This window comes from Halopseudomonas pachastrellae (assembly GCF_900114765.1).
Lineage (GTDB): Bacteria > Pseudomonadota > Gammaproteobacteria > Pseudomonadales > Pseudomonadaceae > Halopseudomonas > Halopseudomonas pachastrellae.
The window spans coordinates 57,227-170,279 of record NZ_FOUD01000004.1 but is presented as its reverse complement, the minus strand read 5'-3'; the positions used below and the strand labels follow the sequence as shown (position 1 = coordinate 170,279).

118 protein-coding genes, 1 pseudogene and 1 riboswitch (2 of these 120 cut by a window edge) are annotated in these 113,053 nt (G+C 61.1%); of the genes and pseudogenes, 55 read left to right on the top strand and 64 right to left on the bottom strand.

Going from position 1 to position 113,053, the window contains the following annotated elements; all coding sequences use genetic code 11:
• Window positions 1-181, bottom strand: the 5' end (the start) of a protein-coding gene (locus tag BM116_RS04630) for an SIMPL domain-containing protein (protein ID WP_083723458.1). 536 nt of this gene lie to the left of the window's left edge; the window shows 181 of its 717 coding nt (coding positions 1-181); it begins with the start codon at window positions 179-181; its stop codon lies off the left edge, out of view.
• Window positions 182-435: 254 nt separating this feature from the next.
• On the opposite strand from BM116_RS04630, the gene pomA reads away from it, so the two are divergent.
• On the top strand, window positions 436-1,212 hold the full coding sequence (gene pomA / locus BM116_RS04625; RefSeq protein WP_083723460.1) for a flagellar motor protein PomA: 777 nt from the start codon (window positions 436-438) through the stop codon (window positions 1,210-1,212).
• Complete coding sequence (locus BM116_RS04620; protein WP_083723462.1) at window positions 1,212-2,126, top strand: flagellar motor protein MotB; 915 nt, start codon at window positions 1,212-1,214, stop codon at window positions 2,124-2,126. Before pomA ends, BM116_RS04620 begins: the two co-directional genes overlap by 1 nt.
• Here BM116_RS04620 and flhB read toward each other — a convergent pair whose 3' ends face one another.
• From flhB to rfbF, 42 genes are all read right to left on the bottom strand, one after another.
• A complete protein-coding gene (gene flhB / locus BM116_RS04615) occupies window positions 2,127-3,257 on the bottom strand; it encodes a flagellar biosynthesis protein FlhB (protein WP_083723464.1) in 1,131 nt (376 codons plus the stop codon).
• A complete protein-coding gene (gene fliR, locus BM116_RS04610; RefSeq protein WP_083723466.1) occupies window positions 3,257-4,033 on the bottom strand; it encodes a flagellar biosynthetic protein FliR in 777 nt (258 codons plus the stop codon). Before fliR ends, flhB begins: the two co-directional genes overlap by 1 nt.
• Window positions 4,033-4,302 (bottom strand): flagellar biosynthesis protein FliQ, encoded by a 270-nt coding sequence (gene fliQ / locus BM116_RS04605; RefSeq protein WP_083723468.1) that lies wholly within the window; start codon window positions 4,300-4,302, stop codon window positions 4,033-4,035. Before fliQ ends, fliR begins: the two co-directional genes overlap by 1 nt.
• 9 nt (window positions 4,303-4,311) lie before the next feature.
• On the bottom strand, window positions 4,312-5,064 hold the full coding sequence (fliP, locus tag BM116_RS04600; protein WP_083723470.1) for a flagellar type III secretion system pore protein FliP: 753 nt from the start codon (window positions 5,062-5,064) through the stop codon (window positions 4,312-4,314).
• Complete coding sequence (fliO, locus tag BM116_RS04595; protein WP_090475013.1) at window positions 5,061-5,498, bottom strand: flagellar biosynthetic protein FliO; 438 nt, start codon at window positions 5,496-5,498, stop codon at window positions 5,061-5,063. Before fliO ends, fliP begins: the two co-directional genes overlap by 4 nt.
• On the bottom strand, window positions 5,498-5,965 hold the full coding sequence (fliN, locus tag BM116_RS04590; protein WP_083723474.1) for a flagellar motor switch protein FliN: 468 nt from the start codon (window positions 5,963-5,965) through the stop codon (window positions 5,498-5,500). The genes fliO and fliN overlap by 1 nt, the downstream gene beginning before the upstream one ends.
• 34 nt (window positions 5,966-5,999) lie before the next feature.
• Complete coding sequence (gene fliM / locus BM116_RS04585; protein WP_083723476.1) at window positions 6,000-6,971, bottom strand: flagellar motor switch protein FliM; 972 nt, start codon at window positions 6,969-6,971, stop codon at window positions 6,000-6,002.
• A 9-nt stretch (window positions 6,972-6,980) separates the two neighbouring features.
• Window positions 6,981-7,487: a flagellar basal body-associated FliL family protein gene (locus tag BM116_RS04580; RefSeq protein WP_083723478.1), complete on the bottom strand. Its 507-nt coding sequence runs from the start codon at window positions 7,485-7,487 to the stop codon at window positions 6,981-6,983.
• Window positions 7,488-7,712: 225 nt separating this feature from the next.
• Entirely contained in the window at window positions 7,713-9,134 is a 1,422-nt protein-coding gene (locus tag BM116_RS04575) for a flagellar hook-length control protein FliK (RefSeq protein WP_083723480.1), read from the bottom strand.
• Window positions 9,135-9,220: 86 nt separating this feature from the next.
• A complete protein-coding gene (locus tag BM116_RS04570; protein ID WP_235846694.1) occupies window positions 9,221-9,556 on the bottom strand; it encodes an Hpt domain-containing protein in 336 nt (111 codons plus the stop codon).
• Window positions 9,557-9,664: 108 nt separating this feature from the next.
• A complete protein-coding gene (locus BM116_RS04565; protein ID WP_083723482.1) occupies window positions 9,665-11,377 on the bottom strand; it encodes a fused response regulator/phosphatase in 1,713 nt (570 codons plus the stop codon).
• 3 nt (window positions 11,378-11,380) lie between these two features.
• Window positions 11,381-11,686: an STAS domain-containing protein gene (locus tag BM116_RS04560; protein WP_083723484.1), complete on the bottom strand. Its 306-nt coding sequence runs from the start codon at window positions 11,684-11,686 to the stop codon at window positions 11,381-11,383.
• A 65-nt stretch (window positions 11,687-11,751) separates the two neighbouring features.
• Entirely contained in the window at window positions 11,752-12,207 is a 456-nt protein-coding gene (gene fliJ, locus BM116_RS04555; protein ID WP_083723486.1) for a flagellar export protein FliJ, read from the bottom strand.
• Window positions 12,200-13,552, bottom strand: a complete 1,353-nt coding sequence (gene fliI / locus BM116_RS04550) for a flagellar protein export ATPase FliI (protein WP_083723488.1) — start codon at window positions 13,550-13,552, stop codon at window positions 12,200-12,202. Before fliI ends, fliJ begins: the two co-directional genes overlap by 8 nt.
• Window positions 13,549-14,337, bottom strand: coding sequence for a flagellar assembly protein FliH (gene fliH / locus BM116_RS04545; protein WP_083723490.1), 789 nt, complete (start codon window positions 14,335-14,337; stop codon window positions 13,549-13,551). The genes fliI and fliH overlap by 4 nt, the downstream gene beginning before the upstream one ends.
• Window positions 14,338-14,391: 54 nt before the next feature.
• Window positions 14,392-15,414 carry a flagellar motor switch protein FliG gene (gene fliG / locus BM116_RS04540; protein ID WP_083723779.1) on the bottom strand — a complete coding sequence of 341 codons (1,023 nt, stop codon included), beginning with the start codon at window positions 15,412-15,414 and terminating at the stop codon, window positions 14,392-14,394.
• Window positions 15,407-17,131 carry a flagellar basal-body MS-ring/collar protein FliF gene (fliF, locus tag BM116_RS04535; protein ID WP_083723492.1) on the bottom strand — a complete coding sequence of 575 codons (1,725 nt, stop codon included), beginning with the start codon at window positions 17,129-17,131 and terminating at the stop codon, window positions 15,407-15,409. Before fliF ends, fliG begins: the two co-directional genes overlap by 8 nt.
• 24 nt (window positions 17,132-17,155) lie before the next feature.
• Window positions 17,156-17,488, bottom strand: a complete 333-nt coding sequence (gene fliE / locus BM116_RS04530; RefSeq protein WP_083723494.1) for a flagellar hook-basal body complex protein FliE — start codon at window positions 17,486-17,488, stop codon at window positions 17,156-17,158.
• Window positions 17,489-17,662: 174 nt separating this feature from the next.
• The gene (locus BM116_RS04525) at window positions 17,663-19,069 is read right to left on the bottom strand and encodes a sigma-54-dependent transcriptional regulator (protein ID WP_083723496.1); all 1,407 of its coding nucleotides are present in this window, start codon (window positions 19,067-19,069) and stop codon (window positions 17,663-17,665) included.
• On the bottom strand, window positions 19,069-20,301 hold the full coding sequence (locus tag BM116_RS04520) for a sensor histidine kinase (protein WP_083723498.1): 1,233 nt from the start codon (window positions 20,299-20,301) through the stop codon (window positions 19,069-19,071). Before BM116_RS04520 ends, BM116_RS04525 begins: the two co-directional genes overlap by 1 nt.
• A 110-nt stretch (window positions 20,302-20,411) precedes the next feature.
• The gene (locus BM116_RS04515; protein WP_083723500.1) at window positions 20,412-21,881 is read right to left on the bottom strand and encodes a sigma-54 dependent transcriptional regulator; all 1,470 of its coding nucleotides are present in this window, start codon (window positions 21,879-21,881) and stop codon (window positions 20,412-20,414) included.
• Window positions 21,882-22,042: 161 nt separating this feature from the next.
• A complete protein-coding gene (locus BM116_RS04510; protein WP_169847211.1) occupies window positions 22,043-22,339 on the bottom strand; it encodes a flagellar protein FliT in 297 nt (98 codons plus the stop codon).
• A gap of 10 nt (window positions 22,340-22,349) precedes the next feature.
• Window positions 22,350-22,733, bottom strand: a complete 384-nt coding sequence (gene fliS, locus BM116_RS04505) for a flagellar export chaperone FliS (protein ID WP_083723504.1) — start codon at window positions 22,731-22,733, stop codon at window positions 22,350-22,352.
• A 116-nt stretch (window positions 22,734-22,849) separates the two neighbouring features.
• Window positions 22,850-23,218, bottom strand: coding sequence for a flagellar export chaperone FliS (fliS, locus tag BM116_RS04500; protein ID WP_083723506.1), 369 nt, complete (start codon window positions 23,216-23,218; stop codon window positions 22,850-22,852).
• Between the two features lie 4 nt (window positions 23,219-23,222).
• On the bottom strand, window positions 23,223-24,677 hold the full coding sequence (gene fliD, locus BM116_RS04495; RefSeq protein ID WP_083723508.1) for a flagellar filament capping protein FliD: 1,455 nt from the start codon (window positions 24,675-24,677) through the stop codon (window positions 23,223-23,225).
• A 99-nt stretch (window positions 24,678-24,776) separates the two neighbouring features.
• On the bottom strand, window positions 24,777-25,178 hold the full coding sequence (locus tag BM116_RS04490; protein WP_083723510.1) for a flagellar protein FlaG: 402 nt from the start codon (window positions 25,176-25,178) through the stop codon (window positions 24,777-24,779).
• A 72-nt stretch (window positions 25,179-25,250) separates the two neighbouring features.
• A complete protein-coding gene (locus BM116_RS04485) occupies window positions 25,251-26,447 on the bottom strand; it encodes a flagellin (RefSeq protein WP_083723512.1) in 1,197 nt (398 codons plus the stop codon).
• Window positions 26,448-26,701: 254 nt separating this feature from the next.
• Window positions 26,702-31,099, bottom strand: coding sequence for a glycosyltransferase (locus BM116_RS04480; protein WP_407920298.1), 4,398 nt, complete (start codon window positions 31,097-31,099; stop codon window positions 26,702-26,704).
• 846 nt (window positions 31,100-31,945) lie between these two features.
• A complete protein-coding gene (locus tag BM116_RS04475; protein ID WP_169847212.1) occupies window positions 31,946-32,917 on the bottom strand; it encodes an FkbM family methyltransferase in 972 nt (323 codons plus the stop codon).
• An 11-nt stretch (window positions 32,918-32,928) separates the two neighbouring features.
• Window positions 32,929-33,984, bottom strand: a complete 1,056-nt coding sequence (locus tag BM116_RS04470) for an NAD-dependent epimerase/dehydratase family protein (protein WP_083723518.1) — start codon at window positions 33,982-33,984, stop codon at window positions 32,929-32,931.
• Window positions 33,985-33,991: 7 nt separating this feature from the next.
• Window positions 33,992-34,792, bottom strand: a complete 801-nt coding sequence (locus BM116_RS04465; protein ID WP_235846691.1) for a class I SAM-dependent methyltransferase — start codon at window positions 34,790-34,792, stop codon at window positions 33,992-33,994.
• A gap of 71 nt (window positions 34,793-34,863) precedes the next feature.
• Complete coding sequence (locus BM116_RS04460; RefSeq protein WP_083723522.1) at window positions 34,864-35,694, bottom strand: SDR family oxidoreductase; 831 nt, start codon at window positions 35,692-35,694, stop codon at window positions 34,864-34,866.
• Complete coding sequence (locus BM116_RS04455; protein WP_217648996.1) at window positions 35,681-36,787, bottom strand: Gfo/Idh/MocA family protein; 1,107 nt, start codon at window positions 36,785-36,787, stop codon at window positions 35,681-35,683. The genes BM116_RS04460 and BM116_RS04455 overlap by 14 nt, the downstream gene beginning before the upstream one ends.
• Entirely contained in the window at window positions 36,739-37,626 is an 888-nt protein-coding gene (locus tag BM116_RS04450) for a sugar phosphate isomerase/epimerase family protein (RefSeq protein WP_083723526.1), read from the bottom strand. Before BM116_RS04450 ends, BM116_RS04455 begins: the two co-directional genes overlap by 49 nt.
• Before the next feature lies 1 nt (window position 37,627).
• The gene (locus BM116_RS04445) at window positions 37,628-39,415 is read right to left on the bottom strand and encodes a thiamine pyrophosphate-binding protein (protein WP_083723528.1); all 1,788 of its coding nucleotides are present in this window, start codon (window positions 39,413-39,415) and stop codon (window positions 37,628-37,630) included.
• A gap of 20 nt (window positions 39,416-39,435) precedes the next feature.
• Window positions 39,436-40,614 carry an FkbM family methyltransferase gene (locus BM116_RS19100; protein ID WP_169847213.1) on the bottom strand — a complete coding sequence of 393 codons (1,179 nt, stop codon included), beginning with the start codon at window positions 40,612-40,614 and terminating at the stop codon, window positions 39,436-39,438.
• An 11-nt stretch (window positions 40,615-40,625) separates the two neighbouring features.
• On the bottom strand, window positions 40,626-42,521 hold the full coding sequence (locus BM116_RS04435) for an N-acetylneuraminate synthase family protein (RefSeq protein ID WP_083723532.1): 1,896 nt from the start codon (window positions 42,519-42,521) through the stop codon (window positions 40,626-40,628).
• Window positions 42,518-43,864 (bottom strand): GHMP family kinase ATP-binding protein, encoded by a 1,347-nt coding sequence (locus BM116_RS04430; RefSeq protein ID WP_235846701.1) that lies wholly within the window; start codon window positions 43,862-43,864, stop codon window positions 42,518-42,520. Before BM116_RS04430 ends, BM116_RS04435 begins: the two co-directional genes overlap by 4 nt.
• A 14-nt stretch (window positions 43,865-43,878) precedes the next feature.
• Window positions 43,879-44,574: a sugar phosphate nucleotidyltransferase gene (locus BM116_RS04425; RefSeq protein WP_083723536.1), complete on the bottom strand. Its 696-nt coding sequence runs from the start codon at window positions 44,572-44,574 to the stop codon at window positions 43,879-43,881.
• A complete protein-coding gene (rfbH, locus tag BM116_RS04420; RefSeq protein ID WP_083723538.1) occupies window positions 44,574-45,896 on the bottom strand; it encodes a lipopolysaccharide biosynthesis protein RfbH in 1,323 nt (440 codons plus the stop codon). The genes BM116_RS04425 and rfbH overlap by 1 nt, the downstream gene beginning before the upstream one ends.
• Complete coding sequence (rfbG, locus tag BM116_RS04415; RefSeq protein ID WP_211276230.1) at window positions 45,893-46,969, bottom strand: CDP-glucose 4,6-dehydratase; 1,077 nt, start codon at window positions 46,967-46,969, stop codon at window positions 45,893-45,895. Before rfbG ends, rfbH begins: the two co-directional genes overlap by 4 nt.
• Window positions 46,951-47,721: a glucose-1-phosphate cytidylyltransferase gene (gene rfbF, locus BM116_RS04410; RefSeq protein ID WP_083723542.1), complete on the bottom strand. Its 771-nt coding sequence runs from the start codon at window positions 47,719-47,721 to the stop codon at window positions 46,951-46,953. Before rfbF ends, rfbG begins: the two co-directional genes overlap by 19 nt.
• Before the next feature lie 278 nt (window positions 47,722-47,999).
• Between rfbF and rfbB the strand changes: the two genes are divergently transcribed.
• From rfbB to BM116_RS04385, 5 genes are all read left to right on the top strand, one after another.
• Entirely contained in the window at window positions 48,000-49,091 is a 1,092-nt protein-coding gene (rfbB, locus tag BM116_RS04405) for a dTDP-glucose 4,6-dehydratase (RefSeq protein ID WP_235846690.1), read from the top strand.
• Window positions 49,092-49,112: 21 nt separating this feature from the next.
• A complete protein-coding gene (rfbA, locus tag BM116_RS04400; RefSeq protein WP_083723544.1) occupies window positions 49,113-49,991 on the top strand; it encodes a glucose-1-phosphate thymidylyltransferase RfbA in 879 nt (292 codons plus the stop codon).
• Window positions 49,988-50,533 carry a dTDP-4-dehydrorhamnose 3,5-epimerase gene (rfbC, locus tag BM116_RS04395; protein WP_083723546.1) on the top strand — a complete coding sequence of 182 codons (546 nt, stop codon included), beginning with the start codon at window positions 49,988-49,990 and terminating at the stop codon, window positions 50,531-50,533. Before rfbA ends, rfbC begins: the two co-directional genes overlap by 4 nt.
• Window positions 50,533-51,399 (top strand): dTDP-4-dehydrorhamnose reductase, encoded by an 867-nt coding sequence (rfbD, locus tag BM116_RS04390; RefSeq protein ID WP_083723548.1) that lies wholly within the window; start codon window positions 50,533-50,535, stop codon window positions 51,397-51,399. The genes rfbC and rfbD overlap by 1 nt, the downstream gene beginning before the upstream one ends.
• Window positions 51,400-51,515: 116 nt before the next feature.
• On the top strand, window positions 51,516-52,382 hold the full coding sequence (locus BM116_RS04385; protein ID WP_083723550.1) for an alpha/beta fold hydrolase: 867 nt from the start codon (window positions 51,516-51,518) through the stop codon (window positions 52,380-52,382).
• A 53-nt stretch (window positions 52,383-52,435) separates the two neighbouring features.
• Here BM116_RS04385 and BM116_RS04380 read toward each other — a convergent pair whose 3' ends face one another.
• A complete protein-coding gene (locus tag BM116_RS04380) occupies window positions 52,436-53,284 on the bottom strand; it encodes an SDR family NAD(P)-dependent oxidoreductase (protein WP_083723552.1) in 849 nt (282 codons plus the stop codon).
• 217 nt (window positions 53,285-53,501) lie between these two features.
• Between BM116_RS04380 and BM116_RS04375 the strand changes: the two genes are divergently transcribed.
• Together BM116_RS04375 and BM116_RS04370 are read left to right on the top strand one after the other, a co-directional pair.
• Window positions 53,502-54,737, top strand: a complete 1,236-nt coding sequence (locus BM116_RS04375) for a transporter substrate-binding domain-containing protein (protein WP_083723554.1) — start codon at window positions 53,502-53,504, stop codon at window positions 54,735-54,737.
• A gap of 2 nt (window positions 54,738-54,739) precedes the next feature.
• Window positions 54,740-55,168, top strand: coding sequence for a PA0061/PA0062 family lipoprotein (locus tag BM116_RS04370; RefSeq protein ID WP_139056935.1), 429 nt, complete (start codon window positions 54,740-54,742; stop codon window positions 55,166-55,168).
• A gap of 16 nt (window positions 55,169-55,184) precedes the next feature.
• Here BM116_RS04370 and BM116_RS04365 read toward each other — a convergent pair whose 3' ends face one another.
• Window positions 55,185-55,994, bottom strand: coding sequence for a hydroxypyruvate isomerase family protein (locus BM116_RS04365; protein ID WP_083723558.1), 810 nt, complete (start codon window positions 55,992-55,994; stop codon window positions 55,185-55,187).
• Window positions 55,995-56,146: 152 nt separating this feature from the next.
• On the opposite strand from BM116_RS04365, the gene BM116_RS04360 reads away from it, so the two are divergent.
• Genes BM116_RS04360 through phnE form a run of 4 tightly spaced genes read left to right on the top strand, consistent with a single transcriptional unit; the run spans window position 56,147 to window position 59,422 of the window.
• The gene (locus BM116_RS04360) at window positions 56,147-57,016 is read left to right on the top strand and encodes a putative selenate ABC transporter substrate-binding protein (RefSeq protein WP_083723560.1); all 870 of its coding nucleotides are present in this window, start codon (window positions 56,147-56,149) and stop codon (window positions 57,014-57,016) included.
• Window positions 57,013-57,816, top strand: a complete 804-nt coding sequence (locus tag BM116_RS04355) for a phosphonate ABC transporter ATP-binding protein (protein WP_083723562.1) — start codon at window positions 57,013-57,015, stop codon at window positions 57,814-57,816. The genes BM116_RS04360 and BM116_RS04355 overlap by 4 nt, the downstream gene beginning before the upstream one ends.
• Before the next feature lie 8 nt (window positions 57,817-57,824).
• Window positions 57,825-58,661, top strand: coding sequence for a PhnE/PtxC family ABC transporter permease (locus tag BM116_RS04350; RefSeq protein WP_083723564.1), 837 nt, complete (start codon window positions 57,825-57,827; stop codon window positions 58,659-58,661).
• The gene (gene phnE, locus BM116_RS04345; protein WP_083723566.1) at window positions 58,658-59,422 is read left to right on the top strand and encodes a phosphonate ABC transporter, permease protein PhnE; all 765 of its coding nucleotides are present in this window, start codon (window positions 58,658-58,660) and stop codon (window positions 59,420-59,422) included. The genes BM116_RS04350 and phnE overlap by 4 nt, the downstream gene beginning before the upstream one ends.
• 52 nt (window positions 59,423-59,474) lie before the next feature.
• Here the strand turns inward: phnE and BM116_RS04340 are convergent, their stop codons facing one another.
• Window positions 59,475-59,777, bottom strand: coding sequence for a DUF2288 domain-containing protein (locus tag BM116_RS04340; protein WP_083723568.1), 303 nt, complete (start codon window positions 59,775-59,777; stop codon window positions 59,475-59,477).
• A 317-nt stretch (window positions 59,778-60,094) separates the two neighbouring features.
• Here BM116_RS04340 and BM116_RS04335 point away from each other — a divergent pair, with 317 nt between their 5' ends.
• From BM116_RS04335 to BM116_RS04315, 5 genes are all read left to right on the top strand, one after another.
• Window positions 60,095-61,222, top strand: coding sequence for a branched-chain amino acid ABC transporter substrate-binding protein (locus BM116_RS04335; RefSeq protein ID WP_083723570.1), 1,128 nt, complete (start codon window positions 60,095-60,097; stop codon window positions 61,220-61,222).
• Window positions 61,223-61,321: 99 nt separating this feature from the next.
• Window positions 61,322-62,248 (top strand): high-affinity branched-chain amino acid ABC transporter permease LivH, encoded by a 927-nt coding sequence (gene livH / locus BM116_RS04330; RefSeq protein WP_083723783.1) that lies wholly within the window; start codon window positions 61,322-61,324, stop codon window positions 62,246-62,248.
• Window positions 62,248-63,504 carry a high-affinity branched-chain amino acid ABC transporter permease LivM gene (gene livM / locus BM116_RS04325; RefSeq protein WP_083723785.1) on the top strand — a complete coding sequence of 419 codons (1,257 nt, stop codon included), beginning with the start codon at window positions 62,248-62,250 and terminating at the stop codon, window positions 63,502-63,504. Before livH ends, livM begins: the two co-directional genes overlap by 1 nt.
• Window positions 63,501-64,268, top strand: coding sequence for a high-affinity branched-chain amino acid ABC transporter ATP-binding protein LivG (livG, locus tag BM116_RS04320; protein WP_083723572.1), 768 nt, complete (start codon window positions 63,501-63,503; stop codon window positions 64,266-64,268). Before livM ends, livG begins: the two co-directional genes overlap by 4 nt.
• Before the next feature lie 12 nt (window positions 64,269-64,280).
• Window positions 64,281-64,982, top strand: a complete 702-nt coding sequence (locus BM116_RS04315) for an ATP-binding cassette domain-containing protein (RefSeq protein ID WP_083723574.1) — start codon at window positions 64,281-64,283, stop codon at window positions 64,980-64,982.
• Here BM116_RS04315 and BM116_RS04310 read toward each other — a convergent pair.
• Window positions 64,967-65,611, bottom strand: coding sequence for a hypothetical protein (locus tag BM116_RS04310; protein WP_083723576.1), 645 nt, complete (start codon window positions 65,609-65,611; stop codon window positions 64,967-64,969). The genes BM116_RS04315 and BM116_RS04310 overlap by 16 nt on opposite strands.
• A gap of 148 nt (window positions 65,612-65,759) precedes the next feature.
• Between BM116_RS04310 and BM116_RS04305 the strand changes: the two genes are divergently transcribed.
• The gene (locus BM116_RS04305; protein ID WP_169847214.1) at window positions 65,760-66,317 is read left to right on the top strand and encodes an OmpA family protein; all 558 of its coding nucleotides are present in this window, start codon (window positions 65,760-65,762) and stop codon (window positions 66,315-66,317) included.
• A gap of 98 nt (window positions 66,318-66,415) precedes the next feature.
• Complete coding sequence (locus BM116_RS04300) at window positions 66,416-67,741, top strand: Na+/H+ antiporter NhaC family protein (protein ID WP_083723580.1); 1,326 nt, start codon at window positions 66,416-66,418, stop codon at window positions 67,739-67,741.
• 27 nt (window positions 67,742-67,768) lie between these two features.
• Here BM116_RS04300 and BM116_RS04295 read toward each other — a convergent pair whose 3' ends face one another.
• The 7 genes from BM116_RS04295 to BM116_RS04265 all read right to left on the bottom strand — a co-directional run bounded on the left by BM116_RS04295 (window position 67,769) and on the right by BM116_RS04265 (window position 74,191).
• Window positions 67,769-68,107, bottom strand: coding sequence for a Na+/H+ antiporter subunit G (locus BM116_RS04295; protein WP_083723582.1), 339 nt, complete (start codon window positions 68,105-68,107; stop codon window positions 67,769-67,771).
• An 11-nt stretch (window positions 68,108-68,118) separates the two neighbouring features.
• Entirely contained in the window at window positions 68,119-68,388 is a 270-nt protein-coding gene (locus BM116_RS04290; protein WP_083723584.1) for a K+/H+ antiporter subunit F, read from the bottom strand.
• Entirely contained in the window at window positions 68,373-68,879 is a 507-nt protein-coding gene (locus BM116_RS04285; RefSeq protein WP_083723586.1) for a Na+/H+ antiporter subunit E, read from the bottom strand. The genes BM116_RS04290 and BM116_RS04285 overlap by 16 nt, the downstream gene beginning before the upstream one ends.
• On the bottom strand, window positions 68,876-70,393 hold the full coding sequence (locus BM116_RS04280; RefSeq protein WP_083723589.1) for a monovalent cation/H+ antiporter subunit D: 1,518 nt from the start codon (window positions 70,391-70,393) through the stop codon (window positions 68,876-68,878). The genes BM116_RS04285 and BM116_RS04280 overlap by 4 nt, the downstream gene beginning before the upstream one ends.
• Window positions 70,393-70,719, bottom strand: a complete 327-nt coding sequence (locus BM116_RS04275) for a Na+/H+ antiporter subunit C (protein ID WP_083723591.1) — start codon at window positions 70,717-70,719, stop codon at window positions 70,393-70,395. Before BM116_RS04275 ends, BM116_RS04280 begins: the two co-directional genes overlap by 1 nt.
• Window positions 70,719-73,511 (bottom strand): monovalent cation/H+ antiporter subunit A, encoded by a 2,793-nt coding sequence (locus tag BM116_RS04270; protein WP_083723593.1) that lies wholly within the window; start codon window positions 73,509-73,511, stop codon window positions 70,719-70,721. The genes BM116_RS04275 and BM116_RS04270 overlap by 1 nt, the downstream gene beginning before the upstream one ends.
• 218 nt (window positions 73,512-73,729) lie before the next feature.
• Window positions 73,730-74,191, bottom strand: coding sequence for an outer membrane lipoprotein (locus BM116_RS04265; RefSeq protein ID WP_083723595.1), 462 nt, complete (start codon window positions 74,189-74,191; stop codon window positions 73,730-73,732).
• Between the two features lie 272 nt (window positions 74,192-74,463).
• Between BM116_RS04265 and BM116_RS04260 the strand changes: the two genes are divergently transcribed.
• On the top strand, window positions 74,464-74,739 hold the full coding sequence (locus BM116_RS04260) for a hypothetical protein (RefSeq protein ID WP_083723597.1): 276 nt from the start codon (window positions 74,464-74,466) through the stop codon (window positions 74,737-74,739).
• A 3-nt stretch (window positions 74,740-74,742) separates the two neighbouring features.
• On the opposite strand, the gene BM116_RS04255 is transcribed toward BM116_RS04260, so the two are convergent.
• On the bottom strand, window positions 74,743-75,894 hold the full coding sequence (locus tag BM116_RS04255; protein ID WP_083723599.1) for a 1-acyl-sn-glycerol-3-phosphate acyltransferase: 1,152 nt from the start codon (window positions 75,892-75,894) through the stop codon (window positions 74,743-74,745).
• A 113-nt stretch (window positions 75,895-76,007) separates the two neighbouring features.
• Between BM116_RS04255 and BM116_RS04250 the strand changes: the two genes are divergently transcribed.
• From BM116_RS04250 to BM116_RS04240, 3 genes are read left to right on the top strand one after another with little or no spacing between them, the layout of a single operon-like run.
• Window positions 76,008-76,202: a CPXCG motif-containing cysteine-rich protein gene (locus tag BM116_RS04250; protein WP_083723601.1), complete on the top strand. Its 195-nt coding sequence runs from the start codon at window positions 76,008-76,010 to the stop codon at window positions 76,200-76,202.
• Complete coding sequence (locus BM116_RS04245; protein WP_083723603.1) at window positions 76,202-76,462, top strand: putative signal transducing protein; 261 nt, start codon at window positions 76,202-76,204, stop codon at window positions 76,460-76,462. The genes BM116_RS04250 and BM116_RS04245 overlap by 1 nt, the downstream gene beginning before the upstream one ends.
• Window positions 76,459-77,109, top strand: coding sequence for an SOS response-associated peptidase (locus BM116_RS04240; RefSeq protein ID WP_169847215.1), 651 nt, complete (start codon window positions 76,459-76,461; stop codon window positions 77,107-77,109). Before BM116_RS04245 ends, BM116_RS04240 begins: the two co-directional genes overlap by 4 nt.
• On the opposite strand, the gene BM116_RS04235 is transcribed toward BM116_RS04240, so the two are convergent.
• Window positions 77,094-79,232, bottom strand: a complete 2,139-nt coding sequence (locus BM116_RS04235; protein WP_083723608.1) for a methyl-accepting chemotaxis protein — start codon at window positions 79,230-79,232, stop codon at window positions 77,094-77,096. The two genes, BM116_RS04240 and BM116_RS04235, sit on opposite strands and share 16 nt — an antisense overlap.
• 196 nt (window positions 79,233-79,428) lie before the next feature.
• Here BM116_RS04235 and BM116_RS04230 point away from each other — a divergent pair, with 196 nt between their 5' ends.
• From BM116_RS04230 to BM116_RS04220, 3 genes are all read left to right on the top strand, one after another.
• The gene (locus BM116_RS04230) at window positions 79,429-79,560 is read left to right on the top strand and encodes an entericidin A/B family lipoprotein (protein ID WP_083723610.1); all 132 of its coding nucleotides are present in this window, start codon (window positions 79,429-79,431) and stop codon (window positions 79,558-79,560) included.
• Window positions 79,561-79,832: 272 nt separating this feature from the next.
• Window positions 79,833-80,639: a M48 family metallopeptidase gene (locus tag BM116_RS04225; protein WP_083723612.1), complete on the top strand. Its 807-nt coding sequence runs from the start codon at window positions 79,833-79,835 to the stop codon at window positions 80,637-80,639.
• Between the two features lie 175 nt (window positions 80,640-80,814).
• Window positions 80,815-81,471: a 7-cyano-7-deazaguanine/7-aminomethyl-7-deazaguanine transporter gene (locus BM116_RS04220; RefSeq protein ID WP_083723614.1), complete on the top strand. Its 657-nt coding sequence runs from the start codon at window positions 80,815-80,817 to the stop codon at window positions 81,469-81,471.
• Window positions 81,472-81,506: 35 nt separating this feature from the next.
• Here the strand turns inward: BM116_RS04220 and chrA are convergent, their stop codons facing one another.
• Entirely contained in the window at window positions 81,507-82,859 is a 1,353-nt protein-coding gene (chrA, locus tag BM116_RS04215) for a chromate efflux transporter (protein ID WP_083723616.1), read from the bottom strand.
• A 185-nt stretch (window positions 82,860-83,044) separates the two neighbouring features.
• Between chrA and BM116_RS18795 the strand changes: the two genes are divergently transcribed.
• Window positions 83,045-83,194 carry a hypothetical protein gene (locus BM116_RS18795; protein WP_169847216.1) on the top strand — a complete coding sequence of 50 codons (150 nt, stop codon included), beginning with the start codon at window positions 83,045-83,047 and terminating at the stop codon, window positions 83,192-83,194.
• Window positions 83,195-83,255: 61 nt separating this feature from the next.
• Here BM116_RS18795 and BM116_RS04210 read toward each other — a convergent pair whose 3' ends face one another.
• Window positions 83,256-83,918, bottom strand: a complete 663-nt coding sequence (locus BM116_RS04210) for a DsbA family oxidoreductase (RefSeq protein ID WP_083723618.1) — start codon at window positions 83,916-83,918, stop codon at window positions 83,256-83,258.
• 114 nt (window positions 83,919-84,032) lie between these two features.
• Between BM116_RS04210 and BM116_RS19095 the strand changes: the two are divergent.
• From BM116_RS19095 to BM116_RS04190, 5 genes and pseudogenes are all read left to right on the top strand, one after another.
• Window positions 84,033-84,104: pseudogene (locus BM116_RS19095) on the top strand (DUF1272 domain-containing protein); the annotation flags it as partial.
• Entirely contained in the window at window positions 84,099-84,497 is a 399-nt protein-coding gene (locus BM116_RS04205; protein ID WP_235846700.1) for a LysE family translocator, read from the top strand. The pseudogene BM116_RS19095 and the gene BM116_RS04205, both read left to right, overlap by 6 nt.
• 51 nt (window positions 84,498-84,548) lie before the next feature.
• Window positions 84,549-86,234, top strand: coding sequence for a carbon starvation CstA family protein (locus BM116_RS04200; RefSeq protein ID WP_083723623.1), 1,686 nt, complete (start codon window positions 84,549-84,551; stop codon window positions 86,232-86,234).
• Complete coding sequence (locus BM116_RS04195; protein ID WP_083723625.1) at window positions 86,224-86,505, top strand: cory-CC-star protein; 282 nt, start codon at window positions 86,224-86,226, stop codon at window positions 86,503-86,505. Before BM116_RS04200 ends, BM116_RS04195 begins: the two co-directional genes overlap by 11 nt.
• A gap of 15 nt (window positions 86,506-86,520) precedes the next feature.
• Complete coding sequence (locus tag BM116_RS04190; protein ID WP_175494028.1) at window positions 86,521-87,540, top strand: ArsA family ATPase; 1,020 nt, start codon at window positions 86,521-86,523, stop codon at window positions 87,538-87,540.
• Window positions 87,541-87,564: 24 nt separating this feature from the next.
• On the opposite strand, the gene BM116_RS04185 is transcribed toward BM116_RS04190, so the two are convergent.
• Complete coding sequence (locus tag BM116_RS04185) at window positions 87,565-88,806, bottom strand: ABC transporter substrate-binding protein (RefSeq protein ID WP_211276234.1); 1,242 nt, start codon at window positions 88,804-88,806, stop codon at window positions 87,565-87,567.
• Between the two features lie 209 nt (window positions 88,807-89,015).
• Between BM116_RS04185 and BM116_RS04180 the strand changes: the two genes are divergently transcribed.
• Window positions 89,016-89,798, top strand: a complete 783-nt coding sequence (locus tag BM116_RS04180; protein WP_211276232.1) for a beta/alpha barrel domain-containing protein — start codon at window positions 89,016-89,018, stop codon at window positions 89,796-89,798.
• A gap of 83 nt (window positions 89,799-89,881) precedes the next feature.
• On the top strand, window positions 89,882-90,823 hold the full coding sequence (locus BM116_RS04175) for a GGDEF domain-containing protein (protein WP_083723631.1): 942 nt from the start codon (window positions 89,882-89,884) through the stop codon (window positions 90,821-90,823).
• A gap of 1 nt (window position 90,824) precedes the next feature.
• Here BM116_RS04175 and BM116_RS04170 read toward each other — a convergent pair whose 3' ends face one another.
• The 3 genes from BM116_RS04170 to hrpB form a co-directional block, all read right to left on the bottom strand.
• A complete protein-coding gene (locus BM116_RS04170) occupies window positions 90,825-91,412 on the bottom strand; it encodes a TMEM165/GDT1 family protein (RefSeq protein ID WP_083723633.1) in 588 nt (195 codons plus the stop codon).
• Between the two features lie 88 nt (window positions 91,413-91,500).
• Window positions 91,501-91,621: riboswitch (yybP-ykoY riboswitch) on the bottom strand.
• 26 nt (window positions 91,622-91,647) lie between these two features.
• Window positions 91,648-92,667: a methyltransferase gene (locus tag BM116_RS04165; RefSeq protein ID WP_083723635.1), complete on the bottom strand. Its 1,020-nt coding sequence runs from the start codon at window positions 92,665-92,667 to the stop codon at window positions 91,648-91,650.
• 63 nt (window positions 92,668-92,730) lie between these two features.
• Complete coding sequence (gene hrpB, locus BM116_RS04160; protein WP_083723637.1) at window positions 92,731-95,268, bottom strand: ATP-dependent helicase HrpB; 2,538 nt, start codon at window positions 95,266-95,268, stop codon at window positions 92,731-92,733.
• Window positions 95,269-95,416: 148 nt separating this feature from the next.
• Here hrpB and BM116_RS04155 point away from each other — a divergent pair, with 148 nt between their 5' ends.
• The 9 genes from BM116_RS04155 (at window position 95,417) to BM116_RS04115 (ending at window position 102,819) form a co-directional block, all read left to right on the top strand.
• Window positions 95,417-95,800 carry a polyribonucleotide nucleotidyltransferase gene (locus BM116_RS04155; RefSeq protein ID WP_090475006.1) on the top strand — a complete coding sequence of 128 codons (384 nt, stop codon included), beginning with the start codon at window positions 95,417-95,419 and terminating at the stop codon, window positions 95,798-95,800.
• Window positions 95,800-96,681: a cation diffusion facilitator family transporter gene (locus tag BM116_RS04150; RefSeq protein ID WP_083723641.1), complete on the top strand. Its 882-nt coding sequence runs from the start codon at window positions 95,800-95,802 to the stop codon at window positions 96,679-96,681. Before BM116_RS04155 ends, BM116_RS04150 begins: the two co-directional genes overlap by 1 nt.
• A gap of 305 nt (window positions 96,682-96,986) precedes the next feature.
• Complete coding sequence (locus BM116_RS04145; RefSeq protein ID WP_083723643.1) at window positions 96,987-97,475, top strand: Lrp/AsnC family transcriptional regulator; 489 nt, start codon at window positions 96,987-96,989, stop codon at window positions 97,473-97,475.
• 54 nt (window positions 97,476-97,529) lie between these two features.
• The gene (locus tag BM116_RS04140) at window positions 97,530-97,730 is read left to right on the top strand and encodes a DUF2788 domain-containing protein (protein WP_083723645.1); all 201 of its coding nucleotides are present in this window, start codon (window positions 97,530-97,532) and stop codon (window positions 97,728-97,730) included.
• 130 nt (window positions 97,731-97,860) lie between these two features.
• On the top strand, window positions 97,861-98,499 hold the full coding sequence (locus BM116_RS04135) for a TetR/AcrR family transcriptional regulator (protein ID WP_083723647.1): 639 nt from the start codon (window positions 97,861-97,863) through the stop codon (window positions 98,497-98,499).
• Complete coding sequence (locus tag BM116_RS04130) at window positions 98,496-100,154, top strand: acyl-CoA dehydrogenase family protein (RefSeq protein ID WP_083723649.1); 1,659 nt, start codon at window positions 98,496-98,498, stop codon at window positions 100,152-100,154. Before BM116_RS04135 ends, BM116_RS04130 begins: the two co-directional genes overlap by 4 nt.
• A 2-nt stretch (window positions 100,155-100,156) precedes the next feature.
• Window positions 100,157-100,600, top strand: coding sequence for a PaaI family thioesterase (locus tag BM116_RS04125; RefSeq protein ID WP_083723651.1), 444 nt, complete (start codon window positions 100,157-100,159; stop codon window positions 100,598-100,600).
• Between the two features lie 76 nt (window positions 100,601-100,676).
• Window positions 100,677-101,297 carry a pseudouridine synthase gene (locus tag BM116_RS04120; RefSeq protein ID WP_083723653.1) on the top strand — a complete coding sequence of 207 codons (621 nt, stop codon included), beginning with the start codon at window positions 100,677-100,679 and terminating at the stop codon, window positions 101,295-101,297.
• A gap of 52 nt (window positions 101,298-101,349) precedes the next feature.
• A complete protein-coding gene (locus BM116_RS04115) occupies window positions 101,350-102,819 on the top strand; it encodes a class I adenylate-forming enzyme family protein (RefSeq protein ID WP_083723655.1) in 1,470 nt (489 codons plus the stop codon).
• A 34-nt stretch (window positions 102,820-102,853) separates the two neighbouring features.
• Here BM116_RS04115 and BM116_RS04110 read toward each other — a convergent pair whose 3' ends face one another.
• Window positions 102,854-103,276 (bottom strand): Mpo1 family 2-hydroxy fatty acid dioxygenase, encoded by a 423-nt coding sequence (locus tag BM116_RS04110; protein WP_083723657.1) that lies wholly within the window; start codon window positions 103,274-103,276, stop codon window positions 102,854-102,856.
• Between the two features lie 247 nt (window positions 103,277-103,523).
• Here BM116_RS04110 and BM116_RS04105 point away from each other — a divergent pair, with 247 nt between their 5' ends.
• From BM116_RS04105 to BM116_RS04075, 7 genes are all read left to right on the top strand, one after another.
• Window positions 103,524-104,786: a DUF1835 domain-containing protein gene (locus tag BM116_RS04105; protein WP_083723659.1), complete on the top strand. Its 1,263-nt coding sequence runs from the start codon at window positions 103,524-103,526 to the stop codon at window positions 104,784-104,786.
• A 105-nt stretch (window positions 104,787-104,891) separates the two neighbouring features.
• Entirely contained in the window at window positions 104,892-105,692 is an 801-nt protein-coding gene (locus BM116_RS04100; protein WP_083723661.1) for a hydroxymethylpyrimidine/phosphomethylpyrimidine kinase, read from the top strand.
• Window positions 105,689-106,321 carry a thiamine phosphate synthase gene (gene thiE, locus BM116_RS04095; protein WP_083723663.1) on the top strand — a complete coding sequence of 211 codons (633 nt, stop codon included), beginning with the start codon at window positions 105,689-105,691 and terminating at the stop codon, window positions 106,319-106,321. Before BM116_RS04100 ends, thiE begins: the two co-directional genes overlap by 4 nt.
• A gap of 6 nt (window positions 106,322-106,327) precedes the next feature.
• Window positions 106,328-106,951, top strand: coding sequence for a PIN domain-containing protein (locus tag BM116_RS04090; RefSeq protein ID WP_083723665.1), 624 nt, complete (start codon window positions 106,328-106,330; stop codon window positions 106,949-106,951).
• Window positions 106,952-106,969: 18 nt separating this feature from the next.
• Window positions 106,970-108,250, top strand: a complete 1,281-nt coding sequence (hemL, locus tag BM116_RS04085; RefSeq protein WP_083723667.1) for a glutamate-1-semialdehyde 2,1-aminomutase — start codon at window positions 106,970-106,972, stop codon at window positions 108,248-108,250.
• The gene (locus BM116_RS04080) at window positions 108,247-108,903 is read left to right on the top strand and encodes a hypothetical protein (protein WP_083723669.1); all 657 of its coding nucleotides are present in this window, start codon (window positions 108,247-108,249) and stop codon (window positions 108,901-108,903) included. Before hemL ends, BM116_RS04080 begins: the two co-directional genes overlap by 4 nt.
• 19 nt (window positions 108,904-108,922) lie before the next feature.
• Window positions 108,923-109,537 (top strand): tetratricopeptide repeat protein, encoded by a 615-nt coding sequence (locus BM116_RS04075; protein WP_083723671.1) that lies wholly within the window; start codon window positions 108,923-108,925, stop codon window positions 109,535-109,537.
• A gap of 11 nt (window positions 109,538-109,548) precedes the next feature.
• Here the strand turns inward: BM116_RS04075 and BM116_RS04070 are convergent, their stop codons facing one another.
• Window positions 109,549-109,878: a DUF1820 family protein gene (locus BM116_RS04070; protein ID WP_083723673.1), complete on the bottom strand. Its 330-nt coding sequence runs from the start codon at window positions 109,876-109,878 to the stop codon at window positions 109,549-109,551.
• A gap of 149 nt (window positions 109,879-110,027) precedes the next feature.
• Between BM116_RS04070 and miaB the strand changes: the two genes are divergently transcribed.
• The 4 genes from miaB to BM116_RS04050 all read left to right on the top strand — a co-directional run.
• The gene (gene miaB, locus BM116_RS04065; RefSeq protein ID WP_083723675.1) at window positions 110,028-111,341 is read left to right on the top strand and encodes a tRNA (N6-isopentenyl adenosine(37)-C2)-methylthiotransferase MiaB; all 1,314 of its coding nucleotides are present in this window, start codon (window positions 110,028-110,030) and stop codon (window positions 111,339-111,341) included.
• Between the two features lie 125 nt (window positions 111,342-111,466).
• Entirely contained in the window at window positions 111,467-112,483 is a 1,017-nt protein-coding gene (locus tag BM116_RS04060; RefSeq protein ID WP_083723677.1) for a PhoH family protein, read from the top strand.
• Window positions 112,473-112,931 carry an rRNA maturation RNase YbeY gene (gene ybeY / locus BM116_RS04055; protein ID WP_083723679.1) on the top strand — a complete coding sequence of 153 codons (459 nt, stop codon included), beginning with the start codon at window positions 112,473-112,475 and terminating at the stop codon, window positions 112,929-112,931. Before BM116_RS04060 ends, ybeY begins: the two co-directional genes overlap by 11 nt.
• A gap of 6 nt (window positions 112,932-112,937) precedes the next feature.
• A protein-coding gene (locus tag BM116_RS04050; RefSeq protein ID WP_083723681.1) for a CorC family transporter crosses the window boundary here: on the top strand, window positions 112,938-113,053 show its start. It continues 724 nt past the right edge of the window; the window shows 116 of its 840 coding nt (coding positions 1-116); the start codon lies at window positions 112,938-112,940; the stop codon falls past the right edge of the window.

Here is a 113,053-nt window from a genome sequence, read left to right as displayed (position 1 = left end):
GCCAAAGGGCCAGATCAGCAGCCACTTCCCGCTCCGCCAACCCCTTGACACTCACAACCCGGTCGGCCCCGCGAAACTCCAGCAGACCGGTCTTCAAACTGACGCCGACAAAGCCCAGAGCCAGCGCAATCAGCGCCGCCGCCAGCAGCGACCACAAGGAACAACGTGCAACAGCAGACATGAATACTCTCCTTCCGAGCCCTCAGCGCAGCGAATATGCTACTAATCGGGCGTTTGCAATATCGCCAAGCCCACATAGAATAGACAGTGTGGGGCGCCGATCAATTCCGCGAGCCAACAGCTCAGGTAGACCCGCCAGTGCATTCACCCGGCAATGCGCTAGCATGTGGGCAGGCAGTACCGATCGGCAACCCGATATAGCCCGCGTGAAGCCTCTTTGGCTGTCAACCCGTCGTTCAGTTCCAGGAGTCCCTGTTGGATCTCGCAACCCTGATAGGTCTTATCGGCGCCATCGGCATCATTGCCGCATCCATCCTACTGGGTACTGGCGCTCAGGTATTCTTCAACGTGCCCTCGTTGCTGATCGTCATCGGCGGCAGCCTGTTCGTGGTGCTTGCCAAATTCAATGTCAGTCAATTTATTGGCGCCATTAAAGTTGCCGGTCGCGCTTTCCGCTTCAAGCTGCCCGACACCGAGGCCAGCATCAGCGAACTGGTCGAACTGGCCACCCTGGCCCGCAAGCAAGGCCTGCTGGCACTGGAAGAGAAAGAAATCTCCCAACCCTTTCTAGCCAGCGGCATCCAACTGCTGATTGATGGCCATCCGCAGGAAACCGTGAAAGCGATCCTGGAAAAAGAACGCGTGCTGACGCTGGACCGCAACCGCTGGGGTGCCAAGGTGTTCTCGGCGCTGGGCGACGTAGGCCCGGCCATGGGCATGATTGGAACACTGATCGGCCTGGTGCAAATGCTTTCGAACATGGAAGACCCAAAGTCCATCGGCCCGGCAATGGCGGTCGCCCTACTGACCACGCTCTACGGCGCCATGCTGGCGACCATGATTTGCCTGCCTATCGCCGACAAGCTGAACCTGCGCATGACTGAAGAAGCGCGCATGCAAGCGCTGTGGATCGACGCCATTCTGGCCATTCAGGAAGGCACCAACCCACGCGTCATCGAACAATTGCTGCGTAGCTACCTGCCCGAGAACAAGCGCGACAAGGCTGCCGGCGGCGAGGCGCAGGACGCCTGATGGAAGAACAGGAAGACGATAGCCCCGGCATCCCGGCGTGGGTCATGACCTTCGCCGACCTGATGTCGCTGCTGATGTGCTTTTTCGTACTGCTGCTGTCGTTCTCTGAAATCGACGCGCAGAAGTTCAAGCAGATCGCCGGCGAGCTGTCCAAGGCATTTGGCGTACAGCGTGACGTCCCGGTACTGGACATTCCGATGGGTACCAGCCCGATCTTTGACAACTTCTCCCCCGGCAAACCCGAACCCACGCCGGTCGACAGCGTGCGCCAGCAAACGACACAGGAAGCACCGCAGCTGGAAACGCTGCGCGCTGAGATGGAAACCGAGTTGCAGGAACAGGTGCAGAGCACCACCGAACAGCAGGTCGATACCAGCGTCGACGCCTTGCGCGATGTGCTGGAGAACGAGCTGCAGGAGGGGCGCATCCAGCTGGAGCACGACCGCAAACGGATTATCATTCGGGTTGAGGAAAAAGGCTCGTTCCCGTCCGGTTCCGCCGACATGACCGAAGACTTTCACGCCATGCTCGACCGCATCGCCGAGGTGCTTGCCGAGCTGCCGGGTGAGGTCACCATTGAAGGCCACACAGACAACATCCCGATCCACACCAACCGCTTCCAGTCCAACTGGGACCTGTCGGCTGCGCGCGCCTCGTCAGTGGCCAACGCCCTGCTACTGGATGACAGCATCCTGCCGGAGCGCATCCGCGTGCAGGGCTACGCCGAAACCCGCCCGCGCGCCGACAACGACTCACCGGAAAACAGAGCGCTCAACCGCCGGGTAGAGATTATTCTGGACCTTTCCGGCTCGATTGAAGAATACGAGGCGGAGCTGCGACGGCTGATGGAGGAGGATCTGGGCGACCTGATTCAAGACCTGGAGCTGCAGCACAACCCTGCTCCACGCCCCTGATCAGCGCTTGAGGTCGTCCGGGATGGGTGGCTCCGGCATCGGCCCCGGACGCTTGCCCTGACCAGCGCGGAACTGACGCAGCTGGAAGACGTAGGCCAACACCTGCGCTACCGCCAGGTACAAACCGGCCGGAATCTCGCGGTCCAGCTCGGTACTGTAGAACACGGCCCGCGCCAACGGGGCTGACTCCAGCACCACAATCTGATTCTCGCTGGCCACCTCGCGAATGCGCTGCGCTACCAGGTCCGCCCCCTTGGCCAGAAGTACCGGCGCGCCGGTGGCCAGCGGGTCGTACTTCAGTGCTACGGCAAAGTGCGTCGGGTTGGTGATCACCACGTCAGCCTGAGGCACCTTGTCCATCATTCGGCGCTCGGCCATTTCACGCTGCAACTGACGGATGCGCCCTTTCACCTCGGGCTTACCCTCGGAATCCTTGAACTCGTCCTTGACCTCCTGCTTGGTCATGCGCAGCTTCTGCTTGTGATCCCAAAGCTGAAACGGCACATCGACGGCAGCGATCAGGATCAGCGATGCGGACAGAATGATCAAGGACGAGGCGAGCACCCAGGCGCAGTGCACAATGGCCGACTGCAAAGACTCCTGCCCCATGCTGAGCAGATCTTCGGTGCGCAGGTGGAGTACCAGCAAGGCGGCGCCCAGTACCACCAGGAACTTGCCCAACGCCTTGAGCAGCTCAATCAGAGCTTTAAGCGAGAACATGCGCTTGAGGCCGGCCAGCGGATTCATACGCTCGAATTTGGGCGCCAGGGATTTGATGCTGAACAGCCAGCCGCCCAGCAGCACCGGCCCCACGATAGAGGCCACCAGCAGCAGGAAGAACAGCGGCCCCAGCACCTGCAACCCCTCACCCACCGAGGCAAACAGATGCAGGCCCATGCTGTCATTGCTGTAGAGCGCTTCGCGCTCGATGCTGAAGTTGAAGCTCATGATGTTCATCAGCTTCTGCACCATCGCCGGCCCCAAGATCAGCAGGCCCACCGCCGCGACCATCACCACCGCCAGCGTATTGAGCTCGCGCGAGCGCGCCACCTGCCCTTTGTCACGCGACTCCTGGAGTCGCTTGCCCGTGGGCTCCTCCGTGCGTTCCTGACCGCTATCGGACTCGGCCATCAGCTCGCCCTCACCAGTGCACGCAGGTAAATCAACGCCTCCGCTGCCAGCTCCTGGTACTGCGCCAACACATTACCCAATAGCACCCAGAGGATGAACAGACCAAACACCAGGGTCAGCGGAAAGCCGATGGAGAAGATGTTCAGCTGCGGCGCAGCCCGCATCATCACGCCAAAGGAGATATTGACGATCAGCAGCGCGGTAATCGCCGGCAGGCCGATCAGAATGGCAGCGGCCATTACCCAGGAGAACCGCAACGCCAGCGCCTGAAAATCAAGCCGCCCCAGGCTCTCGCCAATGGGTAAGGTGGTGAAGCTCTCAACCAGCACCTCCAACACCACCAGATGACCATTCATGGCCAGAAACAGCAGCGTAACCAGCATGGTGAAGACCTGCGCCACGACCGCGACCGAAATCCCCATGCTGGGGTCGTTCATGGACGCAAAGCCCAAGCCCATCTGCATAGCGACAATCTGCCCGGCCAGCACGTGAACCTGAAACAGCAACTGAAGCGAAAAGCCCATGGCCGCGCCAATCAGAATTTGCTCACCGATCAGCAGCCAACTTCGCAATGACAATGCATCGATAGTCGGCACCTCACCGATCTGAGGCGCAACCAGGGCGGTGATAGCCAGGGCGAGGTAGAGACGAATGCGCACCGGCAGCAGCTGCGTGCCAATCACCGGCATGGTCATCAACAGGGAGGCAATGCGAAACAGTACCCACAGGTAGCTACCTACCCAGCGACTGATCTCGGCGCTGGAAAGCTCGAACATCAGCCGATCAATCCGGGAATCTGCCGATACAGAGTATCGGTGAACTCAACCATCTGCGTCGCCAGCCAGGGGCCCAGCCAGATCAGAGTCAGAAAGGTAATCAGCAAACGCGGCAAGAAGCTGAGGGTCTGTTCGTTGATCTGCGTTGCCGCCTGAAACATCGCAACAATCAAACCAATGATCAGGCTGGGCAAGACCACAATGGCAACCACCACCGAGGTCAGCCACAGCGCTTGTCGAAACAGATCGATCGCCACTTCGGGAGTCATGGCCTGCTCCTATGTCACCGCAAAGCTGGCAGCCAGGGTGCCGATAATAAGCGCCCAGCCGTCGACCAGCACAAACAGCATGATCTTGAAGGGCAACGAGATGATCAACGGTGACAGCATCATCATACCCATGGCCATCAATACACTGGCGACCACCAGATCAATCACCAGAAAGGGAATAAAGATCATAAACCCAATCTGGAACGCGGTTTTCAGCTCGGAGGTAACAAACGCCGGCACCAGAATATGGAAGGGCACATCGTCCGGGCTGGCCAGATCCGTGCGCTTGGCCAGCCGCACGAAAAGCTCCAAGTCGGTCTCGCGGGTCTGTGCCAGCATAAAGTCGCGCATGGGGATGCTGGCCGCCTCAAGCGCCTGCTGCGGCGCCATCTCCTCGTTCAGATACGGCTGCAGCGCGGTCTCGTTAACGCGCTCAAACACCGGCGCCATGATGAACAGGGTGAGAAACAGCGCCAGGCCGATCAGGATCTGGCTCGACGGCGTCTGCTGCAGGCCAAGGGCCTGACGAAGAATGGCGAACACAATGATGATGCGGGTAAAGCTGGTCATCATCATCACAAAGGCAGGGATAAAGCTCAGCGCCGACATCAGCAGCAGAATCTGCAGGCTGACCGAATAGGTCTGCTGACCCTCGGCATCGGTGCTCAGCGTAATCGCCGGCATGCTCAGCGGATCGGCTGCCGTCTGCGCCAACACCGACGGCGCCAGCAGCGCCAGTAAAAGCCCAAGCCAGCGCATCATGGAGTCTGGTCCCGTTTCAGTATTGCCTGCAACTTGCGGGCGAAATCGCTGTTGCCGGCCGCAGCCTGGCTCAAATCGGCTACCGGCTGTTCAAAAACATGCAGGGTGTTGATACGGCCGGGCGAGGCGCCCAGCAGCATCTGTGTGCCGCCCACATCAACCAGCAGCAAACGGTCACGCGGCCCCAGCGGCAAACTGCTGAGCAAGCGGATGTGTTGCCCGCCCTGCCCGGCCATGGGTCCAACCCGGCGCAGCAGCCAACCCAGCGCGAAGATTAGGCCAACCACCACCAGCAGCCCCAGCGCCAGCTGGCTCAACTGAGCGGCAAGTGAGGTGCTTCCGATGTTGCTGGCAGCGGCCGCCGCCGGCTGACCGGTCTGCGCCAGCAGCGGCAGCGGCAACCCTGCGGCCAGGAGGAGTAGCAGCGCCCGCATCAGCGCAGCTTCTTGATTCGTTCGGAGGGGCTGATCACATCGGTCAGGCGAATGCCGAACTTCTCGTTGACGACCACCACTTCGCCGTGGGCAATTAGCGTACCGTTGACCTTCACATCCAGCGGCTCACCCGCCAGACGATCAAGCTCTACCACCGAGCCCTGATTGAGTTGCAGCAGGTTGCGGATGGTGATGTCGGTATTGCCGACTTCCATGGAGATGGTAACCGGGATATCCAGAATGACGTCCAGATTGGGGCTGTCGCCCGGATCAAAGTCATCTCCGTCGGCACGGGCCGGGGAGTTGAATTCCTCCATCGGCATGCGCGGCTCGGCATTGCTTTGCGCAAGCATGGCATCAATATCGTCCTGCCCGGCGTCACCCGCCTCATCCAGTGCCGCCGCCCACTCATCGGCCAGCGCCTGCTCCTCGGCACTGATCTCGTCGGGTTGTTTGTCCTCAGCCATCTCGCTGTCCCCTGTTGTTGTTTAGCGTGGTCGGTCAGCGCGGACGCGCGACCGGACCCAGAATCTGTAAGGCCAGGTTACCCTTGACCGCGCCCAGCTTGCTCTTGAAGGTCGGCACACCGTTGGCGCAAAGCACCATGTGATCCGGCATCTCGACCGGAATCACATCCCCGGCCTGCATGCTCAGCAGGTCCTTGAGCTTGAGCTGGGTTTTCACCACGGTGGCGCTCAGCGGCACCTTGACGCCGGTAATCTCCTCACGCAAGGCGCGTACCCAGCGCTCGTCGTGCTCGTCCACGTCGGACTGTACACCCGAGTCAAGCACCTCACGCAGCGGCTCGATCATCGAATAAGGGAAGGTCACATGCAGGTCACCGCCGCCGCCATCCAGCTCGATATGGAAGGTGGACACCACCACCACCTCACTGGGGCTGACGATATTGGCCAACGCCGGGTTGACCTCGGAATTGACGTACTCAAACTGCACGTCGTGCACCGCCTGCCAGGCTTCCTTGAGATCAACAAAGGCCTGGTCCAGCACCATGCGTACGACACGCAACTCGGTTGGGGTGAACTCCCGCCCTTCGATCTTGGCGTGACGGCCATCGCCACCAAAAAAGTTGTCGACCAACTTGAATACCAGCTTGGCGTCCAGAATGAACAACGCGGTACCGCGCAGCGGCTTCATCTTGACCAGGTTAAGGCTGGTCGGCACGTACAGCGAGTGCACATACTCGCCAAACTTCATTACCTGCACCCCGCCCACGGCCACATCGGCGGAGCGGCGCATCAGATTGAACATGCTGATACGGGTGTAGCGGGCAAAGCGTTCGTTGATCATTTCCAGCGTGGGCATGCGCCCGCGCACGATGCGATCCTGGCTGGTCAGGTCATAACTTTTGATCGACCCCGGTTCACTCTCGATATCAGTATCGATAGCACCGTCGTCTACCCCGTGAAGCAGGGCGTCGATCTCATCCTGTGACAGCAGATCCTGTACGGCCATGACTATGTCCTATTGCAGAACCAGGTTGGTAAACAGCACCGACTCGATGACCGGGTCACCGACTTCTTTCTCCAGCAACGACTTGACGGCCAGGCTGGCCTTTTCGCGCAGCGCCTCTTTGCCCTCGGGCGTTGCCAGTGCCTCAAACTCTTCACTGCCGAACAGCATCACCAACTGGTTGCGAATCAGCGGCAGATGCTGATTGAGCTTGGCCATGCCTTCGGCATCACGGCCCAAAAGCACAACGCTGACCTGCATGTAGCGCTGCCGCCCACCGGCTGCGTAATTGACGACAAAAGCCGGCTCCAGCGGTTGGTACAGCGCGACCTGCTTGACCGGTTCAGCCGGCTCAGTTTCTTCCGGCACTTCATCATCTTTCAGGAGAAAGAAGGCCACACCGCCAGCCGACAGCAACAGCGCCAACAGGCCGATGCCTATCAGAATGAAAAGCTTCTTGCGGCCCTTGGCCGGTTTTTCCTGAGCGTCGTCGTCGGACTTTGCAGATTGTTTCGCCATGCCAATATTCCGTCATTCGGGCTTTGCGGCCACTGATAACCATGCCCGATGCATTGAGCGTGCCAGCAACCGCAATACGGCAGACCGGACACCTGTAGGTGCGCTGCGCACGACCGCGACCCCTGGCGGGTAAGCGGCATGGAGCAACGCCTCCTTAATCAAGCATAGGATACTGGCTCGAACGAAAAATGTCTTTGCCGCGCCGGACGGCGCGGCAGGCAGGAGTCAGGCGTAGTAATCGACCAGGCGGGAGTGGGCCAACAGCGCCTGTGCAGAGACCTCGCTAGCAGGTGCGGCGGTATCTGACGCGTCCCCCAGCATGCCGGTAGCGGCGTTGCCGCGTTCACCGCCACGGCCATCACCCTGGGCAAACAGCCCGCCGTCCTGCTGATGTTGCCCAGAGGAGCCATCCGACACGTTGACGTCCAACTGACCCACCCCTTGCTGGGTGAACATCTCACGCAGGCGGAACATCTGACCTTCCAGCGCATCGCGAACGCCAGCATTCTGACTGACGAACTGCACCTGGTGCTCCTGGCCCCGGGTCTGAATCTTGATTTCCAGCGGGCCCAGCTCAGCCGGATCAAGCTGGATCTCGACCGACTGCAGATTCTGGCTCGACATCCACATGACCTTGTTGACCACCGCCTCGCTCCACCCGGGCTGGCCCATCGGCACGCCCAGGCTCTGCAGCGGCGCCGTTACCGGCCGAGCACTCAGGGCGCTCTGGCCCTGCTGCTGCAGCTGCGCCACCGCACCGGTTTTACTCAGATCGGTGGTGTCAGCATCACTGCGCCCGTTACCCGAGCCCAGCCGCGTTTCGAGCTGATCGACCAATCGCGCAAGACCTGCCTCATCAACCGGTTGTGGCGCGCTGGCCTGTACCCGCTGCTGAACCTGGGCAGCGTCCTGCAGCGCGGCCTGGCGTTGGGCAGCATCCAGGGGTGCCGCCGCCTCACCACCCTGGGGGCGGCTTGCCTGAGCGGAGCTCGGCATACTGCCCTGCGCGCTGTCAGCAGGCGCACCCTCAGCACCACGCAGCGCGGCGCGGAGCTGGGAGACCAGCTCGGACAACCCGACTGCACCACGGGAGCCGGCTGCATCGTCAGCATCAACAACCGTGCTGGCTGAGGCAACTGCTCGGGTTTCGGACTGCGCGCCTGTCGACGGGATTACGCCGGCCACCGCAGGCTGCGCTGTCTCGGCCGCCGGCGCATCAGCGGGCAACTGTGACAGCCAACGCTGCCATTGAGCGCTGAGATCAGCCAGCACCGACGTGTCGTCAGCCTGCTGATCAGTTGTCGACCCATCGGCTTCTGCCGAGGCCTGCGCCGCAGCATCGGTTGTCTGAGGCTGCAGCAGTTGCGCCAACTGATTGAGCCAAGAAGCCATATCGGCCGGCAATTCCTTGCCGCTGGCGGCAAGGTCGACCGCCTCGTCCGCCGCGGCCGTCTCGGCACCCACCGCCGCATTGAGCTGTGCCATCAAGGCATCCAGATCGGCTGGGGTTTGCTCGGCCAGAATCGCAGAGAACGCTGCAACGGCGTCAGGATCGGCGCTTACCGCCTTACCGGAGGCTAAAGCCGGCAAGGCATCACGAGAAAAATCGGCGTTAAATAGGGCCAACAGGTTTTGCCCGATAGGCATGACAAGATCTCCACCCTAAGGACTCGGTCAAGGGTACGGGAGATCTTTTGCAAGGCTTGGGCCAAGTTACCCAAAAGCCAAGAGACTTAGCGCAGCAGCGGCTGCGCGCGGGAAAAGGCCTGTTCAATTACCGTCAAGGCCTTGGCAGCTGCGGCCCTGTCCTCTGCCAGCCCGGCGGCTTCCGCTTCCAGACAGGCCTGCTCAAGCGCTGCGGCGCCCATATTGCCGCAGCTGCCCTTGAAGCTATGGGCTGCCTGGCGGAAAGCGTTCATATCGCCGGCACTCAGGGCCTCGCGCAGCTGGCGCATACGCAAGTCGGCGTCGCCCAGAAAGGTGTCCAGCAACAACGCGTAGTCGTCCTGCATCAACTCTTGCAGTGCTTGCAGCACCGCTGGATTTACATCTTGCAAGGACTCTGACATCGCCTGCGACTCTCCCTTCAGCCCTGATCCTGTTGAGGAAACACCGAATAACTAGGCCGACGTACGGCATTTATCAGGGCTCCCTTAAGCCCCGGGAGTATGCCCAAGCTACCAGCGGAAGACCACCCTGACACGACTGCCCTGTTCGCTGAATGCCAACTCGTCGGCTAATGCAGCCACCAGAGCCAGGCCACGGCCGGCATAATCGGCTCCCGAACACACTGACGAGAATCCGTCACCACTGTCTTCGCAGGTCAGCACCAGTTCACCCCCCGCCTGTCCGTCGGGCCGATGATCGATGGTCAGGCAGATCCAGCCGTCTTCCAGCGCCTGCAAACGAGCGCTGCGCTCCTGATAGTAGAGCGCGAAGCCGTCGGAGTCCTGCTTCCAGGCCGAGTCCAGGCGCAGCAGGCCATGTTCCAGCGCGTTGCTGTACAGCTCGCTGAGCACTGTGAAGAGCGCACCGGCTCTCGCTCGCAAGCCGGCCACGCTCAGCAGCTTCTGCAAAATGAAAGGCAACGGATTCTGACCGCGAATGGCCTGAGCCCGAAAGGTATAGCTCAGTTGCCAATCCTGCTGGGCATCAAGCGCGGCCGCCAGCGGTTGGGGCTGCAGTACGGGCAACTGATCACGCTCGGGCATGACCACCTGCAGCAGGCTGACATCGTCTTCCGGGCTGCCATGAAAGTGCTCCAAGGCGCTCAGCAAACCATCGAAAACCTGCTCTGGCTCACCCTTATGAGCGTCGATAACACGCAGAACACCGGCGTCTCCAAATAGCTGACCGGCACTATTGCGAGTTTCGATAACGCCATCGGTCCAGCACAGCAGGCGTTCGCCCGGGCGCATCACCAGCACCACCGGGTCCGGGCTGAAACGCTCACGGCTTGCCACGCCCAGCGGCAGATTGGCTGATACGACCCGATCAAGCAGCTCACCCTGCCGACCAAGGACCATCACGTCCGGCAAACCGCCATTCCAGACCTCAACCAGGCCCTTGGTCGGATTGACCTCAATGAGTACTGCGCAGCAGAAGATGCCAACCGGCAAGATAGTCGCGAGCTTGCGGTTGAGCTCCAGCAGAATATCGCGCAGTGCATAGCCCTTGCCGGTCATGGCGTAGAACACCTCAGCCAGTGGCATGGCACCAATAGCGGCGGGTAGTCCATGACCGGTAAAGTCCCCGAGCAGCAAGTGCATCTCGCCAGACGGACGGCGGGCCGCCAGCAGGATATCGCCATTGAACATGGCGTAAGCCGATTGCAGGTAACGCAGACTGCTGTCGCTGAGAGAGCCCGAGTGAGCCACGCGATCAAAGATGATCTTGGCCAGCTCCTGATCACGCAACAGATTGGCGTGCTGAGCGGCGATGACATCGCGCTGACTCTGCAACGTCTGATGCATCTCGCGCATGCGCCGGAAGGCGCGAATCTTGGCTTGCAGAATGACGGGGTTGTAAGGCTTGGTCAGAAAATCGTCACCGCCGGCCTCAAGGCATTTCACCAGGGCGTCGGTTTCGGTGAGGCTGGTCAGAAAGATCACCGGTACCAGATCTTCACCGGCGCGCTGCTTGATCTCTCGCGCCGCCTCAAACCCGTCCATGACCGGCATCAGCGCATCCAGCAACACGATGTCAGGTTGCCGTTCGGCGAACAGGCTAACCGCCTGCTGGCCGTCTTCGGCCAGACAGACCCGGTGCCCCAGGCGCTCTACCAGGCGCCCAAGGATCAAGCGATCGGTCGGGTTGTCATCGGCAACCAGAACCAGCAAGGGCGCCGCGTCGGGGTCGACCGGTCGGGGAAGTACACCCTCGCCCAGCATCCCTTACTCGATGCTGAACAGCTGTTCGAAATTGGAAATGCTCAGCACCTTGCGAACATCCGGGTTGCAATGAACGATACGGATATCAGCGCTGTCGCCGCCGGCGTGGTCGCGCAGCAACAACAGCATGCCTAGCGCAGAGCTGTCGATGTAGTCGGTTTCGTGCAGATCAACCACATATTGGCGGGGAGTCAGGCCGCTGCGCTCATAGGCACTGCGAAACTCCTGATGCGAGCCAAAATCAAACCGGCCCTTGACGTTGATGGTCAGTATCTGGCTGTCAGCAGACATGGACGCCTGGATCGACATGAGTTCTCCCTGTCAGTTTGTGCGATCACCTACACAATGTCTTGTAGCACAGGGTCCGGTGCCTGTCAGGGATTATTTGAGCGTTGCGCATGGGCGCGCTGCGACAACTCATCAAGCAGCTTCTGTTCCTGCTTGTCCGCTCTGGCCTGCGCTTCCTGACGGTACTTGTCGATCAGCTTGCGCAGCGCTTCCAGCCGCTGGTAACGCTGCCGCCAGTTGTCACGGGCGCGCTCGATACTCTGGCCGTGCCAGGTCACCGTCTGGCGCTGCTGCTCGATGGCTACCTCCATCTGCGCCATGAAGCGCTGATAGTTCATCAGCCAGTCACGCCCGACCCCCTGGGCACCGCGCTGCGCCCAGCCTTTGGCGTACTCGCTGCTGTAATACTCCAGATCGCGCAGGCGCGCGCTGGCATCGTCAAGCTGCTGCTGACACTGCCCCAGCATCGCCGCGGCCTTGCGCTCCTCCTCCAGCGCCATATCCACCACCGGCGCCAGACGACGAATGCGGCTTTCACTCATTGCTCAGCGTCTGCTCAAGACCGCTCTGACTGTCGGCCAAATTAACGCTGACCTGCAACCCCTGACGCAGGAAGGCCTGCATCGCCGGCATCTTTTCCATCGCCTTGTCGGTCAGGGGGTCGGAGCCAGCAGCGTAGGCACCCACGCTGATCAAGTCGCGGCTTTGCTGATAGCGGGCGTAGAGCTGCTTGAACAGCTGCGCCTTTTGCAACTGCTCTGGCGAGACAATCTGTGGCATCGCCCGGCTGATTGAGGCTTCGATGTCGATTGCCGGATAGTGCCCCTCTTCGGCAAGGCGCCGAGACAGCACCACGTGCCCGTCCAGGATTGCGCGCGATGCGTCCGCGATAGGGTCCTGTTGATCGTCACCTTCGGACAGCACGGTGTAAAAGGCGGTAATAGAACCACCGCCCTGCTCGGCATTACCGGCGCGCTCGACCAGTTGCGGCAGCTTGGCAAACACCGACGGCGGATAGCCCTTGGTTGCCGGCGGCTCACCAATGGCCAGGGCAATCTCGCGCTGGGCCTGGGCAAAGCGCGTCAGCGAATCCATCAGCAGCAATACGTTCTTGCCCTGATCGCGAAAGTACTCGGCGATCCGCGTGCAATACATCGCCGCGCGCAAACGCATCAAGGGGGCGTCATCGGCCGGTGAGGCGACCACCACCGAGCGGGCCATACCCTTTTCGCCGAGGATCTGCTCGATAAACTCCTTGACCTCACGGCCCCGCTCGCCGACCAGACCAACGATAGTGATGTCGGCATCAGTAAAGCGGGTCATCATGCCCAGCAGCATACTCTTACCCACACCACTGCCCGCGAACAGGCCCAGGCGCTGGCCGCGCCCCACGGTGAGCAGACTGTTGATCGAGCGAATACCCACATCCAGCGGTTCTTCAATCGGGTGGCGTTTGAGCGGATTGATGGTCGGACCATTGAGGTCGACCCAGTCGTCGGCGGCAAAACTACCCTTGCCATCCAAAGGGCGGCCAATGCCGTCAACTACCCGGCCCAGCATGGACGTGCCCATCGGCAGTTTACCGCCACCCGCTGAGGGCACCACGCGAGCGCCGGGCTGCAGCCCTTCCAGCCGGTCCACCGGCATCAGGTAAACCTTGTGGCCGGCAAAGCCCATGACCTCGGCTTCAATCTGGCTCTGCCCCTGCGCCGTTTCGCTGATTACCAGGCAACGACTGCCCACCGGTGCCTTGCACCCCTCTGCCTCCAGGGTCAGGCCAACCATGCGGATCAGGCGCCCTTCAACCACCGGCTGGGTCGGCAGTTGCAAGGCCGATTGATAACGCGACAGGCGCCGCGCAAAGCTGATGCGCTCGGGGCGGCTCATGGGACTGGGTCGTCGCCTGCCGGCACGGGGGATGTAACCGGCAAGTCTGGTTCGGGGGGATGCGCGCGCTGCTCGCGGTGCCGCTCTTGCAGCTGTTCAAGCAATTGCTGCAGACGGGTCTCAAGCGTGGCATCGACTTGGCTGTGTTCGGTCTCAACCCGGCAGCCGCCGGGCATCAGGCTGTCGTCCTCCAGCAGCCGCCAGCTTTCTTCATGACGCTCGCGCAGCGCCTTGACGGCATCAAAGTCGCTTGGATGGAGGTAAATGCGGATGTTCTCTGCGCCGACCGGCAGCGCCTTGAGCGCGCCACGCAGAACGGTCACCACCTGAGTGCGGTCGATCATCACCTCGCGCTGCAGCAGCTGGCGCAACATCTGTTCGAGCAGCACCAGCAGCATGTCCTCGATCAACTCATCCTGCTGTTGCAGTGGCGCCATCAACTGGCCCATGAGCTGTTCAAGTTCAACCAGCCGCGCCTCAAGGGCGTTGCGCGCTTCCTGCTGGCCTTTCAACTGACCGGCGTGAAAGCCGTCTTTTTCACCGGTGGAAAAGCCTTCGTTGTAGGCTTCCTGACGAATCTGCTCCAACTCCTCGACGGTGAAGGGCTTGACCTCCTCCACCTCGATCTCGGGCTCGTCTTCTATTTCGGGCTCTTGCGGCTCAGGTGGCTCGCGCTCCAGCGCAACCTGATGCGGCGCCTCATCAAAACTGGGCAGATCCCAGCGACTGAACGCCGACACATCGCTGCTGCGCAGCAGCTCGCTCTCACTTTTGACTTGCGCCATCGCACCCTACCCCGCTCTGCAAACCACGGCAGCATACCACTGCAGGCCACCGCGTCAGATCATTTCCTCGCCGCCCTTGCCACCAAGCACAATCTCGCCAGCGTCGGCCATACGGCGGGCAATGGTGAGAATTTCCTTCTGCGCCGCTTCGACCTCGCTGATACGTACCGGCCCCTTGGCCTCAAGGTCGTCCTGCAGCAGCTCGGATGCACGCTTGGACATGTTGCGGAAAATCTTCTCCTTGATGGCATCGTCCGCGCCCTTGAGGGCCACGATGAGCACCTCGGACGACACTTCGCGCAGCAGCGCCTGAATACCGCGGTCGTCGACTTCGGCCAGGTTGTCGAAGACAAACATCAGGTCTTCGATACGCGAGGAGAGGTCTTCGTCCATCTCGCGGATAGCCTCGATCAGTTGCGACTCGGTGCTCGACTCCAGGAAGTTCATGATGTCGGCGGTACGCTTGACCCCGCCCATGGCAGCGCGCGAGGTGTTGGAGTTACCGGCGAACTGCTTCTCCAGAATCTCGTTAAGCTCTTTCAGCGCCGAGGGTTGCACGGTATTCAGCGCTGCAACGCGCAGCAAAATGTCCAGGCGCACCTTGTGATCGAAGTATCCGACCACTTCAGCGGCCATGTCCGGATCCAGATAGGCTACGACGATGGCCTGAATCTGCGGGTGCTCGAAGCGAATGACATCTGCCACAGCGCGCGGCTCCATCCACTTAAGGCTATCAAGGCCAGAAGTGCTGCCGCCGAGCAGGATGCGGTCAACCAGACTGTTGGCCTTGTCCTCGCCGAGAGCCTGCGTCAGCATGCTGCGGATATAACCGTCCGCGCCAACACCCAGACTGGTCTGATCGCTGACCACCTCGATGAAATCGCCCATGACCTCTTGCACCTGCTCGCGATGCACGGTGCGCAGACCCGCCATGGCGCTGCCCACCCGCTGAACTTCCTTGGGGCCCATGTGCTTGAGAATGGCTGCAGCGTCGGACTCGCCAAGGCTGAGCAGAAAGATGGCTGCCTTGTCCAGCTTGGACATCTTGGCCGGGCGCTTACCCGCTTCTTCACTCATCGGCATTGATCCATTCCTTCACTACTTGGGCCACACGACCCGGGTCTTCAGCCAGCAGGCCTTTAATGGCGTTCAACTGCTGTTCGTAGCCGGCACCAGGCGGTGGCAGCAGTACCGGGCTGGACGCGGGGCCGGACAGGCTAACCTGATCGTCGCGCAGCTCGTCGTCGAGCCCGCCCATGCCACCACCGGCACTACCCGGCAGGGCTGACGGATATCCGTCACTGCCACTCTTGCCGGCCACAGTCAGATTTTTCAACGCTGGGCGCAAAACTGCAAACACCAGCACCAGAACAAAGAGAATACCCAGAATTTGCTTGGCGACGTCCCAGAACCAGGGCTGCTCCCAGAACGGGATTTCCGGCAGCGGCTCAACATCGGATTCTGCCACAAAGGCGCTGTTGATCACGCTGACGCTGTCGCCGCGGGCGGCATCATAGCCAACGGCATCCTGCACCAGACGGGTCAGACGCAGCACTTCAGCCTCGCTCAGCGGTGTGCGGGTCACCTCACCGGTCTCGGCATTGACCTCAGCCGGATCGTCCACCACCACCGCCACCGACAGACGTTTCAGGCGGCCTTGCTGCTGACGGGTATGGCTGATCTGACGGTCCAGCTCGTAGTTGCGAATCGCCTGCTCGCGCTTGTCCTGAGGCGGCACGGCAACCACCGGCTCACCCGTTGCCGGATCAATCACCTGCTCCGGCACCTGGGTTGCACCCGGCGGCTGGTTGGACAGCGCACCCGGGACACCTTGCGGGCCACTGTTGGCCGAGCGCGCCTCAGTCACTACCTGTTCGCTGCGCAGCGCCGCATCGGGGCTGAACATCTCGGCGGTCGACTCAACAGTACTGAAGTCCACATCAGCGGACACTTCAGCCTTGTAGCGGCCAGCCCCCAGCAGCGGCTGCAGAATATTGTGTACGCGACGGGTGTAGGTGTCTTCCAGTCGGCGGGTGTAATCAAACTGGCGCCCGGCGACAGTCAGCTCGTTCAGCTCATTCTGATCGGACAGCAGGTTGCCGTTCTGGTCGACAACGGTGACCTCATCCTTACTAAGCTCGGGCACACTGGTGGCAACCAGATTGACGATGGCCATGACCTGCGCAGGCTCAAGGCGGCGGCCGGCGTACATTTCCAGCAGCACGGACGCGCTTGGCTTACGGTCATCGCGAACAAAAACGGTAGAGCGCGGAATGGCGATATGCACCCGCGCGCTCTTGACGTTGTAGAGGCTGGAAATAGTCCGCGCCATTTCACCTTCCAGGCCCCGGCGATAACGCGCCGTTTCCATGAACTGGCTGGTGCCAAGGCCCTGCTCGCGGTCAAGAATCTCAAAACCCAGATTGCCGTCGGTCGGCGCAATACCTGCGCTGGCCAGACGCATGCGCGCATCCGCCAGATCGGCGCTGCGTACCAGCAGGGCGCCACTGTTGGGCTCCACCTTGTAGTCAATGCGGCTCTGCTGCAGCAGTTCGACCACCTGACCGGCATCGTAGCCATCCAGGCTGTTATACAGCGGCCGGTAGTCCGGCTCCTGCGACCACAGCACCACCGCAAAGCCAATCGCTACGCTGGCGGCCAGACCGACCAGCAAGCCAAACTGACGCAACATTGGCAGTTGCGCCAGATTATCCAGAAAGGTCAGCCCCATCAGCGGCTTACGCTCGCCCTCTGGCTGGTTGCGGGTCGCCGGTGTATTGCTGGCGGTATCCATGGTCAATTCCTCGACAGATCAGGCCTAGATAGCCATTTTCATGATGTCTTCGTAGGCGGCAACCATCCTGTTGCGCACCTGCGTCATGGCCTGAAAGGCTACTGAGGATTTTTGCGAGGCAATCATCACCTCGGTCAGGTCGATACCCTCAACCCCACGCTCATAGCCGGTACGCAGGTCAGAGGTGGTCTGCTGCAGTTCATTGACGCGGTCAACGGCCTGTTTGAGCAAATCGTCAAAGCCCGGGCCATTGACGCTGGGCTCGGCAGCCGGCACAGGCTGCGGCTTGCCCATGGCCTCCATTTGCATGGTGCGCATTTGCAGCATCAGTCGATTGAATTCCACACCCTGAGTCATTGTTGCCTCCAACCCGTCCGAATATTGACGGCTAGCATCGTGTTACAGGGTATTCAGCAAATATGGTGCCAACAGTGAAATTGGCACCCAGACGCCGCACAGACAAGGCAGCGGGGGAGATCAAAACAAGCCAGCCGGCGCAGGGTTGCGCCGGCTGGCAGGAGGCATGATTTGCTAGATGCCGGCGAACAGACTGCCCTCGACATCGAGGCCCGCATCACGCATCTGCGCCAACTTGTAACGCAAGGTGCGCGGGCTGATACCCAGGCGCTCGGCAGCCTCCTTGCGGCGACCGCGCTCGGCGCGCAGCACTTCAACTATCAGCTGAAACTCTCGCTGACGCACGCCAACGCCGAGCTCGGAGGATGCAGACGCAGGCTCGCTCGCGACAGACTCAACCGCTGCCGGCGCAGGAGCGGCCGGGCTGCGCAGACCGCTGCCACTGATCACACCGTCAAGATACAGGTCACCCACATTGATTACGCCGCCTTGCTGCAACACCAGCGCCCGCTGTACGGCGTTGTCCAGCTCGCGTACGTTGCCAGGCCAGGGGTGCGCCTGCAGCGCCTGAGCGGCTTGCGTCGACAATCTGACAGTCCCCAGGTTCATCTTGCGACAATGCTTGGCCAGCAGACGCTCAGCCAAAGGCAGAATATCTGCAGGCCGCTCGCGCAGCGCCTGCCATTGCAGAGGGAAGACACCCAGACGGTAATACAGATCCTCGCGGAAGCGCCCCGCCGCTACCTCGCCAGGCAGGTCGCGGTTGGTGGTGGCAATCACGCGAATATCCAGCTGGATCAGCTTGCGCCCGCCCACTCGCTCGACTTCTCGCTCCTGCAGCACGCGCAACAGCTTGGCTTGCAGGGCCAGCGGCATTTCGGAAATCTCGTCCAGCAGCAAAGTGCCGCCATTGGCCTGTTCAAACTTGCCTGACTGGGCCGCCACTGCACCGGTAAAGGCGCCCTTCTCATGACCAAACAGCGTCGCCTCCAGCATGTTGTCCGGAATGGCTGCACAGTTGATGGCAATAAACGGCTGCCCGGCGCGGGGAGACTGCTGATGAATGTAGCGCGCCAGCACCTCCTTGCCGGTACCAGACTCACCCGAGATGAGCACCGTCGAATCGCTGGCGGCTACGCGAGCAGCCAGCTCAAGCAACTGAATGCTGGCCGGCTCAACCGCAACCGGGCCGTCCGCAGCAGGTGCCAGCTTCCCTAGCGCGTGCTGGCCAATCAACTCCAGCAATGCCTTGGGCGCGAAGGGCTTGACCAGATAGTCGGCCGCCCCGTCACGCATGGCTGTCACCGCCTGCTGCACGGTTCCGTAGGCAGTCATCAGCAGCACCGGCAGTTGCGGATACTGGCTGCGCAGTGTACGCAGCAGGGCATGGCCATCCATGCCGGGCATATTGACGTCGCTGACCACCATGCTGACGCTTTCTTGCTCCAGCAGCTTCAACGCCGCTTCAGCGCTTGCCGCCTCCAAGTAGTCATAACCACCCAGCATCAGAGTATCGGCCAGCGCCTCACGCAGCGCGTCATCGTCTTCGACCAACAAAATACGGCTGCTGGAACCCTTCATCACGCCACCTCCTCGCCTTTGACCAGCGGACGCAGCGGCAGCAGAACCTCGGCGCAAGTCCCCCAGCCCGCCTTGCTGCGCAGATAGAAAGCGCCGCCATGGGCCTTGACCACCGATTTGACCACCGCGACCCCAAGCCCGGTGCCCTGCGGCTTGCTGGTATGGAAAGGCTCACCAATACGCGCCAGCTGTTCGGCGCTCATGCCCTGCCCTGCATCCACCACCGTCAGGCTCAGCTGACCTTCCAGCTGGCGAGCCACAACCTTCAGGCGCGGTGCGGGCATACCGGCCTGCAGGGCATTCTCGATCAGGTTCATCACTGCGCCGACCAGGGTGTCACGGTTGCAACGCAGCATTGCATCGGCAGGCATCAGGTTGACCCAGCGACAGGACCCGCCACGACTTTCAATCACGCTGTCGGCCTGCAACTGCAACCATTCCAGGAAGATGGATACCGGCAAGGTATCGTCAATCGGCAGATCACCCTTGGCAAACTGCAGCATGTCGCGGATCTGGTGTTCGATACTGTGCAGGCGTCCCTGCAGACGTTCTGAAAAACGAGTGCGATGGGCGGTGGGCAGTGTCTCGTCAGTCAGGTGTTCTGCGTACAAGAGTGCCGAGGCCAGCGGAGTACGAATCTGATGGGCCAGCGAGGCGACCATGCGCCCCAGCGCTGACAGCCGCTCGTTACGCGCCAGCTCGCTTTGCAGCTGACGGGTCTCGGTCAGGTCGTTAATCAGGATCAACTGGCCTGGCTCACCTTCCAGCGAGCGGGTTGCCAGCGAGACCCGGCGACCGGTGCGCAGGGATACTTCGTGATAGTCGTCTTCTCTGGGGGCAAAGCGCTGCTGGATCAAATCCCGCCACAGCTGCCCTTCCAGCGGTTCGCCGAGCAGAGCGCGCGCCGCCGGGTTGGCCTCACGTACCACGCCACGGCCATCGAGGATGATCACACCGCCAGGCAGCAGATTAAGCACATTCTGCAGGCGCCCGGCCAGGCGCGCCTTTTCCGCCAATTCGCGGGTGCGCTGGGCCTGGGCATCAGCCAGCTGTCGCCGCAGCTGAACCACCTGCTGCTCAAGCAGGGCATGCGAGGCGCTGAGCTGTTCGGACATCCCCTGAAAGCGCTGGTAAGCATCCTGCAGCGCAGCCGAGTCCACCTCGGCCAGACCTGGCGCTGGTGCGCCGTCCTGCTGAGCGGTGTGCGGATTGAGATGAGCCTTGGCAGCCATGTGGCATCCCCTGAGTTACGGATAACGTTCAGAGGACACTCAGCAATCATCGTGCCACAAAAAAAATCCTTTCATTTTCAAAGAGTTGGAAATGAAAGGATTAGAGCATGTCAGACTTCTGACGCGTCGGCACCGCGGTTGAGGCCGTACTTGCGCATCTTCTCGACCAGGGTGGTCCGGCGGATACGCAGGCGCTCGGCAGCGCGAGCCACCACACCATTACACTCATCCAGCGCCTGCTGAATAAGGGTTTGTTCCAGGCCACCAAGGTACTCTTTCAGATCCAGCCCTTCCGGCGGCAGGAAAGCAGGGCTATCCAGCCCGACCAGACCACTGAAGGCCTCGCCGCGCTCGTCTTCGGTCTCGCGCAGCTGACGCAGGTCGTCCTGGTCATCCTCGACGTAGCGGAACTTGCGCGGCAGCTCGCCCACACCAATAACGCCGTGCGGATGCATGATCGCCATGCGCTCAACCAGGTTGGCCAGCTCGCGCACATTGCCCGGCCAGTCATGCTGACAGAGCGACAGGATGGCAGAGGTGCTGAAGCGGATAGAGCCACGCTTCTCGTTTTCCATCCGCGTGATCAGCTCATTGAGCAGCAGCGGCAGATCCTCTATACGCTCGCGCATCGCCGGCATATCGATGGGGAAGACATTGAGGCGATAGTAGAGGTCCTCGCGGAAGCCGCCCTCCTGGATCATCTGCTCCAGGTTTTTGTGGGTCGCTGCGATAACACGCACATCCGCAGTCTGGACCTTGTTGCTGCCCACACGTTCGAAGGTACGCTCCTGCAACACCCGCAGCAGCTTGACCTGCATGGGCAGCGGCATATCGCCGATCTCATCCAGAAACAGCGTACCGCCTTGGGCTAGCTCAAAGCGACCGGCGCGGCTGGTGATGGCCCCGGTGAACGCACCCTTCTCATGACCAAACAGCTCACTTTCCAGCAGCTCCGCCGGAATCGCGCCGCAGTTGACCGGCACGAAGGGGGCATCCTTGCGGCGGGAATGGTAATGCAGGTTACGGGCAACCACTTCCTTGCCCGTGCCGGACTCACCCAGAATCAGCACCGTAGCCTCGGTATCGGCCACCTGCTGCATCATCTGGCGCACAGCCTGAATCGGTCTGCTGGTACCCACAAGGCTGCGGAACAGGTTGGGCTCACGCTGGCGCTGGCGGCTACTGTTTTCCTCGAACACCTCACGGTAGACCTGAGCGCGGTGCAAGGCATCCAACAGATGGTTGTAGCTCAGAGGCGGCTCAAACACAGCCAGCAGGCGTTGCTTGAGGTGATCTGGCCACAGCAGCGACTGCTCCGGATCAAGCAGAATCACCGGCAGGTTTTCATCCCACTTGTCCAGTTGGCCGAGCAGCGCGGGCAGGCCTTGGGCATGAGCGCAATAACCGAGAATGACACAGCGGATGTGGCTTGGCGTATCGACCGCCGCATTGACAGCCTCCTGCCAGCCTTCGCTGTCGGCAATAATGGCGTCTTCGCCCAGAAAGGACAGAATAACGCCCAGATCATGACGCCCTTGGGCAGCGTCATCAATCAATAAAATATGGCTGTTCGGCAGCATAGACGGGGAGGCTTTCCTGTTGGCAGGCAAGGATGATCGCAGCACGGTAATGGCGCTGCGCCATACTCTTTTATCATGAGGCTAAATGTAGTCAGAAATGGCAGGCGAGTCAAATAGTTGGCGCGCCATTTTCCGGCGAACGCGACTCACGCCTGTCCGCCTCAGCGGAACATCTGATAGACCTTGGCGCCTTGGCGCCCGCGCTGCAAGTCCTGCAGCTCTTCGGCCAGTTTGCCTTGGACTGCCTGACACAGGGCAACCACTTCGCGGTAGGTCTCGCTCAGGTCTTCCAGCACGACAGCAACCTGCTGATCATCGCGCTGGGGGTCTTCCATCGCCTGGCGCACCTGGTCCCGACACAGCCGGTCCAGCTCGCCAACTTGCTGCCAATCTCCAGCCTTGACGGCATCGATCAGGGAACTGTGGGTATGTTGCAACTGCTCTACGGCATTGGCCATGTCTGACTCCTCACGCTTGGCGGATGCCGTCCCAACCGGCCTTGATTTCTCGCAGCAGCTCGCTGACTTCGTCGAGCATAGCTGCATCATTCTTCAGGTTCGCCTGACTCAGGCGTTGCTGCATGAAAGCATATAGCCGATCGAGGTTGGCCGCCAGCTCTCCGCCTTCGTTCACATTCAGGGCGTCACGCAGGCCACCGATAATGGCCGTCGCCTTGCCAATCTGCTCACCTTTGAGCGGGACGTTACCGTGCTGTAAGGCACCGCGTGCCTGAGCGATACGCTGCAAGGCGCCTTCCATCAACATCTGGATCAGGCGATGAGGGTCGGCCTCACTGACCTGGGCATTGACGTTAACGGTCTGGTATTGCTTCATCGCGGCGTAAGCGTTCATCGGACAAGCCCTGCATGCAAGTGGTACATGCTTGGTTTATCGGCACCACACCATAAACCTGAAGGCCTGACATAAAAAAACCGGCAACACGCCGGTTTTCTCGGTACCTGCCCCGATCACGACGGTTCGATGGCATCCCAGGCTTGCTTGATTTCACCCAGCAGGTGCTGCACCTCTTCAAGGGAGCGCGGCGTGTTGTCCAGCGCAACACCAGCCAGCTTGCGGGTCATGTAATCATAGAGAGCATCCAAGTTCTCGGCGATCTCACCACCCATATCCTTGTCCAGTGACGCCTGCAGCGCACCGATGATGCTCAGGGTGCTGCTGACAGCAACACCTCGGCGCTCGGGGTTACCGGTCTCCTGGGCGTGACGCGCCAGCTTAACGCGCTCAATGGCTCCGTCCAGCAACAGCTGGACCGCACGGTACTGGGACACTTCCTGGGAAATGTTGACCTTTTTGTAGGTATCAATCGGATTGGCCATAGGATCAGGTTTCCCTCACGACGCCGGGCAGATTGGCCAGTTGGCCAGTTAGATAAGAACTGGTACTCGACAGGTTTGCGACCAGCGAGTCCATGGCGTTGAATTGCGCCAGCAGGCGTGACTCCATACTGTTCAAACGCAACTCGAGGCGCTCACGCTGCTCATCAATACCGGACAGGGTATTCTGCAACGAATTCGTACGCCCTTCGATAATCCCACCATTTTTGGTGTAAGGATCTAGCTTGGCGTCAAGACGCCCCATCAGGCCGTCATCACCAGAAAGAAAACCGCTCAAAGCGTCAAAGTTATTGTCCAGCGCATCATCCAGCTTATCGCTGTCGATTGCCAATGTGCCGTCACGCTGAGTGGTAATGCCCAGGTCAGCCAGGATACGCACATCGCCACGCGCGACACTGGTCATTTCCGTGCGCAAGGCAGAGACCACCGAGCGTACTGAGGAGTCCCCCACAAGAGCAGCAGCCAGCGGCTCGCCGTCGTCCCCGCCAACGCTGGTAACGGACGTGAGCGCGTTGATGCTTTTCATCATCGCGTTGTAACCATCGACAAACGACTGCAAAGAAGTACGCACGCCCGCTTTGTCCAAGCCGACACTCAAATTAATACTCGTACCGGCATCGATATCTTCTTGGGTCTGCGCCGCCTTGAGCGTCAGAGTAACGCCGTCAATTGCATCATCAATGGTGTTGCTAGCGCTACTGATCGACAGCCCATCAATGGAAAGATTGGCATCGCGAGCGTAGGAGATGACCCGGGGCGCAAGCGGATCAAGCGGATCCACCGCAGTCGGTTCAAAGTCGGTGGTTGCCGGCGGGGTGTAGGCCAGGCTCGCCAGGTCACCCGTATCGGCCCCATCGGTGGTAACAGCCACACTGATGTCATTATCAGTGCCGGCCTTGCTGGAGCTCAAAACCAGACGCGAACCGCCACCACCATTGGGGTCACTGACCACCGTGGCGGACATACCACTGTCAGCGCTTTTGGCGTTGATCGCATCGCGGATACCGGCAAGGCTGCTATTGGCGTCGGTTATATCAATGTCGACGGACGTGTCGCCAGCGGTAATGGTCATGGTGCCAGTACCAACGGCATCAGTTGCATTGGCCTGCCCACGCAGGGCTACCTTGCTGCTTTGCGCCAGGTTGAACACCTGCACATCGTAGCTTCCCACCGACGCGGTGCTGTCAGCAGTGACGCTGAAGGTTTTGCTGTCACCAGAGGTCGCGCTGCGCTTCTCGTAAAGATCGGCGCTATTGAGCTTCTCAAGTACGCCCTGAAAGGTGGACAGCGCGCTGCGGAAACTGCCGAGAGCAGTAAACTTCTCGGTTGTTGCGCGCTCCAGGCGTGTCAGCTGGGCACTTTTGGGCGCGCCATCAGCCTCGACCAACGCCGACACAATGGAGCTGATATCCAGCCCGGAGCCAATACCTGTAATAGCCATGATGCTTACCTCGCGACCGTTTATTGACGGCTCGCCTGCCGAAAGAAGGTTTCCGGTCTACTCAGGCAAGTAGCGTGCCAGCCAAACCGGCAACAGAGATCAGGCCTCTGCCTCAAACAATACACTGCGGATTTCCGTCAGATTCTCGGCCAGTCGCAGCGCTTCTTCCGAGGGAATCTGGCGAATCACATCACCACTGCTCGCCTCGGTTACATTGATAATCATCCGGCCGCTGTCTTCATCCAACGCAAAGTTGATGTCACGGCGTACCGACTGAACAAAATCCTGAATATCCGATACAGCAGCTTGGAGTTGCTCCCGATCGACCTGGGCCGGCTCTTGCACCGCCTCGCGAGTCTGGGGAGTGACAGCCTGGGCCGATGTACTATCCTGCGCAGCTTCCGTCTGCTTGCCGGCCATGCTACCGGCGCCCGCCTCCAACGCTCCCGAACCTGCTACGGAACGTGTTACTTCAAACGGTTTGATTACACCCATTTCCATGGTGCTTACCTCGCAACGGACAAAGCGGGGGAAAGGCTAGCCCTTCCCCCGCATGTTACCCCTGTTCCGGTCTTAGCCCAAGAGGCTGAGCACGGCCTGGGGCAGCTGGTTGGCCTGGGCCAGGATCGCAGTACCTGCCTGTTGCAGGATCTGGTTCTTGGTCAGGTTCGCAGTTTCAGCCGCGTAGTCAGTGTCTTGGATCCGACCGCGAGCAGCGGAGGCGTTCTCACTGATGTTCTGCAAGTTCGAGATAGTGGACTCGAAGCGGTTCTGAACCGCACCCAGGTCAGCACGCTGAGCATCGATCGAGGCGATTGCCTGGTCGATGATGATGATCCCCTCCTGAGCACCACGTACACTGCGGATATCAATATCAGCAACTTCGGTGTCAGTGCTCGCCACCTGAGACAGGTTCGCAGTGAAGCCAGCCATCCCCGAGGCGCCACCAGTGGTAGCAACCGACAGTTCAGTGATATAGCCGGCGTCAGTCGCGCTGCCCGACCCTTGCCCAAGGGCCGATACCAGATCAATTGATGCCCCGTCTGCGTATGCTCCAACCCCAATATTGGCGTCGTTAATCGCAGAGATTGTCAACGCAGTCAGCTCGTCCTGAGAAGTGCCTGCCTCTACCTCTACCTCAACGTTGAAAGAGACACGTCCACCGTCAGCATTGACAACGCTACCAGATACGGTAATGGTGCCCGACGTCGCTGCACCGGCAGTTGCACCCGCAATATCTTCCTGTGCGTATACAGTGCCTTCGAGAGCAGATGTGCTCATCTCTTTCAGACTCAGACTGATATTTTCGTTTGCTGCACTACCAACCTGGAACGACTCAGTACCAAAGGTGCCGTCGAGCAGCTTCTTGCCGCCGAAGGCTGTGGTATTAGCGATCCGATTAAGCTCGGTTTTGAGCTGGGTGACTTCGGAGTTAAGCGCGTCACGCTCACTCTCGCTGTTAGAGCCGTTGGCGGCTTGCAGAGCCAGGTCACGCATGCGCTGCAGGATGTTAGTGGACTCCTGCAGAGCGCCTTCAGCGGTCTGCGCGATGGAGATACCGTTGTTGGCGTTCTTGGTGGCAACGCCCAGACCGTTAACCTGACTGGTTAGACGGTTGGCGATTTGCAGACCAGCCGCGTCATCCTTGGCACTGTTGATGCGTGAACCTGAAGACAGACGCTCCAGGGAGGTAGCCAGCGAATTGGACGAACCGTTCAGGTTGCGCTGGGCGTTCAGAGAAGCTGTGTTTGTGTTGACTGTAAGGGCCATGGTATTGCCTCCAAAGGACCTGAAAATGTTTGCCTGAGCTTGCGACTCGTGGGCCGGACCTGCCCAGGCACCCATTGAGTTCGCATTCGATTACTGTATCGACACCTTGTCCGAAAGCTTTAGGAGGAAATTCATTTTTTCTCTGGTGAACTCGTCCGGTCAGCTATGGCAGCGCTGGCATCCCCGCCAGCCATGATTCAGTTATCGACCTCAGGCAACAATCCTTTAGTGACCGTTCGTCGCCCGTGAGCGGTTCAGGGCAACCACCCCTGCTGCCAAGCAACCAGCCCCTGCTCGTCCAGCATCCAGTGATCACGCACCGCGTGCTGCAACGCCTTGCCCTGCGCGGCCGAGGCGTCGGCATCAGATAAATGCATGCGAATGGCGTCCACCCAGTCCCGGTAGCGATTCTTCACGCGCGTCACCGGCAGCTCGCCGGCGTAGCAGCGCACGTCAGAGCAGACAACCGGGTAACCGCAGGCTCCGTACTCCAGCAGGCGCAGATTACTCTTGCACTCGTTGAAAAGGTTTTCTTCGACCGGCGCCAACGCCAGGTCCAGATTCAGCTCGGCCAGCTTGCGCGGATACAGATTGATCGCGACACCCGGATGAAACTCGTGGACATAAGGGCGCAGACTGTCGGGGCACATGCCAAAAAACACCCACTCCACCTCTGCAGCCAGCTCCTTGACCACATCCAGAATCAGCTCCAGATCCCCGGTGTGACTGGAGCCACCGGCCCAGCCAACCCTGGGCTTGCGTGACTGCCCGCGCGTGGAGGCAGGCAACTGCCCCCACCAGCGCGGATCAAGCCGGTTGTGCACCACCCGGATATCCGGGTGGTAGCCGCTGAGCGCGTCGGCCAGCGGCTCGGTGGAGACCACAAACCGATCCACCAGCGACAGACCGCGCTTGAGCGAGCGTACAATGTCCTTCGGCATATTGCTGCGATGGGCGCTCTTCATCGGCAGGTTGGGCAGGTAGTCATCCAGCTCGTAGACCTTGAAGGCAGATGAAAACGCCTTCATACGGCGCATGGCTTCCAGCCGCTCGTCGCCAATCTGACGCTGCAGAATGACCACGTCCGGCGAATAACGCTCCAGATCAACCGCGTGCATCAGCCCCTGGGAGAGCGCCCCGTCCACCAGCCCTGCCTCACTGAGTGCGTTAAATGGCTGGATGACGCGATAGTGCCCGCAGCCGAATACATCAGCCGGATGCGCCAGCACCACTGGCTGCGGGCGCCAGATATCCAGCGGACGCCAGGAAATCTGCGGATCGGTCAGCTGAAAGCCGCCCTTGCGAACCAGCGAGAAGTTGGCATTGTAGGCCGCATCACGCGCCAAGCGCGGTAGCCAACGCTGATAGAGCGCATCTTCCACCTCTACGGTCATGCCACTGGGTTCACTGGCATGCAGTAGCGTGGCTGACGGCGTCCAGACCAGTAGGTGACCGCCATCGGCCAGGCGCAGGCAAAAATCTATCACCGCCGCCTGGCCATCCAGAGCACCCGCGTCCAACCCACCAAGGTCAACGTAGACAGACTTGCGTACCAGCAGACAGGCATCGCCGAGGGCGCTGGGGTTATGGTCTACCTGCAAGCGCTGCATGTAACCGGGCGCATCAGCCGCCTCACCAACAAAGGGGCTTGATGCCGGACCGCGTAAGCCCAGGACCAGGCCCGCATGGGTAATCTTGCCGTCGGAATCCACCAGCCTCGGCCCTACCGCCCCCACCTCGGGGCGCAGCGCGTGGTTCATCAGCGCATCCAGCCAGCCGCCATCCAGCACCGCCACCTCGGCGCGCAACAGCAGCAGGTACTCACCCTGGGTATTTAGCGCCGCCTGGTTGCACAAATCGCTGTAAATCAGGCGCTCGGGCGTGCGCAGCACCTTCAGACGCTCACTGCCCATGCCTTCAACCGACTGCAGCCACTCGCGGGTAGTGGCCTGTTCACTGGCGTTGTCGATCAGCAGAATCTCGTAGTGCGGGTAACGCGTATGCTCCAGCAGACTCATGACGCAACGCTGGGCGGCGGCCATCTGGTCCTGCACGATAACCACCACCGAGACCAGCGGCTGCTCAACATGGCCGTAATCAACCCGATACTGGCCGGGCCGGACCGCCTGAACCTGCGCATGCTCGTAGCCACGCACCTGCACATGACGCAACACCGCGGCACGTTCGGCAGCCGAGTCATTGAGCACCGGCGCATCGCTGAGCACCAGCGGCTCAGCCACGTGCCCCAAGCCAACGCCGCCTTGCTGGTTGATCAGACGCAAAATGGCATCCAGTTCGATGATCTCGCCTGCATCCTCGGCAAAGCCGCCCAACGACAACAAGGCTTCACGCCGGAATAGCCAATTGGCCGATAACCCACGCGGGAAGCTGAGCAGATAGTCGAGGTTAAAGTCAGGGCGCAGCGCAGCGCCGTAGTCGCTGCCGTCCTGACGGAACAGCGCATCGGCAAAAATGGCGCGGCAATCAGGATTCGCCAGCAGCTCCAGCGACAGCATCTGCAGGCCGCTGGCAACCAGCTCGTCCCCTGCCCGCAACAGCATCACCCAGTCGCAGTCGAGCTGGGCGAGCTGTGCATTGAGCTGAGCCGGCCAGCCTTGCCCGGAGCACTGGGTCCAGGCCACAGCCGACGACGCAGGCGCAGCATCGACACTCATCACCTGCATGGCGATATTGCCCGCGTCGACCTGCACGGCAAGCGAGTCCAGCGACTGCTGCCGCAAGGCTGCATCGCCGTCCAGATCCAGCAGTATCACCGTCAGGCGCGCACTATCCTCGCGATGCGCCGTCACGTAGTCCTTGGCCAGGCGCTGCTGCGGCGCTGTCAGCTTGCGTGCCGACAGCCAGGTACGCACCGGTGTTGGATCACCCTTGGCCACCACGCCCAGGCTGCGTAACTTGGCCGCACGAGCCTTGCGCACGCGCTCACTGCCCAAGTCCGAGTGACGGCGGTAGATCTCCTGGTACAACCCAGCGTAATCCTTTGCTGCACGCTCTGAGCGACGTTCGTCGATCTCATCAGGCGCCCGCATTCTGACTTCAACAGTGGTATCTGGCAGATGCACAAAGTCAGCCTGAGCGGCCAAACGCAGCAAAAACTCCCAGTCCTCCAGGCCCGTTAGGGTTTCGTCAAAATCACCCGCCGCCAGCACCAGCTCTCTTGCGCAGGCAAAAGTGTTGACCGGAATGTAGTTATCAACAAACAGTTGCTCTTTCGAGTAGCGGTCGTGGACATAGCGCTGCTCGCGAGCGAGATCGGTACGCTCGCCTTGTTCCAGCTTCTCGGTCACAAAAGAGGCGTTGGAGTAAACCACCACATTAGGCTGGTACTCCAGAGCACTGGCCAACGTCTGCAAGTGCTCGGGCAGAAAAAGGTCATCGTCATCTAGGTAGGCAATATACCGCCCCCGAGCCAGTCGAAGCGCTGCATTGCGAGCGGCAGCCGGACCGCCGTTGACGCCTTGGCGTAGATAAGTCAATGCGAACTCAAAACCATCGAGCAGCGCCTCAACCGGTTCACCATTATCGTTGACCAGAATGACTTCAAAATCTTGCAGCCTCTGCGCGGCTAAGCTGCGCAGAGCATCCAACAGCAGCGCTGGCCGGTTATAAGTCGTAAGCAGGATCGAAAAGAGCGGCTTTTTCTCAGACACCAGTGCTTTCAACTGCTCACACAATGCCCTCGCTCGCCTGCCAAGTTGGGTATCAAATTCGTTCGGAAACTGCGACAAACGACGCTGCACGTGTGCAGCGACTTCCAACTCTCGACCTTGCAAGCGTCCAGCACCGCCACGCTGCAATACACTCTCAAGCAGGAGCACATGGTCTTCCAGCGGCGCTGTGGAAGCATAAAATCCTCTGGAGTACTGCGAGCCATGCAACCGGTAACTGACTCCTGGCTCATTGACGAAGACGAAGTCCGGATAGCGCTCAGCAAGCTGAATCACCATCTCCCAATCACCTGCTCCTTTGAGAGTTCGCTCCCAATTACATGCGGCGAGATACGCAGAGCGACGAATGACAGCAGCAGAGGGAGTAATGTAATTGTCGTAAACCAGCAGATCGGCAACTTCGTTGCGCCCTCCCACGTAATCGCCATGCCGATAACCCGGATGCCTCTGCACCTGCACCTCAGCCCCCGACTCATTCACCCAACGTATGGGGGTGTAGCCCAATGCGCTCTGCGGGTTGGCGTCCAGCAGACCGATGAGTCGCTGCAAATGCCCGGGATTCAGGAAGTCGTCGGCCATGAGCAAGGATAGAAACTCGCCTGTGGCAACGCGAATCCCACTCTGAACATTGAAACCTGGCCCTATGTTCCAGCGATTGCGGATGTAACGGACCCTCGAATCACCGGCAAAGGCCGCTACGACCTGACGCGTGTCATCAGTAGAGGCATTGTCCAGAACCAAAATCTCGACAGCGTCCAGGCCCTGGTTCAAAACCGATTGCACGGCCTGCCTCAAGAATCGACCGTAGTTGTAGGCCGGAATAACGACACTCAGCTTTGGCGTAAGGCCACGTATTTCAATTGCATGCTCAGCAATAACGGACGTAAAAATATTTATCCAGCAATCTATGGAATACGGATAACTGTCCGGCCCGTTAAGAAAGTCGCTCAGCGACGCGCACATGGCTTGATACACGTCTGGTGAAAGTGCTTTCAGAAAACGATCCAAAGCCTGCCTGTCAGCGAACTGACCCGCATCAAAAAAAGCGTCCTGCGGGAACCACTCGGGGACAGGCCATGAGGACAAGTGAACTGGTAAGGCGCCCGCTGCGAGCGCTTTCAGCCATTGCGCAGAAAGTTGGCCAGGTTGGTCTTGCGGTGTATCGCAGAGCGCAAAGTGGGCTTTATTCAACTCGACGCCCGATCCGCCGTCGTAAATCCGCGGCTGGCCCTTCACGAAGGCGCGTGCCTTTAAGCCGGAGTGCGGCAGGTCAGTTGGCTGTGTCAATTGAACCTGTGCAGTGGCTTCACCTCGCTGACCCGGAGGCAGGAACACGCGCGCAAACTTTTCGGTCGGATACTCCATTGCCTCTGGCAGAAAGAGATATAGCTGTTCATGACCTGACAGGGCCAGCGTGACCTGCCTATCGCGACGCCAAGCTACCAACAATACAGCCTGATACTGGTCTGCTGAGTCAGCGCTGACAATACGATCAAAAATCAAACCGTTCGCATCGCCATAGCTTTTCAATGGGAGCCAGTTAAGGAGTCCCTGTATCTGGCGCCAGTCGTCATCAGCAAGCAGAAAAGACTGATTCAGATCCTCCAATGCGGCACCTGCAATACCTATGCGCCAAGGGGCTCCCTGGCAACGGCCACCTGCAATCAAGGCCCAGTCATTCATATTGTTCTCCAGTGCCAACCCCCACCTAGTAAAGCGTCAGCAATATAGTTCGCGATTGGAATATGCAGCTAAAGTCAGAGGCCGGACTTTCAACGCGCCGCGCAAGCGCGCAACCCAATAGACGTATCATCGACCATCGTCACCTGATTGCCACCGCGCGATAACCTCGCTGTGCCTGTCGGGGTGCATGAAAACGAAATTGGTTTGTACCGTATCGTCTGTCACCGCATGACACGGCTCCAGTAGACCGGTATGTTCAGAGGAAAATACCCATGCCCGGTAACCAAAGGATGCCAGCAACGCAAACACATCATTCGGGTGGTAACCAAACACAAGGGACCACTTCCTAAGCAGCTCCATCAGGATGATCGGCCGTTGCTTCAAGGTATCCAGCGCGCCCTCGATTACCATCAATTCCGCGCCCTCAACATCGATCTTCATGACGGTGGGAACCAGCCCTCGCTGCTTGCACACATTATCCAGCGTACTGGTTGTGCAGAGCACCTCGCGTATCGGCATGGCGCCACGCTCCTGCCCCGTCATCTTCAAGGAAGTGGCTCCAGAAACATCATCAGCCACCAGAAACGCCAACTCATCTTCCTTGTTGAACAGCCCCAGGCATAGCGCTTGCACATTATTCAGCTGGTTCAGTGAAATGTTTTTCTCAAGCCTGGACACCGTGCCGGGAACGGGCTCAAACGCATATATACTTCCGCCGGGCGAATGCTTTCCGAGTACAAGAGAATACCAGCCGAGGTTGGCACCAATGTCGAGGAACAGATCACCATCGTTGAAAACCGATTTAAGAAAGGCCGTTTCATTCGCTTCATAACCACCTAAACCGAGCAAGGCGTAGGGTGTTGCATGCAGGTCAACAGCATCCATGTACATTGCAATACCGTGTTCGAGCGATCTTATAATCACCCCATTCGGGGTAATGGAAATACTTTCAACGTCGGTGCCATAGAGAAAGTCAGGGTAATCAAAAAGGCGCTTATGGTAGTCGTTGATTTCGCTTATGTAATCCAGTGTCGACATCAAGCCAGAGCCAAGCTTCTGCTTAGCCGCCAGTAGTGCGTTCTGCTTATTTTCAGACATCGAGCGCTCTCTCATAAGACACTAGTGAAATATCGCAACATTCTCGCAAAACCGATCTCGGGCCGAGTAGAAGGCCGCCAACCCAATTTGGCCATTTTGCCTAGATCGAAGTGCCCGCTGGGACGGAACTCGGCTTTCTTCGCTGAACTACCACTGCATCGGACTTGCAACCCCTGATAGGGAGACAATCGCGCAATCAACTGCGCCACTTCCAGAATAGTCATTTCCTCATCAATACCCACGTTATAAGCCGAGCCACCCTTGCCTTCGAGCAGAAGCAGCAAAAAAGCTGCCGTCATATCAGCTACATAACAAAATGGCCTGCTGCTGCTTCCGTCGCTCAGTAATACGATGTCCCTGCCAGCCAAAGCATCAGCGAGGAAGTCGGCCAGCGCCCGCCCATCATCCAGATCCACCCCGGGGCCGTAGGTGTGTGAGATGCGCGCAATTACGGCATGCACCCCATATTGTCGTTGGTAGCAGGCGCACAAGGACTCGCCCATACGCTTGCTCTCGCCGTAACAGGCGACCGGATCAAGGGGGTCAAGGGTGCCAAAATCAGTTTCGGTAATAGCCGCCGAACCATCACCATTGCCGTATACGGCACCGCTGCTCATGAACAGCAACCGAGCACCATGCCGACGTGCCAACTCGAGCAAATTGGAGGTGCCCAGAACATTCGCGTTGGCGGTACCGACGGGGTCCTGCAGGTAGTATTTGGGGCTACCCGGACTGGCCGCGTGGATGACAAAATCGAGCCTGCCCAAGCACACAGGGGCACAAACGTCCTGAACAATGGGTGTAAACCAGGGCTGCTCAAGCAAATGCGGAAAACGCTGCTGAACTTTCAAATCTGTCCGCGCCATCGCGTGGATAATGACCGGGGAGTCAAGCTTGCCCTCATTCAGCCAGGCCAGGTACTCCACCAGGTAGGCCCCAAGAAATCCGGTCGCTCCAGTAACAAGAATGTGCTTTCCGGCGAAACGAGACCAGTCCAATCCCAGCTGAAAGATAGCATGCAGGTCTTCCTCGATAACCGGGTGGCGTTGCGGAGTGCATGTGCTCATGATCAGCTCACTCTCGTCGAGACAGCTTTGCCAGCACACCAAGAACCTCACTTTTCGTCCAACCGATATCCACTGGCAGATGCAGGCATTCCACCACCTCAAGCCCTAGGCGCTTGAGCATGCAGCGCACAGCGTCCTCAGTGTAAAAGTTGATGTGCTCATGCCAATGCCGCTTCAGCGGGGCAAGTTGGCGATTGTCGGGGTGTTCTCTGATCAGTGCTTCGTGAGGGACCTCAAGATACAGCAGAGTATCCGAGTCCAGTACGGGGCTCAGCTGCTGCAAGAACTCCAAGGGGAATGGCACGTGCTCTAGCACCTCACTGCATACCACCAGGTCATAATGCTGTCGCTTCAGGTGTTCAGCGCCAATGCGAGTGGCCCCAGGCAGCACATCAACGCCTGAAATATCATAGACATGCAGTGGCGCCGCACGACCCAGAAACGGGCTATTGATACCAGTATCACCGCCCCAATCAAGCACGCGGGGTTCAGGTGGCAAATACCGTTCGAGCCAGGCCTCCACTTCCGCAATGTAATCTGCACGCTGCTGATAATGCGCTGCAACGTTAGCGTAACCAGGTTCAAAGTGTATTCGTTGAGCGTTATAGGTCGCGTCACGGTAGTTCTGATAGAGCGCGGCCATCTGCTGATCGGTAAATCGATAGTCAAGAAAGAGTACACCGCAATCCTGACATTGCAGCGAGTTACAGAGGCTGTAAGCCATACCCTGACGAAGATCACGCAGCCCCCAATCGACGGTAATTTCAACCGGTTGATGACCAAACGCACGGTAGGCGACGAAAGGCATTAGCACTGCGGGTGATCGATTTAGATTAGTGCTTGCGCAACAGATGCAGGCGGAGGCAATGGGCTCTCGGGTCACCATGTACTGCGCCCTCCGTCTATCACAAGGTTCGCCCCATTCATATAGGACGAAGCGTCAGAGCACAGAAAGGCAATCGCGCCACGGTACTCATCCTCGTCAGCCATTCGGCCAAGCGGGATAAGCTGCGCCAGCTTGCTAACAAATACGTCGCTTTGCCCCGCATACACACCGCCCGGTGACAGCGCATTACAGCGCACGCCCTGCTCGCACCAGTAGGTCGCCAGATACTTGGTCAAGCCAATCAGCCCATGCTTGACCACCGAGTAGGTAACCGGTTTCACAGGCTGATTATCCGGCTCAACACCTTCTTTACGGTACAGGCGTTGGTCGGGCGCTATGACGCCCAGGTCAGAGGCAATATTGATGATTACCCCGCCTCCCTGCTGCGCCATTTGCTGACCGAAGACCTTTGCACAATTGAAGGCACCGCCCAGACCCACGTCCAGATCCAGACGCCACTGCTCCCAGGGGAAGTGCTCTAAACGGGAAAAGTCCTGCCCACCGGCGTTCTCCACCTTCGGATTACGCGCCGCATTGTTGATCAGGATGTCTACGCGCTCGTGGTGCGCCTGCAACTGCTCCCAAGCTGCGCGCAGCGCGTCGATATCAGTGATATCTGCAACCAGCGTCAGCGCCTTGCACCCTGTTTCCGCCTCCAGTCTGGTGGCGTTATCGGCAAGTGTTTGGGCATTGATATCAAGCAGTACCGGTAAGCCACCTAGCGCAGCGATGGTGGCTGCGTGCTGATAACCCAGCAATCCTGCGCCGCCGGTAACCACCGCGACCCGGCCATCCAGGCGAAATAGCGTTTCAACGCTGGCCATGAATGCTCACCTCACTCAACTGCACCTCACATCCCTCACGCAGAGAGCGCCGCGCTGCCAAGGCCATACGCAAACTTTGCATGCCATCGACCAGATCGACTACCGGCTTGCTCCCGTTAGCCAAACACTCAAGGAAGTGCCGAGCCTGTGCCAGGAACATGTCATTGCGTTTGAAGTCGGCAAAGTCATTCTGCTCGCACAGCTCCCCCGCCTGGTCATAGACATACAAGCGATTGGCAATCAGATCCATTTCTGCACAGCCGGCATCACCAACTATCCTGAACTTGCGCGACGGAGGACGCTGCACAAAATCCTGATGCAGCAGGAGAGGGAAACAGCCACGCTCACCGTCAAACCGCATCAACGAAGAGGCACTGTCCTCAACATCAATCTCCAGGCCGCTCAAATGCCCGCCATGGGTCGACAGGCTGTGGGGCAAGCCGAAATACCAATAAATCAGATCCATTTCATGGATCTGAGATAGGATCACCCCGCCACCCTGATCAGCGCGCGCAGCGTACATCTGCCGGTAATCTTCGTAGCGGTGCCAATTGGGCAGATACTCGCCAATCTCTGAGCGTACGCTCACGAGCCGTCCAAAAAAGCCGTCATCAAGCAAGGCCTTGAGCCGTTGTAAGCCAGGATGAAAGCGGAAGTTATAACCGACATGGAACAGCAGCTCGCGCTTCTGAACCTCGGCCAGCAGTTCATCCAGACCGTTCGAATCGCTTGCTAACGGCTTTTCCATGAATATCGGAACGCCGGCCCGCGCGCATTCCAGTGCCACAGGTACATGCAGCGCGTTAGGGTTGCAGATAAAAACCGCCTCAGGCTGCTGCGCGAGAGCATCTGCCAGCTCGTGATGTACCTGAATGGCGTAATCCTTTTCCAGATCCGCTCCCTCATCGACTGTGAGGTTATCCAGCAGCTTGATACGCTGCCTTCGTACCCGATAGGCGTGCACCTCCAGCGTGTCACCCAGCAACAAGCGCAGGTTACGCAGATGGCGCTGCCCGATACCACCCAGCCCACAGAACAGAACCTTCACGATAGCGCTCTCTTGTCGTCGTTCAGGGCAAAGCCGCGCAGCCATTGCGCTGCCAGGCTGGCCATTTCCGCAAGCCAGCGCGGCTCGTCCCCTGGCTCACCGCGCGCGACCTGCAGCACGAAGTCACCGCGGTAGTCATACTTGATCAATTGCTCGCGCAGGCTACGAAAATCGGTGTCACCCTGGCCCAGCTCAACGGTGCTACCACCGTGCTGACGGTCCTTGATATGCACACTGCCCACGCGCGAGCCATAGGCCGCAAACTCATCTGCAGGCAAATACCCCAGCGAAGCGCTGTTGCCCGCGTCATAGTTGACGCGGACCAGAGGATGCTCAAGCGCCGAAAGCAGTCGTTGAAAAGTATCAGGGGCAAGGTCGGTTTCAAGGTGCAGTTCTACCGCATGCCGTTCGGCGCTGGGCAATACCTGACGCAATGCTTTAATCACCTCCGCTCGCTCCGCGTCACTGCGAATACTCGAGGCATCGACGAAGGGCAAAACCACACGCCCTACTCCAAGCTCTCCACACACCGCAAGCAGCCATTCCAAGCGCTCAAGCAAAGCAGCACGCTCCCCAGCGCTGGTGCGTAACAGTGGGCGGTCCATGAAATAGTCGGCACAAACCGATACCACCGCAATCTCGTGCTCTTTAAGCAAGCAGAGTAATTCCTGGCGCCCTTCTTCAGTTTCTATCGGATTTGCGCCCTCACCGTAGAGATCGTAAATCCATTCGATCCCGCGCAGACCAATCTGCGCCGCACGCTCTATTTCCAGGCGCCAATGACGGCGAGGAAAGGACTGGAAGCGCCCCGCTTCGGGCGCGCTGAGCCTCCCCTGCATGGTATACAGGCCGCCCTCGGCATAGGCACTCAGAAAGTCAGCCATCTCAGTCCTCCACCAACGGGATAAGCATATTGGCGCGCAGTTCATCACGCTCCAGGAAGGGAAAGAGGTCTTCCAGCGGGCTGGAAACCATGGCGCCGTTCTGTCCGATGCGCGAGGTTATGCGCGGGCCAATTGCTTGATCCGGCTCGACCATCACTTCACACACCACAGGCCCCTCATGCACCAGCGCCTGCCCAATAGTAGCGCGCAGGTCGCCAGTGCCATCGACCCGCAAGACGGGTAGACCAAAGGCCGCGGCCAAAGCCGAAATGTCCGGCAACGTCAGGCCAGAGGTTGGGTCACAGCCAATTGTCTGCTTGAAATAGCCGCCCTGGGATGCGCGAATTGACGCATAACCGTTGTTATTGAGCACAAAATATTTGATTGGCAGCTGCAGGCGCCGAACCACTTCCAACTCCTGAATATTCATCACAAAGCCGCCATCGCCATCGATGGAAACCGTACGGCGGCTGCCGCTACCCAGGCACCCGCCGATGGAGGCAGGCAACCCGTAGCCCATGGAGCCAAGTCCACCGGTGGCAACCGCTCGCTGGCCGCGCTTAAGGCGCAGCGCCAGCCAGAAGGTGTCCAGCGCTGCACCTGAACTGCCGGGGATAATCTGGTCGCCCTCAACGAGTAACTCGGAAAGCACTTCGGTAAATACGTAGGTATTAACATAGTCACTCGGCTGTCGATACTCATCCAGCACAACAGGGTAGGATGCCTTCCATTCGGCGCAGCGCGAACGCCATGCATCGCACTTCAGGGAGGCTCCCGCACTGACCCGCTGCAACTGCTGGATAAAGACCTTTGCGTCGCAAACAAAGCGTTCGTCTGGCATATCACCCAGTTTGGCTATCTCGGCGGGATCCACATCAACCACGACGATCTCGGCGCCACGGGCAAAGTGCTTGCGGTTGAAGCCAGTAATGGAAAAATCCATCCGGCAGCCAATGGCCAGCACCATGTCGGCATTTTGTACCGAGAAGTTAGGGCCACGCGGCGCGACCGTGCCACAGCGACCCGCGTAAAGCGGGTGATCATGCTCCAACAGATCACCGCCAATCCAGGTCGTCAGGGTCGGGATGCGCAAGCTCTCAATAAGTTGCCGCAGCTCAGCCTCTGCCCCGGCTGCGTGCACGCCATTGCCGACCAGCAGTACCGGACGCTGCGCGGACCGCAACCGATCGATCAGCCGTGCCAGTGCCGCTTCATCCGGCAGCAGCAGCTCAGTCTCATCCGGGATGAAGCCTTCCAGCTGCTGTGGATCTATCTCGGTTGCCTGCACATCCAGAGGCACGTCAATCCATGCCGGGCCCTTACGTCCGCTGAGCATCAGATGCAGGGCTTTCTCCAGTTCATAACGCACGCGCAAGGGATCCAGCAGGCATACTGAATACTTGCTCAAGGGCCCAGCCACACTGACGATATCCAGCTCCTGAGTACCCAGTTGGCGCAGGCCGCTGTCGCCCTTCAGATCCGCACGCTTTACCTGGCCTGAAACAAAGAGTGTCGGGGTCGATTCGAACCAGGCTCCTGCCAGCCCCGTGAGGGCATTGGTTGCTCCGGGGCCGGAGGTCACGAGACACACGCCGATACCGCCCGAGGTGCGCGCATAGCCCTCCGCCGCTATCGCCGCACCTTGCTCGTGCAACATACTGACAGGCGTCAGCCGAGTCTGACGATAAAGCGCATTATTCAAGTGCATCGCGCCACCGCCAGGTAGAAAGAAAATATGCTCCACGCCCTGCTTGGCAATGAACTCAAATATATAGTCGGCAACACGCATGGGGTTACTCACAGCACAGGTCAAGTTGGAAGGCGGTCTTTCGGCACGGCATACAGCACTAGGTCCCAGCCCTCCGCCAAGTGCGGGCAGAGACTGAAGTGGTAGTGCGGATAGTATTCGTGCAATTGCAGCGGGATGCTCCACAGATGATCTTGCTCGTGATACACACATACCGCGATCACCGGGTGGCACTCAGAAATCACCCGACGGCCACCAGCCAGACATTGCGGCTCAAAACCTTCGATATCGATTTTGATAAACGTAGGAGGCAGTCCGGTGGTGCTCATCTGATCGAGCGTGGTCATACGCACCACTTGGTCACCGTGTCCAACCCGTGAAGATGCGCCCTGCTCAGCTTCAATACGGGATTCGCCTGCGCAATCGCCCACCGCAGTAGAATGGGCATGTACATTCGACAGAGAGAGCTGCGCCAGGCGGGCGGTCAGCTTGGAATAGTTACTGGCTTCAGGTTCAAAGCAGTGAATCTCGCGGTACCCACGCCCCGTTGACAAGTAGTCCTTGACGGTGTCGCCGTCAAATGCGCCAACGTCGTATATCACCTCGTCGACAATACGGGTGCTGAAATGATCATCGAAATAAATTTGCCGGGCGGAGGCAATCGGCAGCAAATCGTGATCAAGCGACAAGCGCCACTCGACATGATCCACGAACATCTGCCTGGACTGCTCGTCACATAGCAAAGAAAAAGCCCTTCTTACCTGCTCAGCCTGCAGGATGACCTTCTCTGGCAAGTCCAGCGAGTAGTGGGGCAAAAAGGTATCGGGATATCGCCAAGCAAGATGACCAAATAGCGCGATCCGCTTGAACCCCCTCTGTCGCAGCGGTACAAGACGGTCTGACATACGATCGCTGATATGTCCGCTCCAGATAGTGCAGATCACACTAGGCAGATTGTCCTTGTCTTGCTCGGCGAGCTGCGTCGGGCTCATTACCGGCACGGCGTCAATCTCTGTGCCCCACACCGCAGGGTTGTTGTCGATAAACGCACGCGGCACAAATCCCATCTGTTTGAGGGCCACCAGAGCCTTGCGACCCAGATGGCTGGCGCCAAAAAGAACGAAAGGAGAATCCAGCCCGCCAATCAACTGCTCTAGACTATGCTGCTGGCGGCGGCGTACCACTTCCAACGGCTCAGACAACAAGCTTTCCAGACGCTGGCTCAAGGGGGTGTCCAACATAACTGAATTCCTCATAAAGATTGCAAGTAGGCCAACGCTGACCAAAACCCAGCACCATGATCCTTGTGGCCTTGCCAGACTTCTGGGATGAAGCTGACATCGCTGGCCCCGACCTGCGCCCAGGTGGCCGGCCAGTCCACATCGCCTGTGCCCATCAGTACGCCTTCGCCGTTGGAGCCTTTGGCATCGGCCACATGCAGATGAGCGGACAGGGGTAACAAGCGCCGCAATGCCTGCTGAAAATCCAAACCAAAGTGAAAACAAGTCATCTGTAAATGGGAGAGATCCAGACAAAGGCGCAACTCCAATTCCTGCGCCTTTTGCGCCAGCTCGTCCGGCATCATGAAGATGTTCTGGTGGCGTTGGCCACCAAAGTGCCAGGGGAACGGCGCCATGTTCTGCGGAATTAGCTCGGTGGAGCCAAAGTCAATCTGCGCGCGCGAGTCGCGAAAGCGCGCGTAAAGCGCCTCGCGCTGCTCCACGGGCAGCGGCGCGTCAGCGGAAAAGCCACCCACGTTGGCCACAATCAGCTGCGCATCTGCCTGCGGGAAAAAAGCGGCAATACGCTGAGTCGCATCCACCACCCGCTGCAGGTTGACGATGGAGCGCTGCCGATAGGCTTCATCCTCGGCAACCAGATCAAGCAGCTCACTATTCTCGAATAGTTCAGGCGCATGCACGACCAACCGATTGCAGGTAACCGTTTCGAGATAGGGTTCAGGGTCGACCGACAAGTCGCGATACGAGAGGTGAAACTCAAACAAATCGGGTGAGACACGCGCGCGATACTGCAAAAAATCGTGGTAACGTACTGGAACGCCCCAGCGTATCGGCAAGTCAAACACCAACTGTTCCTGCCCTGCACCGGCAATATCACTCTCGAACAGGAAGTCGCCCTGTTCAATATCACGGCAAGCAGAACGCCCCAGCAGGTCTGCTAGACGATAGGGAGGCACTCCCTGACCGGGGCTGGCAATCCGCAGCTTATCCTGCGTGAACACTTCCCCTGCGTTGATCTTGGTGGCGGCTATCACGCTCTTGCCGAGATTCTCGCGGTTAAGCAGCTCTCCCTGACTAACCTGACGTTGCATACCTGCGCAGGGTAGCGCCTTTTCCAGTTGTCGAACGCCGTCTACCAATTGCTTGAACTCGGTTGGCTCAAGGCTTGCCAGGTGGTCCGGCCCTTCCATATTCCGATCCAGCGTGATGTGTCGCTCAAGCAACTTGGCACCCAATGCGACCGCGGCAAATGAAATGGCAATGCCTCGCTCATGCCCCGAATAGCCAACCAAACCGTGCAGTTCACGCAAGCGAGCAATGTAACTGAGCTGAATATCCGTCTCAGGCGCCGGATAGGCACTATTGCAATGCAGCAAGGCAAAAGGCACCTGCAAGGCTCGCAATTGCTCAATCGCAGCCACCACCTCATGCTCGTATGACATACCCGTGGAGAGAATCATCGGCTTGCCCAAGGTCGCTGCCTTGGCAATCAGGTAGGGATTGCACAAATCTGCCGAAGCCAGTTTGACCGCAGGCAGGTCGAAGTCGGCCAGCGCATCAACACTGGCCTCATCCCAAGGCGTGCAGAGATAAAGAATATCTTGGCTCGAACAGTAGTCGCGCAACTCCCTGTGCTCTGCCAGTGTCAGCTCGACCTTGTCCAGCAGGTCCTGAATGTACTCCACACCCAGGTCTTCGGCACGTGAGCCATCAGCCTTGCTGCGGTAGAGTGCGGCGCGGTTGCGCAGCTGAAACTTGACGCAGTCGGCACCCACCGCGATGGCAGCATTGACCAGCTGCTTGGCGAGATCGAGCGAGCCATTGTGATTATTGCCCACCTCGGCAATAACGAATATCCGATCACTGCCGACGGAAAACCCACCGATATCCATGCTTGCGCCAGTCATTGTATTTTTGTCCGCCATGAGGTCACGCCACTGGATTCAAATCGAAAATTGGTTGTCGAGCAGCCTATCTCATGCATGGCACGAACAACTGCCTGACGATGTTGGGGCTGTACATAGAACAGGAAAAAGCCGCCGGCGCCGGCCCCCAGCAACTTGCCACCGAGTGCGCCTGCACCCCTCGCCTTGGCGTAAATATCATCCAGTTTGTCGTCGCTAACGGCGGAGGAAAACTGCTTTTTAAGCATCCAGGCTTCATGCAGGCATAGGCCAAAATCAAACAGCTCGCAGCGAATGAGGTGACGGTGCATTCGCCGACACAGCGTCACGCTTTCGCGCAGTAGATCGGTCTGCGAAAGCTCCGCCTCCATTTCCTGGCGCTGCATTTCGTGCAATTGTCCCGAGTCATGCAGCGCGCCCGTGTCGCAAAGCACCAGGCAGGCCTCCAGCTCGAACCGGGCCGCCTCTTCAAGGCGTATGGGGTGCACCAGGTTACGCTGGTTCTCGAACTCGATCAGATTGAAGCCGCCGAACGCAGACGCGTACTGATCCTGCCAGCCGCCGGCAATGCCAAAGCACAGCCGCTCTGCCTGAAAGGCCAACTCGGCTATTTCATAGGTATTCCAACGATCCTGTCGCAGCTCATTGAAGGCTGCGATGATCGCCGTGGTTGCCGCCGAGGAGCCGCCCAGACCAGACCCCACGGAAAAATCAGACCGCAAATAGAGATCAAAACCATAGGCAGGCCGAATGACCGAGACAATAGTTGCCAGCAGGCTCTTGTGCTCACTTGTCAGCAGCTGCGACAAACTCGGGTAATGCTCCTCGTGCGCAATATCCTCGGAGTAGATATGCACACTGGCGTCATCGCGCGGTACCAGTGTCGCGTGCGCGTAGAGCCCTACCGTGCAACTGAGCACGGCAGCAGGATGATCAACAAAGAAGTAGGTCAGATCCGCGCCGCCGCCACAAAAACTCATTCGCACCGGCGCACGAGCACGCGCCAGCACCGGCACTTCCGGGCTAGCCGTCATTTGTCGGGTATAAATCTCGCAAAGACGCCCGTTGGCGTCCAACCCTGGCAGCGCGTTGTAGCCCAAATCAAAGGTTTTCAACAACTGCTCACGCGTGGCGCCCAGTCCAACCGCGCGGAAGTTGCGATTCATGCACGCGGTGACCGGCAGCTTGGTGTCGCCGCCCTGCAGCAAATAACGCCGCACATCACCGTTGGTCACGACCCCCACCAGACGCTCTTGCGCCTCAACGACAAAGGCAATCTGCAGGTCTCCCGACTCGATGCACTTCACCGCGTCAAGAATCGTCTCATCCACCCGGACCGTGAGCATATCCAGTAACCGGCTCATTGCTGCGCACTCCTATCCGAGGAGGCTTTGAAGGCGGCAAGTGCCTCCGGGGTTCCAATATCGACAAAAGAGCCAGCGTAGGGAGCGGCTCGCAGCTCGCCACGCGCTATCAGTGCCGGTAAAAGGTCCAGCTCCATCGAACAGGGACGCGGTTGCTCCCCAGCCATTGCGGCAGGGGTGAAACAATACACTCCGGCGTTAACCAATCCTGGGCCAGTCTCGCCTTTTTCCAACAACTCGAGCACATGCCCATCATCCGCTACCCGCAGACTGCCGAAGCGCGCACGATCGACCGCTTCCACCCCCACTATCACACTGTCGACACCATCGCTGCGCAAGCGGAAGGCATCATGAGTGAGATAGGTATCGGCATTGAGCACCAGATAGGGCGCATCTACAGGATGCTGCTGCAGGGCGTTGAGTAGCGCCCCGCCGGTCCCAAGCGGATGCGGCTCGATGACCAGGTCCAGCGGTAACTCAGCGCCTTGCGACAGGTCTGCGAGCATTGTCTCCAGCTGATCAGCACGGTACCCGGCGCAGAGCACCGCATGCTCTATACCGGCGGCCTTGAGCTGCCTCAATAGCAGCAGCAAAAACGGCTCGCCGTTAACGTCAACCATGGCCTTCTGTCTGCCCTTGGTCACCTCACGCAGACGCGTCCCCAACCCTCCGCACAGGATATAGGCGCGCATCACACAATCCTCGCAAAAAACGTCTCAAGACTGCGGGCGATATGCTCCAGGTGCGGCCCCCCCAACCCCGGCCATATACCTACCCAGAAGGTGTCGCGCATGACTTTCTCAGTCACCGGCAAATCACCGACAGAGCGATAAGTTCTGCCCTGCATATAGGGCTGACGCAACAGGTTGCCGGCAAACAGCAAGCGCGTGCCCACGCCCTGGCTGTCGAGAAACGGTAGCAGATCAACCCGGCGATGCCGTTCGCCATCACGCAGGGTCAGCACAAAGCCAAACCAGGAAGGATCGCTGCCAGGCGTTGCTTCAGGAAGAATCAAGTAGTCCGACAAGCCGGAAAGACGCTTGTGCAACCAGGCAAAGTTGCGACGCCGGGCAGCAATAAACTCGTCGACTCGGTCCATTTGCGCCAAGGCGCAGGCAGCCTGCATATCGGTGATCTTGAGGTTGTAGCCAAGGTGGGCATAGGTGTACTTATGGTCATACCCGGCCGGCAGAGCACCCAGTTGCCAGTCGAAGCGCTTGCCGCAGGTATTATCCTCGCCCGGTGGGCAGTAACAGTCGCGCCCCCAGTCCCGGAAGGACTCCATGATCCGTTTCAGCAGCGGCTTGTTGGTGAATACAGCGCCGCCCTCACCCATGGTGATGTGGTGCGCAGGGTAAAAGCTCAAGGTGCCAATATCGCCAAAGGAGCCGACCATCTTACCGTCGTAATGCGCGCCCAGGGCGTCGCAACAATCCTCTACCAGCCACAGGCCGTACTTGTCACACAAGGCGCGTACGGTTGCCAGATCAAACGGGTTGCCAAGTGTATGAGCCAGCATGATGGCCTTGGTCTTGGGGCTGATCGCCGCCTCGATTTGCGACGAGTCGATATTGCAGGTGGCCAGGTCAATATCCACAAACACCGGCACCGCACCGCACTGAATAATCGGGTTGACCGTGGTAGGAAAGCCGGCGGCAACCGCGATCACCTCATCGCCCGGCAATATGGCGCGCTCGCCCAGTCGAGGAGAGGTCAAGGCGCAAAAGGCCAGCAGATTGGCTGATGAGCCGGAGTTGGTAGTCAGCACACAGCGCCGGCCCAGATAATGGGCCAACCGTTTTTCAAATGCGGCGTTAAAGCGCCCGGTGGTCAGCCAGCCGTCCAGCACCGCGTCGGTCATCATCTCCAGCTCGGGCGCGCCGATCACCTTGCCTGACGGCGGCACCGTCGTCTGCCCCAGAACAAACTCGGGCGCGGCAAAGCTCAGATCAGCATACTCCCTCACCTTCTGGGCTATTTCCTCTCGTAGCGCCTGCTTTCTCGCATCACTCATGGCAGCGCCCTTTCATAGCTCCGTATCTGCTGCCTGCACAACTCAACCAGATCAGCACCCTCTTGCCATCCCCAATGCCACTCAAGCGTGCGCTGCAATGCGGCTTCCACATCCCAGCGGTTGCGCCAGCCCAGCAGTTGGCCGGCACGGGAGGAGTCCAGCGCCAAGAGGGAGGCTTCATGGGGTTGCGTCTGCTCGGCAACCCGCCAACTCACTGGCCCTGTTCGCCAAAGCCGGGCGAGCCGCTCGACCAGCTCACCGACACTGACCACACCGGCCGCGTCAGGCCCGAAATTCCACGCTTCAATGTTCTCGTCAGGCTTGCTCAGCAGCCGCTGGGCAAGCAACAGATAGCCGCATAGCGGCTCCAGCACGTGCTGCCAGGGCCGGGTGGCCTGCGGATAGCGCAGCACCAGCTCCTGCCCCGCGTCCCAGGCGCGCAGCACGTCAGGCAGCAAGCGCTCCTCAGCCCAATCGCCGCCGCCAATCACATTGCCAGCACGCGCGGTAGCCAACTGCACGCCGTTGGCCGCAAGGAAAGATTGTCGATAGCTGTTGCACACCAGTTCGACACAGGCTTTTGAGTTGCTGTAGGGGTCGATGCCACCCAGTCGATCCTGCTCGCGATAAGGCCAGAGCCACTCACGGTTCTCGTAACACTTGTCGGTTGTCACCACGACTACTGCTTTCAGCCGCTGGCTGGAACGCAGTGCTTCCAGCAGGTGCACTGTGCCCATGACGTTGGTTGCGTAGGTCTCCACCGGGTCGCGATAGGAGGCTCTGACCAGCGGCTGGGCGGCCAGATGAAACACCACGTCTGGGTCAACGCGGCGCACCGTATCCACCAGCGCAGCCTGATCGCGCAAATCGACGTAATCGCCATTTACCTGAGCATCAAGCCGCGCCACCTGCCAGAGCGACGGCGCTGTTGCCGGTTCAAGGGCAAGTCCATACACCCGGGCGCCCAGCATCTGCAGCCAAATTGCAAGCCAGCCACCCTTGAATCCGGTGTGCCCGGTCAGCAGGACGGTGCGCCCTTTCCAGCACTCTGCGTTCAGTCCCACAGACACCACTCCGCAGCGCCACTTTTCCAGCGCTCTTCCAGAAAGTTACGATCACGCAAGGTATCCATCGGCTGCCAAAAGCCGTGATGAAAATGACACATAAGCTGCCCCTCAGCAGCCAGCCGGCGCATCGGTTCAAACTCCCAGGTCACCGAGTCGTCGGCGATGTAGTCCAACGCCTGAGGCTGCAGGACAAAAAAACCACCATTGATCCAGCCGCCATCTCCCAAAGGCTTTTCCTGAAACCCCGAGACCTGGTTACCGTTGATGTCCAGCGCGCCAAAACGTCCGGGGGGCTGGACCGCCGTCACGGTAGCCAGCTTGCCATGCTGCTTATGGAAGGCAACCAGCTCACTGAGGTTGATATCAGCGACACCATCGCCGTAAGTGAAGCAGAACGGCTCATCACCCAGGTACTCGCGGACCCGCTTCAGCCGCCCACCAGTACCGGAAGACTCGCCAGTATCCACGAGCGTCACGCGCCACGGCTCGGCATGGCGTTCATGGATGTGCATGCGGTTTTCCGACATATCAAAGGTCACATCGGACATGTGCAGGAAGTAGTTGGCGAAGTACTCCTTTATCACGTACCCCTTGTAGCCGAGGCAAATCACAAAGTCGGTAATCCCGAAATGCTGATAAATCTTCATGATGTGCCAGATGATGGGCTTACCACCCACCTCTACCATGGGCTTGGGCTTTAAATGCGACTCCTCACTGATTCTGGTGCCTAGCCCACCGGCAAGAATGACAGCTTTCATTGTTTTATCCCTCTCAAGGAGCACTCACGAACAGAGCAACGCCAACGCTTGGCATTGTGCCGAAAAATAGCGAACAACTAAAACGCAAGCAATTTTCCAGCCAAGCAAAAAATTTAAATTAAATTCAAACAGTTATGCCAGAGTAACGTTAAAAAACCACATGAGCTACCATTACGCCCTGGCGAAACCGTCAAGAATCCTGGCTTTCGATGCGACGTGTCGCCGTTAAACGGCTCCAACCACGGGTCAACACTGGTCCGTAACAAGAGGCAACCTCAGTGCCCCAGTCCCACCGCACCCTAAAATTCCTGATCACCGGCGGCGCCGGCTTTATCGGCTCTGCGGTCGTCCGCACCCTGCTTACCAGTACAGCGCATGAGGTGCTGAACGTCGACAAACTGACATACGCGGGCAACCCGGAGTCTTTGGCCCCGGTAGAGCAGTCACCCCGCTACCGCTTTGCTCGTCAGGATATCGGCGACCAGACCGCCATGAGCGCGCTGCTGCACGATTTTCAACCGGATATCGTCATGCACCTGGCCGCCGAGTCTCACGTTGACCGCTCCATCGACGGGCCGCGCGAATTCATCCAGACCAACATTGTCGGCACCTACAGCCTGCTGGAAGCCTGCCGCGAATACTGGCTGAGCCTGCCAGCCGAGCGCCGCGCGACCTTTCGCTTTCACCATGTCTCTACCGACGAGGTGTACGGTGACCTTGAGGGCGATCACGACCTCTTCACCGAGACCACCGCCTACGCCCCCAGCTCGCCCTACTCTGCCAGCAAGGCGGCATCGGATCATCTGGTACGCGCCTGGCAGCGTACCTTTGGCCTGCCGGTGGTGGTGACCAATTGCTCCAACAACTACGGGCCCTATCACTTTCCGGAAAAGCTGATTCCGCACATGATCCTCAATGCACTGCAAGGCAAACCGCTGCCGGTCTACGGCGACGGCGGCCAGGTGCGTGACTGGCTGTACGTTGAGGACCACGCGCGGGCGCTGATTGAGGTAGCCACCCGGGGAGCGGTGGGTGAGACCTACAACATTGGCGGGCACAACGAGAAACGCAATATCGAGGTCGTCGACACTCTGTGCCAACTGCTCGACGAACTGGCTGCGGATGAGCGTCCGGCGGGGCTTGCCAGCTATCGGGAGCTGGTCACCTTCGTCAAGGACCGGCCCGGACACGACCGCCGCTACGCCATCGATGCGTCAAAAATACAGCGCGAACTCGGCTGGACGCCACAGGAGACCTTTGAAAGCGGGATACGCAAGACCGTGGAATGGTATTTGCTTAACCGCCAGTGGTGGCAGAACGTGCTCAGCGGCAATTATCAGTTAGGGCGCTTGGGCCATACTCAGGACTGACTCCAACAACAGGATGCAATCATGAAAGGCATCATACTCGCCGGCGGTTCCGGCACTCGTTTGCACCCGATCACCCGCGGCATCTCCAAGCAGCTATTGCCAATCTACGACAAGCCGATGATCTACTATCCGCTGTCGGTGCTGATGCTGGCCGGCATCCGTGAGATCCTGATCATCTCCACGCCGCACGACCTGCCCAACTTTCGCAATCTGCTGGGCGATGGCAGCGACTTTGGCATTCACCTCAGCTACGCAGAGCAGCCTTCTCCAGACGGCCTGGCCCAAGCCTTTCTGATCGGTGAAGAGTTCATCGGCGACAGCAACGTCTGCCTGATTCTGGGCGACAACATCTTCTATGGCTACGGCTTCAGCGCCATGCTCAACGAAGCGGCCCAGCGCGGCAGTGGTGCCACCGTGTTCGGTTATCACGTGAGCGACCCCGAGCGCTTTGGTGTCGTTGAGTTTGATGACCAAGGCATGGCGGTATCAATTGAAGAAAAGCCGGCCCAGCCCAAATCCAACTACGCCGTGACCGGCCTGTATTTCTACGACAACGATGTAATCGAGATCGCCCGCGGCATCAAACCATCGGCTCGGGGCGAGCTGGAAATCACCGACGTGAACATGGCGTACCTGGAGCGCGGCGACCTCAACGTCAGCCTGCTTGGGCGCGGTTTTGCCTGGCTGGACACCGGCACCCACGACTCACTGATGGACGCCAGTTCCTTTGTGCAAACCATCGAGGCGCGCCAGGGCCTGAAGGTTGCCTGCCTGGAGGAAATTGCCTACCGCCAGGGCTGGCTCAGCGCCGACACCCTGCGCGCCGAGGCCAGCGCCCTGAGCAAGACGGGCTACGGCCAGTATCTGTTGCGCCTGCTGCAGCAGGACGGCAAACCATGAAGGTACGCGAAACCGCGCTGCCCGGCGTACTGATTCTGGAACCTCGGGTGTTCGGCGACAGCCGAGGCTTCTTTATTGAAACCTTTCAAACCGAACGCTACGCCGAGCTGGGCATCACCCAGCCCTTTGTGCAGGACAATCACTCGCGCTCGGCACGCGGCGTACTGCGTGGCCTGCATTTCCAGCGCAGTCGTCCGCAGGGCAAGCTGGTGCGCGTCAGCCGCGGCTGCGTATTCGACGTAGTACTGGATATCAACCCGGACTCACCGACCTGTGGGCAGCACGCTTCTGCCATTCTCTCAGACGACAACCACCTGCAGATGTGGGTGCCACCGGGCTACGCCCATGGTTTTTGCGTGCTTAGCGAGATAGCCGACTTCGAGTACAAATGTACCGATTTCTACCAACCCCAGGATGAAGGCGGTGTGCTCTGGAATGACCCGGCGCTGGCCATCGACTGGCCCGTCAGCGATCCGAAACTGTCTGACAAGGACCGCCAGAACCCCACACTGCAAACACTACTGGCAAGCAGGCATAGCTGATGCGCGTTCTCCTCACCGGGGGCAGCGGTCAGGTCGGCCACGCCCTGCTCGCCTGCAAGCCGCAGGGCATTGAGTGCCTGGCGCCAAGCTCCCGTGAGCTGGACCTGAGCGAGCCGCAGCAGATTAGCCAGTTGCTAAGCCATTGGCGGCCCGAGCTGATTATCAACGCCGCGGCCTACACCGCCGTTGACCGCGCCGAAAGCGAACCCGAACGCGCCTTCGCCATCAACGCCAGCGCCGTCGAGCACCTGAGCGCGGCAGCCTGCGCCATTGGCGCACGGCTGTTCCAGCTGTCCACCGACTACGTCTTCCCCGGTGACACAGGCGCCGCACTAGCAGAAGACGCCCCCTGCAAGCCGCTCAACGTCTACGGCGCCAGCAAACTGGCGGGCGAACAGGCGGCGCTGGCCTTGGGCGAGCAGGCGCTGGTGCTGCGTACCAGCTGGGTATTCGGCGCGCACGGCGGCAACTTTGTAAAAACCATGCTGCGCCTCGGCGCCGAGCGCCAGCAGTTGGGCATCGTCTGCGACCAGACAGGGGGCCCAACGCCGGCGCAAGCCATCGCTCAAACCTTGTGGAAGCTGGCAGAGCTGCCCGACGCTCACGGGATCTTTCACTACAGCGGCAACCCGCCCTGCAGCTGGTATGACTTTGCCCAGCGCATCTTCGCCAACGCCGTGCAGCTGGGCCTGCTCATGCAAGCACCGACGCTCTCAGCGCTGACCAGCGCCGAGTACCCCACACCCGCACGGCGCCCCGCCTCGGCCATTCTTGACTGCACGCGCCTGCAGCGTGAATGCGGTATTACTCAACCCGACTGGGCCAGCGCGCTGACCTCCTGCCTGCAACAGATGACAACCCCGTGAAGATCGCCTGAACGGCGCTCCGGTGACACGTCGCTGTCATCTGTCTGGGTTTAGCTGGTGTCGACTCCGACCTGCGCGCCATCGGCGTGCGCTGACCGACTGACACCGAGGTGCCCATGTACGCTGAGAAGGCCGTTATTCGCGTGCACCGTGACTTGAAGGTGCACACCTGGTTCTACCCTAACCCCGAGACCGATGCGACCATCATTCTGGTCAACGGCTCGCTGGCCACCGCAGCCTCCTTTGGCCAGACCCTGCGCTATCTGCAGCCCCTGTTCAACGTGGTGCTATTTGACCAGCCCTACAGCGGCCATTCGCGGGCCCACAACCCGACCCTGCCGTTGATTGGCAAGGAAGACGAAGCGCTGATTCTGCTGGACCTGATCGAGCACTTTCGCGCCGACCACCTGATGTCCTTTTCCTGGGGCGGCGTAGCGGCGATGCTGGCGCTGGCCCAGCGCCCTGCGCGGATTCGCCGGGCACTGGTAACCTCCTTTGCGCCGGTGCTCAACCCAGCCATGCAAGACTATCTCGCGCGCGGCAAGACCCACCTGGCTGCCTGCAATCGCCAGGCCATCGGTGAGCTGATCAACGAAACCATTGGCGAACACCTGCCCTCTCTCTACAAGCGCTGCAACTTCCGTCACGTCAGCAGTCTGGATGAGCATGAGTACGGCCAGATGCTGTTCCATATCCGTCAGGTGCTGGAGCTGGATGCCGATCAATACATGCGCTGTGTGAGCAATATCGATATTCCGCTGCTGTTTATCAATGGCGAGTGGGACAGGTACACCGGGCCGGCGGACGCGCGGCACTTCGCCGACCTGGCGCGCAACGCTCGCTTTGCCAGCATCGCCCACACCGGGCACTTTCTGGATATGGAGCACAAGACCGCCTGGCAGGACATGCGCGCCGCCGTCGAGGGGTTTGTGCTGCAGGCACCCGCCTCCGGCAACCAGCAGCGCCTGGCGCTGGCCGGCTGACAATAAAAAACCCCGGCGAGAGCGCCGGGGTTTTCTGTACAACAGGCAGAGCTTTACGGATTCATCGAGTCGAAAACGGTCTTCTCATCAGCAGCTGCCTGCGCACGCAGGCCGATCAGTTGCTTGATCTTGCGATGCGGGAAGACATAGAACTGATCCTCTTCCACCGCCTTGACGGTCATTTCCGCAATATCGGACGCCTGAATCTTGCCTTTCTGAATCGCAGCCTTGGTCAGCTCGGCGCGCTTAAGCGCGGTTTCGCTCAGCTCAACGGTGTCACCCTTGTCAGCCGGGCGGTTGCGCGCCGACTCATGAATACCGGTGGGGAAGAACGCCGGGCACAGGCAAGTCACGCCGACATTGGCACCGGCGTCACGCAGGTCCAGCGCCAGGGTCTCGGACAGCGCCACAACCGAGTGCTTGGTCACGTTGTAGACCGACATGTTCGGGCCATTCACCCAACCCGCCGCCGAGGCAGTGTTAACGATATGACCTTCACCCTGGGCGATCATCATCGGAGTGAACGTCTTCACGCCCCAAACCACGCCGTACAGGTTGACACCCATGACCCATTCCCAGTCATCGACGGTGTTCTCCCAGGCCGCACCGCCAACACTGACACCCGCGTTGTTAAACAGCACGTGAGCCGCACCAAAGCGCGAGGTGCACAGCTCGGCCAATGCCTGCAACTGCTCCAGCTTGGAGACGTCCAGTCGCATGGTGGCGCTTTCGGTGCCAGGGGTCTGGGCCTCGACCAGGCGCAGGGTTTCCTGCATGCCCTTTTCGTCTACGTCACCCAGCACCAGCTTCATACCACGCGCCGCACAGCACAGCGCCAGCTCACGTCCCAGACCGCTACCACCGCCGGTGATAACCGCCACCTTGCCCTGAAGTTGTTGCATGCGAGCCTCCTCCACTGTCCGCGTTATGGGCAGACTGGTTGATAATAAACAGGGTGAATATCATGCACCGCCAAATCCCTGCTAACCAGTGCTATCGGTCCGCTTGATCAACTGCCAGCAATCCGGTTTATGAGCACCGGTTCATACCCTATAGTTAAGGCGTGTGGAATTAATCGGTGCTTCCTTAACAAAGCCTGACTGCCCAAGGACGTCTTTCATGCTTCGCGCCCTGCTGCTCTTTCTGCTGATGCTGACCAACGGCCTCGCTGGCGCTGCCCCGCTATGCCTGAACACGGATATTTTTCCGCCCTATCAAGTGCGTGAAGGGGACCGTCTGAGCGGCAGCTCGGTGACGGCACTGGCCTGCATATTCGAGGCAATGAATCTGCAGTACGAGATTCGCGTGCTGCCTTGGGAGCGCGCCATCCATGAGGTCAGCGATGACAAGGCAGACGGTTTTTTTTCCGCTACCAGCATGAATCGGGCCAGCAATTTTGCCACCCTGTCGGCACCGCTGGCACTGGAAAAGTGGTACTGGTACAGCAACGAGCCCGTGCCACCACGCGCCGATGGCGCACGCGCGCCGCTCCGTGTCGCGGGCATCCGCGGCAGCAATGAGGCCAATTGGCTGCAGCAGCAAGGCTACCGCGTGGCCCCGATGGTGAGCAGCACCAGCCAGTTGCTGCAGCTGCTGCAACGCGGCCGCATTGATGCCTTTCTGGCTGACCAGCAGACCCTGCGTATCGAGCTGACCCGCCAACCGACCGTACTGCGTCCGAAGCATGCGCGCTTTCAGCGCTACACCACACTCGGCGTGTACTTCTCCAACCGCTACCTTGCGCGCCACCCCGGCTTTATTGATCAATTCAACCAACAGGTCTATGGCTGCCTGCCGGAGATCGGCGTACTACAGGCCGATGAGCGCGAGCGCCTGCAGCAGCTGTATGCACAGCTTTTTAGCCCATGGAAAGAGGAGCCGCGCCTGATCGACGCCGTCGTACAGCACAACAGCCAGCACAACCAGCTCAGCATGCAGCAGATCCACGCCCGCGATCAGCAGTGGCAGCAGGAGCAGGCCAACGGCTCAGGGCCGCTGATCGACAGCGTGCTGAACAGCCCTGCCGCCGACTGGCTGCGCGCGCGCCAGGCAGAACATGAAGGCCTGATCAGCGAGATACTGCTGACCGACCAGCAAGGGCTGAATGTCGCCGTCAGCGGCCTGACCACCGACTACTGGCAAGGCGATGAGGCCAAATTCGCCGAGCCCTTCTTCGCCAGTACCGACCGCCCCTACATGAGCCAGTTGGCGTACGATCAATCAACCCAGCGGTATCAGGTTCATATCAGCACCAGCGTTCGCGATCCACAAACCGGCGCCATCATTGGTGTACTGATCATTGGACTTGATATCGAGCGAGCGCTGCACATGGAAAACCTCAACGGAGGCCACTGATTTTGAAATACCTGCTTTGCCTGCCAATGGCGGCCCTGCTGTGCGCCTGCTCTGTTACTCCCCTGCCGCCACTGGACAACGCGCACGCCCGCGTGGGCCTGAAGACAGAAGCTGCCAACCGGTTACAGGCCTCTCGCCTGGACGGTGAACCGGTAGGTGGCCTGCAGTTCCCCGACCTGACGCCTGGCGAACACCGCCTCGAAGTGCGGCTGTTTTTCGAGGTGCCCGGCGGCGGTGGCGACGTCAGCGGCAGCTTCAGCGCGGGCGAGCGGCGCTGCATTCTTGCCGTCGAATACGCCGACTTTGCAGCAGGGCAGCACTATCAGTTCCATGCCTCACGACGGGGCTGGGGGCCTGCTGGCTGGCTACTGGACGCCAGCGGCAATAAGCTGGCGACCGCACGCGAGGTGCGCTGCGGCCCGGGCGTTTGACCGCAGCAGCCCGTATTCAGGCTTCTCCACCCTTGGCCCAGCCCTGCTGGCGCCACTGAACCAGCCACTGCGGTGAGGTAGCGTCACCCGCTACCGGCCGATACTCAGCCGCCAGCCAACCCTCGTAATCCGCCTGACGTAACGCATTCAACGCCGAACTGAAGTCCATCTCACCACTGCCGGGCGCCCCGCGACCGGGTACATCGGCAAACTGCACATGCCCAATGCGTCCCGCCAGCGCAGCGACCGACGCCGGCAACGCCTCTCCCATGCGTGCCATATGATAGAAGTCCAGCTGCGCACTGCAATTGGGGTGGTCCACCTCGGCGATCAGCTCGGCCAACTCCGCCGAGCCCGCGACCAGAAAGCCCTCGATATCCAGCCGATTGATTGCCTCACAGCACACGCCGATCCCCAGTTCGACGAAGGCATCAGCCGCACGCCGCAGGTTGGCAACCAGACAGGCCAGCGCGCTTGCGCGCGCAACACCATCGGCCAGACGCCCGGGCAGCACGTTGACCCGTTGCGGCCGTACCTCGGCGGCGTAGCGCAGTGCCTGGGCTAGGGCTGCGTCAAATTCGTCCTGGCGCGCCGGCACAGCAGCGAGCCCTGGCCCGCCCTGGACAAAATCGCCCGCCGGCAGGTTGATGAGCACCAGAGGCAGCTCTGCGGCAGCCAGCGCAGACGCCAGCTGTTTAGCTGGCGTGTCATAGGGAAACTGAATCTCAACCCCGTCAAAGCCCGCCTGCCGGGCAGCGGCCACACGCTCAATCAAAGGCAGTTCAGGGAACAACAACGACAAATTGGCAGCCAGGGGCCAGCTCATGGCCTGTCCTCCGTGGAAATGGCCGGCCAGTATAGGCGATACAGCAAAACACTCTGCTTCGCCCGGGCCGCTTTTTTCACTACACTTTGCTCACGCCTCGCCCGAGTGGACCCTCGGGCCCGAGTCATCCGCTATTGAACCGGAGAAAAACCATGTCCACACGCAATCGCCACATGGCGCTGCTAGCCGGCCTGTGCCTGTCTGTCGCCACCCTGTTCACCGCCACGGCCCAGGCCGAGACCACCACCTTGCGCGTCTCCGCCATCCCCGATGAAGCGCCTACCGAGCTGCAGCGCAAATTCGAGCCGCTGGGCCAGTATCTGGAGGCCGAGCTGGGCATACCGGTGGTCTTTCAGCCGGTGTCCGACTACGCCGGCGTCGTAGAGGCGCTGGCAGCCAAGCGCCTGGACCTGGCATGGCTTGGCGGCTTTACCTTTGTGCAGGCCAAGCTGCGCACCGGCAACGCCATACCGCTGGTACAACGCGAGCAGGATGAGGCCTTTACCAGCACCTTTATCACCGCTGACCCGGCCGTGCAGAGCCACGCCGACCTGGAGGGCAAGAGCTTTGCCTTCGGCTCGGTGTCGTCCACCTCCGGCCACCTGATGCCGCGCTACTTCCTGCAGCGGGACGGCATCGACACCGACACCTTCTTCAGCCGCGTCGGCTTCTCCGGGGCCCACGACGCTACCGTGGCCTGGGTCGAATCAGGCAAGGTTGACGCCGGGGTGCTGAACTCGTCGGTCTGGGACAAGCTGCTGGAAGAAAACAAGGTCGACACCGACAAGGTGCGCGTCTACAGCACCACCCCTGCCTACTATGACTACAACTGGACCGTGCGCGGGGACCTGGAGCCAGAGCTGGTGGAGCGCATCAAGGCTGCCTTCCTCGCCCTTGATCCGGAAAACCCCGAGCACAAGGCCATCCTCGACTTGCAGCGCGCGTCTCGCTTTATCCCCACCGCGCCCGAGAACTACGAGGGCATCGAGCAAGCCGCCCGCGCTGCCGGCCTGCTCGAGTGAGCCTGCGCCTGTCTGGGGTGAGTTATTCTCACCCCAACGGGCAGAGCGCGCTGCAGGCGATTGATCTGCAGGTGGCGGCAGGTGAGCAACTGGCGATCATCGGCCCATCCGGGGCAGGTAAAACCACCCTGCTGCGTCTGCTGAGCACCAGCCTGCAGCCAGTCAGCGGCACTCTCAGCCTGCTGGAGCAGCAGCCCGCCCAACTCTCTGGCCGCGCCCTGCGCAGGCTGCGCAGCCGCATCGGCCTGATTCATCAAAGCCCGCCATTGCCTCCACGCCAGCGGGTGGTAACGGCCGTTCTGGCCGGGCGACTGGGCCAGTGGTCGCTGCTGCGCGCACTGCTCTCGCTGTGTTATCCGGTCGACGCCGCCGGCGCACGGCAGGAGCTGGCGCGCCTTGACCTGGCCGATAAACTGTTTCAGCGCTGTGATCAGCTCTCGGGCGGCCAACTCCAGCGTGTCGGCATTGCCCGTACGCTCTACCAGCAACCCGACCTGCTGCTCGCCGACGAACCGGTATCAGCCATGGACCCAGTCTTGGCCGACCACACCCTGGGTCTGCTCGGCGCGGTTGCACGCGAGCGCGGCATCCCGCTGGTGGCCAGCCTGCATGCGGTCGATCTGGCCCTCCGGCACTTCCCCCGGGTGCTTGGCCTGCGCGATGGCCGCGTGTTGTTCGATAAAGCCAGCAGTGAGGTCAGCCAGACCGATCTAGCCAGTCTGTACGCCAACGATAGCCTGACCAGCGCCGCTGCACCTTCACACCCCCAGGCCGGCGCACTGCGGCCCGGGCGCTGCTGAGTCACCTGATGATCCGCCAGAGCAACCAATGGCAGTCACGCGACCCGGCCGCTCTCCCGCGGGCGCTGACCACCCTGCTGCTGATCGCTCTACTGTGGCCCGGGCTGCAGCTCGCCGAGTTTCGGCCGCAGGTGCTGTTCAACAGCCAAAACCTGGACACCATGGGCCGCTTTGTCGCAGGGTTCTGGCCACCGGCACGCGATGCGGACTTTCTGCGCCTGCTCGGCAGGGCCACGCTGGAGACGCTGGCCATGGCAACCGCCGGGATGACACTGGCACTGCTGCTGGCCATACCGGCTGCGCTACTGGCCACCCGCGCGCTCTCCGTCTCACGCCTGCTCAGTGATCGCGCGGGCGTACTCGGACGGCTACTGCGCTACCCGGTGCGCCTGTTGTTGATGGTGCTGCGCAGCATTCCGGAGATTGTCTGGGCGCTGCTGTTTGTTCGCGCAGTCGGCCTGGGGCCAACGGCCGGGGTGCTGGCCATCACCATCACCTACAGCGGCATGCTCGGCAAGGTGTACGCCGAGATACTCGAGTCGGTTGACCCGGCGCCAGCCCGGGCTCTGCTGCTGTCCGGCAGCTCACGCATCGCCGCCTTCTTCTATGGTCTGCTGCCCAACGCCGCACAGGAGCTGACGTCCTACACCCTGTATCGCTGGGAGTGCGCGGTGCGCGCCTCGGTGGTCATGGGCTTTGTCGGCGCAGGCGGCCTTGGCCAGATGATCGATCTGTCCCTGCGCATGTTTGCCGGCGGCGAAGTAGCCAGCATCCTGATTACCTTTCTGCTGCTGGTGCTGCTGGCCGACCAGATCAGCCTGCAGCTGCGCCGGAGGTTGGCATGAAGCGCGCGAGCGGCAATCTGCTCACGCTGTGCCTGTTGGTCGCAGCCATCGCATCCTCATTCATCTGGCTACAGCTGGATCTCAGTGCCCTGCTGACCGCAGATGGGCGCAGTCAGATGTACGACTATGCTGCCGCCTTTTTTCCACCGGACACCAGCCCGGCCTGGCTGCTCAAGCTGTGGCGGGGTGCGCTTGAGACACTGGCCATTTCTGCCATTGGCACGCTCCTGGCCGCGCTGTTCGGCGCCGTGCTCAGCCTGCTGGCTGCCGGGCGCATGGGCGCGGCAGCGCGCGCCCTGTGCCGTCTGCTGCTCAATGCGCTGCGCTCAGTACCCGAACTGGTCTGGGCCGCGTTGATGGTTTTGGCTGCCGGACTGGGGCCCTTTGCCGGCACGCTGGCACTGGCACTGCACACCACCGGCGTACTGGGCCGGCTGTTTGCCGAAGCACTGGAAAACACCCCGTCAGCGCCCGCCCAGGCGCTGCGTGATGCCGGCGCCGGACGCGTGGCCGCGTTTATCTACGGCACCCTGCCCGGGGTGCTGCCGCAGTGGCTGTCGTACACGCTATATCGCTGGGAAAACAACATCCGCATGGCCGCCGTGCTTGGCTTTGTGGGCGCCGGCGGGCTGGGTCAGATGCTGCATGTAACCCTCAGCCTGTTCCAGCAATCCAAGGCCGCCAGCGTAATAATGGCAATGCTGGCAATGGTGTTGCTGGTGGATGCGCTGAGCGGCTGGGTTCGCGCCAGATTGGGGTAACGGTGGGTAACACAGCGCAGGCTGCAACTTAACTAAAACTGGCCGCGGGCAATCAGGCCGCTCGTTCCTGCACCAGCACCCAGGGCCGGATCACCACCGCCCACAGGGTGTCAGGCTGGCGCTCGGCCCAGTCCGCTGCCTGCGCGTCGCTGGCCACCTGCAGCTGCCCGGCTTCCATCCAGCCTTTAATAAGTTCGCTGTTGTCTTCCATCATGGCTGCCGCCACCGCCACCAGATCCAGCTGCGCTGCAACAGCGAGCAGATCGCCGCGTGCAAAATGCGGCTCCAGTACGCTCCATTCAATTTGAGCGGTGGCACCAAGAATGGCCGCGTAGGCCTCATCCGAGACTGTCATTGCCGTTAAAACTCCCCGTTTATTCGGGCCGAAGCATACAAGGGATGCCCGGACCGACGCCACAGCCCGCTGCCTGCACGCAGTTGGCCGAAAGCACAAATTCGCCGGAAAACACGGATGCGAGCGCGAACATGTCGCCATACAGACAGAATGTTGCAGTTTGCGGACACAAAACCGGTTTGTGAAACGCCCGCTTTCCCTGCTGGCTCGGCGGTTGCTAAACTGCGCCGGTACAGTTCCACGCAGCGTTTGCATTCTCTAGCAAAGAAGTACGAGCCAACACGACTTCGGAATAACAACACAAGCGAGCAGATGACATGAAAATGGCACACAAAAAAGCACTTTCCCAGATGATTGCCGCAGCAGCCCTGGCAGGTGCCAGCACCTGCGCACTGGCAGCCGACACCATCAAGATTGCGCTGGCTGGCCCGGTCACCGGCCCGGTCGCCCAGTACGGCGACATGCAGTTCATTGGCGCCAAGATGGCCATTGAGCAGATCAACAAGGCTGGCGGCGTGAACGGCAGCCAGCTCGAAGGGGTTGTGTTTGACGACGCCTGCGACCCGAAACAGGCCGTCGCGGTTGCCAACCGTATCGTCAACGAAGGCATCAGCTTTGTCGTTGGCCACCTCTGCTCCAGCTCCACCCAGCCCGCTTCCGACATCTATGAGGAAGAAGGCATTCTGATGATCACCGCCGCTTCCACCAGCCCGGAAATCACCGAGCGCGGCTATCAGATGATCTTCCGCACCATTGGTCTGGACAGCCTGCAAGGCCCGACCGCCGGTAACTACATCGCCCAGCAGGTCAAACCCAGCAAGGTTGCCGTCATCCACGACAAACAGCAGTACGGCGAAGGTATCGCTACCGCTGTGCGTGACGTGCTGACCGAAGCAGGCATTGAAGTGCCGGTATTTGAAGGCATCACCGCAGGCGACAAGGATTTCTCTGCGCTGATCGCCAAGCTGCGCCAGGAAGGCGTTGATTTCGTCTACTACGGCGGCTACCACCCTGAACTGGGCCTGATCCTGCGCCAGGCTGCCGAGCAGGGCCTGGACGTTGGCTTCATGGGTCCGGAAGGCGTCGGTAACACCGACATTTCCGCCATCGCCGGCGAAGCCTCCGAAGGCCTGCTGGTCACCCTGCCCAAGGCATTTGACCAGGACCCGGCCAACGCCCACCTGGTTGAGGCGTTCCAGGCCAAGAATGAAGACCCGTCCGGCGCCTTTGTCTTCCCGGCTTACGCTGCGGTACAGGTCATCGCCGACGGCATCAAGCTGGCCGACAGCACCGACACCGAAGCTGTCGCCGAAGCCCTGCGCAGCAACAGCTTCGACACCCCGACAGGCACCCTGGCCTTTGACGAAAAGGGCGACCTGAAGGACTTCAACTTTGTTGTCTATGAATGGCACGCCGACGCCACCAAGACCGCAATGACCGAGTAAGCACGACCGCTCAGGGCCTGTCCAACCTCCGTTGGCAGGCCCTTTTATTTGCTGCCCGCGCGGCGGCAATAGTCCCCCAGCATTATTGGTGTCATGGCCATGCCAGAGTCCCTCTATTACTTTATTCAGCAGCTGATCAACGGCCTGACCGTGGGCAGTACCTATGCCCTGATCGCCATTGGTTACACCATGGTGTACGGCATCATCGGCATGATCAATTTCGCCCACGGCGAGATTTACATGATCGGCAGCTACATCGCCTTTATCGTCATTGCCGCATTGGCGATGTTCGGCATCGAATCGGTGCCCCTGATGATCGTCGCGGCCTTTGCCATCAGCATGATGGTGACCAGTGCCTACGGTTACAGTATCGAGCGTGTTGCCTATCGCCCGCTGCGCGGCGGCAACCGCCTGATCCCGCTGATCTCCGCTATCGGCATGTCGATTTTCCTGCAGAATCTGGTGCGTATCGCCCAGGGTTCGCGCGACATCGCCATGCCCACCATGATTTCCGGTGGTATCGACATCGGACCCCATGAGGGCTTTCACGCCACCCTGTCCTACATGCAGATGATCATTTTTGTCGTCACCCTGATCACTATGTTCGGCCTGACGATGTTTATTTCCCGCTCGCGCATGGGCCGCGCCTGCCGCGCCTGCGCCGAAGACCTGAAGATGACCAACCTATTGGGCATCAACACCAACGGCATCATCGCCCTGACCTTTGTCATTGGCGCCGCCCTGGCCGCCATCGCCGGCGTACTGTTGGGCATGTACTACGGCGTGATCAACCCCTACATCGGCTTTATGGCCGGCCTTAAGGCCTTCACCGCCGCCGTACTCGGTGGCATCGGCAGTATCCCTGGTGCGGTGCTCGGCGGCCTGCTGCTGGGCGTAACCGAAGCCATCACCGCCGGTTACTTCAGCACCGAATACAAGGACGTCGTGGCCTTTGCCCTGCTGATTCTGATTCTGTTATTTCGCCCCAGCGGTATCCTCGGCCGTCCGGAGGTGGAGAAAGTATGATGCGCGCCAACCTCAAGCCGGCGATCATCTCCGCAGTGGTCGTCGCCATCCTCGCCGGGCTGCTGCTGGGCATTCGCCTGAACCAGCAAGGCACCACGCTGAGCCTGGTCGGCGCCGGTCCGGATGTGTACTGGAAGATCGGCGCAGCCGCCGCTTTCCTGTTCTTCTTCAATCTTTTCCGCGATCAGCTGAGCGCACTCTGGAAGGGCCTGCCGGGCCTGCCCAAAGCTCCGCAGAAGCTGGTTGAGGTAAGCCACAAACCGGCACTGCGTCGCCTGTTCTGGTGCTTCATGATCGCCGCAGCGATTATCTGGCCCTTCCTGTCCAATCGCGGCGGCACGGACCTCGGCACCCTGGTGCTCATCTATGTGATGCTGGGCCTGGGCCTGAACATCGTGGTTGGCCTGGCCGGCCTGCTGGACCTGGGCTACGTCGGCTTCTACGCCGTTGGCGCCTACGGCTATGCGCTGATGGCCATGTATTTTGATGTCGGCTTCTGGACCGGCCTGCTGGTTGCCGGCCTGCTGGCAGCGCTGTTCGGCTTTTTGCTGGGCTTTCCGGTACTGCGTCTGCGCGGCGACTATCTGGCGATCGTCACCCTGGGCTTTGGCGAGATCATCCGCATCCTGCTCAACAACATGACCTGGCTGACCAATGGCCCCAACGGTATCGGCGGTATCCCCAAACCGACCCTGTTCGGCCTGGAATTCAGCCGCCGCGCCAGCGAAGGCATGCAGAGTTTTCATGACTTTGTCGGCATCAGCTACAGCTCGGAGCACCGCATTATCTTCCTCTACCTGCTGGCCCTGCTGCTGGTGCTGATTACCCTGTTCGTGATCAACCGTCTACTGCGCATGCCCATTGGCCGCGCCTGGGAAGCGCTGCGCGAAGATGAAATTGCCTGCCGTGCGCTGGGTATCAACCCCACTGCGGTCAAGCTCAGCGCATTCACCATTGGCGCCACCTTCGCCGGTTTTGCCGGGTGCTTCTTCGCCGCTCGCCAGGGCTTTATCAGCCCGGAATCCTTCACCTTTATCGAGTCCGCGATCATTCTCGCCATTGTGGTGTTGGGCGGCATGGGTTCGCAGGTCGGGGTCATCCTGGCTGCAATCATCATGACCATCCTTCCGGAAATGGCCCGCGAGTTTGATGAGTACCGCATGCTGCTGTTCGGCCTGATGATGGTGCTGATGATGATCTGGCGACCGCAGGGTCTGCTACCGATGAGCCGTCCGCACCTGGAGTTACGTACATGAGCCGCCCCCTTCTGGATGTTTCGGGCCTGACTATGCGCTTTGGCGGCCTGCTGGCCGTGGACGGCGTGCACCTGAGTGTCGAGCCCGGGCAAATCGTTTCCATGATCGGCCCCAACGGCGCCGGCAAGACCACGGTATTCAACTGCCTGACCGGTTTTTACAAGCCCAGTGGCGGCAAGATCATCTTTGACGGCCGCGAGATTCAGGGCATGCCGGGCTTCAAGGTGGCCCGGCGCGGCATGATTCGCACTTTCCAGCACGTTCGCCTGTTCAAGGAAATGACCGTGGTGGAAAACCTGCTGGTTGCCCAACATCAGCACATGAACACCAATCTACTGTCTGGCCTGTTCAAGACCCCGGGCTACCGGCGCAGCGAGCAGGAAGCGCTGGAGCGCGCCGCCTACTGGCTGGACCGCGTTGACCTGCACGCCTTTGCCAACCGCCCCGCCAACACCCTGGCCTACGGTCAGCAGCGCCGGCTGGAGATTGCCCGCTGCATGGTGACTCAGCCCAAGCTGCTGATGCTGGATGAGCCGGCTGCCGGCCTCAACCCGCGAGAAACCGATGACCTCAAGGAACTGATCAGCGAATTGCGCGACCAGCACCAGATCACCGTGCTGCTGATCGAGCACGACATGAAGCTGGTCATGAGCATTTCCGACCGCATCGTGGTGATCAACCAGGGCCGCCCGCTGGCTGCCGGCACGCCGGATGAGATCAAGCAGAACCCGGACGTCATCAAAGCCTATCTGGGTGAAACCTGAGGATTGCCTGACATGCTGTACATGAAGAACGTATCAACCCACTACGGCAAGATTCAGGCCCTGCACGAGGTCAACCTGGAGGTCCAGCGCGGCGAGATCGTCACCCTGATCGGTGCCAACGGCGCCGGCAAGACCACCCTGCTGATGACCCTGTGCGGCGATCCGCGCGCCACCACCGGCAGCATTCGCTACGAAGGCGAGGAGCTGACCGGGCTGACCACCGCCCAGATCATGCGCAAAGATATCGCCATCGTGCCGGAAGGTCGGCGCGTGTTCTCACGCCTGACGGTGGAAGAAAACCTCAGCATGGGCGGTTTTTTCAGCGACAAGGAAACCCGGCAGGTGCAGATGGATACCGTGCTGACACTGTTTCCGCGCCTGAAGGAGCGTTTTGCCCAGCGCGCCGGCACCATGTCTGGCGGTGAGCAGCAGATGCTCGCTATCGGCCGTGCGCTGATGAGCAAGCCACGTTTGTTGCTTCTCGACGAGCCGTCGCTGGGGCTGGCCCCCATCATCATTCAGCAGATATTCGAGATCATCGAGCAGTTACGCCAGCAAGGCGTTACCGTGTTCCTGGTCGAACAGAACGCCAACCAGGCGCTCAAACTGGCCGATCGCGGCTATGTGATGGAGCACGGTCACATAGTGCTGGAAGACAGTGGCGACGCCCTGCTGGCCAACCCCGAGGTGCGCAAGGCCTACCTCGGCGGCTGACCCGTCGGCTGGCGGCCGCGATAAGCGCAGCCGCTGCGCTGCTCGCCATCCACCACCAGGGTGGCGCGCATGTGAAAGTAGTCACCGCTGAGCGGCTCCTGGCAGGCCTGCGGATACAGCCACAGCTGCACCCGGTGCGCCGGCAGCGAGGCCGCGTTCAACGAACCGTCAGGCAGGTATTCCACCATGATCGAGTCGGTCACCTCGGACTGGCCCTGCTCGCTGCGATGCAGCCCTCGCCCGTCCAGCGTGGCCTGCCAGCCCGGTTGATAGCTCACGGCGACCCACTGGGCATCCGCACCAGTCTGGTCAGCGCAGCCGCGGCCGTGAGACTGCATGCGCAGCACCTCCCCCGGTACCAGCTGCGCGCCCTGGCGCGCCATCAGCTCGGCAAAAATGGCGGTTTGCCCCGGCTGCGCCGTTTGCTGCCAGAGCGCATCCAGCGCCTCGCTCGACTGCACCGGCAGCACCTCGCGGCTACCACACTCGCGCAGCACGTAATCAGCCCCAGAGCGCTCCAGCAATCCGCTGAAGCGCTGCTCCGGGCCAGAAAAATACCCTTCGAACGCACTGCAGCCACTCAGCAACAGGGGCACGGCCAACGCCATGGCGCTCCAACGAATACGCATCAATCTGTGAACTCCTTTAAATACCGCGTAAATCATGACATACGGCAGGTCACAAACGCACAAGCCGATGCTACTCTGTGCCGCAGTTATTCGCTTGCGATTCAACCAAGCGGCATTTTGTTCCCGTTGCATCTATGGATTAACAATAATGAAGCTGATTTCTACCTTTTCTCTGTTGGGCTGTCTGTTCCTGGCCGGCTGCGCCAGCAAAGAACCAGCCCCGGTTCCGCCGCCAACTCCCGAAGCCACTCCCTGGGCCCAACTGCACATGGCTGAACTGACAGCCATCGCCCTGGAGGAGAAGTACGAAATCGAAAACAGCGGTGAAGAAATTCGCCTGATCATCCCGGTTAACGGCAATTTCCACCCCAAACGCACCCTGCTGCTGCCTTCCGGTCTGGTCCCGCTGTCCCGGGTGGCCAAGGTGCTGCGCGGCGCCACCGACAGCAATATCCAGGTTACCGGCCACAGCGACAGCCAGGGCGATGACAACCTCAACCAGCAGTTAAGCATGGAGCGGGCACAGGCAGTCGCCAGCGTACTGCAACTGGGCGGTGTCAGCCGTCACAATATGCAGCTGCGCAGCGAGGGTGAAGCCGCGCCACGGGCCGACAACAGCACCGCAGAAGGCCGCGAGCTGAACCGCCGTGTGGTGATCAACATCACCCCGCGCAAACCCGCCTCGAGCATCGCCCTGGCGCCCTGACGCCGACCGGCTGTACCCGGCAGCCGGCAGGTCTCTGCTAGAATACCGAACGCTGCCGTCACTACGACGGCATTGTTCGTTATACAGAGACCCTTTTCATGCAAGCACCCGTTCAACCACGTGCATCGGCCCTGCTGCCGCTGCTGCTGTTCCTGCTGATTTTTCTTGGCAGCGGCATTTACTACAGCCTGACCGGCACCGACTTTGCCTTCTACCAGATCAAGGCACCGGTGGCGATTCTGCCGGCTATCATCCTCGGCCTGCTGCTGGCCAAACCCAGCTACCGCGACAACCTGCAAACATTCATTGACGGCATCGGTGACCGCAACATCATCACCATGGCGTTGGTGTTTCTGCTCGCCGGCGCCTTTTCCAGCGTGACCAAGGCAATTGGCGGTGTTGATGCCACCGTCAACATGGGCCTGAGCATCCTGCCGCCCAGCCTTATCCTGCCAGGCCTGTTTGTCATTGCGGTGTTCATTTCCACCTCTATGGGTACGTCCATGGGCACGATCGGTGCGCTGGTGCCGATCGCGCTAGGCTTTGCCGAGGTCACCGGGCTGTCCTTGCCGCTGGCCATCGGAGCGGTGGTGGGCGGCGCCATGGCGGGCGATAACCTGTCGATCATCTCTGATACCACCATCGCCGCCACCCGCACCCAGGGCGTGGGCATGCGCGACAAGTTCAGGCTCAACCTGACCATCGCCTTGCCGGCCATGCTGCTGACGCTGGTGGTGTTGTTCCTGCTGGGCGACACCAGCGTTCAGCCGGAGCCGGTCGAATTCAACTACCGTCTGGTCATGCCTTATCTGGTGGTACTCATCCTCGCCCTCTTTGGCCTGGATGTGATGATTGTGCTAATGACCGGCATCATTCTGTCCGGCATTACCGGCATGCTGGTCACGCCGGAATACCAGTTGGCGACCTACGGCAATGACATCTATCAGGGCTTTGCCGGCATGCTGGAAATCATGGTGCTGTCGATGCTGATTGGCGGCCTGTCGGCCATCATGAAGCAGGAGGGCGGGCTGGACTGGCTGCGCGAGCGCATTCAGGCTCTGGCGGCACATAACGCCGGGCGGCGCAGCGGTGAAACCGGTATCGCAGGCCTGGTTGCCGCAACCAACCTGTTTGTCGCCAATAACACCGTGGCCATCATCATCAGTGGCAGCGTTGCCAAGGACCTGGCCGACCACTACAACGTTGACCCACGGCGCAGTGCGAGCCTGCTGGATATCTTCTCCTGCGTGGTACAGGGGTTGATACCCTACGGCGCGCAGATTCTGCTGGCCGGCTCGCTGGCGGCCCTGTCGCCTCTGGCGTTGATCACCCAGGTGCACTACTGCTGGCTGTTGGGTCTGATGGCGGCATTGGCCATCGTGTTCGGCTTTCCGCGCGTCAAGGCGCCGGCAACCTCAGACTGATCCTACCTGGCCACGGCTTGCCGTGGCCTACTGATCCCAGGGCTCGCCGCGGGTGCGTGCTTCGCGGCGCAGCTTTTCATGCATCGCCGCCTTGGCCAGCATGTGGGCGCTGACCGGCGCGGTGATAAACAGGAAAAAGGTAATCAGCAGCTCATGCAAACTCGGCGCGCCGCTCTGCACGCTGAAGTAGACCATTGAGCCGACTACCAGCGAGCCCACACCGAGCGTGGTCGCCTTGGTTGGCCCGTGCAGGCGCATGAAAAAGTCCGGCAGCTTGCACAAGCCGATAGCCCCAACCAGCGCAAACAGGCTACCGGTCAGCAGCAGCGCTGCAACCAGCCATTCCATCCAGCTTGCCCCGCCCATGCCGCAACCTCCTATTCGATGATATTGCCACGCAGCAGATGCTTGGCGATGGCAACAGTACTGACGAAGCCCATGACTGCAATCAGCAGCGCCGCTTCAAAAAACAGGTTGGAGTCCAGGTACAACCCCAACAGCATGATCAGTGCAATGGCATTGATGTAGAGGGTATCCAACGCCAGGATGCGGTCCGGCAGATCCGGGCCGCGCACCAGTCGCACAAAGGTCAACACCATGGCCAGGCTGATAATGCCCAGACAGATAAGCACTACGGTGTCGAGCATTCGAATATCTCCCGAATTGGTTCTTCGTAGCGCAGGCGTATCTGCTCGATCAACGCCACCTCATCACCGACGTCCAGGCCGTGAATCAGCAGCCACTTGCGATCAGCGCTGATGTCCGCCGAGACGGTGCCGGGCGTCAGCGAAATCGTGCTGGCCAGCACGCTGATGGAGAAGTCGCTCTCCAGCGTCAGCGGGTAATTGACAAAGGCAGGACGCAGGTCGCGGCGCGGCCCCAGAATAAGACGCGCCACCTGCAGGTTGGCCAGCACGATATCGGTGACCACCCGAGCAACAAACAACACCAGCTTGCCAACCCGCAGGCGATAGCGTGAGGCAGGCCAGAAGACGTGGGTCAGCCAGGGAATGATCACCCCCAGCACCAGGCCCATCAGCAGATTGCCGAAGGACAACGAGTTCATCAGCAGCAGCCAGCCGACCACCAGTGTGACGGTCAGCCAGGGGTGCGGAAACCAGCGATCAGGTCGTTTCATGGCGCCTCCCCCGTGGCCGGCACAACAGACATGACGGCATCGATATAGCCCTGCGGCTGTAACAACTGCGTTGCCGTCTGGTTCAGATACTCCAGCGTGGGAGCAGCAAAAACCACCAGCGCCGGGCTGCACAGCAGCAGCAACAGGGTAGCCGTCAAACGCATGCCGTCCAGCGGCTCGCCCGAGGGCGCGACATCGGTATGGCGCCAGAACAGTGTGCTGCCCGCGCGGCTAAGGGCAATCAGCGCCAGCAGCCCGCTACCGAGCACCACCGGATACAGCCAGGCCGCCTCACGTCCGCTACCAGCGGCGCCCAGCAGCATCAATTTGCCCAGAAAACCTGACAACGGCGGCATACCGGCAACCGCCATGGCTGCCAGGAAGAACAGCCCACCCAGCAGCATCGGATGCGGCAACGCAGGCCCTGCGACCAGACGCGCAGCAAAGCGCGGCCCACGCACCCGTTGAAGCATGCCGGTCAGCAGGAACAACGCGCCGGAAATCCAGGTGGAATGCATCAGGTAATACAAGCTGGCACTGAGCGCCTCTTCGGTGCCCAGGGACACACCGGCCAGCAGAGTGCCTACCGACACCACCACCAGATAGGCGCTCAGGGCGTTGAGGGTGCTCGCCGCCAGCGCACCGATGGCGCCCAGGCCCAGGGTCACCAAGGCGAGCGGCCAGAGCCAGCCAACCGCCATATCGACCAGCGGGCCGGCCTCAGGGCCGAAAATCAGGGTGTAGACCCGCAATATCGAGTACAGCCCGACCTTGGTCATGATCGCAAACAGGGCACCGACCGGCGCACTGGCAGCGGCATAGGCCCGCGGCAACCAGAAATACAGCGGGAAAAACGCCGTCTTCAGTCCAAACACCACCAGCAGCAACATGCCCGCCGCGCCAACCAGCGGCGCATCGTCTGCGCCCAGCTCACGCACGCGCAAGGCCATGTCTGCCATATTCAGCGTGCCGGTAACCCCGTAGAGCGTCCCTACTGCGATCAGAAAGAGCGCCGAGCCGGTGAGGTTCAGCAGCAGGTAGTGCAAACCCGAACGCACCCGTGCAGACCCCGCCCCATGCAATAACAAGGCGTAAGACGCAATCAGCAGAATCTCGAAGAACACGAAGAGGTTGAACAGGTCGCCGGTCAGAAAGGCGCCGTTAATCCCCATCAACTGGAACTGGAACAGTGGATGGAAATTACGCCCCGCCGCATCATCACCGCGGATCGCATACAACAACGCGCCACTGGCCAGCACCGAGGTCACCAGCAGCAACAAGGCGCTGAGGCGATCCACCACCAGCACGATGCCAAAGGGCGGCATCCAGTTACCCAGCGCATAGACCTGCGTGCCCTGGCTGGCCTGCACCATCAACAGGCTCGCCAGCAGGACCTGTACCAGCGTCGCCAGCAGGGCCAGCGCACGTTTCATGTCCAGGGTGCCACGCAGCACCAGCAGCAACGCCCCCACAAACATGGGGACCAGCACCGGCATAATCGGCAGGTGACTCATCAATGGTCTCCCTTGCCGTCAACGTGGTCACTGTCCAGCTCACCCTGGGCGCGCAGCGCCAGCACCAGCGCATAGGCGGTCATGGCAAAACCGATCACAATGGCGGTCAGCACCAGCGCCTGGGGCAGCGGGTCAGCATAGACCTCGGCCTTGCCCAGCACCGCGGGTGCGGCCTCCGCCAGACGGCCGGTGGCAAACAAAAACAGGTTCACCGCATAACTCAGCAACGCCAGCCCGACGACCACAGGAAAGGTGCGCGCACGCAGCATCAGATAGATACCGCAGCTGGTCAGCACGGCCAGGGCCACGGCGTAAAGCAGCTCCATCAGATCTCTCCTTCGCTTGGGCGGCCCTGGGGCAGCTTGCCCAGGTTCGCCAGAATCAGCAGCGTCGCACCCACCACCGTGAGATAGACGCCCAGGTCAAACAGCATCGCCGTTGCCAGCTCAATATCCCCCACCAGCGGAATATGGAAGTGATCAAACGCACTGGTCAGGAAGGGATAACCGAAGGCCCAGCTACCCAGCCCGGTCGCCCCGGCAATCAACACGCCGGCCCCGGCCAGCCAGTGGTAATTAACCGGCCAGCGTTCGGAGGTCCAGGCCTCGCCACTGGCAACATATTGCAGAATCAACGCTACCGAGGTGATCAGGCCGGCGATAAAGCCACCGCCGGGCAAGTTGTGACCACGCAGGAAGATATAAACCGAGATCATCAGCGCCAGCGGCAGCAAGACATGGGACAGGTTGACCAGCATCAGCAGCTCACCGCGCTGGGCCCAGGGTTTGCCCAGGCTGTCGCCGCCCGGTACACGCAGGCGCAGGCCATCGATCAGCGCGTAGATGGCAATGGCAGCAATCGCCAGCACCGTCACCTCACCCATGGTATCGAAGCCGCGGAAGTCCACCAGAATCACGTTGACGACGTTATGCCCACCACCGCCGGTGACCGAGTTGGCCAGGAAGAAGTCCGAGATGCTGTCATAAGGACGCGTCAGCATGCCAAAGGCCAGACCACCCACCAGCAGGCCACAGCCGCCGGCAATCAGCATGTCCCTGCCCCGCCGCAGCGCCGAGGATTCACGCGGCGTGCGCGCCGGCAGGAAGAACAGCGCCAGCATCAGCAAAACGATGGTTACCACCTCGACCGAAATCTGCGTCAACGCAAGATCAGGTGCCGCAAACCGGGCAAACGCCAGCGAGACAACCAGACCGACCACACTCAACATGGTTAGCGAGACCAGGCGCATGCGGTGCCAGTACACGGTCGCCAGTGCGCCCAACATCATCACCACCGCCGCCGCCATGGTCACACCATCGACGGGCGTCAATGCCACCGGCCCCTGCAGTGCAGGCAGGCGCCACAGCCACCAGCCGGTGACCACCAGGGCGCTGAGCAGCAGGCAGGTCAGGTAGCGCTGCAACGAGGCGTTCTCCAGCAGCAAGGTCATACGCGCCGCCCCACGCACGGCCGTCTGCACCACTCTTTCAAACACCAGCTTGGCGTCTACATCGCGCTGACGTGCATACCAGGCAAACAGCGGCCGGCGCGCCGAATACACCGCGATACCCACCAGCATGGCGACAACACTCATCAACAGCGGCAGGTTAAACCCATGCCAGATGGCCAGGCTGTATTCCGGCAACGGGCCACCCACGGTGGCCGCCGCCGCGGTGGCCAGCAGGCCGGCCACGGTAAAGCCCGGTGCCAGACCAACCGCCAGACACATGGCCACCAGCACCTCCACCGGCACCTTCATGTATCGCGGTGGCTCATGCGGCGGATACTTGGGCAGGTTGACCGGCTTGCCGTTGAAAAACACATCGTGAATAAAGCGCAGCGAGTAGGCCACCGAGAACACGCCGCCCAGGGTAGCGCCCAGCGGAATCAACCAGCTGAAGCTGCCCAGCATGTGCTGCTCCAGGGTCTCGGTAAAGAACATCTCTTTACTGAGGAAGCCGTTTAGCAGCGGCACACCGGCCATCGCCGAGGCTGCCACCATCGCCAGCGTTGCCGTGTGCGGCATGTACCGCAGCAACCCGTTGATGCGGCGCATGTCACGGGTGCCCGTTTCGTGGTCGATAATGCCCGCCGCCATGAACAGCGACGCCTTGAAGGTCGCATGGTTGATGATATGGAATACCGCAGCGACCGCAGCCAGCCGGGTATCCAGACCAAACAGCAGCGTGATCAGGCCCAGGTGGCTGATGGTGGAATAGGCCAGCAGGCCCTTGAGATCATGCTGGAACAGCGCCGTGCAGGCCCCCACCAGCAGAGTCGCCATGCCGGCACTGCTGACCAGGTAGAACCAGAGATCGGTGTCGGCCAGCGCCGGATACAGGCGCGCCAGCACGAAAACACCAGCCTTGACCATGGTTGCCGAGTGCAAGTACGCCGAAACCGGCGTCGGCGCCGCCATCGCATGCGGCAACCAGAAATGGAACGGGAACTGCGCCGACTTGGTAAACACCCCCAGCAGCACCAGCGCCAGAATCACCGGGTAGAGCGCATGGGCGCGAATCAGCTCACCGGCGGCAAAGACATCAGTGAGTTCGTAACTGCCCACCACCTGCCCCAGCAGCAGCACACCGGCCAGCAGCGCCAGACCACCCGCGCCAGTCACTGCCAACGCCATGCGGGCGCCCTTGCGCGCATCGGTGGAATGCGACCAGTAGCTGATCAACAGGAAGGACGACAGGCTGGTCATCTCCCAGAACACCATCATCAGCAGCAGGTTCTCGGACAGCACCACGCCCAGCATCGCCGACATGAACAGCAGCAGATAGCAGAAGAAGCGCCCCATGGGGTCGCGTTTGGACAGGTAATAACGTGCGTAAAGAATCACCAGCAGGCCGATGCCCTGGATCATCAATGCAAAAAGGAAACTCAGCCCATCAAGACGAAAGCTGATATTCAGCCCCAGCTCGCTCAACCAGGGCCAGGAATGGATCACCGCCTGGCCGGCAAACACCGCATCGACGTGCTGCCACAGCAGCACCAGCCCGATAACCGGTGCGACCATGGTCATAGAGGCGCACAGGGAACGACCCTGATTGTTGAACAACAGCGGCAGCAGGCTGCCAAGCAAAGGGAGAATGACGATCAGCGCCAGGGTCATGCAGGACTAACTCCTTATATGGCCATTGCGGCCTCCGTTCCAGCAGGGGCAACGCCGGATGTATGGCGTGTTGCCGGGACCTTCAGGTCAGGAAGCGCAGGTCATTATAGAGGCAAGCCCTGCCAGACGATCAACGCAAGCCGCTGAATCCGTTACAAAATGCGTAACCAGCGCAACACAGGCAGCAGCAACGCTGCCTGTGCTGGCTGCGTGATCGACTACTTGACGACCCGAGAGTTGCCGTTGACCGTCATGATGCGCACACGGTCACCGGGTGCAAAGTTCACCCCATCCACAGCTTCCTGCACGTAGGCCCGAGTATAGCCGCCATCTTCATTGACAGTAATTTCCACACCCTGGGTGCGGGTAATGCCCTCTTCCGCCGCGGCGCCGGCAACGCCGCCGGCCAGCGCACCGACAATCGCAGCGATAGTACTGCCGCGTCCACCACCAACAGTGCTACCAGCCACACCACCGATTGCCGCACCCGCAGCCGGACCGATTACCGTCTTGGTGCCTTCAATCTGGACCAGACGAACGGACTCGACAGTACCCTGACGCACCGTCTGCGGCGCTCTGGCATCCTCGCGGCTGTAGACATCGCCGGTCAGCGACGATGCACACCCACCCAGCGCCAGAAGCGCCCCCAGTACCACTGCTGCAAAAGCCTGCTTTTTCATCATTAACCACCTCGCTGATAACGACCCGCCGACGCTCACAATGGCGTTGTCGTCGAAAAACACTAACACGCTGCACTTGGACAACCATTGATCGGAAAGTGATCAATCCGGGTCGAAATCAATCGCGCCCTGGCATAACATCAGCCGCGCTTATGAACCGGCGCTCTCAAAATAGCGCGCCATGTCATCCCCTTTTTGTGCTCCGTCGTAACCTGTAAAACCACAATAACAAACAGCTGGTTGCCCGAGTCCGAGACACCGGAGGTACTGCCGTGTTCCCATTACAGGCAGCCTGGCTTTATTACCTGGAAAACCCGGCACTGGTCCTCAACGGCCTTGCCCTGTTCTTTGCCGTCAATGGCAGCTGGTTGTGGATTGCCACCCAAGTGCGCAGCAGCCTGGGCCGTCAGCGCCTGGCGACACTGCCGCCCAGTGAGAGCGAGCTGAGCCTCAACCGCGATCAGCGCATCAACCGCCTGTTCTACAGTGTAGGCGCCGTGTGCCTGGGCCTGGCCACGCTGTTGTCGCTGACCAGCACCCAGCTTTGACCCTCAGCCCTCTCCCATTACCCGCAGGCGGCTACGCACCGGATTGGCATACTGCAGCAGCCAGTACGGACGCAGCGCCTCGGGTAACGCGTCAAGGCGCGCGCTGAAGCGCTGCTGTTCCTGCGCCAGCTCCAGTGCAGAGAAGCCCTCTCGCCAATCAGCCAACGCCGCAGGCAAGGCTTCCTCTTCTTGCTCAAAGGCAAGGTAATTGGACGGATACAGGCGATAGTTGCCCAGTACCTGATGATCCACTTCGGCCACCACGGCGCGGGCATCCGCCATCCCGGCAGGCAACGGCGTACCAAAGGCCACGTGCACCCGCCCCTTGTAGCCGGTCAGCCCCATGGCGATGGAGCGATCATCCTCTCCGGGTTCCTTCACATAGCTGCCGGTCCGGGCACGCTGCTCCAGCTCGCGTGCCTTCATGCCGTCGCACGGGTCCCATTCGTAGGAAATCGACACCGGCACCATGTTCAACGACGCGATAACCTGGTCAAAGGGCTCGCTCTTGCGGCTCATGCAGAACATCTTGATGATCGCCGAGTCGGTCTCATCCAGACCATCCTTGGCACGACCCTCGGCCTGGGCAATCCAGACCGACTCGCCGCCGGCAATCGAGTGGCTGATATAGGCAGACAGATTCTGATAGGCCTGCAGCTTTTCGCGCCGCCCGGTCAGTGAACGGTGCACGATGAAGCTCTTGTTCAGGCGCATCAGGTCGCTGACAAAGGGCCGCTGCAGCAGATTGTCGCCAATGGCAATGCGCGGCGTCGGATGGCCGGCGTGATAGAGCGCGTAGTTGACGAAGGCCGGGTCCATCACGATATCGCGGTGGTTGGCGATAAACAGGTGGGGCTGCGTGGCGCTGAGCTGGTCCAGCCCGCTGTAGGTAACCTCCAGCGTACTGCGCTCGATCAAACGGTCGAGATAGGGCTCCAGCCGGTGCTGCAAGTCCTCAACCGTGGTCACACCACGCGCCTCCCGGCGCAATGCCGCCTGGACCACTCGGCGACTGAGCCCCGGCAGCAGCCGATTCAGCTTTGGCAGCCGATAGGCCGCCAGCATGCGCATCAACTCCTGATCGGCCAGCAGTCGCTGCAGCACCGCCGGCACTTCGGCATCGTTGTAGGGGCGAATGCCCTCGAACTCGCTCATGTCACCCTCTGAGTCTTATCATCAGCCGCGCATTATGCGTCGCTGACCGTGGTTTCGCCAGATTGACGATACCGCTACACTTTGTGTCACACCCGCCGTACGGAGTACGCCCAGTGCAGGCACTGGAAGAAGCCAACCTCACTTGCCCACACTGCGGCGAGCCCATCACCCTGCTGCTCGACCTGAGCGGCGGCAGCCAGTCCTATACCGAGGATTGCGAGATCTGCTGCCAGCCGATTCTGGTCAGCCTGTGGATTGATGAGCACAGCGAAGAAGTCCATATCGACCTGCGTCGGGAACAGGACTGATGCAGCGCGTCTACCGCCCGGCCGACCTGGCCGAAGCCGACCTGCTGTGCGCAATGCTTGCCGATCATCATATCCCCAGCCATGTCAGCGGGCGCTATCTGCAAGGCGCGATCGGCGACTTGCCGGTGCATGACCTGCTGGGCCTGTGGGTGCAGGATGAAGATCAGGCACGCAGCGAACAACTGATTCAGCTGTACCTCAGCGCTACCCCGGTTGACGACGATGACAGCTGGCAGGCCAGTGCGGAGCAGCAACCGTGAGCGGCCGACTTGCCCAATTCAGCCCCCCACACAACAACCTGCCCGCCGACTGGAAACCCAACTGGAACCTGGCCCCGGGCAAACCGCTGCTGATCCTGCGCAAGCAGGCCGGGCAGGTAGAGTGTGTACAGGCGCTGTGGAACCTTACCCCGAGCTGGCTCACCGACCTCAGCCGCGCCAGCTTTTCCGCCCGCGCCGAATACCTGCACGAAAAGCCGATGTTCCGTCAGGCCTTCGCCCAGCGGCGCTGCCTGATCCCGGTTGATGGTTATTTTCTCTGGCTGCAACAGGGAGCGCGCAAGCAACCCTGGTACCTGCGCAGAAAGGAAGGTGGCCTGGCACTGGCGGGGCTGTGGGAGCGCTACCAGCTTGATGACGGCCAATTCTGGGACAGCTGCGCCTTGATCACGGTGCCCGCCAAGGGGCTGGCCAGCCGCCTTGGTGATCGTATGCCGGCAGCGCTGAACAGCGGCGAGCAGGCAATCTGGCTGGCCGAGCGTACCGCGGTCAGCGCTCTGCAGCCGCTGCTGTTGAACGCCGAGGGGCGTATCGAAATGACCTACCCGGTCAACCCGGCGGTCAGCAACCCGGCCACCGTCGGGCCGCATTGCTGCAACCCGAGCGGCGCTGCTCAGACCTTGAACTGATTGATCAACCGGCGCTGGTGCTCGGCCAGCTTGGTCAGTGAGCCACTGGCCTGAGAGGCTTCATCCGCGCCCTTGGCTACCGCCTTGGCCACCGTATCGATGGTGGTCACATTGCGATTGATGTCTTCGGCCACTGCGCTTTGCTCCTCGGCCGCACTGGCGATCTGGTTGTTCATGTCATTAATCACCGACACCGCCTGGGTGATCGAGGTCAGCGCCGCATCGGCCTCTTCTGCCTGCAACACACTCTGATCGGTACGCGCACGGCTCTGCTCCATCACTTTCACGGTCTCGCGGGTGCCGTTTTGCAACTGCTCAATCATGTGCTGAATCTCTTCAGTCGAGCTCTGGGTCTTCTGCGCCAGGTTGCGTACTTCATCTGCCACCACGGCAAAACCGCGGCCTTGTTCACCAGCACGGGCCGCCTCAATGGCAGCGTTTAGAGCCAGCAGGTTGGTCTGCTCGGCAATGCCGCGAATGGTGTCGAGGATACCGGTGATGTTTTCGCTGTTACGCGCCAGCGCCTCAACGCTGTCCACCGCACGCTGGATGTCCTGCGACAGGCTCTGGATGGTTTCGGAGGTCGCTCTGACCACTTCGCGCCCGTGGCTGGCAGAGCCGTCCGCATTGTGCGCGGCACTGGCAGCCTGGGAGGCGTTGCGCGCCACGTCCTGAGCGGTAGCGGTCATTTCGGTCACAGCGGTGGCAACCAGATCAATCTCGCTGAGCTGACGCTGCACTCCGTCGTTGGTGCGCATGGCGATATCCGCCGTATGCTCGGAGGCATCGGTCACCTGCTGCACCGAACCAACCACCTCGCGAATCATGCCCTGCAATTTGTCCAGGAAGGCATTGAAGCCACGGGCAATATCGCCCAGCTCATCCGCTCGATCAGCCGCCAGACGCTTGGTCAGATCCCCTTCACCCTTGGCGATATCATCCAGCATTGCCACCAACTGACGGGCCGGCTTGGCCAGGCTGTAGCCCAGCAGCACCATCACAATCAGACCGGCCACCGCCACCAGCAAGCCGATCCCCGCCAGCAGCAGCGAGTCCTGAACACGCATATCGGTGAGGTCGCTATCCAACTGGTTGAACTCCGCCATGACCACGTCCAGCGGCAGTTTGATGACCAGCGCCCAGCGTACATCAGTACCGTCCAGGGTGATCGGCATGATCAGCTGCATGTGATCAGTACCTTCGTGATCCAGCTCAAACAGCGGCTCGCTGCCCAGCCGGGCGATACTCTCAAGCTCCTGTTTGTCCAGCACGGTAGCGGCCTGATCGCCCGGCTTGGCGCCCTCTCCGGTGTAGGCAACCAGACGCCCGGTCGAGCTGACCAGCGCCTGCTCACCGGCGCCGCCGTACAAGTCCTCGTCACTTGCATGCAGCATGTTCTGCAAAAAATCCATGGAAAGGTCGGCACCCGCAACCCCCATGAACTCACCATCGCTGATGATCGGCACGGTGAACGACGAGAGCAGAACGGTCTTGCCGCCAACCTCGTAAGGTGAAGGGTCAATCACGCAGGGGCGCAGGGTTTCACGCGGGCAAAGATAGTATTCGCCGGTTCTGACGCCATTATCGAGGATGGTCTCGTCCTCGAGATCGCCCAAGGCTTCGAGCGACAGCTCACCGTTCTCGTTTCTGAACCACAACGGCATGTAGCGGCCAGTGCCGTTATAGCCGTCGGTTTCGATACCTTCAAAAAAACTGTCGAGGTTATCCAGGGAGTTGGGCTCCCAGCCCACGTAGGCATCCCACAGGGTCGGATTCTGCTCCAGCGTCATGCGGATGACGCGGGTCATTTCTTCACGCCCCATCATCAGCGCCGGCATGCCATCACCCTGAATCTGGCCCAGCATGGAGTTGAGCTGCGCCAACTGCGAAGCCACCGTCAGCGGATACTCGAGATGGCGACGAATGCGCGCCTGCTCGCCAGAGGCAATCGCCTGAACCCGATCCTTAACCAGCTCATCGATCAGCACCCGTGAACTTTCCTGCACGTGCTGCTGACTGCGCTGCGCCGAGTAGACCGAATAGAGCGTCATCACGCCAACGGCAATAAACAGACAGGCACCGGCCAGTACGGCGATGGAGAGCTGAATGGACCTGAATTTCATGGATTACCTCTACTCGGGGGCTGCAGGGCGTCGAACGATACCGCTTCATCGGGTATATCGGCCAGCAGTAAAAAAACTGCAGTCATGCGCATACTTTGCCGCAATTTCGCTGTCCCAACCTTTACGCTGCGCCTGTCAGGCAGCAGCTAAGGCTGGAATATTCCAGCACATCCAACTTCTGTCAGGAGCATAGATCATGAAGCAAGCACTGGTGATTTTGCTGTTTACGCTGTTTGGTGCCGCAGGGCTGACTGGCTGCAACACGGTTGCCGGCGTCGGCGAAGACGTTCAGGCGGTGGGTGACGGCATTCAGGATGCCGCCGACTAGCGGCGCGCCTTGCAAAGAACCACCCGGGGGCCTGCCCAGAGCTCTGCCGTAACGGCGCCAAGCCGGCATGCAGAGCCCTGGGCAGGCCCTGAACGTGACACAGGTAACACAGCTGGCTTGTCACCAGCCGGCCCGCCTCTGTTACCCTTGCGGCACGATCAGGGCCCGCGTCCGGGGCGGTATTGCACGACGCCACCAGCGACCGGTCGTAATCATAGTCGGGCTGCCCACGCCCCTTTTCCATTTCACCAGACATCAAGGAAGTATCTGCCATGCGACTGCGTTTTATCCTCTGCCTGCCCCTCGTTCTGCTGGTCGGCTGCCAGAGCGTTCAGACCACCCAAGGCGGTAATGTTGGCGTCAACCGCACCCAGTACATGATGGGCGGACTGTCAGCCGAAGAGGTCAACCAGATGGCAGACGAGGCCTATCAGGAGACCCTGGCAGAAGCCAAAAAGCAGGGCCTGCTCAATACCAACGCAGCCACCGTGCGTCGCCTCAACACCATCGCCGCCGAGCTGATTAAGGAAGTCCCGAATTTCCGTGCTGATGCCAGCAGCTGGGACTGGGAAGTCAACCTGATCAAGGACGACCAGCTGAACGCCAGCTGCGCGCCCGGCGGCAAGATCCTGTTCTACTCCGGCATCATCGATCGGCTGGAGCTCAGCGACGATGAAATCGCCCAGATCATGGGGCATGAAATTGCCCATGCCCTGCGCGAACACGGTCGCGAAGCCATCTCTCGCGCCTACGTTACCCAGATGGGCACGCAGTTGGCGGGCGCCCTGTTCGGGCTGGGTGAGGCTGGTAACCAGGCCGCTCAAATGGCAGTGCAGTACGGCCTGACCCTGCCCAACAGCCGCTCCAACGAAAGCGAAGCCGACCTCATCGGTCTGGAACTGGCTGCCCGCGCCGGCTACAACCCCCAGGCCGCTGTCAGCCTCTGGCAGAAAATGCAGGCCGCCTCCCAGGGCGAGCCGCCAGCGTTCATGAGCACCCACCCCTCCTCTGCCGGCCGCATCCAGGCATTGCAGGCAGCAGCGCCTCAAGTGCAGCCGCTGTACGAAGCCGCCAAATAAGCAGCTTCCGACCGGCGCGGCAGCAGCTCCGCCGGTCGGAAAGCCGCAAAGACGCTAGTCAATCGCCGCAAAACCAGTACAATTGCGCGCCGTTCGACCCCGAACGATATGGGTTCCCTCACCCCATTTGACAAAACGGCGGGCCAACAGGCTCGAATCGTAAAAAGGACAGACCATGACCGCACTACCGTCCGGCATGCAGCGACGCGCGCTTGCACTGCTGATCAGTTTTCACATCCTTATCATCATCGCCAGCAACTACCTGGTGCAGCTGCCGATCACCCTGTTCGGCTACCACACCACCTGGGGCGCCTTCAGCTTTCCGTTCATCTTCCTGGCTACCGACCTGACCGTGCGCCTGCTCGGCAAACAGGCTGCTCGCCGCGTTATCGCACGCGTTATGCTGCCTGCTCTGGTCGCGTCCTACGTGGTGTCGGTGGTGTTTCAGGAAGGCAGCTATCGCGGCATCGACGCACTGCTGTCGTTCAACGACTTTGTGCTGCGCATCTCGCTAGCCAGCTTTGTCGCCTACGTGATCGGCCAGTTGCTGGATATTCAGGTGTTCGACCGCCTGCGTCGCATCAAGGCCTGGTGGATCGCGCCGAGCCTGTCGACCGTGCTCGGCAACCTGGCCGACACCTTTGCCTTCTTCTCGGTCGCCTTCTGGCACAGCAGCAACCCGTTCATGGCCGAGCACTGGGTCGAGATTGCCACCGTCGACTACGTGATCAAACTGGTGATCAGCATGCTGCTGTTCCTACCACTGTATGGCGTGCTGCTGCGCACCCTGATGAACCGCCTTGGCGGTCCGGCCGCCGCCAGCGCCGCCTGAGAGGCAAAACGGGGCACAGCTGCGCTGGCGTCGATTTACGGCAGCCAGCCGGCCCAGCCCAACAGCAGACCTGCTGCACCGCACAGCAGCAGCGTCTGCAACGCCGTCCAGCCGCGCCAGAACACCAGCACCGCAGCGACTGCGGCAAGACCCAGCGCCAGCCAGTCAGGGCCATGCCCCTGAGGCATGAAGACATGCCAGGCAAAGAACAGCGCCAGGTTCAGGATCACCCCTACCACGGCAGCGCTGACCGCCGTCAGCGGCGCACTGAAGCCCAGCTCGCCGCGGGTGGCCTCAATCAGCGGCGCACCTCCCAGCACAAACAGAAACGACGGCAGAAAGGTAAACCAGCAGACCAGCAGCGCCGCGAGCACGCCGCCGGCCAACAGCTGATCCGGCCCCAACACCTGCCCCAGATAGCCGCCGACAAAGGCAACAAAAGCCACCACCATGATCAGCGGGCCCGGCGTACTCTCGCCCAACGCCAGACCATCGATCATCTGCAGTGGTGACAACCAGCCAAACTGCACCACCGCGCCCTGGTACACATAGGGCAGCACTGCGTAGGCTCCACCAAAAGTCAGCAGCGCCGCCTTGGTAAAAAACCAGGCCATCTGCGTCAGGGTACCGTCCCAGCCAACAGCGGCCGTCAGCACCAGCATCGGCAAACACCAGAGCACAGCACCCAGCAATATCAGACGGGCCAGACGCAACCGGCTGAAACGGGCGTGCTCGGGTGTCGGGGTATTGTCGTCGATCAGCGCCGGCGCGGCCGCTGCAGCAACGGTCTCGCTGCTGTCATTGGAGAAGGCTGCCGGGCACCAGAGCGCACCCAGCGCGCCGGCCAGCGCCGCACCCAGCACAATCAGTGGAAATGGCACACGCAGGAAAAAGATGGCGGCAAAGGCCAACGCCGCAATCGCCCATAACCAGCGATTGCGCAGCACCCGACCGCCGATGCGCCAGGCCGCCTGAAACACCACAACCACCACCGCAGGCTTGATGGCGTAGAAAAGCCCGGCAACCAAGGGTACCTGACCAAACACCAGGTACGCCCAGGCCAGCAGTATCAACAGCAGGAGCGAGGGCACGATGAACAACAGCCCGGCGGCCACACCACCCCAGGTGCGGTGTAGTAACCAGCCCAGATAGGTCGCCAACTGCTGCGCTTCGGGGCCCGGCAGCAGCATGCAGTAGTTCAGTGCATGCAGAAAACGGCGCTCCGACAGCCAGCGCCGCCGGGTCACCAGTTCCTCGTGCATCAGGGCAATCTGCCCGGCCGGGCCGCCAAAGCTGATAAAGCCCAGTTTCAGCCAGAACAGCAGCGCCTGACGCAGCGATGCCTGCGCCACTGGCTGCCCAGCAGCCCCGGTCCGGGATGAATCCATGCCAGCGTATCTCCTGTTCTCATTGGCACCAGTATCCACCGAGCATGCCAACCTCAGATTGCAACCTGATTGCAATCTGACTGAAAAATAGCGCTAGCGGAATATCATCGGCAGAGGCATTAGTTCGCTTCCAGCTCGAACCGGGTCAGCACACCATCAGCTCACAAAATGGCGCCTCGTCGCTGTTGCTCAACACCGAAGCCAATCGTAACTACTTTGTCTGGCAGGAAGTAAAAATGGGCCTGGTCTCCGGTGGTTCCAAGCTGCAGGTTGTCAGCGAACAACAAGGCCGCGCCGGCGTTCAGCAGTGCACCATGATCAAGAGCAACCTCTAAGACGCTAGCCTGCAGACCGTCAGCACATCAGGCTGTCGGTCTGCTCCCCCGCATCACAACATCAGGCGGAGGCGCCCTCGGCGTCCTGCCGGGCAATCTCGCGCAACGCCTGCACCAGATAGTCCGGCTCCTGCGCACCCGAGATCAAATATCGGCCATTGATCACAAAGGCCGGCACAGACGAGATACCGGCTTGCTGCCACTTGGCCTCATCGGCGCGCACGATGTCGGCAAAGCGGTCGCTGTCCAGCACCTGCTCGGCCTCTGCCGCATCCAGCCCTGCCGCGCGCACCGCCTCCAGCAATACGTCTTTATCGCTGACGTTTTTTGCCTCGCCAAAGTAGGCATCAAACAATGCCTGCTTCATCGCCGTCTGTCGGCCATACTCGGCCGCCCATTTGACCAGCCGATGCCCATCAAAGGTGTTGGCGGTGCTGCGTTCCTGCATGTGGGCAAAGTTCAGCCCCAGATCGGTGGCGATACGGATCATGTTGTCCTGCGCCGCCCGCATTTCAGCTTCGCTGCGGCCGTACTTACGCGACAGTGCCTCGACGATGGGCATGGGCTGCTGGTTCGGATCCGGGTTGAGTTCAAAGGCATGCCACTCAACCTGCCCCTCAATCTCACCTTTGAGCGTGGTCAACGCCCGTTCCAGGCGGGCGTAGCCGATGGCGCACCAGGGGCAGGCAATGTCGGAAACGATATCAATGGTCAGGCTTTGCATGGGCTTGCTCGCATCAGTCAAAAGTCAGTGCTCAGCGTACACCCTTGCCAGCCGGCTTTCACAGCGCATCAGCCGCTGCTAAAACAGCGAATAACTCCAAAACCGGAATCTGCCATGCTGCAACTACGCCCCAACTGCGAGTGCTGCGACACAGACCTGCCAGCCGATGCCGGCGACGCCCTGATCTGGTTTGGCTGGACGCTCTGGCGCAGCCGACCAGCAGCACGCTCAACACCCGCCGTCACCGGCAGCCTGCACACAAGCCTGCTGGCCGGTCTGATGCTGACCCTGGGCGATATCAAGGCATTGGTGTTTTATGCCAGCTTCTTCCCACTATTTATCAGCGCCCCACTGTCACCGCTGCTGTGTCTGCAGGTACTGGATACCACTGCAGCCGCGCTGTTGCTGGTCAAGGGTTTATACGCGGTGCTCGGCAGCCGACTGTCCAGACCACTGAATCAGCCCGCCGCGCGCAAACTCGGGGGCGGTTTGATGGTTGGTTGCGGCCTGTGGCTTCTAGACATTAGTCGTAGACCCACTGCCGCCGCGCTGAACTATAGTGGTGGGTGGCTTGCCTGAGACAAAGGCACGCCCTTAAAACAAGACCCAACCGCACAGGAGCCCCACCCCATGAGCGCAGCGATCCTTCTGCTGATCGGGCTGGTAATGATGTCCCTCGGGTACCTCATCTACTCACGCTTTATCGCCCAGCGTATTTACCGCCTTGACCCGGACTTTCGCACTCCGGCGCACGAATTCGAAGATGGCATCGACTTCGTCCCGACCAACCGCTTTGTTCTCTGGGGCCACCATTTCACCTCGGTTGCCGGCGCCGCGCCTATCGTCGGTCCGGCCATTGCCGTTATCTGGGGCTGGCTGCCGGCCTTTCTCTGGGTTGTGATGGGCACCATCTTCTTCGCTGGCGTGCACGACATGGGCGCCATCTGGGCCAGCGTGCGCAACAAGGCGAAATCGGTCGGCTCGCTGACCGGCGACGTGGTCGGCAAGCGCGCGCGCAGCATTTTCATGATCGTCATCTTCCTGGTGCTGCTGATGGTCAACGCGGTATTCGCCGTAGTGATCGCCAAGCTGATGATGAACTTCCCTACTGCGGTGCTGCCGGTGTGGGGCGCCATCGTCGTGGCCCTGATCGTCGGCCAGTTGATCTATCGCCGCATCGTCAGCCTGCCGGTGGTCTCGGTGATCGGCGTGGTCGCGCTGTATGCGCTGATCTGGGCTGGCCCCAGCGTGCCGATTCAGATGCCCGCCGAGGTGGCCGGCATGTCCGGCAACGCGGTGTGGATTCTGCTGCTGTTCCTGTATGCCGGCATCGCCTCGGTCCTGCCGGTGTGGATGCTGCTTCAGCCGCGTGACTACATCAACGGCCTGCAGCTGTTTGTTGGTCTGCTGATCCTCTATGGCGCCATCGCGCTGCTCAACCCGGTGCTGGTAGCCCCGATGATCAACAATGATGTGCCGGCCGGCACGCCGTCGCTGTTGCCACTGCTGTTCGTCACCATTGCCTGCGGGGCCATTTCCGGCTTCCACGGGCTGGTCGCCTCCGGCACCACCTCCAAGCAGCTGAACAAGGAAACCGACGCCCGCTTTGTTGGTTACTTCGGCGCCATCGGCGAAGGCTGCCTGTCACTGGCAGCGATTCTGGTCGCCTGCGCCGGCTTTGCCAGCCTGGCAGACTGGAAGGCCATGTACTCGGCCTTCGGTCAGGGCGGTGTCACAGCTTTCGTTGAGGGCGGCGCTTACGTGATCCACAACGGCCTCGGTCTGCCACAGGTTACAGCAGCAACGCTGCTGACCGTCATGGCTGCGCTGTTCGCCGGCACCACCATGGACACCGGTCTGCGCCTGCAGCGTTACATCTTCCAGGAATGGGGCGAGATCTATAACCAGCCCTGGATGAAAAAGCCGCTGCCAGCCACGCTGCTGGCCATCGGCACCTGCCTGCTGCTGGCCTTTGGTGCCGGCGGTGCAGACGGCTCCGGCGGCATGATTATCTGGCCGCTGTTTGGCACCACCAACCAGTTGCTGGCTGGCCTGACGCTCCTGGTGATCACCGTCATGCTGGTGCACATGCGCCGCCCCATGTGGTACACCCTGCTGCCGCTGTGCTTCCTGCTGCTGATGACCGTGCTGGCCCTGGTGCTGCAGCTCAAGACCTTCTATGCACAGGAAAACTACTTCCTGCTGGGGCTGGATATAGTCGTACTGGTAGCGGCGATTCTGGTGGCGCTGGAGTGCGCGGCGGCGCTAAAACGCCACCGGGCGCTGGCCGCAGCGGAACAGCCCGATGCCGACTAAGCGCAGCGACAACTGGCGGGCCTGGCTGAGCCAGGCTCGCTTCTTTCTCGAAGAGAGCTACAGCGCGCGCTATCGCGGCGCCATTGCCCGCAGTCGCCGGGACCACGATGACCTGTTCATGCTGCTGGTGTTCGGCGAAATGATGGGCGTGCCCAATCCGGCGGCCTACTACACGCTGGAGCTGCAACCGCTGCTGCTTGAGCGCTTCCACGACTGGCACCGACGCATGGGCATGGAGCACTCGCCGCTCGACCATTTTCGTTGCTGCTAAAACGGGAGAACCGTTATTTCCACCGATCTATCCAACCTGCTTGAGCGCCGCCTGATCTGGGTCGGCGGCAAGGGCGGCGTGGGCAAAACCAGCGTATCAGCCGCCCTCGCCGTGCTTGCCGCCCAGCGCGGCAAACGCTGCCTGGTGGTGTCCACCGACCCGGCCCACAGCCTGGGCGATGTCTTTGCCCGAGCGCTCGATGACAGCCCGCGCCGCCTGCTGCCCAACCTCGATGCCATGGAGATTGACCCCGATGCCGAGGTGGACGCTCACCTGGCCCGCGTCATCGACCAGATGCGCAAACTGGCCGCACCAGAGATGCTGCAGGAACTGACGCGTCAGATGCAATTGACCCGGCACTCGCCCGGCACCCAGGAGGCGGCACTGCTGGAGCGCATCGCGCGGCTGGTAACGGCGCCGCCGGACGATTACGACCTGATCATCTTTGATACGGCGCCCACCGGCCACACCCTGCGGCTGCTTACACTGCCCGAAGCGATGGCCGCCTGGACCGACGGACTGCTCAGCCACAACCGCAAGTCAGCCGAGCTGAGCAAGGTACTGCAACACCTGACCCCGCGCAGCGGGCGTGACGTGGCTAACCCGCTGGCCGATCCAAACGAGGATCAGCTCAGTGGCCTGGACCGCCGCAGCCGGGATATTGCCGATACCCTGCGCACCCGGCGCCGCCTGTTTCATCAGGCCCGCCGCCAGCTGGAAGATCCGGCCCAGAGCGGCTTCATGTTCGTGCTGACGCCGGAGAAGCTACCGATTCTGGAGACCGAGCGCGCGGTACAGGCGCTGGGTGAGGCGGGTATTCCGGTGGTCGCCACCCTGGTCAACCGGGTTATTCCGGCCGACGCCGATGGCGCCTTCTTGCAGCGCCGCCGCGATCAGGAGGCGCAGTACCTGCAACAGATCGAGGCCTCCTTCGCAGCGCTACCGCGCCCACAGCTTCCCTGGCTGGAGACCGACGTGCAGGACATCCCCGCCCTTGAGCAGATCGCCACACTGCTGGCGGCGCAGGGTTTCTAGGCGCCGTCAGCAGCCAAGCACGCTTTACTGCAACCGCAGCGGCTGACCGGCCGCGCGGCGCACCTCCTGCCACTGCTCCAGTGTCTGCGCGGCCTGCTCGCCGGGCAGCGAGCCCAGAATCTCGAAATAGTCCTGACGCAGCGGGTCTGCCATCACCTCGGCGCGTGGCTTGATGCGCACGGCGTAGACCGTTTGCAGGTTCTGGTGATCAAAGGCTCGCCAGGTCTGCGTGTCTTTCAGCAGCTCATAGCTGTGCCCTTCCAGCGCGCGAATCAGCGCCTCGCTGTCCAGCGAGCCAACACGAGTGACCGCATCCGCCCACTGATAGACGATGCTGTACGCCGAGGCAGCAGAGCTGGAAGGATAGGTTTCATAGCGTGCGGCAAAGTCACTAACAAAGGCCTCGCCACGGGCATAGCCAAACTGCTGCGGCACGTTCCAGGCCCAGGGCACTGCCCCCATAACCCCGGCCATAACCGCCGGGCCTGCCTGCTCCACCATACTCAGCGTCAGATTGGGCACCACGATCTGCACGTTCTCAAAGCCGAGCTGCCGGGCGATGCCCATGGCCTTGACCATCTGCTCACCAAACAGCACCAGCACCAGCACTTCCGGCTCCGCGTCCTTGGCTTTTTGCAACGCCTCGCGCAGCTCACGCAGCGACGCGTTGGGGAAAGGTACCAGGGTCGCGCCATGGGCCTCGGCGGACGCCGTGTCGGTAAAGTGGCGCATCGACTGCTCGGTGCTGTGGCCCCAGGTGTAATCGGCGGTCACATAGTAATAACGCTTGCCGGCAAACTGCTCCTGCAGCTGGGCGGACAATACCCGCGCCGCCATCCAAGCGTTGTAGCTCTCGCGGAACATATAGCGATGACCGGCCGCGCCGGTCGTGTCGTTGGAATAGGTAAGGGTGCCAAAGTACAACAGGCCACGCTCGCGGGCGCGCTGCCCGGCAGCGATGGCAACCGCGCTGGAGGCACCACCAAACAGCATCCGCGCCCCTTCACCCGCCAGCTCATCCACGTTGCGCTGCGCACGCTCAGGGTTCGAGGCCGAATCGCGCTCCAGCAGCTCCAGCGGGCGCCCCAGCACGCCACCGGCTTGATTGATTTCCTCCACGGCCAGCAGCGCACCGCGCATCTGCATCAGCCCCTCCTGGGCGTACTGGCCGGTTCGCGGCAAGTTCATACCAAGGGCTATGGGGTCGGCAGCAAAAGCGAAGCTGCTCCAGCCAAACATCAACGGCAGCAGCAGGCGGCGGGACAGGCGGGTGACAACTGAATTCATGGCAGACATCCTTGCATCGGCAGCACAGATTATGGGTTTTGGAATGGGTAAACGTGCTGATCCAGGTCATAGGTAACACAGCCAGATGACAACCTGCAGTGTTCTTTGGTCGCACTAACTCGCTAGCGGCCTGCCGGGCTTGGTGCTAAACAGAGTAGTTGATATCACCACCACGGAAGGCTCAGCTGATGCCCACAGCTACTGATACCCTGGCCAACGCCCACGCCATACTCGCCGGCGCCCAGGACAAGAGTGATCAACTGCGCAACATCAAGCAGTTGTTCATCGATCTGTCACTGCGCGCAAACCCGGTTGGCGAACGGGTTGGCGCCTGTGTCGCCGTTGCACGCAGCCGCTTGCCTAGCCCCCTCAAGCTGCTGGTGCACATGCACGCTGGCGGCGGTTTCGAGAACGCCTCGGTACTGGAGGCGTTACTCAACGGTGCTGACGGCGCCTGGGGTGGCCTGCCCAAGCGCGCGGCCATCAACGGCCACGCCTCTCTCGGCGAGCTGATCGCCAACCTGGTCCGCGTTGGCAACCCGCGCATGGCCCAAACCTATCAACTTGATCAACTGCTGCCGCCGGCCACCGGCCTGCAGGTGCTGGACGAAGAAGAGGCGGTGCCGGATGACCTGCCCATTCTCGGCCACAACACCTATCGCTTGCCGCTGAGCTTTTTCCGCCAGCGACCGGACCGCTTCATGGACCTGATGCCCGAGGCCATTGGCGGCACCTATCGCTACCGTATCTGCCCGGTTGTCAGTGACTCGGCCGTCATCGCCGGACGCCTGGCGGAGGTTACCAGTGAAGCAGCGAGCCATTTTGCGCAGCCCACTCTGGAGCAGATGCTCCGGCTGATGCGCCGGGAGCTAAGTGCAGGCGAGCGCATCGTCTATGACCAGCCGGAGCAGCTGATGGCGCTGTATCAACGGGCAATACACAGCCTCGCGGACACACAACCGCCACAGTAAAAGGCCATAATGGCCACTTGGCATGAAGCCTGCTACCTGTTACCAGTGACCGATTGACAACCTTTGCCAGAAGAGATGCGACCATGACCGACATCGCCACCGAAATTGCTCAGGACAGCGCGGTCTACAAAACCCTGCTCGAATCGACCAAGGCCATTCCGTGGAAGATCGACTGGAAGACCATGGCTTTCACCTATATCGGTCCGCAAATCGAGCACCTGCTGGGCTGGCGCCAGGACAGCTGGCTGAGCGTGGATGACTGGGCCACACGCATGCACCCGGAAGACCGCGAGTGGGTGGTCAACTTCTGCGTATCCCAGTCACAGTCCGGCACCGACCACGAGGCGGACTACCGCGCCCTGACTGCCGACGGGGATTACGTCTGGATTCGCGATGTGGTGCATGTAGCGCGGGACGAGAACGGCGAGGTAGAAGCACTGATCGGTTTCATGTTCGACATCAGTGAGCGCAAGAAAACCGAAGAGAAACTCAAAGCACTGCAACGAGAGCTCGAAGAGCTGTCGTTCAAGGACGGTCTGACCGGCGTCGCGAACCGCCGCATGTTCGACTCCATTCTGCAACTGGAATGGACCAATGCACGCCGCAACGGCCAACCCCTGTCAGTGATCCTGCTGGATATCGACTTCTTCAAGCAGTACAACGACCACTACGGCCACATTGCCGGCGATGACTGCCTCAAGCGCGTAGCCAAGGTGCTCAGCGGGGCCGCAGCACGGGCCCGGGACTTTTTTGCCCGCTACGGCGGCGAGGAGTTCATTCTGGTATTGCCGGAGACCGACGCCAAGGCAGCCGAACGGGTAGCCGAGCGCTGCCGAGCGCTGCTGTTCAAGGAGCAGATTGCCCACGCCAACTCCCCCGCCGGCCAGATTCTGACCCTGAGCATGGGCATTGGTACCCTGATACCCAGCCAACAGGACGATCCACGAGTCTTTCTCGACGCCGTGGATCGCAACCTGTATCAAGCCAAGCAGCAGGGGCGCAACCGCATCGTCAACGGCAACTGAGTCAGCCATCCGTCGTCAGCATCGGCTGAAACAGCATCCAGGCGGAGTACAGGCCCAGCACCAGGAAGGCAAAAGCGGTAATACGTCGGATCAGCGGCAGCGGCAGGCGCTCGGCCGCCACATTGCCCAGAATCACCACCGGCACGTTGGCCAACAGCATGCCGACCGTTGTCCCCAACACGACCCTGACGTAAGCATCAAACTGCGCCGCCAGTACCACGGTCGCAATCTGCGTCTTGTCACCCATTTCAGCCAGGAAGAAGGCGATCACGGTTGCCACGAAGGCGCCGTAACGCCCGACTGGCGGCGCTTCGTCTTCGTCGAGCTTGTCCGGAATCAGCGTCCAGGCAGCAACCGCCAGGAAGGAAACGGCAAGGATCGCGTGCTGCCAGGTTTCATTGAGGTAATCGGCAACCAACTGTCCGATGGCACCAGCCATCGCGTGGTTGACCACTGTCGCAACCAGAATGCCCCAGATAATGGGCCACGGACGGCGAAAACGGGCAGCCAGCAGCAACGCCAGCAGTTGGGTTTTGTCGCCGATCTCGGCCAGCGTAACAATCCCGCTCGATACGAAAAAAGCTTCCACGGATTTTCCAACGGAGGGCGGGATCAGATTCCATTGACACACGACTACCCCCGCCCTCGGCTGGTGGTCGCGTGTCAAAGGTCTCGTCAAACCCGATACCGCACTGGGCGGTGGAGGGTCGCAAACGCCATGATCTGCGGATCAATTATGTTGACGTTTGCCAATGCAAGCAGGTGCTTGCAAGGAGGCTACTCCCCTAAGACGGGCGCAACTATAACGACTTGCTAGCAGCCAATCAACCCGGCGCAACGGCCGAGTACACCTTGAAGCGATTGTTCTCGCGCAGTACCTGGCACGGGCCAATGTGCTCTTCAATCAGCGGCGGATAGCGCAAAAAGCCGTTTGCCACAATGCGCAACTCGCCGCGCGGCAGCAGGTTGCGTGTGACCTGATTGAAGAAGCGCTCGGCAATGCTGGTGTCCTGGCGGATGCCGGTGTGGAACGGCGGATTGCTGATCACGGCCACAAAACGGCCGTGCACGTCGCTCAGCCCATCCGAGGGGTAAACCTCTGCCTCGAGGCCGTTGAGCGCCAGTGACTGCCCTGCGCAGTAGATTGCCAGCGCATCGATATCCACCAGCTCGAAGCGGCAGCCCGGGTTACGCCGCGCCATGACAATCGACAGCACGCCGGAGCCACAGCCAAAGTCGAGCACGCGCCCTTCAGGCAGCACGCGCAGCTCGGCCAGCAGCAGCTCACTGCCCTCGTCCAGTCGGCCGTGACTGAACACGCCGGGCAGGCTGACCAGTTGCAGCGGCTGGCCGTCAAAACTGAGTTCATACTGCTGCAGCCAGTCTTCCAGCGCGAACGGCGCTGCCGGCTGGTCAACGATCACTCGCCAGAGCTGGCAATGACGCGCCGAGTCGAGCTTTTCCGGATGCGCGCCATAGCGCCCCAGCAGCTTCTCCGCGCGGGTGATGCCGCCCTTCTTCTCGCCTACCAGATAGACTGCCTTGCCCTGCGCCAGCAACGGCAGCATCTGCGCCAGCGCATACTCTGCGCGCTCGATCGCCTTGGGCATGACCAGAATGGCCGCATCCAGCTCATCGATCTGCGGACACAGATGCGAGAACACCAGGCGATCTTCCGGCAGCGCGCCAGCCAACGCTCGGCTGGACGCGTAGTCCCAGCTCCACAGCGTCCAGTCAGCCGGCAGGCTGCGCGTCAGGCCGTCGGCCGCGGGGTTGACCAGCAGCAAGCGTTGACCGCTGAACAGCTCGGCGCTGCGCTCAAGAATCTGGCTGGTGTTGTCCATCGGCTTCTCCGCTGATCAAAGGGGCGCATTGTAAGGGATGTGCTCATTTAGTCCACGCGCCACTCAGGTACCGCGCGGCTTGGCTCGTCGGGTGGGCTCAGCCTGCAGCGGATCATCCGGCCAATAGTGCTTGGGATAACGCCCCTTCATGTCCTTTTTCACCTCGGCATAACTGCCTTGCCAAAAGCCGGCCAAGTCTTGCGTGACCTGCACCGGGCGCTGGGCCGGCGACAGCAGATGCAGTTTGAGCGCCTGCCGCCCCCCGGCGATACGCGGCGTATCGGCGCTGCCGAACATTTCCTGCAGGCGCACCGCGAGCACTGGCGGCGTCTCGCTGTAGTCGATGCGAATACGCGAGCCGGTCGGCACCGTCCAGTGCGTCGGTGCCTGCTCGTCCAGCTCTTTGGGCAGCGGCCAGGGCAGCAGTCCGGCGAGGATGTTGCCCAGCTCCAGATTGGCGAAATGCGCGAGCCGATTGACCTTATCCAGATACGGCGCCAGCCAGTCGTCCAGCGTAGCGAGCAAGGCGCCGTCCGACAGGTCAGGCCAGCGGCTATCAGCACCTTGCGCAAGATCCAGCTCACGCAACAGCATGACTCGCGCCTGCCATTGGCGCTGCTCCGGCTTCCACGGCAGCAGATTGATGCCCTGACGTCGCACCACATCACAGAGGGCACGCTGACGCTGCTCCGGCGCCACGCTCGGCAAGGCTTTACGCCGCCAGACCAGCTCGCCGATCCGCTCTTGCCTTTCGGCCATCAGGGTCTCGCTGCGGCTGTCCCACTCCAGAGTATCCCGCGCCGCCAGCATGCTCGGCTCCACTCCCAGCAAGCGCTCAACGTTAAGCTCGGCGGCCATGAATATGCGCGCCTGGCGCTGACCACCCTGCCCGCCCAACGCCGCCACGGCCAGCCACTCGCACTGCTGCAGGCGGTCGACATCAGCAAAGCCGGCAGAGCGGCCATTGGCCAACCGGTAGTCCAAACCCGCAGCGCCACGGCGCTGGGCGATACGATCCGGGTAGGCCAGCGCCAGCAGCACGCCATGCCAATCATCATTCTGCGGGTCGCTGACCGGGTCGGTGCACGGCAGCCGGCTCAGCAAGCGCTTCCATTGCTCCACCAGCCGTTTGGCCGGCTGCAACGCTACGCGGTCTACATCCGCACCGCGCGGATCATCAAACAACGCAAGCCGATTGCCGAGATCAGCGTTGTCGGCGCGGCGCAGCAAATCGCGCTCATCCACCACCGCAGCAATGCGCGCCGCCAACTCGCCGAGACCCAGGCGCTGCCCTTCGACCAGCATGTGCGCCAGCCGCGGGTGCATCGGCAGGCCCGCCAACACGCGACCATGCTCGGTCAGCTGCCAGTTGGCGCCGTCGCGCACCAACGCGCCCAAGCGCTCCAGCAGCTCCCGGCCCTGCTCAAGTGCAGCGGCTGGCGGCGGGTCGAGCCAAACCAGTTCATCCGGCTGCTGCACGCCCCACTGGGCCAGTTGCAGTGCCAGCGGCGCCAGATCAGCCTGCAGCATTTCAGCGTCGCGCTGCGCCGCCAACTGCTCGTGCTGCTGCGCTGACCACAGTCGATAGCAAACACCCGGCTCCAGTCGCCCGGCGCGGCCAGCCCGCTGCTCGGCCGCAGCGCGGGAAACCCGGCGGGTTTGCAGGGCGCTCATACCGGACAACGGATTAAAGGCCGCCTCACGCGACAAGCCCGCATCTACCACCACGCGAATGCCTTCGATGGTCAAACTGGTCTCGGCAATCGCGGTCGCCAGCACAATTTTGCGCTTGCCCTCTGGCGCTGGCGCAATCGCGCGGCGCTGCGCGGCCAGATCGAGATCGCCATACAAGGGCGTGAGCAGCACGTTTGGCTGATCGCCCAACGCCTCCTCCAACCGCGCCAGCACCCGCCGAATCTCCGCCATGCCTGGCAGAAACACCAGCACGCTGCCCGCCTCTTCATCAACCGCGCGCAGCACGGTTTGCACCACGTCTGCGTCATTCGACCGGCCCAGCGTTGCCGGGGCGCCATAACGAATATCCACCGGATACTGGCGGCCCTGACTGGTGATGATCGGCGTATCGTCGAGTAGCTTGCTGACCCCGTCAGCGTCCAGCGTCGCCGACATCACCAGCAGCCGCAGCGGTGGATCATCACGCAGGTACTGCTGGGTCTGCACGCACAGCGCCAGCCCCAGATCCGCATCCAGGCTGCGCTCGTGAAATTCATCGAAGATCACCACGCCAACGCCCGGCAGCTCCGGGTCATCCTGCAGCAGACGCTGCAATATCCCCTCGGTCACCACCTCGATGCGGGTTGCCGCGCTGACCTTGCTTTCCAGCCGGATGCGATACCCGACGGTTTGCCCCACCGGCTCACCCAACAGCTCGGCCAACCGCTCAGCCGCGGCTCTGGCTGCCAGCCGGCGGGGTTCAAGCATGATGATCTTTTGCCCAGCGAGCCATTCGCACTCGAGCAACGCCAGCGGCACCAAGGTGGTTTTACCGGCGCCGGGCGGGGCCTGCAGCACCACCGAGTGTTGCGCACTGAAAGTCTGTTGAAGCTCGGGCAATATCTGAGAAACGGGCAGGTCGTTCATGGGGCCTGGACTGACTGAAATGAGCCCGCATTATAGCGGCCACAGGCTTTCCGTCACTCGGACCGCCCGCTATGCTAGCGCAGTTGGTTTACCCCCCTTTTGTGAGCCCTTACCCGTGAATAGTCGCCTGAAATTGCTGTCCACCGCTATGCTCTGCAGTGCCCTGGTCACCCAGCTCACTGCCTGTGGCACTATTTTTTACCCCGAACGCCGCGGCCAGATCAGCGGCCAGATTGACCCGGGCGTTGCCATCCTCAATGGCATTGGCCTGCTGATCTATATCATCCCGGGGCTGATCGCCTTTGGTGTGGACTTTGCGACCGGCGCCATCTACCTGCCAAACGGCAAATACAGCGTTGCTCCGGATACTCTGCAACAGGCGGTAGACGCAGACGGAGAGGTCGACACCGCCATGCTGCAGCAGATCCTCAAGCAGGAGCTGGGCCAAGACCTGCCGCTCGCCAACGCCACCCAGATCAAGGCCGACTCACTCAGCCAGCAGGCCCTGCTGCAGCGCACCGGTCGCGGCTAATGGATAAACCGCAGGCCACAGGAGAAGAGCGCGCCCGCCTGCTAAGGCTGGCTACCCGCGCCTCGGTCGCCGTTGCCCTGATTCTGATCGTGCTGAAAGCCACGGTCTGGATCAGCACCGGCTCGGTCAGCCTGCTGGCCGGCCTGATCGACTCGCTGATGGACGCCGTGGCATCGATCATCAACCTGTTTGCCGTGGGTTACGCGCTCAAACCCGCCGACAAGGAACACCGCTTTGGCCACGGCAAGGCAGAGGCGCTGGCTGGTCTGGCCCAGTCTGCCTTTATCACCGGGTCAGCCGTGCTGGTGCTGCTGCAGGGCGTTAACCGTCTGCTCAACCCAGAGCCACTGGACACCGCTTGGGCCGGCGTGGCCGTGATGGTGTTTTCCATCGCAGCCACCCTTGGCCTGCTGGCCATTCAGAAACACGTGATCGCCCGCACCAACTCCACCGCCGTTGGCGCCGACTCCCTGCACTACCGCTCTGACCTGCTGCTGAACCTCAGCATCATCATCGCGCTGCTGCTCGCCCACTTCGGCATTCAGCAGGCAGATGCGTTGTTCGGCCTGGGCATTGCGCTGTTCATAGGCTACGGCGCCGTGCGTATCGGGTTGGATGCCATCCAGATTCTGATGGACCATGAGCTGCCCGACGAGGTACGTGCCGAGGCGTTGCGCATCGCCCGCTCGGTGCCCGATGTCATCGACGTGCATGATCTGCGCACCCGCCAGTCCGGGCAGCACTGGTTTATGCAGCTGCACTTGGAGCTGCCGGCCACGCTCACGCTGGCTGATGCCCACGAACGGGGCGAGCAAGCCCGACTGGCCATCATGGCGCGTTATCCTCAGGCCGACGTACTGGTCCACAAAGACCCGGCCTGAACGCATAAAAAAAGGCGAGCTGCCTGCAGGGCAGCTCGCCTTTTTACGTCCCCTTCCATCCTCTTGGGATGATGCCTTTGCTCCCGTGCCTTGTGGGCTGGGTAACCGGCTTGCCGCACACCTTCTGGATGCTCTGGCTCCGCTTCGCCTTGTGGACGCAGCGGTCTGGACGACCGGCTATGGCTGAATCTGTTGAACATGGTATCGCGACAGGCCGGACATTAATTCCCTTTATTTGCACAAATACTTGCCAACTGCGCAACAAAAAACTAAAAATCAAATAAATTTAGCAATTGGTTAAAAACATGGAATCACTTAACCTGGATCGGTACGACCTGAAGATCCTCGCCGCCCTGCAACACGACGCCCGCATCAGCAATCAGGAGCTGGCCGAGCGCATCGGTCTGTCACCCTCGCCCTGTTCGCGCCGGGTAAAACAGCTGGAGGAAAGCGGTCTGATCCGCCGCCAGGTTGCACTGCTGGACCCGGCCAAACTGGGCCTCAAACTCACCGCCTTTGTGATGATCGGCATGGATCGCCACACCCCCGAGCGCTTCGCCGGCTTTGAGCAGGTAATCTCCCAATGTCCGGAAGTACTGGACTGCTGCCTGGTTACCGGCATGGACGCTGACTACCACCTGCGCGTGGTAGTGCCTGACATGGAGCACTACCAGCAACTGCTGCTGGGCACCCTGACGCGTATCGAAGGCGTGTCCAGCGTGCGCTCCAGCTTTGTGCTCAACCAGATCATCGCCAGCACCGAGCTGCCGCTCAAGCATCTAGGGAAGCACTGATTTATCACCGGCACGCCGGTATACTGGCGCCCCACTTTTAAGCCGGAGTCGCCTGTGGACTACGAACAGTTCGAAGCCATTGCCATGCCCCTGATGATTTTCGGGCTGGTTGCCTTTATGGGGTTCATCGTCTGGGATCTGGCAAAAAAATCCCAGGCCGGGCGCTGGGGCACCGCAGTGCTGTTTTTTGCCCTGGGCCTGGGTGTGCTGGCCTTTGTGATCAAGGAAGTGTTGATCATGGTGGTCGAACACTGACCAATTCAGCCGCTTTTCTGGCTGTTTTCCCCGCTGCCCCAAAGTCTGAATCCTGATTCACTAAAGATCTGCTGCACGCTCCTGCGCGACCGTGCAGCTTATCCAACAAGAACAATACAGGATTCAGTGCATGGCCTACCGCACCACCGCCCAGCGCATCGAGCGCGATCAGGCGCTGCGTGAACATATTCTCAACTGCGCCTTGCAGCAGGTTGCCGACAACGGCTTCGGCAACCTGACCATGAGCGGCCTGGCGCGCGCCGCTGGCGTCGCCACCGGCAGCCTCTACCGACACTTCCCGGGCAAGGGCGCGCTAGCCGCCGATGTCTTTGTCAAAGCTACCCGCATTGAGCTGGAAACCCTTAAGCGCGAGTTTCAGCGCCCCGGCCGCGCAGTAGACCGCCTCAAGAGCGGCCTCACGCAGTTTGCCGCACGCGCCTGGCATAGCCGCCAGCTTGCCTATGCCCTGATCGCCGAACCGGCCGAGGAAGAAGTCGAAACCCGGCGCCTGCACTACCGTCAAGCCTATGCATCGCTGTACGGCGAGCTGATTGCCGAGGGCATCGCCGACGGTAGCTTTGAGGTCGAGAACATCCCCATGACATCGGCCTGCGTGGTCGGCGCCGTCGCCGAATCACTGGTCGGCCCCCTCTCCCCTCAAGCCCGCGCAGACCGCGAAAGCGGCCTGCCCAGCGAATCGCTGGAAGCCGTCACCCTCGCCATTGTTCGTTTCTGTCTGCGCGCCATCAACGCCAAGGAGGTTCCATGAGTCAGCTGCATCACTACGCCGAAACCCACGAGGTCACCAATCAGGTGCCGCCGCTGGACGGCCTGAACCTGTACCGCAGCGATCTGCCACTACAGGAATGGGTACGCCGTTATCACGGTGGCTGGGCCGACGAACAGCTCAGCGCCTACGGCCAGCTGGCGGGCGGCGCGCTGATGGAGGCAGGGTTCCTGGCCAACGAGAACAAGCCGGCGTTCAAGAGCCACGACCGCTATGGGCACCGTGTGGACATGGTCGACTTTCACCCGGCCTACCACGAGCTGATGGCCGCTGGCATCAAGGCGGGGATCACCAGCGCCCCCTGGACTGACCCGCGCCCCGGCGCACAGGTCGCTCGGGCAGCCACCATGTACCTGCACAACCAGGCCGAGGCGGGCACCAGTTGCCCGATGACAATGACGTACGCCTGCGTGCCTGCACTGCGCCTGCAGCCGGACCTCGCCGAGATCTGGCTGCCGAAGATCCTGTCCGGCCAGTACGACCCGCGCAACCTGCCGATTGCGCAGAAGACCGGTGCCACCATCGGCATGGCCATGACCGAGAAACAGGGCGGCACCGATGTGCGCGCCAACACCACCCGCGCCTACCCGGTCGGCGTCGGCGGCCCGGGGCAGGCGTATGAACTGATCGGCCACAAGTGGTTCTGTTCGGCCCCCATGTGCGACGCCTTCCTCACTCTGGCGCAGACCGACAAGGGACTGAGCTGTTTTCTGCTGCCGCGCCACCGCCCGGACGGCAGCCGCAACGAATTCTACGTTCAGCGCCTGAAGAACAAACTGGGCAACTGGGCCAACGCCTCCAGCGAAGTGGAATACCGCGGCGCGCTGGCCTGGATGATCGGGCCGGAAGGCCGTGGCGTACCGACCATTATTGAAATGGTCTCGCTGACCCGCTTTGACTGCATGATCGGCTCCAGCTCGCTGATGCGTCAGGCGCTGACGCAGGCTGCACACCACTGCGCGCACCGCACCGTCGGCACGCGAGTGCTGAGCGAACAACCGCTGATGCAGAACGTACTGGCCGACCTGGCGCTGGAGAGCGAAGCGGCGCTGGCCTTGACCATGCGCATGGGTTACTCGCTGGACAACGCGCATGACGAGCAAGAGGACAAGTTTGCTCGCCTGGTCACCGCCATCGGCAAGTACTGGATCTGCAAACGCGCCCCGGGAATGATTAACGAAGCCCAGGAGTGCCTTGGCGGCGCCGGTTACGTGGAAGAGACCATTCTGCCGCGCCTGTACCGCGAAGCACCGGTCAACTCGATCTGGGAAGGCTCGGGTAATGTGCAATGCCTGGACGTGCTGCGCGCGCTATCCAAGGAGCCCGGCGTACTCGATGTCCTGTTTGCCGAACTCGGTGACGGCCACGGCTCAAGCGCGCTCAAGCAGCGCATCGAGCGCATCAAGCAGCAGTTCGCCGACACCGACGATATTCAGTATCGCGCCCGCCAGCTGACCGAAGACGTTGCCATCGCACTGCAGGCCAAGCTGCTGCTGGAAGCGGGCAACAGCACCGTCTCCGATGCGTTTATTGCCAGCCGCCTCGGCGAGCACGGACAGGCCTACGGCACCCTGCCCCGCGGCCTGGATGTTGAAGCACTGGTCGCCCGCTCCACCCCAACAACGCTGCAGGAGTGAACATGAGCCGAACACAAGAACAGATCGAAGAGCTGGTGCGCAGCGGCTTTGCCCGCGCGCCGTTCCTTGGCGACCTTGGCGTCAAGCTGGTTGCCTGCGGCCCCGGCTGGGTGGAGACCGAACTGCCGATTCTCCACCGCCACAGCCAGCAGAATGGTTTTGTCCACGCGGGCGTACAGGGCACCATTGCCGATCACACCGCAGGCGCCGCCGCCGCGACTCTGGTGCCAGAAGGCTTCGCCCCGCTGACCGTCGAGTTCAAAGTCAACCTGCTGCGCCCGGCGCTGTGTGACACCCTGCTGTGCCGCGCCGAGGTGCTCAAACCGGGCAAACAGATCAGCGTGGTGGAGGCCGAGGTATTCGCACTGCAGGATGGCAAGAAGCGGCTGTTCAGCAAGGCCACTGTCACCATCGCCGTACTGTCCGCCGATGGCCTTGGAAGCTGACCAGCGCGTTGCAGCCAGCGCCGGGCAAATGGACAATGCCCGGCCCCACTGCCACCCAACCTGACCAGGGAATGCCATGAAGCAAACGCCCCGCCCGCCTCGCTCGCGACCGCCTCAGCGCACACGCCGCAAACCCGCGCCGCCGCCAGCCGAGCCACGTTTGATTGCCCTGAACAAGCCCTTCGACGTGCTTACTCAGTTCACAGACGGCGACGGCCGAGCGACCTTGCGCGACTTTGTCTCGGTACCGGGCGTTTACCCCGCCGGCCGGCTGGACCGCGACAGCGAGGGTCTGCTGCTGCTCACCAACGATGGCCGCCTGCAGGCGCGCATCACCGACCCGAAACACAAGCTGCCCAAAACCTACTGGGTGCAAGTAGAGGGCGAGCCCAGCGAGCAGCAGTTGGCGCAGCTGCGCGCCGGGCCTGAGCTAAACGACGGCCCGACTCGACCGGCAGAAGTCGAGCAAATCGAAGAACCCACGCTGTGGCCGCGCAACCCGCCAGTGCGCTTTCGCAAAAGCGTACCGACCAGTTGGTTGGCGATCACCATTCGCGAAGGCCGCAACCGCCAGGTACGCCGCATGACCGCAGCCGTTGGGCTGCCAACCCTGCGACTGGTGCGCGTGCGTATCGGCGACTGGATGCTAGGCGACCTGCAGCCGGGCCAGTGGCGTGAACTGCCAAGCGCCGACTAAAACCCGCCCATAAACTCCCATCACTCAACGAAAACAACAGGATGGACACCCCATGAACATTCCCAAGCTGCTCGCGGTCAACGCCCGCAAATTCCCTGCGGGCGAAGCCCTGATCACAGCGGACTGCCGCCTCAGCTGGTCCGAACTGCACGACCAGAGTCTGCGCCTGGCAGCGTACCTGCACGAGCAGTACCAGATCAGCGCGGGCGACCGGGTCGCCCTGTACATGCCCAACAGCTACAGCTGGGTGCTGGGGTACTTTGCCGTCATCAACCTCGGCGCCATCGTGGTGCCGGTCAACGCCCGCCTGACCAGTGCCGAGCTGGAATACATCCTGGGCGACTGCGACGCGCGCCTGGTCATCGCCCAGGGCGAATACGCACATCGCGCCAGCGCATTGTCCACCTGCCTGCGCCTGGATCAGCCAGCCGCGCAGGTAGCCGAGATGCACGCCCGCTGGCTGGTTGCCGACATGGACAGCGAGCAGCCCTGCACGCTGCTCTACACCTCGGGCACCACCGGCAAACCCAAGGGCGTGCTGTTCCACCACCACGCCCTGCTGACGGTGGCTACCGCCTCGGCGGTGGAAATGGACATGCGCCCATACAGCCGACTGCTGCATATGATGCCGCTGACCCATTCTGCCCCGCTCAACGTCTTTCTGCTGGGCGGCACCTACGTTGGCGCAGCGCATGTGGTATTGCCGGAGTTCCATCCGACACTGCTGCTGGACACCGTCGAGAAGGAACGCACCACCCACTTCTTCGGCGCCCCGGTCGCCTTCATGATGACGGCGCAGCAGCCGGATATCGCCGAGCGCGACATCAGCTCCATGCAGTACTGGATCTACGGCGGCGGCCCCATGTCGACCGAGCAGCTGGAAATACTCGCCGACCGCATGCAGACCGACCGCCTGTACTGCGTCTACGGCCTGACCGAGGCAGGCCCCAGCGGCAGCATCATGATGCCCGCCGAACATGCCAGCAAAGCCGGCTCAATCGGCTGCCGTGGCGCGCTGCACACGGAACTGCGTCTGGTGGATGAACAGGGTAATGAGGTTATCGGTGAGGGCACCGGCCAAATCCAGATTCGCACCGAGGGCATGATGCTCGGTTACTGGAACAAGCCCGACGCCACCGCAGAGTGTCTGCACAGCGACGGCTGGCTGGACTCCGGCGACCTCGCCCGGCGCGACGCTGCCGGCTATTACTGGGTACTGGGCCGCGCCAAGGAGCTGATTATTTCCGGCGGTGTAAACGTCTATCCACGCGAGATTGAAGTTGCGCTGGAGGCTCATCCAAACGTGGCAGAAGTAGCCGTGTTCGGTGTGCCGCATCCGCAGTGGGGCGAGACGGTAAAGGCTGTGGTGGTTGTGCGTGAACCAGTTGCCGACCTGCACGCCGAGCTATCGGCCTACCTGGAACCGCTACTGGCCGACTACAAACGCCCGCGCCTGTACGCAGAAATGGATATGCTGCCGCGCAACGCGAACGGTAAGGTGATGAAGCACCAACTGTCGTAAAGCAAACGGGGCGCCGCCCGGCGCCCCGCTCAACTCAGTAGCGAATACCAAACAGCCGGAAGATAAACCCCAAGAGCCACGCCGGACCAATCAGCAGAAACTGCACATCCTTGAAGAACGACGGCTTCTTACCCTCGATATGGTGGCCGATGAACTGACCAATCCAGGCCAGCACAAAAATTGCCACGCTGGGCCAGAACACATAGGTCATCATGCTGAGAATCAGCAGCATCACCAGGCTGACAACCAGCATGGCCGCCGCAATCTGCCAGGACAGCATGGCGTAAAACAGCAGCGAGGCCCCTACCACCAGCATCGCCACCCAGGGGTGAATGGCCCACAGCATGCCGAGCACACTGAAGGTAATCAGCGGCACGCAGATCCAATGGGTCAGCTTGTTGACCGGGTTACGGTGGCTCTCTCCGTATTCGTGAAACCATTGATCAATCGCTTTCATATACCACCTTGTTGTTAGTCTGGTTGGTGTCCACTCTGTCTCACAGTGTAGACAACACGCCCAACCGAGAACCAGTGTCAGAAGCGGCCAAGGTCGGTTGACAACCGAGCGACCAAAAGCGATCCTCTGGTTCGCGCCGCATAGGCGTCCCCGTTCGCGGAAAGGGCTGCGCCCGCTTCACCTCATCTTGAGTTACCCATACGACACCCAGCCTGCCAGGCGGACACAGGCCCGATAAGGGGATCGTATGTCCAGCACCAGCACCCGACCGATCAGCAACGGCCGCCTCAATCTTGAGCAGCAACGCAAGCGCGCCAAGGAATTGCTCAAGGGCATCAACGCAGGCGAGCACTCAGCCTTAGCGCGTGTCACCCAGTGGATCACCCCGCGTAGCGGCGCACTCAAGCTGGCGGACGCTCAACTGGTTATTGCCCGCGAGTGCGGTTTTGCCAGCTGGCCGCGGCTCAAGCAGCACATCGACAGCATTAACCTGGCCAATCAACGACTGCTGAGCGAGGGCGATCAGGACCTAAAGACCCTGCATATCCGCTGCGGCAGCGATATTCAGCACAGTTTGCGCACTGCGGGCCTGACCGGTGACTTTCTCGAGTTTTCCGACCCTTACTGCATCGGCCCGCTGAGTGACAGCGCCCCAGAAACGCTATTGCGCGAGCGCGCCACCTTTCTTGCAGAGGCTTTTGATCTGGCGCCTGCCGATGCGCTGGGCCGCCAGCAACAGGGCTACGGCACACTACTCAAACTCGACCAGTATCAACGCATCGTGCTGTGGTTCGAGCACGACAGCTACGACCAACTGATTCTTGCCTACCTGCTGCACCGCCTGCGCGAGCTGCAGCCCAGCGCAGAGCTGCAGTTGATTGCAGTTGACCAGGTGCCGGGCGTGAAGCGCTTTATCGGTATAGGTCAACTCGCCCCTGAGGTACTGAGCTGGCTCTGGCCGCAGCGCAAACAGGTCACGCCCGAGCAGCTTCGCCTGGGCAGCGACGCCTGGCAAGCGCTGACAGCGGATGACCCGGCCGCCCTGCTGGCTCTGATCAAAACCGGCACACCCGCGCTGCCGATGCTCGGCACCGCGCTGCATCGGCATCTGCAGCAACTACCGGACCTGGATTGCGGGCTCGGCCTGACCGAGCGCCTGAGCTTGCAAATTCTTGAGCGCGAAGGGCCGCTGCCGACAGGCAAGGTGTTTGCCGCCCTGATGCGGCATGACGAACCGCTGCCCTATCTGGGCGACCTGATGTTCTGGTGGCTGCTGCAGCCCCTGCTCGCCGGCCCGACGCCCTTGCTGCACATCGACAGCAGCGAGGCCGACTGGCCCCGGCGCGTCATTCAACTGAGCCCGCAAGGCCAGGCGGTAGTGCAAGGAAAAGCCGACGGTTTCAATTGCCGCGCGACTGGCTACTGGGTTGGTGGCGTTGCGCTGCAGCCGGGCCAGCCACACTGGCGTTACGATCCAGCGCAACAGAGGCTGCATAGACACAGCGGCTGAACACCCCGCGCGGCGGGCAAGATGGTATGCTAGCGGGCTGTCATGCCAGCTCCGAGCGCGCGCCGGAGCTGGTTAAACGCCCGTCAGCTCGCGGAACCACTCGCCATGTCCCAACCCAACCCGTTCAAGCCCGTCGTCCTCTGCCTCTCCGGCCACGATCCAAGTGGTGGTGCCGGCCTGCAGGCCGACATCGAGGCGCTGATCGCCCAGGGCTGTCACGCGGCCCCCACGGTGACCGCACTGACCGTGCAGGACACCGTCGACGTCAGCGACTTCCGCGTGCTGGACCGCGACTGGGTGCTGGCCCAGGCCAACAAGGTGATCAGCGACATGCCGATTTCAGCGGTCAAGCTGGGCATGCTGGGCTCGGTCGAGATGGTCGACACCGTGCTGGAGTTGATGCAACGCCTGCCCGACACGCCGCTGGTCTGCGACCCGGTGCTGCGCGCCGGCGGCGGTGGCTCGCTGGGCAAGGACGACGTCGGCTTTGCCATTCGCGAGCGCCTGTTCCCGGCTGCCGCCATCGCCACGCCCAATCTGCCGGAGGCACGCATTCTGGCTGAACTGCCAGAGGGCAGCGCCGATGAGTGCGCGGCCAAGCTGCTGCCCCATATTCGCCACCTGCTGATCACCGGCGGCCACGGTGACGAGGCGGAGATTCACAACCGCCTGTATTGCGCCGACGGCAGCCGCCACGACTTTACCTGCCCACGGCTGCCCGGCAGCTATCACGGCTCCGGCTGCACCCTGGCCAGCACGCTGGCCGGGCGCCTGGCGCTCGGTGAAGAACTGGTCAGCGCAGTGCGCTCGGCACTGGATTACACCTGGCGCACCCTGCGCGACGCCGAGCAGCCTGGTCACGGCCAGTACGTGCCGCGTCGCCTGCCGCTGGACTTCTGCTCATGAGCCAGCGCGGCCTGTACGCCATTACCGACAGCACGCTGCTGGCAGACGGCAAGCTGCTGCCTTACGTCGAAGCCGCCATCAGCGGCGGCGCCCGCTGGCTGCAGTACCGCGACAAATCCGGCGATGCCGTCAAACGGCTGGAAGAAGCCGGCCAGTTGGCAGCCCTGTGCCGCAAGCATGGCTGCGAGCTGATCATCAATGATGATCTGGCGCTGGCCGCCGAGCTCGGCGTTGGCCTGCACCTGGGCCAGGAAGACGGCTCCCTACGCGAGGCCCGTCAGCAACTTGGTCCCGACGCACTGATCGGCGCCACCTGCCACGCCAGCCTGCAACTGGCCGAGCAGGCACTGGAAGACGGTGCCGGCCACATTGCCTTTGGCCGCTTTTTTACCTCGCAAACCAAACCTGGCGGCCCCAGTGCCGATGTGCCACTGCTACGCGCCGCTCGCGCTCGCTTCAGCGTGCCGATCGTTGCTATCGGTGGCATCACACTGGACAACGCCGCCCCCCTGCTGGACGCCGGCGCCGACTACCTGGCCGTGATCAACGGCCTGTTTGGGGAAAAATCAGCAGAAGACGTCCGGCATAGAGCACTCGCTTTCAGCCAGTTTTTCACCTGCCATGGATAGGCCTTCATGCAAACAAAATACGCGCTCCTAGACCTTGAAAACATACAACCAGCTTCACTGGAGAAGTTCCAGAAAGAAGGCTTCTCACTGAAAGTTTTCGTCGGTGCAAACCAGCCCAAAATTAGCGTCGAGCTTGCTCAGGAAATTCAAGGCTTCGGCGAGAGGGCCCAGTACATTCGCGTTCAAGAGTCTGGCAAAAACGCCTTGGATTTCTATATCGCGTTCTACATGGGGCAGCTCTCATGCAAAGAGCCGAGCTGTCAAATTGTGGTCATATCGAAAGACACTGGTTACGACCCTTTGCTTAAGCACATGCGCAGCATCGGAGTAAAAAGCAGCCGAGTTGGCACCACCCAAGCAAAAGCACCGCCTCCCGCCAGCACGAAAGCTACTACGAAGAAGACACCAACCCAGATGTCTCTGCAGGAGCGCGTGCAGTTTGCAAAGAAGCATTTAATAAAGGCAAACAAAGCCAAACCGGCCAAGCTAAGCACGCTAGCCACAGACCTGCACTCAAAGTTCCAGAAAAAGCTCACAACTCAGGCTGTACAGGCACTGATAGACGAGCTGATCAAACAAGGCATTGTTGTCGACAATCAAGGGTCGATCAGCTACCAGCTAACCCCGTAATTCCCAGGAGCCATTTCCATGTCCCGTTCCGAATCCCTGTTTGCCAGCGCCCAGAAACACATCCCAGGCGGCGTCAACTCGCCGGTCCGCGCGTTCAAGAGCGTCGGCGGCACGCCGCTGTTCTTCAAGCACGCCGAAGGTGCCTACGTCATTGATGAAGACGACAAGCGTTACGTTGATTACGTCGGCTCCTGGGGCCCGATGATCCTTGGCCACAGCCACCCGGACGTACTGGACGCGGTGCGCAATCAGCTGCAGCACGGCCTGTCCTACGGCGCGCCGACCGCGCTGGAAACCGAAATGGCCGAACTGGTCTGCTCGCTGGTTCCGTCGATGGACATGGTGCGTATGGTCAGCTCCGGTACTGAAGCCACTATGAGCGCCATTCGCCTGGCCCGTGGCTACACCGGACGCGACAGCATCATCAAGTTCGAAGGCTGCTACCACGGCCATTCCGACAGCCTGCTGGTCAAGGCCGGTTCCGGCCTGCTGACCCAGGGCGTACCCAGCTCGGCGGGCGTGCCGGCCGACTTTGCCAAGCACACCCTGACGCTACCCTTCAACGACATCGAAGCGGTGCGCAGCACCCTGGCCGACGTTGGCCAGCAGGTCGCCTGCATCATCGTTGAGCCGGTTGCCGGCAACATGAACTGCGTACCGCCGGCCCCCGGCTTCCTGCAGGGCCTGCGCGAGGCCTGCGACGAGCACGGCGTAGTGCTGATTTTTGACGAAGTAATGACCGGTTTCCGCGTAGCCCTTGGCGGTGCTCAGGCCCACTACGGCGTGACGCCCGACCTCACCACCTTCGGCAAGATCATCGGCGGCGGCATGCCGGTTGGCTGCTTTGGTGGCAAGCGCGCCGTGATGGAATGTATCGCCCCGCTCGGCCCGGTCTACCAGGCTGGTACCTTGTCGGGTAACCCGCTGGCCATGGCCGCCGGTCTGACCACCCTGCGCCTGATCAAGCGTCCCGGCTTCCATGACGAGCTGACCGACTACACCAGCCGCATGCTGGCAGGCCTACAGGAACGCGCCGATGCCGCAGGCATCCCGTTCGTCACCACACAGGCCGGTGCCATGTTCGGCCTGTACTTCTCCGGCGCCGACGACATCGTCACCTTTGACGACGTGATGGCCAGTGACGCGGAACGCTTCAAGAAGTTCTTCCACCTGATGCTCGATGGCGGCGTCTACCTGGCACCCAGCGCGTTCGAGGCCGGCTTCACCTCCATTGCCCACGGCGACGCTGAACTGAAACTGACCCTGGACGCAGCTGAAAAAGCTTTCGCCGCCCTATGATCGCACTGGGTCATGTGTTGCTGACGTTGCTGCTGATTGCCGTTGGCGTCTGGCTCTGGCGTCAGCGCGCGCCGCTCGACGCACCGGCACGCGGCGCCATCACCGCCGCCCTGCTCGGACTGGGATTGGCCGCCGGCGCCAGTATGCTGCTGAGCCTGGGTGCATTGCCCGGCGCCAGCGAGCTGGCGCATACCCAGCGCATCCTTGGCCTGGCCGCGCAAAACCTCAGCCTGCCACTACTCGGGCTGGCCGCGCTCTATCTCGGGCTCGGCCTGCGCTGGCAGCCGGCCAACTGGGGGCGCATCCTCCTCGGCCTGATGGCAGCCTTTGAGCTGACCCGGCGCATGGACCTGCTGCACAGCTATCAGTGGCTGATCAACTGCGCAGCCCTGCTGGTCATGCTGCTCGCCTGCCTGCGGGTACTCGGCAACGACCGCCGCCCGCTGCCCATGGCGCTGGTCTGCGCCGCCGGCACCCTGGCACCGCTGCTGCAGCCCGGCTCGGCGCCACTGGCCGACCTGTACGGCGCCAGCGGCGCGCTGCTGTCGCTGTACCCGGCACTGCTGGGCGCGGCTTTGGCGGTTGGCCTGCTGAGCGAACAGGCGCACAATAGACCCACCTCCGACGCCGAAGCGTCGGGCGATGATTCCTAACCGAGACCCTGATCTGCCCATGCACCGCCCGCTCACGCACCTTGCCCTGTTCGGCCTGCTGGCTCTGCCAGCGGCGCCACTGCTGGCCCAGTCTGACAACCCGCTGCTGATCAGCGCGGAGGACCGCTGCGCCTTTGAGCGGGTGGACGATGACAGCCTGCCGATGGCCATTGAAGTGTGTGAAGAGGCCGCCAACGGCGGCGATCTGCGCGCCCAGTTCGAGCTGGGGCAGCTGTACTACCGGGGCGAACGGGTGGAACGCAACTATGCCAGCGCCCTGACCTGGCTGGAAAAAGCGTCGATTCAGGGCCAGCCCCAGGCGCAGTACCGCCTCGGCATGATGCACTTTCAGGGCGAAGGCGTTACCCGCAACCTGCCACAGGCCTACATCATCCTGAAGATGGCGGCCGTCAACGGCAGCAACGAGGCCATGGATGCAGCCGACCTCATCGCCCTGCAGATGAACGAGCAGGAAACCCAGGTGGCCAACCACGTGCTCGGCACCCTGTTCCGAGACTACCTAGCACAGATTCGCGAGGAACAGCTGAGCGGCAGCATCCCCGCCGAGCCTGAGCCGCAGGAGCAGCAGGGCGACGAGGAAACCGAAGCAGACGGGGAACTGGAGCTGCCTTAGGGTTGGCTCCGTTACTTGTCGCTGCGAGGCGGCATCGGAAAGTGCATGATATTGCTGCCACCGGTCGCCTCGCTGATCTTGGCCGTGCCTACCCGCTCCACCTCATCGATACGAATGATCGAGTGCACCGGGATAAAGCTGCGCTTGACGCCCTCGAACTGACTCTTGAGCTTCTCTTCCGCCGGATCAACCAGCATCTGTGAGCGCTCACCGAAAATCAGCTCTTCTATTTCCATGAAGCCCCACAGCTCACTCTGAAAGATCTGCTGGGCGTAAAGCTCGAAAACCTGTCCCTGGTTCTGGAAGATGACTCGAAAGACCGGTTGCTGTTCTTTGCTCATGGCGGCTTGATCAACACTTTGACATACATGAAGGAACGCCGGAGCAGGACCGCTCGGCGGGCGCGCATCATAGCACAGGGGCCGCCATAACAAAGGCAGGCGCTTGTGTGTATAATCGCCCCCTTTTCCAGCATCCCCAGCACACTCCCATGGCCAAGAAACTCTTTATCCAGACCCACGGCTGCCAAATGAACGAGTATGACAGCTCGCGCATGGCAGACCTGCTCGGCGACCACCAGGCAATGGAGCTGACCGACAACCCCGATGAGGCGGATGTCATTCTGCTCAACACCTGCTCGATCCGCGAGAAAGCGCAGGAAAAGGTCTTTTCCGAGCTGGGACGCTGGCGCCCGCTGAAAGAGAAGAATCCCGAGCTGATCATCGGCGTTGGCGGCTGCGTCGCCAGTCAGGAAGGCACCGCCATCCGCGACCGCGCCTCCTACGTCGACGTGGTGTTCGGCCCGCAGACCCTGCACCGTCTACCCGAGATGATCGACGCTGCGCGTACCACCCATCAGCCGCAGGTGGACGTCAGCTTCCCCGAGATCGAAAAGTTCGACGCCCTGCCCGAGCCGCGCGTAGACGGCCCGACCGCCTTTGTCTCGATCATGGAAGGCTGCAGCAAGTACTGCAGTTTCTGCGTGGTGCCCTACACCCGTGGCGAAGAAGTCAGCCGCCCACTGGCCGATGTGCTGAGCGAAATCGTTCACCTGGCTGAAAACGGCGTCAAGGAAGTTACCCTGCTGGGCCAGAACGTCAACGGCTACCGCTTTGACGGCACCGACTTTGCCGACCTGCTGCACGCGGTTGCCGCCATCGACGGTATCGAACGCATTCGCTACACCACCAGCCACCCGCTGGAATTCTCGGACGCCATCATCCAGGCCCACGCCGAGATCCCGAAGCTGGTGAAATACCTGCATCTGCCGGTGCAGTCGGGCTCCGACCGCGTCCTGGCGGCGATGAAACGCAACCACACCGCGCTGGAATACAAGTCGCGCATCCGCAAGCTCAAAGCTGCGGTGCCGGACATTATCCTCAGCTCCGACTTCATCATCGGCTTCCCCGGTGAAACCGAGCGCGATTTCGAGCAGACCATGAAACTGGTTGAGGATGTCGGCTTCGACTTTTCCTACTCCTTCGTCTACAGCGCCCGCCCCGGCACCCCGGCGGCCGACCTGAACGACGACACGCCGATGGACGTGAAAAAGCAGCGCCTGCAAATCCTCCAGGCCCGCCTGAACCAACAGGGCTTCGAGAACAGCCGCCGCATGGTCGGCACCACCCAGCGTATCCTGGTCAGCGACTTCTCCAAGAAGGACCCGGGCATGCTGCAGGGCCGCACCGAGCACAACCGCGTGGTCAACTTCCGCTGCGACAACCCGGGCCTGATCGGCCAGTTTGTTGATGTCGAGATCCTCGAAGCGCTGCCGCATTCGCTCAGGGGCCAGCTGGCGGGGTAAACCCCCGGCTGGAAGCTGGAAGCTTCAAGCCTCCAGCTTCCGGCCCAAGTTTGTTTAGCTTTTCCTCCCGCCCAACGGGCGTTATGCTGTACGCCCTTTAGCCACACGGCGCCATCTGGACCATTTTGAACGCATCCGCACACATCCATCGTTTCAGCATCGAACCCGTCGATCCGCGACGTTTTGCCAGCCTTTGTGGCCAGTTCGATGAAAATCTCCACCTGATCGAGCAGCGTCTCGGTATCGAAGTGCGCAACCGCGGCAATCACTTCGAGCTGATTGGCGACGAGTCGCTGACCCGCGCCGCCGAGGCGGTGTTACGCCAGCTCTACCGCGAAACCCGCGACAATGACGCCCTGAGCCCGGATACCGTACACCTGTATCTGCAGGAGTCTGGGCTGGAGAGCCTGAGTGAGACCCTGGACAGCGGTGGCGGCAACCAGAAGCCGGTGATCCTGCGTACCCGCAAGATGACCATTCAGCCGCGCGGGCCCAATCAGCAAAATTATGTGCGCTCCATTCAGGAGCACGACATCAACTTCGGTATCGGCCCGGCGGGCACCGGCAAGACCTATCTGGCCGTCGCCTGCGCGGTAGACGCCCTGGAGCGCGAGCAGGTTCGCCGCATCCTGCTGGTGCGCCCGGCGGTTGAAGCCGGCGAGAAGCTGGGCTTTCTGCCGGGCGACCTGGCTCAGAAGATCGACCCCTACCTGCGTCCGCTGTACGACGCCCTGTACGAGATGCTCGGTTTTGAACAGGTTGCCAAGCTGATCGAAAAGCAGGTGATCGAGATTGCCCCGCTGGCGTACATGCGTGGCCGCACGCTGAACAACAGCTTTATCATTCTCGACGAGTCGCAAAACACCACGCTGGAACAGATGAAAATGTTCCTCACGCGCATCGGTTTTGGCTCGACCGCCGTGATCACTGGCGACATCACCCAGGTCGACCTGCCGCGCGGCACGCGCTCGGGCCTTGCACATGTCACCGAGGTCCTCAAGGACGTCAAAGGCATCGGCTTTACCCACTTCCAATCCAAGGACGTGGTGCGTCACCCACTGGTGCAGCGCATTGTCGAAGCCTATGACCGCTTTGATGCACTGCAGGAAAGCGCCCGCCGGGAACGCCGCGATGAGCATTGAGCTGGATATCCAGCGCGCCTCCAGCGCCTCAGATCAGCCCGACGACGACAGCTTCATACGCTGGGTCGGGCTGGCATTGGGGACCGGTACCGACCGAGAGCTGACCATCCGTCTGGTGGACGCCGATGAGGGCCGCCAGCTGAATCACACCTACCGCGGCAGGGACTACGCGACCAACGTGTTGTCCTTTCCCGCTGACCTGCCTGCCGAACTCGATTTGCCGCTACTGGGCGATCTGATTATCTGCGTCCCTGTGGTGGCCAAAGAGGCCGCCGAACAGAACAAACCCCTGCTCGCCCACTGGGCGCACATGGTTATCCACGGCTGTCTGCACTTGCTCGGCTATGATCACATCGACGACGATGACGCCGAAGAAATGGAAAGCCTGGAACGGGAATTGCTGGCAGAACTCGGCATAGCCGACCCCTATCTTGACGATAATGAGTAAGGATCAATGAGCGAAGATCGATCGACCAACGGGCATAAGTCGTGGCTGGATAAGCTAGTCCAGGCTTTTGTCCATGAACCCAAGAACCGCCAGGAACTGCTCGAACTGCTGCGCGAGGCGCA

Coding starts and splice junctions, on each gene's coding strand:
- BM116_RS04620 (WP_083723462.1), top strand. CDS start 1,212: ATGGAAGAACAGGAAGACGATAGCCCCGGCATCCCGGCGTGGGTCATG.
- flhB (WP_083723464.1), bottom strand. CDS start 3,257: ATGGCCGAGTCCGATAGCGGTCAGGAACGCACGGAGGAGCCCACGGGC.
- fliR (WP_083723466.1), bottom strand. CDS start 4,033: ATGTTCGAGCTTTCCAGCGCCGAGATCAGTCGCTGGGTAGGTAGCTAC.
- fliQ (WP_083723468.1), bottom strand. CDS start 4,302: ATGACTCCCGAAGTGGCGATCGATCTGTTTCGACAAGCGCTGTGGCTG.
- fliP (WP_083723470.1), bottom strand. CDS start 5,064: ATGATGCGCTGGCTTGGGCTTTTACTGGCGCTGCTGGCGCCGTCGGTG.
- fliO (WP_090475013.1), bottom strand. CDS start 5,498: ATGCGGGCGCTGCTACTCCTCCTGGCCGCAGGGTTGCCGCTGCCGCTG.
- fliN (WP_083723474.1), bottom strand. CDS start 5,965: ATGGCTGAGGACAAACAACCCGACGAGATCAGTGCCGAGGAGCAGGCG.
- fliM (WP_083723476.1), bottom strand. CDS start 6,971: ATGGCCGTACAGGATCTGCTGTCACAGGATGAGATCGACGCCCTGCTT.
- BM116_RS04580 (WP_083723478.1), bottom strand. CDS start 7,487: ATGGCGAAACAATCTGCAAAGTCCGACGACGACGCTCAGGAAAAACCG.
- BM116_RS04575 (WP_083723480.1), bottom strand. CDS start 9,134: ATGCCTATCGGGCAAAACCTGTTGGCCCTATTTAACGCCGATTTTTCT.
- BM116_RS04570 (WP_235846694.1), bottom strand. CDS start 9,556: ATGTCAGAGTCCTTGCAAGATGTAAATCCAGCGGTGCTGCAAGCACTG.
- BM116_RS04565 (WP_083723482.1), bottom strand. CDS start 11,377: ATGCTGGGCGAGGGTGTACTTCCCCGACCGGTCGACCCCGACGCGGCG.
- BM116_RS04560 (WP_083723484.1), bottom strand. CDS start 11,686: ATGTCGATCCAGGCGTCCATGTCTGCTGACAGCCAGATACTGACCATC.
- fliJ (WP_083723486.1), bottom strand. CDS start 12,207: ATGAGTGAAAGCCGCATTCGTCGTCTGGCGCCGGTGGTGGATATGGCG.
- fliI (WP_083723488.1), bottom strand. CDS start 13,552: ATGAGCCGCCCCGAGCGCATCAGCTTTGCGCGGCGCCTGTCGCGTTAT.
- fliH (WP_083723490.1), bottom strand. CDS start 14,337: ATGGCGCAAGTCAAAAGTGAGAGCGAGCTGCTGCGCAGCAGCGATGTG.
- fliG (WP_083723779.1), bottom strand. CDS start 15,414: ATGAGTGAAGAAGCGGGTAAGCGCCCGGCCAAGATGTCCAAGCTGGAC.
- fliF (WP_083723492.1), bottom strand. CDS start 17,131: ATGGATACCGCCAGCAATACACCGGCGACCCGCAACCAGCCAGAGGGC.
- fliE (WP_083723494.1), bottom strand. CDS start 17,488: ATGACTCAGGGTGTGGAATTCAATCGACTGATGCTGCAAATGCGCACC.
- BM116_RS04525 (WP_083723496.1), bottom strand. CDS start 19,069: ATGAAGGGTTCCAGCAGCCGTATTTTGTTGGTCGAAGACGATGACGCG.
- BM116_RS04520 (WP_083723498.1), bottom strand. CDS start 20,301: ATGGCTGCCAAGGCTCATCTCAATCCGCACACCGCTCAGCAGGACGGC.
- BM116_RS04515 (WP_083723500.1), bottom strand. CDS start 21,881: ATGCTGCCGAACAGCCATATTTTATTGATTGATGACGCTGCCCAAGGG.
- BM116_RS04510 (WP_169847211.1), bottom strand. CDS start 22,339: ATGGCCAATGCCGTAGAGCAGTTGCAACATACCCACAGTTCCCTGATC.
- fliS (WP_083723504.1), bottom strand. CDS start 22,733: ATGAACGCTTACGCCGCGATGAAGCAATACCAGACCGTTAACGTCAAT.
- fliS (WP_083723506.1), bottom strand. CDS start 23,218: ATGGCCAATCCGATTGATACCTACAAAAAGGTCAACATTTCCCAGGAA.
- fliD (WP_083723508.1), bottom strand. CDS start 24,677: ATGGCTATTACAGGTATTGGCTCCGGGCTGGATATCAGCTCCATTGTG.
- BM116_RS04490 (WP_083723510.1), bottom strand. CDS start 25,178: ATGGAAATGGGTGTAATCAAACCGTTTGAAGTAACACGTTCCGTAGCA.
- BM116_RS04485 (WP_083723512.1), bottom strand. CDS start 26,447: ATGGCCCTTACAGTCAACACAAACACAGCTTCTCTGAACGCCCAGCGC.
- BM116_RS04480 (WP_407920298.1), bottom strand. CDS start 31,099: ATGTGCGCGTCGCTGAGCGACTTTCTTAACGGGCCGGACAGTTATCCG.
- BM116_RS04475 (WP_169847212.1), bottom strand. CDS start 32,917: ATGTCTGAAAATAAGCAGAACGCACTACTGGCGGCTAAGCAGAAGCTT.
- BM116_RS04470 (WP_083723518.1), bottom strand. CDS start 33,984: ATGAGCACATGCACTCCGCAACGCCACCCGGTTATCGAGGAAGACCTG.
- BM116_RS04465 (WP_235846691.1), bottom strand. CDS start 34,792: ATGCCTTTCGTCGCCTACCGTGCGTTTGGTCATCAACCGGTTGAAATT.
- BM116_RS04460 (WP_083723522.1), bottom strand. CDS start 35,694: ATGGCCAGCGTTGAAACGCTATTTCGCCTGGATGGCCGGGTCGCGGTG.
- BM116_RS04455 (WP_217648996.1), bottom strand. CDS start 36,787: ATGGCTGCGCGGCTTTGCCCTGAACGACGACAAGAGAGCGCTATCGTG.
- BM116_RS04450 (WP_083723526.1), bottom strand. CDS start 37,626: ATGGCTGACTTTCTGAGTGCCTATGCCGAGGGCGGCCTGTATACCATG.
- BM116_RS04445 (WP_083723528.1), bottom strand. CDS start 39,415: ATGCGTGTTGCCGACTATATATTTGAGTTCATTGCCAAGCAGGGCGTG.
- BM116_RS19100 (WP_169847213.1), bottom strand. CDS start 40,614: ATGTTGGACACCCCCTTGAGCCAGCGTCTGGAAAGCTTGTTGTCTGAG.
- BM116_RS04435 (WP_083723532.1), bottom strand. CDS start 42,521: ATGACTGGCGCAAGCATGGATATCGGTGGGTTTTCCGTCGGCAGTGAT.
- BM116_RS04430 (WP_235846701.1), bottom strand. CDS start 43,864: ATGCTCACGGTCCGGGTGGATGAGACGATTCTTGACGCGGTGAAGTGC.
- BM116_RS04425 (WP_083723536.1), bottom strand. CDS start 44,574: ATGCGCGCCTATATCCTGTGCGGAGGGTTGGGGACGCGTCTGCGTGAG.
- rfbH (WP_083723538.1), bottom strand. CDS start 45,896: ATGAGTGATGCGAGAAAGCAGGCGCTACGAGAGGAAATAGCCCAGAAG.
- rfbF (WP_083723542.1), bottom strand. CDS start 47,721: ATGAAAGCTGTCATTCTTGCCGGTGGGCTAGGCACCAGAATCAGTGAG.
- rfbA (WP_083723544.1), top strand. CDS start 49,113: ATGAAAGGCATCATACTCGCCGGCGGTTCCGGCACTCGTTTGCACCCG.
- rfbC (WP_083723546.1), top strand. CDS start 49,988: ATGAAGGTACGCGAAACCGCGCTGCCCGGCGTACTGATTCTGGAACCT.
- rfbD (WP_083723548.1), top strand. CDS start 50,533: ATGCGCGTTCTCCTCACCGGGGGCAGCGGTCAGGTCGGCCACGCCCTG.
- BM116_RS04385 (WP_083723550.1), top strand. CDS start 51,516: ATGTACGCTGAGAAGGCCGTTATTCGCGTGCACCGTGACTTGAAGGTG.
- BM116_RS04380 (WP_083723552.1), bottom strand. CDS start 53,284: ATGCAACAACTTCAGGGCAAGGTGGCGGTTATCACCGGCGGTGGTAGC.
- BM116_RS04375 (WP_083723554.1), top strand. CDS start 53,502: ATGCTTCGCGCCCTGCTGCTCTTTCTGCTGATGCTGACCAACGGCCTC.
- BM116_RS04365 (WP_083723558.1), bottom strand. CDS start 55,994: ATGAGCTGGCCCCTGGCTGCCAATTTGTCGTTGTTGTTCCCTGAACTG.
- BM116_RS04360 (WP_083723560.1), top strand. CDS start 56,147: ATGTCCACACGCAATCGCCACATGGCGCTGCTAGCCGGCCTGTGCCTG.
- BM116_RS04350 (WP_083723564.1), top strand. CDS start 57,825: ATGATCCGCCAGAGCAACCAATGGCAGTCACGCGACCCGGCCGCTCTC.
- phnE (WP_083723566.1), top strand. CDS start 58,658: ATGAAGCGCGCGAGCGGCAATCTGCTCACGCTGTGCCTGTTGGTCGCA.
- BM116_RS04340 (WP_083723568.1), bottom strand. CDS start 59,777: ATGACAGTCTCGGATGAGGCCTACGCGGCCATTCTTGGTGCCACCGCT.
- BM116_RS04335 (WP_083723570.1), top strand. CDS start 60,095: ATGAAAATGGCACACAAAAAAGCACTTTCCCAGATGATTGCCGCAGCA.
- livH (WP_083723783.1), top strand. CDS start 61,322: ATGCCAGAGTCCCTCTATTACTTTATTCAGCAGCTGATCAACGGCCTG.
- livM (WP_083723785.1), top strand. CDS start 62,248: ATGCGCGCCAACCTCAAGCCGGCGATCATCTCCGCAGTGGTCGTCGCC.
- livG (WP_083723572.1), top strand. CDS start 63,501: ATGAGCCGCCCCCTTCTGGATGTTTCGGGCCTGACTATGCGCTTTGGC.
- BM116_RS04315 (WP_083723574.1), top strand. CDS start 64,281: ATGCTGTACATGAAGAACGTATCAACCCACTACGGCAAGATTCAGGCC.
- BM116_RS04310 (WP_083723576.1), bottom strand. CDS start 65,611: ATGCGTATTCGTTGGAGCGCCATGGCGTTGGCCGTGCCCCTGTTGCTG.
- BM116_RS04305 (WP_169847214.1), top strand. CDS start 65,760: ATGAAGCTGATTTCTACCTTTTCTCTGTTGGGCTGTCTGTTCCTGGCC.
- BM116_RS04300 (WP_083723580.1), top strand. CDS start 66,416: ATGCAAGCACCCGTTCAACCACGTGCATCGGCCCTGCTGCCGCTGCTG.
- BM116_RS04295 (WP_083723582.1), bottom strand. CDS start 68,107: ATGGGCGGGGCAAGCTGGATGGAATGGCTGGTTGCAGCGCTGCTGCTG.
- BM116_RS04290 (WP_083723584.1), bottom strand. CDS start 68,388: ATGCTCGACACCGTAGTGCTTATCTGTCTGGGCATTATCAGCCTGGCC.
- BM116_RS04285 (WP_083723586.1), bottom strand. CDS start 68,879: ATGAAACGACCTGATCGCTGGTTTCCGCACCCCTGGCTGACCGTCACA.
- BM116_RS04280 (WP_083723589.1), bottom strand. CDS start 70,393: ATGAGTCACCTGCCGATTATGCCGGTGCTGGTCCCCATGTTTGTGGGG.
- BM116_RS04275 (WP_083723591.1), bottom strand. CDS start 70,719: ATGGAGCTGCTTTACGCCGTGGCCCTGGCCGTGCTGACCAGCTGCGGT.
- BM116_RS04270 (WP_083723593.1), bottom strand. CDS start 73,511: ATGACCCTGGCGCTGATCGTCATTCTCCCTTTGCTTGGCAGCCTGCTG.
- BM116_RS04265 (WP_083723595.1), bottom strand. CDS start 74,191: ATGAAAAAGCAGGCTTTTGCAGCAGTGGTACTGGGGGCGCTTCTGGCG.
- BM116_RS04255 (WP_083723599.1), bottom strand. CDS start 75,894: ATGAGCGAGTTCGAGGGCATTCGCCCCTACAACGATGCCGAAGTGCCG.
- BM116_RS04245 (WP_083723603.1), top strand. CDS start 76,202: ATGCAGCGCGTCTACCGCCCGGCCGACCTGGCCGAAGCCGACCTGCTG.
- BM116_RS04235 (WP_083723608.1), bottom strand. CDS start 79,232: ATGAAATTCAGGTCCATTCAGCTCTCCATCGCCGTACTGGCCGGTGCC.
- BM116_RS04230 (WP_083723610.1), top strand. CDS start 79,429: ATGAAGCAAGCACTGGTGATTTTGCTGTTTACGCTGTTTGGTGCCGCA.
- BM116_RS04225 (WP_083723612.1), top strand. CDS start 79,833: ATGCGACTGCGTTTTATCCTCTGCCTGCCCCTCGTTCTGCTGGTCGGC.
- BM116_RS04220 (WP_083723614.1), top strand. CDS start 80,815: ATGACCGCACTACCGTCCGGCATGCAGCGACGCGCGCTTGCACTGCTG.
- chrA (WP_083723616.1), bottom strand. CDS start 82,859: ATGGATTCATCCCGGACCGGGGCTGCTGGGCAGCCAGTGGCGCAGGCA.
- BM116_RS04210 (WP_083723618.1), bottom strand. CDS start 83,918: ATGCAAAGCCTGACCATTGATATCGTTTCCGACATTGCCTGCCCCTGG.
- BM116_RS04200 (WP_083723623.1), top strand. CDS start 84,549: ATGAGCGCAGCGATCCTTCTGCTGATCGGGCTGGTAATGATGTCCCTC.
- BM116_RS04195 (WP_083723625.1), top strand. CDS start 86,224: ATGCCGACTAAGCGCAGCGACAACTGGCGGGCCTGGCTGAGCCAGGCT.
- BM116_RS04180 (WP_211276232.1), top strand. CDS start 89,016: ATGCCCACAGCTACTGATACCCTGGCCAACGCCCACGCCATACTCGCC.
- BM116_RS04175 (WP_083723631.1), top strand. CDS start 89,882: ATGACCGACATCGCCACCGAAATTGCTCAGGACAGCGCGGTCTACAAA.
- BM116_RS04165 (WP_083723635.1), bottom strand. CDS start 92,667: ATGGACAACACCAGCCAGATTCTTGAGCGCAGCGCCGAGCTGTTCAGC.
- hrpB (WP_083723637.1), bottom strand. CDS start 95,268: ATGAACGACCTGCCCGTTTCTCAGATATTGCCCGAGCTTCAACAGACT.
- BM116_RS04155 (WP_090475006.1), top strand. CDS start 95,417: ATGCTCTGCAGTGCCCTGGTCACCCAGCTCACTGCCTGTGGCACTATT.
- BM116_RS04150 (WP_083723641.1), top strand. CDS start 95,800: ATGGATAAACCGCAGGCCACAGGAGAAGAGCGCGCCCGCCTGCTAAGG.
- BM116_RS04145 (WP_083723643.1), top strand. CDS start 96,987: ATGGAATCACTTAACCTGGATCGGTACGACCTGAAGATCCTCGCCGCC.
- BM116_RS04135 (WP_083723647.1), top strand. CDS start 97,861: ATGGCCTACCGCACCACCGCCCAGCGCATCGAGCGCGATCAGGCGCTG.
- BM116_RS04130 (WP_083723649.1), top strand. CDS start 98,496: ATGAGTCAGCTGCATCACTACGCCGAAACCCACGAGGTCACCAATCAG.
- BM116_RS04125 (WP_083723651.1), top strand. CDS start 100,157: ATGAGCCGAACACAAGAACAGATCGAAGAGCTGGTGCGCAGCGGCTTT.
- BM116_RS04120 (WP_083723653.1), top strand. CDS start 100,677: ATGAAGCAAACGCCCCGCCCGCCTCGCTCGCGACCGCCTCAGCGCACA.
- BM116_RS04115 (WP_083723655.1), top strand. CDS start 101,350: ATGAACATTCCCAAGCTGCTCGCGGTCAACGCCCGCAAATTCCCTGCG.
- BM116_RS04110 (WP_083723657.1), bottom strand. CDS start 103,276: ATGAAAGCGATTGATCAATGGTTTCACGAATACGGAGAGAGCCACCGT.
- BM116_RS04105 (WP_083723659.1), top strand. CDS start 103,524: ATGTCCAGCACCAGCACCCGACCGATCAGCAACGGCCGCCTCAATCTT.
- BM116_RS04100 (WP_083723661.1), top strand. CDS start 104,892: ATGTCCCAACCCAACCCGTTCAAGCCCGTCGTCCTCTGCCTCTCCGGC.
- thiE (WP_083723663.1), top strand. CDS start 105,689: ATGAGCCAGCGCGGCCTGTACGCCATTACCGACAGCACGCTGCTGGCA.
- BM116_RS04090 (WP_083723665.1), top strand. CDS start 106,328: ATGCAAACAAAATACGCGCTCCTAGACCTTGAAAACATACAACCAGCT.
- hemL (WP_083723667.1), top strand. CDS start 106,970: ATGTCCCGTTCCGAATCCCTGTTTGCCAGCGCCCAGAAACACATCCCA.
- BM116_RS04080 (WP_083723669.1), top strand. CDS start 108,247: ATGATCGCACTGGGTCATGTGTTGCTGACGTTGCTGCTGATTGCCGTT.
- BM116_RS04075 (WP_083723671.1), top strand. CDS start 108,923: ATGCACCGCCCGCTCACGCACCTTGCCCTGTTCGGCCTGCTGGCTCTG.
- BM116_RS04070 (WP_083723673.1), bottom strand. CDS start 109,878: ATGAGCAAAGAACAGCAACCGGTCTTTCGAGTCATCTTCCAGAACCAG.
- miaB (WP_083723675.1), top strand. CDS start 110,028: ATGGCCAAGAAACTCTTTATCCAGACCCACGGCTGCCAAATGAACGAG.
- ybeY (WP_083723679.1), top strand. CDS start 112,473: ATGAGCATTGAGCTGGATATCCAGCGCGCCTCCAGCGCCTCAGATCAG.